Source organism: Mycobacterium scrofulaceum (assembly GCF_001667885.1).
In the GTDB taxonomy this organism is placed as follows: domain Bacteria; phylum Actinomycetota; class Actinomycetes; order Mycobacteriales; family Mycobacteriaceae; genus Mycobacterium; species Mycobacterium scrofulaceum_C.
Genome location: NZ_LZJW01000019.1, coordinates 1 through 111,279, shown reverse-complemented (window position 1 = coordinate 111,279; position 111,279 = coordinate 1). Strand labels below are relative to the sequence as shown.

Sequence of the window (111,279 nt, the reverse complement as noted above, 5' to 3'; positions counted from 1 at the left end):
CGATCGTCGCCCAGCACAAGGTGTGGTTCTGCGTGGCGGCCATCCTGCTGGTGATGGCGTTGAACCTGCGCGGGATCCGGGAGTCCGGGGTGGCGTTCGCGATTCCGACGTATGCGTTCATCGTCGGCGTCTTCGTCATGATCGGCTGGGGCCTGTTCCGGATCTTCGTCCTGGGTAATCCGCTGCGGGCGGAGTCCGCCGGCTTCCAGATGCACGCCGAGCACGGGCAGGTCGTCGGCTTCGCGCTGGCGTTCCTGGTCGCGCGGTCCTTCTCCTCGGGGTGCGCGGCGCTGACCGGTGTGGAGGCGATCAGCAACGGCGTGCCGGCTTTCGAGAAGCCCAAGTCGCGCAACGCGGCGACGACGCTGCTGATGCTGGGCGGCATCGCGGTGACCCTGCTGATGGGCATCATCGTGCTGGCCCAGCAAATCAGGGTCCAGCTGGTCGAGGATCCCGCCCGGCAACTGACCGGCGCGCCCCCGGGCTACTACCAGAAGACGCTGGTCACCCAGCTGGCGGAAACGGTGTTCGGTAGCTTCCACATCGGCTTCCTGCTGATCGCCACGGTGACCGCGCTCATCCTGGTGCTGGCGGCCAACACGGCGTTCAACGGTTTCCCGGTGCTCGGTTCGGTGCTGGCGCAGCACAGTTATCTGCCGCGCCAGTTGCACACCCGGGGCGACCGGCTGGCGTTCTCCAACGGCATCCTGTTCTTGTCCGGCGCGGCGCTGTTGGCCATCGTCGCCTTCCGCGCGGAGGTCACCGCCCTGATCCAGCTGTACATCGTCGGCGTGTTCATTTCCTTCACGCTGAGCCAGATCGGCATGGTGCGGCACTGGACCCGGTTGCTGCGTACGGAGACCGACCCGCGGGCGCGGCGCAAGATGATGCGCTCCCGGGTCGTCAACACGGTCGGCTTGATCTCCACCGGCGCCGTGCTGTTGGTCGTCCTGGTGACCAAGTTCGTCGCCGGCGCGTGGATCGCGCTGTTCGCAATGGGCTTGCTGTTCTTGATCATGAAGATGATCCACCGGCACTACGGCACCGTCACCCGCGAGTTGGAAGAGCAGGCCGCCGCCCAGCACGACGTGGTGCTGCCCAGCCGCAACCATGCCCTGGTGCTGGTGTCGAAGCTGCATCTGCCGACGCTGCGCGCGCTGGCCTACGCCCGCGCGACCCGTCCCGATGTGCTCGAGGCGCTCACCGTCAGCGTCGACGACGGTGAGACGCGCGAGCTGGTGCACCAGTGGGAGGAAAGCGACATCAGCGTGCCGCTGAAGGTCATCGCCTCGCCGTATCGCGAAATCACCCGTCCCATACTCGATTACGTCAAGCGGGTCAGCAAGGAGTCGCCGCGCACGGTCGTCACCGTGTTCATCCCCGAGTATGTGGTGGGGCATTGGTGGGAGCAGGTGCTGCACAACCAAAGCGCGTTGCGGCTCAAGGGCCGGCTGCTGTTCATGCCCAACGTGATGGTGACTTCGGTTCCTTGGCAATTGAATTCGTCGGAGCGGCTCAAAACGCTGCAGCCGCACGTGGCCCCGGGCGACACCCGTCGGGGAATCTTCGATTGATACGCGAATCTCCTCGCACGCCCGGCGCGGTGCTGCCCTCTGCTGGGGAACTCACGTTGGTGACCGGCGCCCCGGCCAACGGCGGCAGCTGTGTGGCGCACCACGAGGGGCGGGTGGTGTTCGTCCGCTACGCGCTGCCGGGTGAGCGAGTGCGCGTCCGGGTGACCGCCGAGCGCGGATCCTATTGGCACGCAGAGGCCGTCGAGGTGCTGGACCCGGCGGACGACCGCGTCGAGTCGCTGTGCCCCATCGCCGGGGTGGACGGGGCCGGGTGTTGCGACTTGGCATTCGCCGCGCCGGAGGCGGCGCGGGCCCTCAAGGCTCAGGTGGTGGCCAACCAGCTGGAGCGATTGGGCGGCCACCGCTGGACCGGCGAGGCCGAACCGTTGTCGGATGCCGGTCCGACCGGGTGGCGCACGCGGGTCCGGCTCGATGTGGGTGCCGACCGTCGCCCCGGCTTTCACCGGTATCACAGCGACGATCTGGTGACCGACCTGCGCTGCGCGCAGTTGCCGCCCGGCATGCTCGACGGGCTCGCCGAAGCCGACTGGCCGCCGGCGGCCCAACTGCACGTGGTCGTCGACGACGACGGGGCGCGCCATGTGGTGCGCACGCTGCGGCAGGGCAAACGGACCGTGACCAAGGTGGTCGAAGGCGGCTACGAGGCGATCCAGCGGGTGGGCGGGCGCAGCTGGCAGATCCCGGTGACGGCGTTCTGGCAGGCGCACCGCGGCGCGGCCGCGGTGTACAGCCGGCTGGTCGCCGACTGGGCGCAGCCTGGCCCAGGCATGACCGCCTGGGATCTGTACGGCGGCGCGGGCGTTTTCGCCGCGGCGCTCGGCGCGGCGGTCGGGGAGTCCGGTCGGGTGCTGACCGTGGACACCTCTAGGGCGGCGACGCGGTCCGCGCGCGCCGCGCTGGACGACCTGCCGCAGGTGCAGGTCGTCACCGACTCGGTGCGCCGGGCGCTGTACGCGCAACGATCGAGCGCCGACGTTGCGGTGCTGGACCCGCCCCGGGCGGGCGCGGGCCGCGAAGTCATCGAGCTGTTGGCGGCCGCCGGCGTTCCGCGGGTGGTGCACATCGGTTGCGAGGCGGCGTCTTTCGCGCGCGACATCGGCCTCTACCTCGGGCAGGGCTACGCCGTCGAGAAGATCAAGGTGTTCGACGCGTTCCCGCTCACGCATCACACCGAATGCGTCGCACTGTTGACCCGCTAGCAATTAGAGGAAGGGCGCCGCAGCCGATAGACTCCGTCACGGTGTGCCGGGAAGTCTGGTCGGCGATGTCCTTGTCGACCAACCGAGAGGCTTGGGTGCCTACCATCGAAGTGCGGTCCGCGCCCGCCGACGTGTCCCGCGGTAGGGGACTGCGGCCATCGTGACGGAAACTCTGCGCTATGCGCTGATCATTTTGTTTTGCAGCGCAGTCGGTTTGGTCGCGGTCCTGGCGAACCGCCTCACCGAGCGGGTGAAGGTTCCGGTGCCCCTGCTCGTGCTGGTCGGGGCCGCCGTGGTGGTGCACGCGGTGCCGGCGGTGCAGTCACCGTCCGAGCCGACCGTTGAGCGGGTGATCACCATCGCGCTGGTGTTGGTGTTGTTCGACGGCGGCATGCACATCGGCCCGTCGCGGTTCCGCGCGGCCGCCGTCCCGATCCTGTCGTTGGGCGTGTTCGGAACCGCCCTCACCGCCGCCGGGGCGGCGCTGGTGGTGCACTACGCATTCGGGATCGGCTGGTTCCCCGCGGTGCTCGTCGCCACGGCGGTGGCCCCCACCGATCCGGCCGTCGTCTTCTCCGTCCTGGGCAAACGCGAGATCAGGGGCCGCAGCAGCACGATCCTCGAGGGCGAGTCCGGCGCCAACGACCCGGTCGGCATCTCCCTGATGTCCAGCCTGGTCGCGGCCGGTGGCCTCAGCGCGGCCGGATTCGCCGATGTGGGAAAGCAATTCGCTCTCCAGATGGTGGTCGGACTGGCCGTCGGGGTGATCGGCGGCCGGGCCTTGCTCGTCTTCATGCGCCGCGTCGCCCTGCCGAGCGAAGGCCTCTACTCGCTGCGCACGCTGGCGTCGTGCCTGATGTTGTACGGCATCGCGACGCTCGCGCACGGCTCGGGCTTCCTGGCCGTGTTCGTCGCCGGCATCGTGATCGGCGACGCCCGCGCGCCGTACAAGCCGGAGATCAAGCGGTTCCACGCCGCTTTGGCCGGTCTGGCCGAGATCGTCGCGTTCGCGTTCCTCGGGCTGACCGTCGACATCAACGTGCTCGCCCATCCGGACGTGTGGATTCCCGGGGTCGCCCTCGGTGTCGCGCTGACATTGGTGATTCGGCCGCTGGCGGTGGGCTCCTGCCTGGTTCCGGTCCGGCTGCAGCGAAACGAACGCATCTTCGTCCTCTACGCCGGGCTCAAGGGGGCGGTGCCGATCCTGCTGGGCGAGTTCCTGCGGGCCGCCCACGTCCCGGACGCGGAACGCCTCTACGGCATCGTGGTCATCGTCGTCATCTTCTCCGTGCTGGTGCAGGGCAGCTCGGTGACGGGTGTGGCCCGGCTGCTGCACCTGCCCATGCGCACCGTGGAGACTCAGCCGTGGGAAATCGGCGTCCGGCTGGCCGACGAACCCGAGGGGGTCCATCGCTTCAGCGTCGCCCGCGGGTCGATCGCGGAGGGGTGCACGGTCGAGGGCCTCAGTGACCGGGTCGGCGACATCTGGGTGAGCATTGTGGTCCGCACCACCGGCCTGGTGCCCGTCCGGGGCGACACCGAGCTCCGGACCGGCGACGAGGTCGTCGTCCTCGCGGATCCCGAACTTCACGACGACCTTGCCGAGCTCTTCGGCCCGTCGTAGGCCTGCCCTCCTGTTGCTTCCCTGTCGCTCCGGCGGACGCTGCGTAGACTATCGGGATGCTGGAACAGATCCGCGGGCCCGCTGATCTGCAACACCTGTCCCAACCGCAGCTGCGCGAACTGGCCGCCGAGATTCGCCAGTTCCTGATTCACAAGGTCGCTGCCACCGGGGGACACCTGGGGCCCAACCTCGGCGTGGTGGAACTCACCCTCGCGTTGCATCGGGTGTTCGACTCGCCGCACGACCCGATCGTGTTCGACACCGGTCATCAGGCGTACGTCCACAAGATGCTGACCGGCCGGGCCCAGGACTTCGAGACCCTGCGCAAGAAGGGCGGCCTCTCGGGGTATCCGTCGCGCGCCGAGAGCGAACACGACTGGGTCGAGTCCAGCCACGCCAGCGCCGCGCTGTCGTACGCGGACGGCCTGGCCAAGGCGTTCGAGCTGACCGGCCACCGCAACCGGCACGTGGTCGCCGTGGTCGGTGACGGCGCGCTCACCGGCGGCATGTGCTGGGAGGCGCTGAACAACATCGCCGCGTCGCGCCGTCCGGTGATCATCGTGGTCAACGACAACGGTCGCAGCTACGCGCCGACGATCGGCGGTGTGGCCGACCATCTGGCCACCCTGCGGCTGCAGCCGGCCTACGAGCAGGCGCTGGAGAAGGGGCGCAACGCGGTGCGCTCGATGCCGTTCTTCGGCGAGCTCGCCTACCGGTTCATGCACAGCGTCAAGGCGGGCATCAAAGACTCGCTGTCCCCGCAGCTGCTGTTCACCGACCTCGGCCTGAAGTACGTGGGGCCGGTGGACGGCCACGACGAACGCGCGGTGGAGATGGCGCTGCGGCACGCGCGCGGCTTCGGCCGGCCGGTGATCGTGCACGTCGTCACCCGCAAGGGCATGGGCTTCGGCCCGGCCGAGGACGACGAGGCCGAGCAGATGCACTCCTGCGGCGTGATCGACCCGGTCACCGGGCAGGCCACCAAGGTCGCCGGGCCCGGCTGGACCGCCACCTTCTCCGACGCGCTCATCGACTACGCGAAGAAGCGCCGCGACATCGTGGCCATCACCGCCGCGATGCCGGGCCCGACCGGCCTGAGCGCGTTCGGCCAGCAGTTTCCGGATCGGCTGTTCGACGTCGGCATCGCCGAGCAGCACGCCCTGACGTCGGCCGCGGGCCTGGCGATGGGCGGCATGCACCCCGTGGTGGCCATCTACTCGACGTTCCTCAACCGCGCCTTCGACCAGATCATGATGGATGTCGCGCTGCACAAGCTGCCCGTCACCATGGTGCTGGACCGGGCCGGCGTCACCGGTTCGGACGGCGCCAGCCACAACGGCATGTGGGACTTGTCGATGCTCGGCATCGTGCCGGGCATGCGGGTGGCGGCACCCCGGGACGCCACCCGGTTGCGCGAGGAGCTCGGCGAGGCCCTCGACGTCAACGACGGTCCGACCGCGCTGCGTTTCCCCAAAGGGGATGTGGGCGAAGACATTCCGGCGATCGAGCGGCGCTCGGGCGTGGACGTGCTGGCGGTGCCGGCCGCCGGGTTGAACCACGACGTGCTGCTGGTGGGCGTCGGCGCCTTCGTCCCGATGGCGCTGGAGGTGGCCAAGCGGCTGCACAACCAGGGGATCGGTGTGACCGTGATCGACCCGCGCTGGGTGCTACCGGTGTCCGCCGGGGTGCTCGAGCTCGCCGCGCAGCACAAGCTGGTCGTCACCTGCGAGGACAACGGGGTCAGCGGCGGCGTGGGGTCGGCGGTGTCCGCCGCGCTGCGCAGCGCCGAAATCGACGTTCCATGCCGCGACGTCGGCCTGCCGCAGCGGTTCTACGAGCACGCCTCGCGGGGTGAGCTGCTCGCCGAGCTCGGGCTGACCGATCAGGACGTGGCCCGCCGCATCACCGGTTGGGTGGCCGCCCTGGGCAGTTCCGTCACCGAAGCCGAAATCCGCGAACACCTCGACTAGCCCGCTCGCCGAGCGCGCATCAGTGCGATGTTGAGCGCGGTTTTCGCGGGCGTTGCACGTACGGCGCGACTAGTCGCCGGTTTCGGTGCTCTCCGGGGGCTGCAGGGCCTGCGCCAGCGGGGGATCCACCAGTTCGCGCTGCCAGCGGCGGGCTTGCCCGGCGCGCAGGAATGTCTCGACGGCGTCGAGGGGATCGGGCGCCGGTTCCCAGTCCCAGCACAACCGTCGCACCAGGTCGGGCGAGACCAGGTTTTCGGTGGGGACGTGAACCTCCTCCGACACCCGGGACAGCGCCGCGCGCGCCGCCTCCAGCCGCGCGGCCGCCTCGGGTTTGCGCCGGCTCCAGCGCGCCGGCGGGGGCGGGCCGTTGGGCGGTTCGGCATCGGCGGGCGGGTTCTTGGTCTGCCGGGCCGCCTCCAGCGCCCCCAGCCAGGTGGCGGCGCTGCGGCGCTGATTGCGCCCGCCGAACACCGGCAGCGCGGTGAGGTCCTCGATCGTCTTCGGGTCGGCGAGGGCGGCCTCGATGATGGCCGAGTCCGGCAGGATGCGCCGCGGCGCGATGTCGCGGCGCTGGGCGATGCGGTCGCGCGTCAGCCACAGCTCGCGAACCGCGGCCAGCGCACGCTGGTCGCGCACCCGGTGGATGCCCGAGGTGCGCCGCCATCTGTCCGGTCGCCCCGTGGCGCTGGGGTCCCTGGACCCCACCGCCCGCAGATAGTCGAATTCCTCTGCGGCCCAATCCGTTTTGCCCTGCTGGGCCAGGACCTCGGCGATCGCGGCGCGCAGCTCGATGAGCAGTTCGACATCCAGCGCCGCGTAGTTGAGCCATTCCTCGGGCAGCGGGCGCTTGGACCAGTCGGCCGCGCCGTGGCCCTTGGCCAGCCCGGAGCCCAGCAGCCGCTCCACCATCGTGGCGAGGTTCACCCGCTCGAAACCGGCCAGCCGCCCGGCCAGTTCGGTGTCGTAGAGGGCCGGCGGCCGCAGGCCGACCTCCGCCAGGCAGGGCAGGTCCTGGTCGGCGGAATGCAGGATCCATTCGTCTTCGCTCAGCACCTCGGCGACGGGCCGCAGCGCCTCCAGCGGGTCGGCCCCGTGGCTCACCGGGTCGATGAGCACCGTGCCGGCGCCGGCCCGGCGGATCTGGATCAGGTAGGCCCGGTTCGAGTACCGGAAACCCGACGCCCGCTCGGCGTCGACGGCGAACGGCCCGCGCCCACGGCCCAGCAGCTTCGCGGCCTCCTGGATCTGGCGGACCGTCACCGAGAGGTCGGGAATCCCTTCGGCGGGGTGCAGCAGCGGCGTGGGCTGGGGTTCGGGGTGGTCGGGCTCGCTGGTGTCGGGCTTGCTGCTGTCGGGCTTGCTGTTGTCGGGCGCAGTGCTGCCGGGCCCGGGGGCCTCCGGTTCGCACATGTCAGGCGCGTGACCGGGAGCTCAGATCGGTGACGCCCGTGGGTGGGAGGCCCGCCGCGTGTTCCAGTACCTCGCAGAAGGCCTCGACGTGAACACCGACTTGCGGCGTGGTCGCCGTCCACGACGCTCGCAGCTCCAACTGGTGGGCGCGCGGCGGTCCGGAGATGTCCCCGTAGCGCACCGACGTGGTCGCGGTGACGGTGCCGCCCAGCGCGGTGACCTGATCCATCCGGGATTCCAGCGCGTCTACCAGCCAGCTCCACGCCACCTCGGGCAGCAGGGGGTCGACCGCCTCGCTGGGGTCCAGGTCGGCCTGGATGTAGGCGACCAGCCGGATGGTGCCGTCCCACGCGTCGGCGCCCTCCGGGTCGTACAGCAGGATCAGCCGGCCGAAGGCGTCGCCGTCGGACCGTTCCGGAACGATCTCGCGGTCGGGGTGTTTGACCTCGGCCCCCAGCGCGTAGCTGTAGGGGGCCAGGCGTTGCGGCGGGCGGATCGGGCCCAGCTCGATTTCCGGCCGCACGGTGACGCCGTTCATCGCCGCTACCGCCTCGCGGAATGGCTCCGGTTCAGCTGAGGTCACTTGGCGCCGCTCCTGTTCATCCCGGTCGCTCTTCGTCGTCGCGGCACGGGTCACAGGGTCCGACGGTAGACCCATCGGCCGACAGGCGAAACCAGGCGCGCCGACCGCGACCAAGCCGTTACCAGAGCTCATCGGAGCGTATCGAACCAGCTCAGGACGCGTTTCCGCCGGTAAATCGGGCCGGCCGCTTCTCGCGATGCGCCGCAAGGCCCTCCTGCACGTCGGGGCCGCTGAAGCTCAGGAACTCCAGGCCCAGCGAAGTGTCGAAGGCGGGCGCGAACATGCGGTACCAGTAGTTGAGGCTGTGCTTGGTCCAACGGATGGCGTTCTGCGCGCCCCGCGCCAGGTCCTCGGCGATCCGGGTGGCCGTGGCCAGCACGTCGTCGTCGTTGACGCAGGTCGACACTAGGCCGATTCGCTCCGCCTCCTCGCCGAGCAGCGTCTCGCAGGTGAGCAGGTAGTACTTGGCCTTGGCCATGCCCACCAGCAGCGGCCAGCAGATCGCGGCGTGATCGCCGGCGGCCACGCCCAGCTTGGTGTGCCCGTCGATGAGTTTGGCCGTGCGGCCCGCCACCGACACGTCGGCAAGCAGGGCCACCACCAGGCCCGCCCCGACGGCGGGTCCGCGGATCGCCGACACGACCGGCTTGTCGAAGTTGACCATGTTGAGCACCAGGTCGCGGGCCTCCCGCATGATGCGGATCCGCCCTTCGTACTCGCCGATGGTTTCGGCGATCAAATCGAAGCTGCCGCCGGACGAGAAGGCCTTGCCCTCACCGCGGACCAGCACGACGCGCACGTCGGGGTCGCGGGCGATCGCCGGCCAGATGTCGGCGAGGTCGCGGTGCATCTGCGGGCCCACCGAGTTGAGGCCGGGGGCGTCGAGAACCAGCGTCAGGATGCCGTTGTCGCCCACTTCGCAGCGCAGGCTGGGGAACTCGTCGTAATTAACCGGGGGCTGGCTGACTGGCACGGTGGTTGATAGTACGCAGCGCGGGGACGGGGCCGCCGTCGTGGCAGCATTGAGGACGATGAGTACCCGTCGCGACCTCCCCGAGTCGCCGTATCTGGCCGCGGTCACCGGCGGCAAGCCCGGTCGGCCCCCGGTGTGGTTCATGCGGCAGGCCGGTCGTTCGCTGCCCGAATACCGGGCGCTGCGGGCCCAGACCGACATGCTGTCGGCCTGTTTCGACGCCGAGTTGGTCTGCGAGATCACCCTGCAGCCGGTGCGGCGCCACGACGTCGACGCGGCCATTTTGTTCTCCGACATCGTGGTGCCCCTGCTCGGCGCGGGTGTTGACCTCGACATCGTCGCGGGCGTCGGACCTGTCATCGCGTCGCCGGTGCGCACCGCCGCCGACGTCGACGCGATGAAACCCCTTGACCGCCAACGTATTCAGCCGGTTTCCGACGCGGTCACGCTGCTGGTGGCCGCGCTGGGCGCGGTCCCGCTGATCGGGTTCGCGGGCGCGCCGTTCACCCTGGCGTCCTACCTGATCGAGGGCGGCCCGAGCCGCCACCACGCCCGCACCAAGGCGATGATGCTCGCCGAACCGGACAGCTGGCACGCGCTGATGGAGAAGCTGACCGACATCACCGTCGGCTTCCTGCGGGTGCAGCTCGAGGCGGGCGTGGACGCCATTCAGGTGTTCGACTCGTGGGCGGGGGCTCTGTCGCTCGCCGACTACCGCACCTACGTGCAACCGCACAGTGCCCGGGTGTTCGGCGCGCTCGCCGAACACGGCGTGCCGATGACGCACTTCGGGGTCGGCACCGCCGAACTGCTGGGCGCCATGTCGACGGTCGGCGCGACGGTGGTGGGCGTCGACTGGCGCACCTCGCTGACCGACGCGGCCGCCCGGGTCGCGCCCGGCACGGCGCTGCAGGGCAACCTCGATCCGGTGGTGCTGATGGCCGGATGGCCGGCCGTGGAACGCGCCGCGCGCGCCGTTGTCGAGGACGGACGCCGGGCCGTCGACGTCGGCGCGACCGGTCACGTCTTCAACCTTGGCCACGGCGTGCTGCCGGACACCGACCCCGGTGTGCTGACCGATCTGGTGTCGCTGGTCCACTCCCTATGACCGCTCCGTCGTATTGCGTTGTCGGGGGCGGGATTTCGGGGCTGACGGCGGCCTACCGGCTGCGCGTCGCGGTGGGCGACGACGCGGACATCACGCTGTTCGATCCCGCCGACCGGCTCGGCGGCATCCTGCGTACCGAGCGTGTCGGCGGCCAGACAATGGACCTGGGCGCCGAGGCGTTCGTGCTGCGCCGGCCGGAGATGCCGGCGTTGCTGGCCGAGCTGGGCCTGTCGGGGCGCCAACTGGTGTCCACCGGTGCCCGCCCGTTGATCTACAGCCAGCGAAGCCTGCACCCCCTGCCCACCGGCACGGTCATCGGGATTCCGTCGTCGGCCGCCTCGGTCGCCGGACTGGTCGACGAGGCGACCGTCGCGCGCGTCGAAGGCGAACCCGGCCGCGCTCTCGCGTGGCGACCCGGCAGCGACCCCGCGACGGCCGAGTTGGTGGGCGAGCGGTTCGGCGAGCAGGTCGTGACCCGCTCGGTGGATCCCCTGCTGAGCGGGGTGTATGCCGGCTCGGCGGCCACCATCGGGCTGCGCGCGGCGGCCCCCGGCGTCGCGGCGGCCCTGGATCGCGGCGCCCCCAGCCTGACCGACGCGGTGCGCCAGGCGCTGCCGCCGGCGACCGGTGCGCCGGTGTTCGGGGCGCTCGACGGCGGCTACCAGGTGCTGCTCGACGCGCTCGTCGGGCGCGCCCGGCCGCGCTGGGTGCGGGCCGGCGTGCAGCGGGTGGACCGCGCCGAGGCCGGCTGGTCGCTGCTGGACGACACCGGCACGCGCCGGCACGCCGACGCGGTGATCCTGGCCGTCCCGGCCCCCCGCGTGGCGCGCCTGCTCGCCGGAATCGCCCCGGGCAGCGCCGCCGCCGCCGGCCGGATCACCAGCGCGTCGTCGGTCGTGGTCGGGCTCGCGGTGCCGGGCGACACGCCGTTCCCCGACTGCTCCGGTGTGCTGGTCGCCACCGGAGAACGATTGCGGGGCAAGGCGATAACGCTCTCGTCGCGCAAATGGGGCGCCCGCGGACAGGCCCAGCTGCTGCGGCTGTCGTTCGGCCGGTGCGGCGACGACGTGGCCACCAGCGTTTCCGACGACGAGTTGCTGGGGTGGGCGTTGAGCGACCTGGTCGACGTGTTCGGGCTCGCCGTCGACCCGCTCGACGCCCGCGTGCAGCGCTGGATCGAGGCCATGCCGCAGTACGGGCCGGGCCACGCGGAACTGGTCGCCGAGATACGGGCGGGACTGCCGCCGACGCTCGCCGTGGCCGGCAGCTACCTCGACGGCATCGGTGTGCCGGCGTGCGTCGGGGCGGCCGGGCGCGCGGTCGAGGCCCTCGATCTGAAAGTGGCACGATAGGTTCCATGGCCAAGCTCGACTACGACACCCTCAACGCCACGATCCGCTACCTCATGTTCTCGGTCTTCTCGGTGCGGCCGGGTGTGCTCGGGGAACAGCGCGACGCCGTGATCGATGACGCCTCGCGGTTTTTCAAGCAGCAGGAGGAGCGCGGCGTCGTCGTGCGCGGTCTCTACGACGTGGCGGGTCTGCGGGCCGACGCCGACTTCATGATCTGGACTCACGCCGAGAACATCGAGGCGCTGCAGGCCACCTACGCCGACTTCCGGCGCAGCACCACGCTGGGCCGGGCCTGTTCGCCGGTGTGGAGCAGCGTGGCGCTGCATCGGCCGGCCGAGTTCAACAAGAGCCACATCCCGGCGTTCCTGGCGGGGGAGGAGCCCGGCAACTACATCTGCGTGTATCCGTTCGTCCGGTCCTACGAGTGGTACCTGCTGCCCGATGAGGAACGGCGCCGCATGCTTGCCGAGCACGGCATGGCCGCCCGCGAGTACAAGGACGTGCGCGCCAACACGGTGCCGGCGTTCGCGCTGGGCGACTACGAATGGCTGCTGGCTTTCGAGGCCCCCGAATTGCACCGCATCGTCGACCTGATGCGCGAGCTGCGCGCCACCGATGCCCGCAGGCACACCCGCGAGGAGACACCGTTTTTCACCGGCCCGCGGGTGTCGGTCGAGCAGTTGGTGAACGCGCTGCCATGACGACCGCGTTCGACCCCAACGACCCCGCCCGGTTCGAGGAGATGTACCGCGATGAGCGGACGGCGCATGGCCTGCCCGCCGCCACGCCGTGGGACATCGGTGGCCCCCAGCCGGTGGTCCAGCAGCTGGTCGCGCTGGGTGCGATCAAGGGCGAGGTGCTCGACCCGGGCACCGGGCCGGGTCATCACGCCATCTATTACGCCTCGAAGGGCTACTCCGCGACCGGCATCGACGGCTCGGCGGGAGCCATCGAGCGGGCGCGGGCCAATGCCCAAAAGGCCGGGGTATCGGTCAACTTCGAGCTGGCCGACGCCACCAAGCTGGACGGGTTCGACGCCCGGTTCGACACGGTCGTCGACTGCGCCTTTTACCACACGTTCAGCACCGAGCCCGAGCTTCGGCAGTCCTACGTGCGGGCGCTGCACCGCGCGACCAAGCCGGGCGCGCGGCTGTACATGTTCGAGTTCGGAGAACACAACGTCAACGGCTTCAAGATGCTGCGGTCGTTGTCCGAGAGCGACTTTCGCGACGTGCTTCCGGCCGGCGGCTGGGAGATCACGTATCTGGGCACGACGACCTACCAGGTCAACATCAGCGTCGAGTCCCTCGAGCTGATGGCCGCACGCAATCCCGACATGGCCGAGCAGGCGCGGGAGTTGCTGGAGCGCTTCCGCGTGGTCGAGCCCTGGCTCGAGGGTGCACGGGCACACGCCCCGTTCTGGGAAGTGCACGCCACCCGGGTGGACTGAGTCCGCCTCGTTCCCGCTTGCGACCCGAGCGGCTGCCGCCGCTCGGGTCGCGATTTCCGCGAAACTTAAACTATGGCGGCGCTTTGCGGCGTGTCGTGTGCGTGGTTTAAGTGTCGCGGTAACCCCGACGGGTAAGCGCTTCTCGCATCCGTCGCACGACGTCGTCGGGCTTGTCCTCGGCGATCACCCGGATCACGACCCAACCCAGTTCGTCGAGTTTCCGGAGCCGATCGTGGTCCCGGGCGTACTGCCGACGGTTGGCCCGATGATGATCGCCGTCGTATTCGGCGGCCACCATGTACTCCTCCCAGCCCATGTCGAGGAGCGCGATCAAGCGCCAGGCTTGCTGGACCGGTACCTGCGTTCGGGGAGCGGGTAGGCCGGAATCGATCAGCAGCAAGCGCAGCCAGGTTTCTTTGGGTGATGCGGCGCCCGGATCGACCAAGGGAAGAGCCGAGCGGAGCGTCCGCAGCCCGCGTGCCCCGGCGTGCCGCTTGGCTAGGAGCATCACCTCCTCGCTGGAGAACGGCGTCGCTCGCATCAGCGCGTCGAGGCGCGCGACCGCCTCGCCGACGGGCGGCCGCCTGGCCAGGTCGAACGCCGTCCTCGCGAGAGACGTCACCGGCAGACCACAGACACGCGTGACCTCGTCGGGCTCGACTCGCTGATCACGTGTGAGCACGCCGGCCGGCGGGTGCGGGTTCCGCCAGATCAATTCGATCCGCTCGTCGTCGTCAATCCACTGGGCGCCGTGTAGTGCCGCGGCGGCCAGTCCGGCGATCACGCCGCGCCGACCCGACCACAGCCAGGCGGCAACCGACCGCGTGCGTAACGAGGGCGTGGCGTAGGCCGGTAGGTAAACGTCGGGGTATACGGCGCGGAACTCGGCGCGCAACCGATGCCGGCTCATAGCTCCCCGCCGGAGTGCCTCGCTGCCGACAAACGCGTCGTCCACACCGGGAAAGACGTCGTGACCGAGCCCGGGGCTCCACGAGACTTAAACCTTGGCGACGTTTTCCGGCGTGTCGCGTGCGTGGTTTAAGTGTCGCGGCGAGAAGCCGCGCCAGGCCTGTGGGACTACGCCCCCGCCGGCACCAGGCGCAGCGAGATGGAGTTGATGCAGTAGCGCTGATCGGTTGGCGTCGGGTAGCCCTCGCCGGTGAACACGTGGCCCAGATGGCTGTGGCAGTTCGCGCACAGCACCTCGGTGCGCGTCGTCCCCATTGAGTGGTCGGGCCGCAGGATCACCGCGTCGGAGTTGGCCGGGTCGAAGAACGACGGCCAGCCGCAGTGCGACTCGAATTTCTCTGTGCTGCGGAACAATTCGGCGCCGCACGCCCGGCACTGATAGATGCCTTCGGTTTTGGTGTCGGTGTACTCACCGGTGAACGGCCGCTCGGTGCCGGCGCGGCGCAGCACGTGAAACTCCTCCGGCGTGAGCTTCTGGCGCCACTCGTCGTCGGTCAGCTGCAGCTTCGGGCTAGTCATGCCTCCACGCTAGCTCTATTTGCGGTGACCCGCTGCGCCCGGCTTCGCCGCGCTTGCGATCACGGGCAACTGCGGTGACCCGCCGCGCCCGGCTTCGCCGCGCTTGCGATCACAGGCAACTGCGGTGACCCGCTGCGCCCGGCTTCGCCGCGCTTGCGATCACCGGGCGCGCTCGGCGTTCAGCCACGCCGGGTCGATGCCATCGTCCAGCCGGTCCTCGGCCTTCGCGTCGAGGTAACGGAACAGGAGCACGGTGAACACCACAATCAACAGCAGCGACCAGCCGTAGGTGATCTTGAGGTAGTGCAGCGCGCGGCCATACCGCATGTACCGGTAGATCAACCAGTCGTCGAGCGTCAGGAAGCCGTAGATCCCCAGCCACGCCGGCCAGTTGCGGATCAGCGAGTTCCGCAGCACCACCGTCATCAGGAACGGGAACAGCATCATCGAGTAGTAACCCTGGGCCAGCGGCAGCACCAGCCATGACCACAACAGCAGCACGCCCGACGAGTTGGTGAACCAGAACAGCGGATCGCGGGTGCGGTAGTAGCGGTAGAGCAGCCACAGCGCGCCGACCGCCAGCACCGTGAACAGCAGCCGCAGGAAGACGATCAGCCACGTGGGCAGGCCGAAATACACACCGTTGCCCTCGATCGAACTGTTGAAGTAGTCGCGGACGCCGCCGATGTAGGGCAGCGTACGGGTGACGAAGTCGTTCGGATCGCTGACCAGCGGCCAGGCGGCCGCGTTGATGGCGATCGGGACCAGCAACGCGGGTACCAGCGTCCGCCACTGCCGGTTCAGCAACGGCAGCAACAGCAGCGGACCCAGCACGGGTTTGAGCGTGAGCGTCAAGCCGATGACAAGCCCGGCCCACCATTGGTGCCGGACGTTCCCGTCCAGCAGCCACCGCAGGAACAACACCTCGGCCAGCAGAACGCAGCCGTTGATGTTGGTGAACACCAGCGTGCTGGTGACGCTTTCCGTGCAGAACATGGCCAGCAGCAGGGCGGGCGCGGCCACCGAGGACAGCGTGAACTTGAACAACCGCAGCAGCAGGTACCAGGCGATCAGAATCGCCACGGTGTTGATCAGGATGAACAGGTACCGCGACGGCGTGAAGGACAGGTATCCGAACGGCGCCATCAGCAGCGTGCCGCCGGGCGGGTACAGATAGTGCGGGTCGACGTAGTCGAAGTGCTCGTTGTAGATGTCCCAGCCGCGCCGGAAGTTCAGCACCGCCCGGTACACCGGCTTGAAGTCGTCGGTGATGTTGCCGTTCAGCGTCAGGATGATGCTGCGGTGCAGCACCGATAAAACGGCCGCCGGCCACAACGCCGATCGCAATATCGTCGCGGTGCTCGGCGGCCCGCTGCGGGGACGAAAGGCGGCGAGCGTTCGATCACGCAAGCCGGTCGATTCAGCTGCCGTCACCAGCGCACCGTACACCGGCGCGCGGCCGGAAAATCAGGCGGGACAGTACGTGTCGGTTCCGGGCAGTTTGCCGCTGTTGACGTAGCCGATCAGCGGCGAGACCGCGCACGGGGAGTAGATGCTGGCGCCGTGACCGATGCCCTGCCACATCACCCGCTTGCTGGCCGCGTTGGCGTTGATGACGGTGGCCGCCGTGGCCGCGACGCCTTCGGTCCCGACGATCGGGTCGTTCTGCACGCCGAGCAACAGGACGTCGACCTTCAACGACTTCGGCGCCGCCGGGGGTGAGCCGGTGGGCCAGTGCACGCACTTGACCAAGTTGAGCGCCGCGACGGTGCCGAACTGCGGGTACAGCTTGGCCCACGCGACGACCAGCTCGCGCACCCGGTCCGGGGTGGGGCGGTTGACGGCGTCGCTGCAGGTGTTGACGAACTGGCCGTCGGAGTCCTCGGTGGCGTTGGCGTGGTTGATCAGGTTGGTCAGCTGGTTGGTGTCGCCGGAGCGGGCGGCCGCCAGCGCGTTGGCCAGGTTGGTGGTGGCGTTGACGCGGCCGCCGGCGGGAAAGCCCAACGCGACGGTGATGGCGTTCGCCACCTCGGCCACGGACGCGCCGCCGGGCCCCTTGCCGGCGCGGGCGTCGGCCAGCAACGCGCTGACCGCGCCCTTGGGGTCGGGGCCCAGCGCACAGTTCACCGCGATGCACTGGGCGGCGAACGCGTCGAGCGCGGCCTGTTGGCCTTTGACCTGCTGCTCGGCGGCGGCTTCGGCGTTGACGCCCAACGCAACTGGCGAGTCGAGGATCAACCGGGCGACCTTGTCAGGGCGCGTCGCGGCGTAGGCGAGCGCCACCTGGGCGCCGTTGCCGATCCCGACCAGCGCGACCGCGGGAACGTCCCACAGCGTGCGCAGCCGCTCGATGTCGGAGGCGGCGTGGGCGTTGTCGTAGGCGCCGGCGCCCGGTGCGATGGCGTCGGTGCAGTTGGTGGTGGCGGTGTTCGCGACGTCCGAGAGGTTGGCGACGGGATCGTCACCCGTTTGGAACTGTGCCTGGTCGCGCATGATCTGACGGTCGGAGGGGTCCCGGCAGTCGATCGGGTTCGACATGCCCATGCCGCGCCGATCAACGGCCACGATCGGGTGCGTCTGCAGCACGTCGGCGCCGCCCCGGGACAGCCAGACCGGTAGCTGCGCCGACGACGGCAGGTCCGAGCCGGTGGTGAAGACCAGTGGCCCCGCGTCGCGGGGGGTCTGGCTGGTGCGGGCGCGCACGACGCCGACGCTGACGGTGCCCGTTCCGCCGCCGTTGGGGTCCAGGTCCGCGTCGTAGTTCGCGCAATCCAGCTGAACCCCGGCGGCGGGGGGCAACGCGGCGTCGCCGAACACCCGCGACGTGCAGTCGTGCCACGGCAGGTCGTTCTTCGGCGCCGCGATGGGCGGCGGCCCGCTGGGCGGTGGCTTGGCGGTGGTCGCGCCTTGGGGTCGGGCGCCGGAGTTGGTGGCGAAGCGCGGGTCGGCGGCCAGGCCCGGGACGCAGCCGGCGACCACGGTGGTCACCGCAACCAAGACCGTGGCGAGCGTGATCTGCCGACTCATGTCGACCACAGTAGCTAGCGGCGATCGCAAGCGCGGCAACGCCGGGCGCCGCGGCTCGCCGCAACGCTAGGCCTTGACGTAGCGGGTGTACAGGTAACCGGCGTCGTCGCTCAAAACGTGGGCACAGCGCATGTGGGTCAGCAGCTGGCTCGGCCCCGTCGCGATGCGGCGGGCCAAGCCGCCGACGATGTAGGGCGCGATGGTCAGGCAGAGCTCGTCGAGCATGTCGCGCTGAATCAACGAATCGAGCAGCATTGGCCCGCCCTCGGTCAGGATGCGGCGCATCCCACGAGCGCCGAGGACCGCGAGCATGACGGCCTCGTCCACCTCGGCGGGGTTGTCGCCGGAGCAGTCGATCACCTCGCACAGGTCGGTGAGTAGCCGGCGCGCCGGGGTGGTGGCCGCCGCGCAGGTGAGGACCAGCGGCGGCACCTCGGTCCGGGTGAACACGCCCATGTCGCGGTCCAGCCGGCCCGATTTGGTGACGATCGCCAGTTGCGGGACCTCGCTTTGCCCACGGGCCTGCCGTTGTTGGCGCTGGGCGACGCTCAGCTGGGCGCCCGAATAGCCCTCGACCCGCACGGTGCCCGCGCCGACCACGATGACGTCGGCGAGTTCCCGCAGCAGGTTGAACACGAACCGGTCGCCGGGACCCCCCATCGTTCCGCTGCTGCCGCCGGAGGTGGCGCCGCCGTCGACGCTGGCGATGAAGTTGGCCCGCACCCACGTTCCGTCGCCGTCGGGGTAGCCGTAGAGGCGGGGGAGGTCGGCATCGCCGAGTGCGCGCACCGATCCGAGCAGCGACAGCGGCGTCTCGGGATGGGCCATGGGGTCGATTGCAGCACGCCGGTAGGGTTCGGGCATGCACGGGTCCCCGTCCACGGGTGTGGCGCACCTGGTGGATCGGCATCCGAGTGTGTCGCCGGAGCGGCTGATCGCTCAATTGCGGCCGCCCCCAACGTTCGCCGACGTGAGCTTCGCGACGTACCGGCCCGACCCTGCCGAGCCGACGCAGGCCGCCGCCGTCGTCGCGTGTCAACAGTTCTGCCGGCAGGCGGTGGAGCGTCGTGCGGGCCGGCGAAAGTTGTTGGGCCGGCGCGCGGTGTTGCCGGGCGTCGGGTTGTATCTGGACGGCGGGTTCGGCGTGGGCAAGACCCACCTGCTGGCGTCGGCCTATTACGCGTTGCCCGGTGACGGGCCGGAATCGTCGACGCCCAAGGCGTTCGCGACGTTTGGGGAGCTGACCCAGTTGGCCGGCGTGTTCGGCTTCTCCGAATGCATCGACCTGCTGGCCGACTACACGGCGGTGTGCATCGACGAGTTCGAGCTCGACGACCCCGGCAACACCACGCTGATATCGCGGCTGCTCTCGTCGCTGGTGGAGCGTGGAGTGTCGGTGGCCGCCACGTCCAACACGCTGCCCGAGCAGCTGGGCGAGGGCCGGTTCGCCGCCCAGGATTTTCTGCGTGAAATCAACACGCTGGCAAGCATTTTCACCACTGTGCGGATCGAAGGCCCCGACTACCGGCACCGCGGCCTGCCGCCTGCGCCGCAGCCGCTGTCGGACGCGGAGGTGGCCGCGCGCGCGGCGCGGGTCGACGGGGCGACGCTCGACGATTTCGACGCGCTGTGCGCGCACCTGGCCACCATGCACCCGTCGCGGTATCTGACCCTCGTCGAGGGGGTGACCGCCGTGTTCCTGACCGGGGTGCACGGCATCGACGACCAGAACGTCGCGCTGCGGTTGGTGGCGCTGACCGACCGGCTCTATGACGCCGGCATTCCGGTGGTCGCCTCGGGCGACAAGTTGGACACCATCTTCAGCGACGAGATGCTGGCCGGTGGTTACCGAAAGAAGTACCTGCGGGCGATGTCTCGGCTCCTGGCGCTGACGGTCAACGAAGCGGGCGGGTCATGACAAAGTCGTTCTCGCGCCCGGCGCCGACCTGAAAGGTCCTGGTACCGCTGACCACAAAGCCGCTCTTGGCGTAGAAGCGTTGCGCGCGTTCGTTCGCCTGGTTGACGCCCAGCCACACGCGGCTCACTTTCCATTCGTCGGCCGTGGTCAGTGCCAGGTCCATCAACGCGGCCGCGACCCCGGTGCCGTGGTGCTCGGGCGTCACGTAGATCTTGGACAGCTCGGCGGTGTCGTCGTCGCGGATGAGCATGGCATATCCGATGATTCGGTCATCTCGCGTGGCGGTCAGAACCGCGCGCTGCGGGTCGGCGAGGTATTCGGCGAAGCGGGCGGCCGTCAGGTTGGTCTCGACGAACGCGGCGATGTTCTCGGGTGCCATCCAGGCCGGACACGCCAGCGGGAAGGTGCGCGCGGCGACGTCGGCAAGCTGTTCAACGTCAACGGAATCCGTTGTGACGACGCGGACGGCGCGTGTCAGAGGTTCCACTGCGCGAGGTGGTAGCCCGTCTTCTTGTCCAGCAGGACCACGGTGGAGACGGGATCGCGGTAGGCGTCCCAATACACTTCGCCGCGCACGATCGCCCCGTTGGGCGCGTTGGTGAGCACGTTGTCCAGCGCGTCGGGCGCGTCGGAGGCCCGCGGCTTGTAGGCGTCGGCGAACTGGGTCACGCCGTCGAAGGCGAAGGTGGTCGCCATGATGAACGGGTTGGGCACCCGGACCGCGCGGACGACGACGTCGGCCCGTTCAACGGAGCTGCCGGGGAAACCCCGGAAGGTGCCCTCGCGCGTGTAGCCGAACCCCGGAGGCGGGTCGCAGGGTGCCACGCCGGTCACGGTCACGTCCGCGACGTAGGTGCCGGTGTCCACCCGCAGCGTGTCGCCGATGTGACCGATCGGGGCGTCACCGGCCCACGCGCGGGGTGCGGCGACGGCGGTGACGCTCGAGGCGGCGACGAGGAACGCGGACAGGACGACCAGCCAGCGGTGCGTCTTCGCCATGTGTTCGCCTCCTAGGCGCCCCGGAAAGGGACCTTCGAATGATCGCACACGCGGTGCTGCGCCGGGGAGGGGTCGACCGGTCATTGGACGCTGGTGCCGCCGCCGAGCGATTCCAGCGCCTTGATCAGATCGGCCTCGACACGGGCCTTGTCCACGCCGCACCGACGCAGCGGTCCTTCGTCGGACGAGGCGTCCTCCAGCTCGAGCAGCGCCAACAGCAGGTGCTCGGTCCCAATGTAGTTGTGGCCCAGTCGAAGTGCCTCGCGGAAGGTCAGCTCGAGGGCCTTGCGCGCGGGTCCGCTGAACGGGATGAGGTCGGGGGTTTCACCGCCGGCGGGCGGCAACTCGACGGCCGCGCGCAGCGACTCGGTGTCGACCTGCTGCAGGCGGAGCAACACCGTGGCCAGCGCGGCCGGATCGCTGAGCACGCCGAGCAGCAGGTGGCCGGGCGTGATCTCGGCGTTGGCCGCCTCGTGTGCGGCGTTCTGGGCCGCCACCACCGCGCCGCGCGCCCGCGGCGTGAAGCGGCCGAAGCCCTGTTCGGGGTCCAGCGTGGCGGCCTCGGCGCGCGGGACGAATCGCTTCTGCGCCGCTTGTTTGGTGACGCCCATGCTCTTGCCGATGTCGGTCCACGAGGCCCCGGACCGCCGGGCCTGATCCACGAAGTGCCCGATCAGGTGGTCGGCGACCTCGCCCAGGTGCTCGGCCGCCAGCACGGCGTCGGCCAGCTGGTCCAGCGCGTCGGTGTGCACCGACTTGATGGCGTCGATCAGCTCGTCGAGGCGGACGGGATAGGCGATGCGGGTCGGCTCGGCCATGTCGTCAACGATAGGTTGACGCCGCGGGGATGTCAACTCGGGGTTGACGATTGTTAAAAATTGTTTCGTCAGCCGCGGACTCCGCGCAGGTCTGCAACGATTTCGTATTTATGAAGCTTGTTCTGACTATTTCCAGCGTTGCTGTCATGATCGGCCTGGCCGCGCCGGCATACGCCGATGACACCGACGGCGCATTCCTCGCCTCTCTGGACGCGGCCGGTTTCACCTACACCGACCCGGGTCAGGCGATACAGGCGGCACATTACGTGTGCTCGGCGGCCGGTGGGGGCACCGCCATCGCCGACATCGCCACCGCGGTGCAAAAGGGAGACAGCGCATTGAGCGCCGACAAGGCCGCCAAGTTCACCGCCATCGCGGCGAACGCCTACTGCCCCGACGCGCTCTCGTCGAGTAGCCCGACGACCACGACCGCCAGCTCGTAGCCGGCCGATCCGCTCCACGAGATGCGGAGCGGCGGCACCTCTGGAACGATCAGTGAGCCGTGAGGCTTTTTCTGATTTCCCTCGGCCTTGCTGCCGTGATCGGCCTGTCCGCACCGGCGCGCGCCGATGGCAGCGACGACGCCTTCCTCGCCACGGTTCACGCTGCCGGCCTGACCTATTCGGATCCGGACCAGGCGATCACCTCCGGCAGGTCGGTGTGCAAGTTGGTCAGCGAGGGCTCGAACCTGACCGACATCGTCCGGATGATCCAGATGCTCAATCGCGGGCTGCAGGGCGACGACGCCACCCGATTCGCGGCGATCGCGGCCAAGTCGTATTGCCCCCAAGCGCTCTCGGCGACCGACGCCGCCTCCTAGCGGTGGGGCGGCGTGCCGCGCCGTCGAATGTGATGCGGTTGTTACACAGCCGACCATTGACGGCAGGTTAACGAAACCTGTAATCAACAATTCGCCCATACCATTTCGGCGACGGACAGCGGTCACAGCCGAAAGGAAGCATGGGCTTGGACTTCCTTCAGCAGCAGATAGTCGAGCCCGTTAGCAACATCCTCAATACGCATGTCCTCATTTATTTGCTGATCGGCGGCGGCGTCTATTTCACCGTGCGCACCCGATTCATTCAGATCCGCTACTTCGGGCGCATGATTCGCCAGCTTCGCCGGGCCCACCGCCAGGACGGTGGTATCTCGTCCTTCCAGGCGTTCTGCGTGGGCCTCGCGTCGCGCGTGGGCACCGGGAACATCGCCGGCGTCGCAATCGCCCTGACGGTCGGGGGGCCGGGGGCCGTCTTTTGGATGTGGGTCGTGGCCGCCGTCGGCATGGCCACCGCGGTGATCGAGGCGACCCTGGCCCAGATCTTCAAAGTCCGCTCTGACGACGGTGCCTTCCGCGGCGGCCCCGCGTTCTACATTCAACGTGGGCTGCGGTCGCGTGCGGGCGGCGTCATCTTCGCCATGCTGTTGGTGGTCACGTTCTCCACCGCGTTCAACATGGTGGAGACAAACGCGATCAGCGGGGTCTTGAAGTCATCGCACGGCATCGGGGTCGGTTGGACCACAGTCGTTTTGGCGGTGCTCGCGGCGCCCGTCCTCTTCGGTGGCGTGCGACGCGTGGCCCAATTCGCGGGATCGGTCCTTCCGGCGGTGGCGCTGCTGTACACGTTGCTCGCGCTGGGGATCGTGGCCGTCAACATCACCGAGTTGCCGATGGTGATCAGGGAGATCATCGGCGGCGCATTCGGAATCCGGCAGATGGCCGGGGGTTTCGCGGGCGGGGCGCTCGCCGCGATGTTCACCGGCGTCAAGCGAGGCCTGTTCGCCTGCGAGGCCGGGATGGGCAGTTCGCCCAACATCGCGGGCGCGGCGACCGTGGCACATCCGGTGGAGCAGGGCCTGATTCAGTCGCTCGCGGTGTTCGTCGACACGATGGTGATCTGCACGGCCACGGCATTCATCGTGCTGCTGTCCGGGCCGGAAACCTACAACCCGTCGCGCCTGGGCTCGCTTGCCGGGGCGAGTCTGACGGAGTCCGCGATCGCCGCGGATCTCGGGTCGTGGACCACGGTGTTGATGACCTCGGTGGTGTTCGTCTTCGCGTTCGCATCGGTGCTCAGCAACTACGTGGTCGCCGAGGCCAATCTGTTCTACCTGGGCGGCCGGCGCCTGGCGGCGAACGTGCTGAAGGTGGTCACGCTGCTGTCGATCATCTTCGGGGCCCTGGCCAAGCTGACGCTGGTGTGGGCGCTTGCCGATCTGACGATGGCAGTGATGGCCATCGCGAACCTGCTCACCATCTGTCTGCTGGGCAAGTGGGCGTTCGCGGCCCTCAAGGATTACCACCGGCAGTTCCTGCAGGGCGTGGCGCCGGTGTTCATTGCCAGCGAGGCCGGCCTGCCCGGCGTCCTGGACGGCGACATCTGGGAGCGCGCGGAGCGCAGGCAGGTCGGCGCGCTGCCCGAGTCGCTGACGCTGCGCCGGCCGGCGCTGCGACCGTCCAGCGCTCCGGCGGCGTAACCGGCCGCGAGAGTTCACCCGCCGTTTTCCCGGCGAGGTGCCATTCGCCAACGGGTCTGCGAGAATCGCTGCGTTATGCGATTCCTACTCGTTCTGGCCGGCGCGGCCGCCGCGATCGGCCTGGCCGCGCCCGCCTCCGCCGATGTGAACAACGATCAGGACTTTCTGACCGACCTGCGCGACGCCGGCATCACCTACCAGGACGGGGGCAACGCCATCACGATCGGCAAGTCCGTCTGCGACCTGCTCGACGACGGCCAGTCCACCGCCGAGATCGTGACCCAACTCCGCAACCAGAACCCGGCATTCCAGGGCGCCAGCGCGGCCAAGTTCACGTATCTTTCGGCGGCCCACTACTGCCCGAAGTACGTCACCGGCGAGGACCGCGGCCCGAAGCCGGAGGGCACCCCCGGTAACTGACGGCGCGGACGGACGCTATGCCGCGCGCGCCGTCCAGGTGAAGTTGTGCATCTCGGGGATCCGCGGCGCCAACGCGGCGGCGACGAGGCGCCCGATTCGATCGGCCGCCGCCAGCGGCGTCCCGGGGTCGAGGAAGCCTTCCACTTCGACCCGCAAGGTCCGGCCGGTCCATCGGGCCCGGGCGTGCGCGTGGGTGACGCCCGGCACCGTGGCGGCGACGGCCTCAGCGGTCGTGATGATTTCGGGGTCGACGCCGTCGAGCAGGCGGTGAGCGATGTCCGAGGTCACCTCCCAGCCGACGTGGCAGATGAATCCCGTGACGACGATCCCGGCCACCGCGTCGGCCCAGCCCCAGCCGACCGCCACACCGATCAGGCCGAGCATCGCCCCCGCGGACGACAACGCGTCCAGCCAGGAGTGTTTGGCGTCGGCCACCATGGTCGCCGAGCGAATCCGCTTGCCCACCACCAACTTATAGCGGGCCACCAGCTGGTTACCCGCGATTCCCACCAGCGCCGCCGCAATGCCCCAGCCCACGTATCCGGTGCCGCCGTGCCGGAGCAGCTTGTTGACGCTCTCGAAGGCGGCCACGGCGGCGCTGCCCCAAATCACCAGTGCGACACCAATTCCGGCGAGGTCTTCGGCGCGTTCGTAACCGTAGGGGTAGCGCTCGGTAGGGACTTTGCGCGACGCCCGGAACCCGACGAACACCAGCACGCTGGTGGAGACGTCGGACAGGTTGTGCAACGCGTCGCCGAGCAAGGCCACCGAACCGGACAGGAGCGCGATGGCCAGTTCGACGAGCCCGGTCAGCGCCAGCCCGATCGCGCTGACGGCGACGGCCCGGTTGGCCTGCCGGCGCTCGGCCGCATCGTCGGTGACGGTGTCGAGGGGAAAACTTGCCGCGGGGTCGCGGACGCCGTTGACGAGGTGCATACGGCCAGCATGCCGCAACGCACGCCGGCGCCCAACTCCATTTGTGGGCACCTGTGAGCGCGGGCGGCCGCGCCGCACCGGGTATCACCGTGGCCGGTGTCGTCGCGTCGTTTCGCGCGCCCATTGCTGCGGGCGGGCAATACTCACCTTAAATACCGCATTCGTCAATTAATAAAAAGTTTGCCATTTGCCGAGCGGCGACGCGGCGCGTGTGCAAAAGTATCGGGTGGCGGAACGATTAACTCATCGACGCGCACACAGAAACTCACAGCGAGAAAATGATCCCCCCTCAGGAGCAACCATGAAGAACACCGCACGCTTGACCTGCTCAGTTGCCGCGGGTATGGCCAGCATGGCCGTCATCGCCGCGCCCATGGCGAACGCGGACGCGACGGACGACGTCTTCCTGCAGGCGCTCGGACAACAGGGAATCAGCTTCCCGAACCTGTCGAACCAAACCGTCGTCAACGCCGGGCACGGTGTTTGCCAGGACTGGACGAATGGCGCGACCCTGGCGCAGACATTGGCCGACGTGAAAAGCGCGCTCGGGTTAACCGACAACAATTCGGGTTACTTCATCGGCGCGGCGACGCAGTCGTACTGCCCGCAGTACGTCAGCAAAGCCACGCAGAGCTAGTCGACCTTCGGCGGTAACTTCTCCTGATCCGGGCGCGGGGTGCGCTCGGATGACGAGCCCGAACGCCTCGGCAGCAGCATGAACATCACCGGAAACCGCAGGAGCGCGTCGCGGTGCGAGATTTCGAGGAAGACGGTCTCCATCTCGACGTTGCGTATCGGTTGACGCTCCATCATCAAGCGCGTGCGCAGGTGGTGCGGGCTTTTCAGCCACTCGACCAAGCTCATGCCCGCGACTCTACCCTTCTGGCGAAAGTCATTGCGGGGCCGAAGAATGTGCGTGGTTCATGTCATCGCGCGTTCAGCTCGCCGGTGATGTTGGTGGTGTTGGTCTTGCCGTCGTGGCGGTGATCGGTGGTGTTGCGGCATTGCCCGTACAACATGATTTGACCGTAGTTGTGGTCGGACGGGACGTAACCCATGTTCGCCGTCACCCCGTCCTTGTTCAGCGTGGTACCGAAGTAGTGCTGTCCCGGTGGGGGCCCGTCGTTCCATCCGTGGGCCACCATCGCGGCGCGCACTTGCTGGAAGTACGCCTCGGGGTCTCCCTGTAACAGGAAACTCATTGTGACGGTGCCCATGTAGGGCGGATCTCCTTGGTCGTTGCAGGAGGCGAACGAAAAACCGCCACTGACCCCTTGCAAATTCGCCATGGCCGCAATCTGTTTGGCCGGAGTGACGACCTGGGCCATGGCCTGATCGTCGGTCAGGGGGTGCGCGGAATCATCCACCGGATGAGACGAGCCGGGGGAATGTTGGGTGGGCGACACGGAACCGCATCCTCCTATCAGCAGCGTGGCGGCGGCCGCCAGCGCGACAAGCGTTGCTTGCCGCGACCGGCGCCCACGCTCAATGGTGGTGCTGGCCATCGAAGAAGTGATCGTCGGTGACAGAGCCTGGTGAACGGTTCCACTCCGGGTCCACGACCGCCGGCGTGTGCGGTCCGACGGTGACCGGGGGCAGCCCGGGGATTCTGATTTGGATGCCGCCGATCTGATGGCGGTGTCCGGCCATCAGGCCGTCGGCTTCCAACGCGTCGCCGTGGCCAGAAACGATGTCGGCCATGCTGTGCAGCGCCTCGCTTCCGGGGTAGTAGTAGTGCGAATGGTCGTGGGGGTTGATGCCGTTCGCGCCGGGCACCTCGGCGCGGAACCGCGTCGATCCGAAGCCGTCGGCGGCGGGGTCGGCGCCCAGCCCGGGGTCGCTGCCCATCACCTGCCCGACGATGTCGTCGCCGAAGAAGTGCTTGCTCAAGCCATTCAGTTGGCCGAGCATCCCGACCGGGTCGGTGGAGGCGTCCCCGACGAACACATGGCCGCCGTCCAGGTGGAAATCGGCGGCGCTCTTGGCGGCGTCGGTGCCCGGACAGCCAAGCAGCACAGCGTCATTGGCGTGCATGCCGTGCATGGCGAAGGCGTCGGCCACCGTCGTCGAGCCGTAGGAGTGACCCAGCACGGTGACGTGCTGTCCGCCACCGAGATGGGTCGCCCACAGTCCGTTGACGTCCTGCGCCAGCGCCGCACTGCCGGCCCGCGCGAGTTCGGGGGTGGAGATGCGTTGGACGTCGGAGAAGTCGTTGGGGGCGTCGTATCCCATCCACGCGATCACGGCCGTCGGGTTGTTGGGGTCGGCGGCGTTGGCTTGAGCGAAGAGGTTGATGGCGTCGTTGTGACCGTCGTGCAGCCAGCCGCCCTTCACGCTGCTGCTCGTCCCCGGCACGATCACCGCGGTGTTCTTCGCGGTGTCGGGGTTGCCGATGGCGATCGCCGCGCGGCCCTTGCCGCCGAACGCCAACGGGTCATAGGCGAACAGGTACGTCGGGTTGGGGTGCAGCGGATCGTTGCCGGCGTCGTGGTCGAGGCCTTGCTTGGTCTCGTTGGCGTTCTGGTAGCGGGTGATGTCGGTTGACGACAGCCCGTACTTCGCCGGGTCGCGGAGCACGTCGTCGACGGATACGCCGCTGCGGGAGGCGATGTCGCGCACCCGGTTGAGGTCGCGGGTCATCACGGCGATGTTGGCGTCGCTGCGGGCGAGCACCGGGACGCCGTTGAGATTGCCGATCTGGTCTGGGTTTTCGGCGATGAAGCGCTGCCGCTGTTCGGGTGTCAGGGACGTCCACCAGCGATGCACGTCCTCGGGTTTGGTGTCGGGCGCCGGGATTTGCGTGTCGGCGTCGACTTGGCGCAGTGACTCGGGGTCGTACCCGTCGGCGCGCAGATTGCCCAGCGACGTATGCAATGTGGCCGAATAGCCGGTGCGCAACGCCTGCAGCTGTGCCAGCGCGGCCTTGGTGTCGCTGATGGCGTCGTCTTCGCAGGCGCGGACGAGGGCGTCGAGCGCCTGCCTGTCGGCGGTGCTGAGGTGCGGGTCCTTCTCCATGTCGACCGCCTGGCCGATCAGGTCGTCGAGCTTCTGCAGCTCACCTTCCAGCGCGGCGATGTCGCCGGCCCCGGCCTTCTGCGCCTCGGCCAGGGTTGCCGCGATGTTTTCCAGGTCGGCGCCGATCTTGGGCAGCTGGAGGGATTGGGCGCCCAGTGCTTTGGTGACGCGCTGCACTTCGGCGGACGCGTTGATCGGATGGTCGCCGTTCTGATGATTCCAGGCCGCGTCGAAGCGCTTGCGGGCCTGTTCGAAACTCTCGTTCGCTTCCTGGGTGCAGCGGCCTGCCTGGTGAAAAGCCTCGGCAAGATTCGAAATCTGAAACGGGCGACCGGCCTGCAGGCTTTGGTTGATCGCCCACGGATCGCCGCCGGCTTCGGCGATCAGCGCCGGAACGCTTATGTACCGGAGCTGCATCGCACCGCCTGCTGTTTTGCGGCGTCGCCGCCTCCCATGCCGGTGAACTTTACTATCGGACGCCCTGCTGCACGCTTCACCCCGAGCACGGTCTGGGGGCGGCCGCACGTCGTTCGGCGGGCTCGCCACACGGCCGATTGGCAGGAATTCTCCAGGCCGTCAGCAGTTCGGACAATTAGCATTCGAAGCGTGAACGCGCAGGCCGAAGGCTAGCGACTCGCTCTGGTGGTTGGACAATTCACCGGAATCGCGATGAGGAAGTCGGCAGCGATATTTGTGGCCGTTGGGGCTTTGATGCTCAGCGGAGCGCCCTCTCACGCTGACTCGCCCTCGCCGAGCCCCACGCCGACGCCGGGCACGCCGAAGTGTCTGACGTTCGACGGGCCCCAGCTGAACTGGCTGCCGTGCGGGTGGACGACGGATGGGCGGCGATGGACTCCGCCTCCGCCACCGCCACCGCCTCCCGGCTGACGCCCGGCGCGATGCCGACTATTCAGCTTTTCATAATCCGCTTTTTCCCTGCCTTTCCTATTCTTCGTATTCCTGCCGTTGGGCAGCCGTCGCCGGACGGCGTTGTCGCCGGCGCGAGGAAAGGAAGCGCATCGAATGTCCTCACGTCGCTGGCTGACCCGACTGGCCGTACTCGTCACGGCTGGTGCCGCCATTCTCTCCAGCGGCGTCGCAGCCGCCGATCCCCTCGACGACGCCTATCTGGCCCAGCTGCGTGCCCAGGGCTTCAATTGGCCGCCGGAGCACGACGCCGCTCTCACCGGGATGGGGCGCCTCATCTGCGACGACCTGGGGTGGGGTTGGACGTATGACCAGATCGCTCAGAGCGTCCACGCCAACCTGGATCCGCGGAACGTGACGTTCGGGGACGTGCATTCCATGGTGGCCCTCGCGCATTCGACGTACTGCCCCCTGCAGCGGTGTTGGACCGACCACTGCTGAGATTGGCCCGTTAAAATCGCCGCGGGTTCCTTTACGAATCGCTCATCGAGTTTTGTCACCATTTCAGTGACGTGGTCTTTGGTGCGGGTGTAGCGTCCCGATCAATTTCATACGGGGCGTGGCAGAAAGACGAAGCGATGAGATCAGCGATCGCGGCCGCGACGGCAGCCGTTGTTGCCTTGGGTCTGAGCAGCGCCGCGCCCGCTCGAGCTGACACGACTGCCACCGTCAAAGCGCCGACCACCAACCGCATGGTCGGGCCAACCCCGAAGTCGGGCCAGGAGGGCGTCTACAACGCCGGCCAGGTACTGACTCTCGTGTGCCATACCGCGGGCGAGCCCGTGAAGGGTTTCTACAGCTACCAGATCGCCAATGGCGGCTGGGACAGCCTCTGGTACAAGACAACTGACGGTCACTACGTCGCCGATGTCGACATCGACACGCGCACTCTCGACGCGCTCGGGCCCGACTGCGCCGGCGGGGGCGTCGCGGCAGCGGCCACGTCGAACGCCGGCGAGGACAGGGCGGCACGCGCTCTCGCGTGGGCGCGGGACCAGATGGCCAGCGACCCGAACAACACCGTGCAATGCGAGACGTTCGTCGAACAGGCCTACAACCACGCGTTCCGGTACCCCTCGGCGATGGATGCGTTCAACGACTTCAACCGCAAAGGGCAGATCCACGCCAGCCCGGACAACATCCCGGAAGGGGCACTCGTTTTCACCAGCAATCCCGGGTTCGACCACGGCGCGGGACACGTGATGCTCAGCGAGGGCAACGGGCAATACCTGACCGCCAATTACTTCACCCCGCCGCACATCCGGGAAATCAGACCGAGCCCTCACGACGGGCAGAACATCTTTCTCGGTTGGGCGTACGCGCCGTAGCCGCTGAGGCCCGCGCCGCCTGTGGTACTCACGACCACATGGACAAACCTTCACCGGGGCCCGGATGGTGGCTGGCCTCAGATGGCAAGTGGTATCCGCAGCAGTGGGAGTACACGTGGGATTTCTGCGAGGGGGACACCGCGATGGACGAGATGAAACTGAAGGCGGATGAGCTCGGCCGTCTGGGGTGGGAGATGGTCGGCCTCGACGCCGACCACCGCGGGGCGTTTTCCGTCGCGTGCTTCTTCAAGCGGCCCATCGCGCCCTAAGCCCGGCGCATCAGGCCCATTGGGCCCGATAGGTGAGACGTGACCGGCACAAGTGGGTAAACAACGCTGCAACGCGTCGGGCGCGTCGGTTGTGCAATCAGCTAGTTGAAAGGCGGCATCAGATGGCTCGTGACGAGGGTGGCCGGTGGGACGTCGGTATCAAAGACGACGCGGTTTTTGTTCAGCGCGTCTCGGATGCCGACGAGCAACTGTTCATCGATTCGCTGGATTCGGATGAGGCCCGCAAACTGGCTGAGCTCCTGACGAAATTCGCGGACAAGCTGGACAACTCCGACAAATCGGCGGACTCGGAGAAGGGCAAGGACAAGGACAAGAAGGACAAGAAGGACAAAGGCAAGAAGGACAAGGACAAAGACAAAGACAAGGACTCCGAAGACGGGGACGACGAGGATTCCGAAGACGACGAAGACGACGAAGACGACGACGACAAGGACGACACGGATTCCGACGAGTCATCTGACTGAGTCCACAAAGCGCGTCTGCACGCAGCGCGTCGACCGCGAGTAGTCCTCGCCGGGCCGAGGTTCCCTAATGTAAATCATCGGCCAGAATCTTGTCCGCGGCGGATCGGCGGATGACTATTGGATGGGTACGGCCGCGGAGGAGAAACGATGGCACCGGAGCGCTGGAAAAGTCTCGCCGGGTTATGCGCGCTTCCGATCGCCCTGTCACTGCCCCCGACCGCGTTCGCCGACAATCCGTCGTGGAACGGCCAATACGCGATCACGTTCATGGTCGGCCCAAAGGCCGGGACCAGCATGGCGGTCGGCAATCCCGAGGTGCAGCACACCGAGACCTATGGCATCCGCTCGAGTTGCAGCAACGGAAAGTGTGTCGCCACGATCGTCAGCGGTCCGCCACCGACCAACCCGACGGTTCCGCAGCCCGTCCAATTCACGTGGGACGGAAAGTCTTGGTCGCAAACCAACGATTTCCAGTGGGACTGCATGATGCCCGACACATCTATCCAGTGGAATCCGGCGCGCGCCACCGTGACCTACACGCCGCAACCCGACGGATCGCTCGACGGCCTCATGCACACCGACATTTTGAGCGGCGCCTGCCAAGGCACGATCGACATGGATATGAAGGCTGAGCGGGTGTGAATTCGCCCGACGCCGCTAGTACTCAAATTCAGCAAACGCCAGACACTCTCTGGCCGCCCGAATAACCTCGATCTAGGTTTGGGCGCAACCCACTCCCGGCACGGAACTCCGGCTCGCCCGTAACGGTCGCCGGCAGCGATATCGAAAACTGTCCAATCGGCGGGGATGGTCCACCTGCGGAGCGCACCCACCGGGGGATGCGACCACAAAGGAACATCATGAGCACACCCGATCACCTCGACCGCATCGCTCGGTCAAGGCTGACGAGGCTGGCCGCCGGCACCGTTCTCGCCGCTGGGCTGGGGATGGCCGCTATGGGGCTGACCGCGGCGATCGCCAGCGCCGACCCCGCACCGCCGAACACGCCCAGCCTCAACCCCACCGCGGCTCAACATCCGCACTCGGAATCGGGCCTCTGCAACCAAACCGTGGTGCCGCGTGGCGCCCCGGCGCCGCCCCCCGGCTACTGCGGGTAAGGGCCGGCGAATGAACTGGGCGACGCTGTTGACCAACGCACTCGTGCCTCTGGCGTCGGTGGTTTCGAGCGCCACCGTCGCGATCTGGACGAAGCGCATCGACGCCAGGAACAAGGAGGAAGACCGCCGACACGAACGGGTCCTCGACTTCGAGAAGCGGGCGGCCGATGACAAGAAGGCTGTATTGAAGTCGCTGATCTCGGCGACCATCTACGTCAAAAGGGCGGCCCAATACGAGGGCTCCGGCACCCCCGAGGAGGTCGCCAGCCAGCGGCGCGCCGAGGCCATCCGGGAGCTCTACGACTTCCGCATGCGTCTGGGCCTCGACGATGGGGTGGCCGAACTGATGGTTTACGCCGCGCCGCCGGTGCGCGACGCGGTCAGTCTCCTGCTCGACGAGTGGGACCGCCAGTTCCGCGAGCATGGCTATTCACTGACCCAATTGGATTCGTGCAAGCGGCAATTGGCGCAGACCACGGCATGCCCCGCCCCGCAGGATGACGTGACCGTGTACTACGAGGGCGAACTCAAGTGGTCCGAGCTGAGGAAGGTGGAGACGGTATGGCTGGACAGGTTGGGCAGCGAATCGGATCTCGACCTCGAGGCGCTCGTCCAGTTGTGCGACCGCACGCTGGAGGCCGCTCACAAGGACTTGCGCGGCGGCTACGGGCTCGAGTGCTGACTGCTGCCGGCGCCGGGAAAAACGATCACCCACCGCGGGCGGCCGGGCGCAAACCGTTTGCTGATTGCCGAGCGTCGTGGCGGGGTAACCAGATGACCGTGCGTTCGTTGTGTGTTGCTGCCGCCGTCGGCGTAGCCATCGCGATGGTGGCGCCCGCGCCCGCTCGTGCCGACTTGAGCGGCTACGGAAACTGCGTCGGAAGCATTACCGAAATTCCGCTGTGGGAACACGACTACCAGAACCAGCAGCTCATCGGGACCATCGAGCAGGATCTCAACTCCGGTGTTACCCCGGCTGCCGAAGCGCAGAAGGTCTCGCACATGGGATTTGACCCGCGCTTGGCCAATCGCATTGTGGAGTGCGTCGTTCAGGAGCATCCGTAAAGTCGGCGGCCGCCACCGCGTTTCACGGTGGCGGCTCCGGCGGTGAGTGACGGCGTCAGTGTGGTTGCGGTGTCTACGCCTTGCGGGTGAGCACCGGCAGGTGATTGGGCGGTGAAACCGGCGGGCGGGGGTGGGTGCGCGCCGGCGCGTCGGTGACGACCGTCTTGCCGTTGGTGCATGTGACGAGCTTGCCGGCGACGATCACGCCCTGGCCCTCGTCGATCGGGATGTCATAGCCGTCCGGGTCGGTGTAGTGGCATCCGCCGCCCCCGCCGGTGGGCCCGCTGGGCTCGGCGTAAGCGGTGGCAGGTGCCAGCGCGACGATGGCCAGCGCGCCGAACAGCGTGGCGACGTAGCGGAACCGGATCGGCTTGTGGGTGTTCTTCATGGTGGTCTCCTGTAGGTCGTCGCGGCCCGTCGTTCGGGCTTGCGTTCATCGACTTGGAGCGACCGAGAGCGCCGAAGGGGACACTTTCCCCAGGGCAGTGGGGGATGAGCGCCAGCACCGCTAGTCAGCCGCCGCTGGTGTAGGCCGCGACCGCGTTGTGGAACTCATCGTTTGACGTGGTTCCGACCATCGCGTGTGGGTATGGGCTATCCATCGCCAGGAAGGAAAGCCGATGACCCGACGCAACGAAGACGACGACACCGCCGACGACGCCCAGACAGGGGAGGACGCGCCGGTCGTGCCAGAAGAGGGCGAGGGTCCGTACCCTCCGGTGCTGGGCGAACCCAAGCCACCGATCGGGAACTGAGCTGTCCAGGTTCGCGACCGCCCGAACCCGCGGCCGCTACTAGCGCGGCGACGACAACCCCAGTCGACCGGTGGCGACCCGCGCGGGTTGCGAGCCGCAAACCCTTGTTCGACGTCAAGACGCCAGCTCGCCGCGTTATACGGCGGCCCATGCGCACGCCGACGGCGAACGCATCCTTTGGGTTTGGTGAACGAGCCAGGTGGTTTCTCACACACACGAATAGCCAAGGCGCCCAGCCGAACACGGCGCGATCCGGCCGCTGGATTCGGCCCAGCTAGACCTCGGCGTGCGTGAGCTATGAGTCCGCGGGTTATCAACGCATCCGCGGTATTTGACGGTTGCTCATTCACGGTGTTAAACCGGCTTGAGAAGGGTGCGGTGATTTCGTCGGCGCTGACCGCCAGCCGCTTACGGTGGGATGCAGTTTGAGAATCTGAGCCAGGCGGAGCTGGTCGGTGCCGCCGGGGGTGATCCGTGGGCGGTCAACCAGAGCTTGCAAGCGGGCAGCCCATTCCAGATTTCTCAGCTCGCAGAGGCCTTCCATGCCGCGGGCCGCTGCACCGCGGAGGCCGAGCACTCATTCGAGCAGGCCCGTAAGCGATTCGACGCCGCCTGGAATCACCAGGACGGCGACCATCCGATCAATGGCTCCGCAGAGGTTGCGCGCCTCACCAAATCCCTTGGGCTACATACGGAGCAGCTGCCGAAGATCGGCGACGACTTGGAGAACATCGCCGGCATGCTGGCCGCGGCGCAGAAGGAGGGCGCCGCGGAGATCGCCTTACTGGAGCGCCAGCTGCGGCTCTTGGACAAACTCATCACTGCGGCGAAGAAGGATCTGCAAGGGCCGCTCGACGCGAAGAGTCGGGCTCAGCTGGAGACGTTGATCCGAGACGCGCACGCGGACGCCGACGATGACACGCGCGACGCCTTGAAGCAGATGAATTCAATCCGCGACGTTTACACGAGGTCGCTGCATCAGGCGCAGGCGAACGGCAACCTGACCCCGCAGGAGGCCCAGGCCGTGGGCGAGTTCAAGCCGGCTGGCTTCGGGGATGGGCAAGGCGCTGCTCCCGATCCCAGGATCACCGGCCCTGCAGGGCCACCCCAGCACGAGCAGAACACCTATGACCTGCAGGACCAGTTCCAGGACGGGCAGGGCCCCACGTTTGGCGGCGATCCGCGCGACGGCTTCCCCCGCAGCCCAGCCTCAGAATTGGCGCAGGGTCCGCCGGGCACCCGGCCACTGCCGACGGGAACCGCGCTGGGCCCCGACGGTCACCGGTACGCGTTCTTCAGCCATCCCGACGGGAGCGTTCAGGATGGGGTCAACGAGTACGCGACGAACGGCAGCGTCTGGGATTACACCGACCCCGGTCACCCCGTCAAAGTGGGCGACCTGCCGGGGATATATCAAGCCTCCGGGGTATATGACCCCGCAACCAGGCAGATGGTGATCATCGGGAACACCAGTAACAAAGTCGGCGACACCAACCGGGGCCTGTGGGTGTCGGGACCGATCGACCCGGCCAAACCCAATGCGTGGGTCAATTCCTTGCAGCGGGTGGGCGATGTCAGCCTGCCCGGTGACCGTGAGAGCCAAGTGGTTTCGCTGCAAGGCGGCGGATTCATGCTTGTCGGCGCCACGAACGGCGGACCGGTGCAGGCCATCACCGCGGCTACCCCACAAGGACTGATGGGGGCCACACCCCAAACACTGATCGCGCCGAGCCAACTGCCAACTGTCTACGGTCCCACCGTGATCGGCACATCCCTCAATCCGGCAACTGGGCTCGAAACGGTCCAGCTGCGGGTGAGTACGTGGCCGCCAGGACCGATCTATGACCCGAACACCTGGACGACCAGCTTCGGCGTCCAACATTAGGGAGGCGAGACAGCGTGTCATGCAAAGCGGCCATAGTGGCTTCAACCGCCGCGATCGCGGTATTGGGGATGGGGTGTTCCCGCTCAACTCCCGGCGTCGCTACGGCAGCACCGCCAAAGTTTCCCGACCTCAACGCTTTTCAAGCTGTCGACCCCGGACCCTATACCTCGGCCGCCCGCGCGGGCGGCGCCGCCTATTTCGCCACCCCCGACGGATTGCAATGCATTTTGCCCAATTCGGCCAAGCCAGGTGATCACGTCAGCGCAAGCTGTGACGGACCGCTTCCGGGGCTTCCTGACAACGCCCCGGTGGGCAGCGACGGCTGCTCGATGGTGGGATCGCCGACATCACTGCCGACCGACCTCGGCCCCTACACTTTCCAGAAGGGCACCGGATGCCCGATCATCACCACGCCGCTGCTCAACGTCGGCCAAAAAATCACCAAGGCAGATATCACCTGCGTGGTGGGCGCTGACCGGCTCACCGCCTGTATCGACCCACAACTCAACCGCGGGTTCGTCCTTGACCCCGCCGGATCATGGACTTTCTGAAGCACCTCACAGCTCGCACAAAGCCTGTGACGTCGGCAAAGAGGTACGATTTCACCGTGATTTACCGTCGCGGATTGGGCCTGGCAGCGCTTATCAGCGCCGCCTCCCTCGCGTTTGTGCCTCTCGCGGCGGCCGATCCTGACTCCCCGTCTTATGGGCAAGGCAAACAGGCAATCGACGAACAGATCCAGCAGTACCACGTCCAACTGGGCCCCAGCACAGACTGGGCCCAGTACTGCCAAAGGGTGCTCAACAGCGATTTGAAAAGCGGCAAGGTCACCCGAGTGGACTCTCCCGCTGATTTCATCGCCGGCTGCCAAGACGAAGGCCGCGCACTCGCGCACTGAGGTCTGGCTCTGAAATCGTGGCAGGCGCGAGCCGCCGGGAAAGCAGACGAACGTTTCAGTCGTCCTCGGTGTCCATTGGCTTAGCAAGCTGCTTGTCCCGGCAAGGTGCCGCAGCAACGGAGTTTTCCGCCTCTCCGCGCGGCACCAAAGGCTGGCCAGATTGACGCTGAACATCACCACGGTGGCGGCGTGGCTGATGTCCCAGACTCAGACTTCCGTACTACTCGCCACGACGCCGTAAGCCAGTCGTTGTAGGAAGTCACACGGCGCGGCGTGAGGGTCATGGCGTTAAGCGGAGATCGGGGCGATGAACCGTGATCGAATGTCTTGGACACGTCTTGCCAATGACGGATACGCGACGTTTTCGCACGTCAAACGTGGTGCGCGATACTGGGATTGAACCAGTGACCTCTTCCGTGTCAGGGAAGCGCTCTCCCGCTGAGCTAATCGCGCCGGGGTCAAAAGCTGGAGGTGGAGACGGGAATCGAACCCGTGTGCACGGCTTTGCAGGCCGTTGCCTCACCACTCGGCCACTCCACCGCTGGGATTGATGCCACTTGCACCTTCGAGCGGATGACGGGATTCGAACCCGCGACCCTCACCTTGGCAAGGTGATGCGCTACCAACTGCGCTACATCCGCGCGCCTCGGACGAGATCGTCGCCCGTTGCGAAGCACGACGATAGTCCACGTGAGCGGGCACATACAAATTTCTTGGTACGAGCCGCGTCCAGGCTAGCGCAGACCCCGACAGGCGCACGCGGCCCATACTGGGGGAGCCGGTCCGTGCTAGTCTTCGACGTCGTTCGCCTCTCGGCGCAGGTCCCGTGGCTCAGTGGGAGAGCGTCCGCTTCACACGCGGAAGGTCGCTGGTTCGATCCCAGCCGGGACCACCACCAATTGGCTGTTCGAGCGCGAATTTTCCCGCCATCGCCGCAGGTCATTCCGCGATATGGTGACACGACCAGTGCAAGGCGCACCGGCCTTAGTCGCGAGGACAGAGACCGTCGATGGCCGACGTGGACGCAGAGGCGATCCAGCAGGATCTGATCGCCGGGGTCGCCGCGGAACTCGATTTCGAGGATGTCGAGGAGATTGGGCGCGGGGGATTCGGGGTCGTCTACCGCTGCGCGCAGCCCGAGCTCGACCGCCTGGTGGCGGTCAAGGTGCTCACCAACGACCTCGACCCCGACAACCTCGACCGCTTCCTGCGCGAGCAGCGCGCGATGGGCCGGCTCTCCGGGCACCCGCACATCGTCACGGTCCTGCAGGCCGGCACCACCCGCAGCGGCCGGCCGTTCATCGTCATGCCCTACCACGACAAGGGGTCACTGTGGGGCTTGGTCAGCGGCCAGGGCCCCCTGCCGTGGCCGGAGGTGCTCAGCATCGGCGTCAAGCTCGCCGGGGCGCTGGAGGCCGCGCACCGTTCCGGCATTCTGCACCGCGACGTGAAGCCGGGAAACGTCCTGCTGACCGACTACGGCGAGCCGCAGCTGACCGACTTCGGCCTCGCGCGGATCGCCGGCGGGTTCGAGACCCGCGCCGGGGTGGTCATCGGCTCACCGGCGTTCATCGCGCCCGAGCTGCTCGAAGGAGCCACGCCGACAACCGGTTCCGACGTCTACTCGCTGGGAGCCACGCTGTTCTGCGCGCTGACCGGCCACCCGCCGATGGCCCGGTCGGTCACCGAAATGCTGACCGAACGGGGCGTGCCCGGCGACGTCATCGCCGTGATCGACGCCGGCATGACGCGCGACCCCACGCGCCGGCCGGTCACCGCGCTCCAATATGGCGAGCAGCTGCGGGAGGCGCAACGCCGTCACCGGATCCCCGTCGACGCGATGGTCGTGCCCGTCGACCTCGCGGGATCGACAGTCCCGGCGGCCGCGTACCGCGCTCGCGAGACCGCGTCGACGCCGCCGGCGCCGGCGACGAAATTCCGTCCCCCCGCCTCGACTCGATCGCTCGTTCCGCGCGACCGGTTGATGGCGCTGCTTCGCGAGGCCGGGCGGCGGCGGCTGATCCTCTTGCACGCGCCGTCGGGATACGGCAAGACCACCCTGGTGGCCCAGTGGCGCGCCGAACTGACCGCCGCCGGCGTGACGGTGGCCTGGCTGACGGTGGACGCCGACGACAACAACGTGGTGTGGTTCCTCGCCCACCTGCTCGCCGCGATCCGGCGGGTGCGTCCCGCCCTCGCCGAACCGCTCGAGCAGATGCTCGAACAGCGCGGCGACGAGGCGACCCGCTACGTGTTGACCTCGCTGATCGACGCGATCGACGACCTTGGCGAACCGCTCACCCTGGTCGTGGACGACTGGCAGCGGGTGTCCGACCCCCAAGCGATCGATGCCCTGCGCTTCCTGATCGAGCACGGGGGTGATCATCTGCAGATCGTCGTGACCAGCTGGTCGCGCCCCGCGGTGACGTTGAGCAAGCTGCGAGTCCGCGACGAGCTGGTCGAAATCGATTGCGAGAAGCTGCGTTTCGACGCCGACGAGGCGCGGTCCCTGCTCAATGACGTCGCGGGGCTGCAGCTGGCCGGAGAGGATATCGCGGCCCTGACCGCGTCGACGGACGGCTGGGTCGCCGCCCTGCAACTGGCGACGCTGTCCCTGCGCGGCGGCGGCGACGCCGGTGAACTGGTCAGCCGCATGTCCGGTGACGACGAGGCGGTCGAAGAGTTCCTCGCCGAGAATGTGCTGGACACCCTGGAGTTCGAGCTGGTCGAGTTCATGATGGCGACCTCGATCACCGAACGGATCTGCGGGGAGCTGGCATCGGTGCTCGCCGAAGTCGGTGGCGGACACGCCATTCTCGAGGACATCGAGCGGCGTGGCCTGTTCCTGCGGCACATCGACCATGCCCCGCAATGGTTTCGCTACCACCAGATGTTCGCCGGGTTCCTGCGGCGCCGGCTCGAGCGCGACGATCCCGGGCGTCTCGCCGAGCTGCACCACACGGCCTCGGAGTGGTTCGCCGAGCATGACCTCATCAGCGAGGCCGTCGACCACGCGCTGGCCGCGGGGGAGACCGCGCACGCGGTCGATCTGGTCGAGCGCCTGGAGACCAGGGCGCTGATCAACCAGTCGCGCATGACGACCTTTCTGGGCCTGGTCGAGAAGCTGCCCCCGCAGCTCGTGGTCTCCCGGCCGCTGTTGCAGCTCGCGTCGGCGTGGGCCAACATCCTGCTGCACCGCAGCGAGGCCACCGAGGCCGCACTACAGCGCTTCACCGCCGCGCTGGCCAAGGCGGACCTGCCCGAGACCAGGCGCGCGGACCTGGCCCTGGAGGCCAGCGTGGTGCGGGCGGTGGCCGAGATCTACGCCGATCGGACCGACGGGCTCGAGGAACTGCTGGCCGACGTCGTGTCCAGCGCGGACGAGCTGCGTCCGGTGCTGCCGCAGGCCGCGGCCACCGCGTTGGCGTTCGCGGCGATCTACCGTTTCGATTTGCCGGCCGCGCAGCAACTCCTGGCCTGGGCGGAGCCCTTCAACGAGCAGGTTGGCGCGGTGGGCGCCGTCTACGCGTGCAGCTGGGCCGGCATCGCCGCCCGCCAACGGCTCGACATCGGTCTCGCGCTGCGCAAGTTCCGCGAAGCGTTCGAGATCGGATCGGCGGTGGGCCCGCACTCCTATGCGGCCCGCATCGCCGGCGCGGTGCTCGGCGAATTGCTCTACGAGACGGGCGAATTGGGTGAGGCGGCCGAGCTGCTGGAAGAAAGCTATCACCTCGGCCCGGAAGGCGGCGGGGTCGATTATCTGGCGGCGCGCTACGTCGTCGGTGCCAAAATCAAAGCCGCGCAAGGTGATCGGGAGGAGGCGATCGGCCGTCTCGACGCCGGGATGGCGGTCGCCGAGAAGCTGCGGCTGCCGCGCCTGGCGGCCGCCATCAACCACGAACGGGTCCGGCTGGGGCTGAAACTCGAGCCCGCGGAGGCCGACCGGCTGCGGGCCGCCGGTGACGTGCCCCGGGACGGGAACGGCATCGCCACCGTCACCGCCGAGCTCGACGCGGCCTCCGGCATCCGGCTGCTCGCCCGAAGCCGCGCCCGTGACGACCGCGACCGGGCATGCCGGAACGCCAAGGCGCTGCTGGCCGGTATCGACGCGGCCGCCCGGCCGCTGGCGAACCTGCAGGCCCGCCTGCTGCTGGTCGAAACCCTTACGGCCGTCGGGCGCGCCGACGAGGCGCGCGACGACCTCGCACTGGTGTGTGCCCAGTGCGCCCAACACGGATTGCCGCGGCTGCTCATCGACGCCGGCCTCGGTTGACGGGGATCGGCCGCCTGGGCCCTGGTTGCAGCCAACTGGTGGCCCCGATAAGTGCCTACTGCTGCTGGAGAGGCGGGCATAGGCAAAACCACCTTATGGCTGAACGCGAACGACCAGGCTCGGGCGGGGGCGTGCGGGTGCTGACTGCACGGGCGGCCGTGACCGAATCCGCGGACAGATCAGGGTATCTGGTAGGCGCAGCGTCCCGGCGTGTGCTCGGTGAGGTGCACGGGTTGGCCGTCCACCAGAATCGAGCAGTCATGCGTGCCGTGATGATCGGTGTAATTCAAGGCCAGAAACTTGCTTCCGGTCACCTGCACGGTCTGCGACCACGGTGTGGGAACCCACGTGGTGGTGCTCGCCGGATACACCGGGGTGCCGGGGTCGGGAATGGCGGAGAAGACGTCACCCGCGCCAAGAACCTGATAGGTGACCGTATGTCCGCCCGCCGCAGCGGGATTGGTCTGCGGCTTCAATCCACCGGTGGCGCCGACCCCGGCGTTGGCGTTCTCCTGCCACGTTTCGGAGCGCCGTTGCGGGCTGACGCACACCGCGTCGCCGTCGTACGCCTCGCGCCACACCAACCCTGAAACGCACGTCTTTGGTCCGTACGCGCCGCCACCGGCGTAGCCCTTGCCGTCGGCTGCGGCGGCATTTTCGGCCTGGACTTCCGCCGCAATTGCGGGCGAGACGCAGACGTTGTCACCCGGTCGGGCCTGACGCGGAACCAGCCCGGGTGCGTCCCCGGGAATGCAGCCGCCATTCGCCGAAGCGGTGGGCGCCGCCACCGGGCCCAGGACGGTAAGAGCGGCCCCATAGAGCACGGGTATCAATCCCACCCCCAGTTTGCGTGCTGCCCGCGTTGCCTCGCGGCCGGACTGTGTCAGGGAAGCGCCCCCTACTGGCGCGTGACAAGACATGAGAATGACCCCCATCGACGTTTCCTTTGGTCGCCGTTTGAAAGCTAGCGCCGCCGCGATGGGGATGGAATACGGAGTTTCCCTATTTAATTCCGGACTGGCGCTGCGGGCGCCGCGCGCCGCGGCCGCTTTCACGGAAAGCGGTCGCAATGTAGGGGTTTCCCTGATGTGGCGCGGACCAATTCGGCGCTAGCATCGGTCGCTACCTCGAACCTCCGAGCGACAGGGGCCGGATGCGGAATCGAGTCACCGCCAGGGACGTCCGATATGTGATCATGCCGCTGATCGCCGTCGTCGCCGTGGCCCTAGCAGGAGCGACCACCATGGCGATTACCGCGCCGCAGTCGTATCAGCTGACCTCCACCTCGCCGCCCCCGACGCCACCCAGCTCATTGACCGCCAACGACCAGGGCTACGTGCGGGTGACCACGGCATCGAACGCTATTGGTTGTTCTATCAATGCCGAACTGGTCGCATGCCAAACCTCCTCTGACAGCTGGCCCATCAACCCGGCCGGCAGACCGTTCCACACCGTGAGCATCAGTGCCGACGGAAAGTTTCAATTCGTGGACGCCGACCTCGGAGCGCTTGCGGGCAAGTTCGAGCTGAGGCCCGGCAAGTACGAAGCCCAAGGGTGGGCCGTCACTGCGACCGCGGACACCGTCAGCTTCACCAATGACCGTACCGGCCACGGCATGCAGGTGGATACACGATCCGTCCGACCCTTTTAAGGGCTGGTCCTGTGGGGAGCCTGTGCTCGGGGCCGACGCCGCAGGACCACGCCAAATTATAGGGAAATCACTGATATCACCGGTTGTCTGGCCACGCATAGCGTGAGAACCGCACGGTGTCGAACCCGTGTGCAGCCGAAAGGACCTCCATGTCAACGAGACCCATGCCGGGGACAGTGCTCTGCACCATCATCCTTTGCGGCGCGACTCTGCTCGTCGAAGCGCCGGCTGCAAAGGCCGACCCACCGGCTCCTGCGTGTAAGCCCGGCTTCGTGTGGCGCGCCGCGCGGCCGGGGGATGCGGTCTGTGTCACGCCTGAAGTCTGGGACAAGACCGCACAACAGAATGCCGTCGCGGCACAAAACGTCCAACCTGGTGGCGGCAACGTGTGCAAGCCCGGTTTCGTTTGGCGCAATGCCTATTCGGGCGACGCGGTCTGCGTGACGCCCGACGTGCGCGATCAGGCGGCCGCCGACAACGCGGCCGCGGCCTCTCGAACGGTTACGGCCGCAGGCGCATGTCAGAAGTGGCGCGGCGTCACTGACGAACTGATCCTCGCTGAAGACAACGGCTACAAGGTCTTCGCGTACACATCATTGACCGGCCAGGCCAGTTTCGAGGGACACGGCGGACCCGAGGTCAAAGGGACCATCAACGCGGGGCCAGGCATCAGGGGCAGTGACATCGGCTTCAGCGTGATCTGGAACAACGGCTGGAACAGTAGATACGCGGGCATGATCCACCCCGACGGCAGCGCGCGCGGCGGCTATGAAGACTTCGGTCCTGGAAACGCGGGGATCCACAACGGCAACTGGGACTCGGTCGCCAAGTTCGTCTGCGACCAATAACCGGCTGCTGCAGCAGGAGTCGCCAAAAGGGTGCAGCCCTGCGGTGGAGGGCACTTCCGGTTCCGCCAGAACCAAGAGAGGGGAGCGTCTCATGCCAGTCCCTTACCGGCTCAAGCGCAGTGCCGGAGTCGACATGCACAAGCTTGCCCATACCTCCTGCCTCTTGGCGGCGGTGGCAGCGGGCGCAATCGCATTCGCTGTAGCCCCATCGCGGGCGGACCCGAACCTGCCGTATGGGCCCAATACATGTGTGCAAGGCCTGGTATGGCGGGAGGCGCGGGCCGGTGACGCTGTGTGTGTTCGCCCGGGTGATCGCACCCGCACATTACAAGAGAACGCCGCGGCCGCCGACCGGCGCGATCCCAACGGCCCTTATGGGCCGCAGAGTTGTAAGCAGGGATCGGTGTGGCGGGAGGCGTTCGACGGCGACACGGTTTGCGTAACGCCCGACACCCGGCGAGAAAACCTCGACTGGAATGGGTACCGGTGCGGCACGGTCCTCGGCGCACAGCAGCACGCGGGTTACTGTCCACCGTATCCGCCGCCACCCAACGACATCGGCTAGTTTCGTGCGCCTTCACCGAACCGCCTTTGGTGCGCGTTGCACGTGCTCTGGCTCGAAACCCATAGGGAAACACCCTATTTCCCCGACCATCCCGCTGCGCATAGCGTCAGGTAGCAGGTGAATTGAGAGGAGCTTCTCATGTCGGTGAGTACGACATCGCAAGCTGCGCGTAATCCGCTGCTAGCCGGGTTGCGGTTGCTTATGTTGCCATTGTGGGTGGCGGCGGCCACCGTGCTGAGCGGTGTGACGGTGTTACCGACCGCGTCGGCGAACGGTGGTTGCATTCCCAACGACATGGCCAATTTGGTTCCGCGCAAAGCGCGAGCGAACGATATGGTTTGCGTACCTTCGAACATCGCCCAGACCGTTCAGGACGAAAACAATGCCGCCGCAAAGGGTGTGGGCTATGTGCCTGGCGGCGCTTATGGGCCGAAGACCTGCACTTCGGGTTTGGTGTGGCGCGAGGCGTTCGACGGTGATGCGGTGTGCGTGAGTCCGCAGCGGCGGCAACAAACGTGGCAGGAGAACGCCGACGCCGGTGTCGGCAACACGGGTGGTCTCAAACCGGAGGCCGGCTTCAATCCCGGTGGAGCCCCAGCGGCCAAGGGGAGCGGCGGGCCCGATGCGGCCTTGCTCGCCGCGGTCAACGACGCTCGGCTGAATCCCGGCAAATATCCCCCGCACCCCACGGACAAGCAAGGCAACAAATGGGACACCTCCGGCGCGTTTATGAACCCCTGCCCGAAACCGTTTGCCGATTCGGGGGCGTTGGACAACACGGCGGCAACCCACAACGGCTTCATCGCCACGATGGACGCTAGTGCGGTCGACAATTATCCGAACATGCATAAGACCGCGAGCGGAGGCCTGACCACGGATCAGGGCGGACCCATCACCCAGGCCGGATACTCGAACACCGGGGAGATCGTCGCCGACGGGTTCCCCTCGGAAGCGGCCGCCCTGCAGTTCTGGATGCAAGATGACGGCGGCGCTAACAACTGGGGTCACCGCAACAAGATTTTGGCCTGTGCAGCCAACCCAGGCGGCAACCCGACCGTCCTCACCGATGCCGGCGCGGCGCACTTCGTCGGCGGCCCGAGGGGACATTACTGGACCGTCGACATGGGCTCCCACTGAAGCGCGGCATGAAGCGACCGCGACGTGAATCCTGGCGTGTTCCAAGACGAGGGGGCCTGATGGTAACGAAGGGCGACCATGTCCTGTCTGCGCTCGACATCGCGGTGGCGGTACCGGTTGGTCTCGCCGTCATCGTGAGCTGTGCGGTGGCGGGCTGCCAATCGCGAAGCGTGTCGGGCCCTGCGGGCTCGGCCACCACCACCCACGTCGCCAGGCCCATCGACGCCTGCTCGATGCTGTCGCCACAAGACATCTCGACACTGCTAGGGACGACCGTGCCGGGCAAGTCGACCGGCAAACAGCCGGACATGGGTGGTTGCTCGTGGGAGAACCCGACTACAGAGGAATCGGTGTCCATCGAGATCAGCAATCCCGGTACGGCGCCCAACAACACGCTGCGGCCCTCGCAAGCCGAATTCCCCGCTGTGACAACACCCGGACCGGATGGCATGCGGCTGATGGGGGGTGGGATGGTCGAATTCGCTGCCGGCAACAGGTCCAACACGGTCCAAGTCGCCGTGCTGAGACTCTCACCCGAGCAGGCGAATTCAGCGGCCATCGACCTCGCCCGGAAAATCGCACCCCAGGTACCGCAGTAGGCGCGCCGCATCGGCACACGATCGGAGTAACTCAAAAGTCGAAGACGACCGGCCACCCGACGACAGCGCTGATGCGTTCCGCGCGGGCGCCGGCGCCTTCGCATAGCTTGGCGACGGTTTCAGCCGAGTCGGCGGCGAAGATGCCGAACGCGTAGTCGTCTTCCGGAACGGCGAGTGCCATCAACAACCGGACCCGGGTGCCGCTCGCTGCAACGCACGCCGCACCGTCGTTAAGACGTCCGGCGATGTCGCTGATGGAATGAGCTTGCGCCGGGTGGCCATACCACTCGACCAGGAAGCGTCCCGCGTCCGCGCCGGCGACAGCCATTGCCTCACGGTAATGGACCGCACGTTCGACAGATATCAGGGATATTCCTACTCTTCGGAGCGTCGGCGGGCGCCCGTCACCCTTGCCTGGTCGCACCCAGTGGGCCACCATAAGACCGCGGCTGGGCGCGCTCAACAAAGGACGGTAAAGATGGTAGGAAACCAAGAGGGCATCGGCATCCTGAAACTCGAATGCCCGCAAGGCCATCCCGTCGGCAGGCTGCTCAAGGATGCCCCGCACCAGGCGGTCGCCTTCGACCCCGGCGCCCAGGTGGGCCCCCGCCGGTTCTGGCCGGACGAAGACGACCAACCGAGGTTCACCGTGCAATGCCGGTTCTGCGACAAGCCGGTGGCCGAGGCCACGGCCGCGTTGCAGGACACGCTCGCGACCCTGCTCGACGACGCAGCGCAGACCAGCGCGACGGCCACGCTGGCGTACGCGTAGATCGGCACCGCTACTGTAAGAGCGACAGTAGCGACCGACCCGAGAGGAATCCCGTGGCCCAGGTTCCCCCGACCTCGCACGACACCCCCCGCCCGCCGGAGGGGGATTGGCTCGGCACGCCCTACCTGACCTTCGAGCGCCAGGGGCCGATCGCGGTGTGCACGATCGACCGCCCCGAAGCGCGTAACGCCCTGACCCCGGCGATGTACTTCGGGATCCGTTACGCCGTCGGACGTGTCGCCGAAGACCCGGACCTGGCCGGGCTCCTCATCACCGGAACGGGCGACGTGTTCGCGCCCGGCGGCGACATGGGCGGCGGGGGAGCGACCGACAACTGGATCACCTTCGGCGGCGCGCTGGGCATGGACGTCACGCCGTTCGACACGGTGCGCACCTCGGCCAAACCCGTCGTCTCCGCGGTCAACGGCCTGTGCCAGGGCGGCGGGTTCCAGATCGCGCTGTGCAGCGATCTGTCGGTGGTCAGCGAACGGGCCACCTTCCGCGTGCCCGAGCTGTTCCGCGGCTACGCCGACACCTATTACAGCCAGATGCTCACCCGCGTCATCGGGCCCGTGCGCACCCGCGACCTGATGTTCACCGGACGGGTGCTGACCGCCGCCGAGGCCCTGGACTGGGGCCTGGTCACCCGGGTCGTGCCGCACGAGGACCTGCTGGACACCGCGAAAGAGCTACTCGCGCAGTGCTGTCGGACCGCGCCGCGCGCCCGCGGTGTCATCAAGTCCAGCATCGACAGCTACCTGGGCCTCTACGACCGCATCGGCATGACCAGCAGCCTGAGCGACGCCGAGGCCCGCGAGGGCTTCCGCGCGTTCAAGGAGCGCCGCTCGCCCGACTGGGTGCACCCCGACCTGCGGGTCGAGGGACGGCTATAGGTCGATCCACTCCCCGTGCGGGGCGACCCGCAACCGGTCGCCGATCCCGGCCTGATCGAAGGCCGCCGCGAACTCGTCGGCGCCCTCGCTGAAGTGGGCCCAGCCGTCGACGTGCGCCGGTATGACGATGCGGGCGCCCAGGATCTCGGCGGCGGCGGCCGCGCGCGCCGAGGTGAGCGTCAGCGGCCGGCCGCGCTCCTTGGTGGGCACCCGGGCCGCGCCCGCGAACAGCACCGCGACGTCGACGGCGCCCACCCGGTCGGCCACGTCCTTGACCGCCGCCATCGAGGCGTTGTCGCCGCTGAGGTACACGGTGGGCAGGCCGCGCCCCGACAGCACGAAGCCGGTCACCTCGCAGTTGACATGGCCGCCCGCGTCGCGCTGCCCGTCGGCCGGCCCGTGCACCGCCGGAACCGCTTGCACCGCAAGTGATTCGGACAGCTCGTAGGTCTGCCAGGGCGCGACCCCCACCGCGGGCGGGCCCAGCCGGGCGGCGCCGCCGGGGTGGGTGAGCACCAGCGGCGCGGCCAGGGCCATCCGGCGCCCGTCGTCGTCGAGGTTGTCCGGATGCTGGTCGTGGCTGATCAACACCGCATCCACCGGGCCGAGCGCTTCGGCGCTCACCGCCGGGCCGGTGAGCTTCGTCAGGTACGCGTGCACACCGGGCGGGTCGAACGTCGGATCCATCACGATCCGCCGGCCCGCGATGTCGACCACCGTGGTCGGCCCGCCCAGCACGCTGATCGCACGGTCGCGCCGCCGCGCGTCGACCCCAGGGCTCATATGCCCCGCCCCCGGCCACGCCAATAGGGTTCACGTAGATCGGCTTTCAGGATCTTTCCGCTCGCGTTGCGGGGCAGCGATTCCACGAAGTCCACGGTCCGCGGGCACTTGTAGCCGGCCAGGTGCTGACGGCAGAAATCGATGACGTCCTGGGCGTCGACCGCGCCGTCGGCCACCACGATCGCCTTGACCGATTCGCCCCAGAAGTCGTCGGGCACACCGATCACCGCGGCGTCGGTGATCGCGGGGTGCTCGATCAGCACGCTTTCCACCTCGGGCCCGTACACGTTCTCGCCGCCGGTGATGATCATGTCCTTCAAGCGGTCTTCGATGTAGACGTAGCCCTCGGCGTCCAGGCGTCCCACGTCACCGGTGCGCACCCAGTCCCCGTCGGTGATCGTCTCGGCGGTCGCCTCCGGCCGGTTCAGGTAGCCGGTCATGTTCTGGTTGCTGCGCACCCAGATCTCGCCGGCCTCGCCGGCGGCCACCGGGGCGCCCGTCTCGGGATCCACCACCCGAATCTCGGTGCCCAGCACCGCCTTTCCCGCCGCGAGCTGCAGGTGCGGGCGAGCGGAGTCGCGGTGGTCGTCGTCGCTGAGCGCGGTGACCGCGCCGCACAATTCCGTCTGCCCGTAGACCTGCACGAAACGCGTGTCGGGCCAGGTCGACAGCGCCCGGTGCAGCAGCGGCAGTGGCATGGGGGCGGCCCCGTAGACGATGTAGCGCAGGCCCGCGATCGTGGCGTGGGCCGCCTCGCCGGCGTCGAGGAACCGGGCGATCACCGGCGGAACAAAGAAGGCGTGGGTGGCGCCGGCCCGCACGGCGCCCGTGAGGGCGGCCGCGTCGGGCTCGCGGGTCATGATGGTGGGCACACCGGCCCGAATTCCGAAGAGCGCGTAGCCGATTCCGCCGACGTGAAACAGGGGCATGGCGACCAGGTTCGCGTCCCCCTCGTCGAACGGGAAGGCCGGCGCCAGGTTCGCCGCGTGGTTGACCAGCGCCCGCTGGCTGAGCAACACGCCCTTCGGGCGCCCGGTGGTGCCCGAGCTGTAGATCACCAGCGCGGTTTCGCTCTCGTGCACCTCGGCGTCGCGCTCCGTGGGAGACGCGGCGGCCAAAATGGATTCGTATTCGTCGCCCACCACGACGATGCGCTCCACCCCCGGCACGCGTGCGGCGGCCGCCTCGGCCGCGGGACGCAGCTCCGCGCCGACGAAGAACAGCCGCGCCCCGCTGTCGTCGAGCACGTGCACGAGTTCGTCACCCATGACGCGCCAGTTGACGACGGTGGTCACCGCCCCGATCGACGCCGCGGCGAACAGCACCTCGAGGCAGGCCGGGTGGTTCTTGTCCAGGAATGCGACGCTCTGCCCGCGCTGCACCCCGGCGGCGCGCAGCGCGCCGGCCGCACGACGGATCCGCGCGGCCCAGTCAGCCCAGGACCACTGCAATTCGCCGTAGCGGATCGCGACGGCATCGGGCCGCTGCTGTGCGTGCCGATCGACGAATCCGGCGAGCGTCTCCGTCGTGTTCGCCGTGGTGTCGGCTGGTGGCATAACCCCTCCGAGTTCGTTTGGCTCCACTCTGTGATACGCGGTCGCGTCCGGGCACGCCACGGCGGCCCTCCGTTTGACTGGGAGCTTGCGCTTACCAATGGTCACCAACAAGTCATGGCGTGCGCACCGGCGTCGGCGCACGATCAGGTTATGCCCGACACAACGCGTCTGCCGCCGCTGCCACCGCCCAGCCTGGGCACGCAGCAGAAGCGCCTCTACGACGACATGGCCGCGGTGATCGAGCGCAACTTCGACGGACTGGTCGCGCGCCGCAAGGACGGCGCCCTGATCGGCCCCTTCAACGGTTGGCTGCATTTTCCGCAATTCGGAGCGCCGGCCTGGGCATTCAACAAGGCGCTGTGGGAGCAGAGGGTGCTGCCGGACGCCGTCCATCAGCTGGTCATCCTGGTGACCGCCGCCAGGTACGGTGCTCGCTACGAGATCTATGGCCACGAGCACTTCGCCAGGCGGGCAGGCCTGGCCGAGCGCAAGATCGCGACGATCGCCGCGGGCCAACGTCCCCACGACCTCGACGACGACGAGAGCGCCGCGTACGACATGGCGGCCGCGCTGAACCGGGGCGGCCCGCTTCCGGAGACGACGTACCAAGCGGCGCGACATGCGTTCGGTGCTGAGGGTCTCGCCGAGATCGTCTTCCTGGTGGGATGTTTCTCAATGGTCGGCATCACGCTGAACGCGTTCGATGCCTCGGTGCCGGGCAGGGAAGAAGATCTCCTCTAATGCTGTGCCCGTTGGTCTTTCATCGGGAATTGCGATGGCGTCGCTCACTCCATCGATCGGATCATCATCCCGCCGTCGTCCACGGCCTGCGGGGTCGCGTTGTTGTTCTGCCGGAAGTCGATGAATGCCGACCGCTGATTGGACGTGTTCAGCAGCTCGGTGAACGTGCCGAGAACGGGAATGGGGCCGTCCGGTGCCGGCACGTCGGCCGTGTAGTCGATCGAGGCTTGCTGTTGAAAGTTCGCGCTCTGCAGCGGCCGGGTGTCCGGGGCGGTCAGGTTCTTCATGTCGCCCAACCCGGACGATGACACGTACTCGTCCATGTCGGCCTGCAGCACCGCGCCGACATCCGCCGCGCCGGCCGGCTTGACCGCGACCCGCAGCTGCGCGCTGCCGTCGGCGTTGCTGAGCGCCACCCAATCCGGGCCGCGGTGCCCGACCGTCCACCCCGGCGCGGGGACGATCGAGACACCCTCGGCAACGTCGACCGGATCGGCCGCGGCGAGCCGCACCGGCGACGGATGGGCGGTGGGGAAGAGGGCGATTACCGCTGTCACGGCGGTGGCGACCGCCAGGGCGGCGGCGACCCGCCGCGGACGGATTGGCTCGGATGTCGACATGGGCTGGCTCCTGCTCCGGCTCTGGGCGAACGGGGAATTCGCCCGCCGGTTCTAACCATCTCCCCGCACGAGGGCCGTTGTCCAAGACCGCGCCACTATTTGCTGATAGCTCTCCTCTATCGAAACCGGGTTCGGCGGCGGACCGGTGTGTCAACATGTCTGCGGCCCAACCGACCTTCGACCGAGGGGACCAGACGTGGCGAACCCTGACCGTGCCCGCTCCCGCACCTTCGTCGTAACGGGCGCCGCGTCCGGAATCGGCCTGGCGACCGCGAGGCGGCTGCTGGCCGAAGGGGGGACGGTGATCGGCGCCGACCTGGCCGTCGCACCCGATCTGGGGCCCCGGTTCACGTTCGTGACCGCCGACGTCACCGACGAAGCGGCGATCGCCGCGGTGCTGGCCGCCGTGCCCGACCGCCTCGACGGCGTGCTGCACGCCGCCGGGGTCGCCGGGGGAGGCCCGGTGCACCTGCTCGACCGGGCCGAGTGGGACCGGGTGATCGGGATCAACCTCACCGGCACGTTCCTGGTCGCCAAGGCGGCGCTGGCCCGGATGATCGAGCAGCCCCGGGTCGACGGCGAACGGGGTTCGCTGGTGACCGTCGCCAGCGTCGAGGGCCTGGAGGGCACGGCGGGTGGCAGCTCGTACAACGCGGCGAAGGGCGGCGTCGTCCTGCTCACCAAGAACATCGCGCTCGACTACGGACCGAGCGGCATCCGCGCCAACGCCATCTGTCCCGGCTTCATCGAAACGCCGATGGCGCAAAGCGTCTTCGGCCTGCCGGGCATGGAGGGCCCGCTGCAATCGATCACCGAAGAACACGCCCTGCAGCGGTTGGGCCAGCCGGAGGAGGTCGCGGCCATGGCGGCGTTCCTGTTGTCGCCCGACGCTTCCTTCGTCAGCGGCCAGGCCATCGCCGTCGACGGGGGCTACACCGCCGGCCGCGATCACGGTGTCGTCAAACTCTTCGGCTTTCCCGAATAGCGCCTTAAGATTCGCCCATGGTCACACCCGATGAGGCGATCGAGGCGATTCGAGGCACCGGCGGCGCCCAGCCGGGTTGTCGCGCGCTGCACGCCAAAGGCACGCTCTACCGCGGCACGTTCACCGCGACCCCCGACGCCGTCATGCTCTCGCGCGCAAAGCATCTCGACGGCTCGACGGTCCCGGCGCTGATCCGCTTCTCCAACGGCGCGGGCAATCCCAAGCAGCGCGACAACGTGCCGGGGATCCGGGGCATGGCGGTGAAGTTCACCCTGCCCGACGGCTCCACCACCGACGTGTCGACGCAGACCGCCCGGCTGTTCGTCTCGAGCACACCGGACGGGTTCGTCGATCTGCTCAAGGCGATGCGGCCCGGCCTGACCACGCCGCTGCGCATGGCGAAATACTTCCTCACCCACCCACGGCTGCTCGGCGCGCTGCCGGTGGTGCGCGACGCCAACAAGATCCCGGCGAGCTACGCGACCACCGAATACCACGGCCTGCACGCCTTCCGTTGGGTCGCCGCTGACGGCAGCGCCAGATTCGTTCGCTACCACTTGGTTCCGGCCGCCCCGGAGAGCTACCTGTCCGCGTCGGCGGCCCACGGCGAGGGTGCTGACTTCCTCACCGACGAGCTGAATGCGCGCCTGGACAGCGGACCGGTGCGGTTCGAATATCGGGTGCAGATCGCCGGGCCAACCGACTCCACGGTCGACCCGTCCGCGGCATGGCAGAGCGCTCAGATCGCGACGGTCGGCACCATCGAGATCACCGGCCTGGAAACCCAACGCCAACACGGCGGCGACATCGTCGTGTTCGACCCGATGCGGGTGACCGACGGCATCGAACCCTCCGACGATCCGGTCCTGCACTTCCGGACGCTCGCGTATTCGGCGTCGGTCAAGCTGCGCACCGGCGTCGACCGCGGGGCCGAGGCGCCTTCCGCCTGACGCGCCAGGGGCGTCCAGCGGCCGCCCGCGGGCCGAAACCGGCGGCAGGCTAAGGTTTTTCTTCAGTGTCGCCTTCCCACATGCTCTTGATCTGTTTGGCCGGGCTCGGCGCGGGCGCCATCAACGCGCTCGTCGGGTCCGGCACCCTGATCACGTTCCCCACGTTGGTCGCCCTCGGCTTCCCGCCGGTCACCGCCACCATGTCGAACGCGACCGGCCTGGTCGCCGGCAGCGTGTCGGGGACCTGGGGCTACCGCGCGGAATTGCGCGGGCAATGGAACCGCCTGCGCTGGCAGCTGCCCGCCTCGCTGGCCGGCGCGGTGGTGGGTGCCTTCCTGCTGCTGCACCTGCCGGAGAAGGTTTTCGCCGAGGTGGTACCGGTGCTGCTGGTGTTGGCGCTGGTGCTCGTGGTGATCGGCCCGCGGATCCAGGCGTGGACCGGCCGCCGCGCCGAGGTGGCCGGCCGCTCAGCCGAGCACCTCACCCCGGCCCGCATGGTCGTCCTGGTGCTCGGCACGTTCGCCGTCGGCGTCTACGGCGGCTATTTCACCGCCGCCCAGGGCATCCTGCTGGTCGGCCTGATGGGCGCGCTGTTGCCAGAGTCGGTGCAGCGGATGAACGCCGCCAAGAACCTGCTGACTCTGGTGGTGAATGTGGTTGCCGCCCTGGCCTATACGTTGGTGGCGTTCGACCGGATCAGCTGGCCGGCCGCCGGGCTGATCGCGGCGGGCTCGCTGGTCGGCGGACTGATCGGGGCGCGCTACGGGCGGCGGCTCTCGGGCAACGCGCTGCGGGCGACGATCGTGGTGGTCGGTCTGATCGGGCTGTATCGACTTGTGGCCGTGGCGTAGACAGAAGCGCAGGCCGCATCGAGTGTGCGTTCGCGGCTTTGAGTGTGCGCCCAGGGCGGGCCGGCCCGGCGTGTCGCCGCCCTGGACGCACGCGCAAGTGAACAGAGGCGCAGCAACGGGTTTCAGTCCAGCGTGGCGGTGGCCGCCTCGTCGATGACGTCCCTCACCTCGCCGCGCTTGCGCCACGCCCGCAGCTGGCGCATCGCCCCGTTGCCCTGCGCGGCGACGCGGTCGAGTTCGCTTGTCACGCGGTCGTATTCGCCGAGCGATTCCAGCGCCGGCCGGACGCGCTGCACGAGTGCGCCCAGTTGCTCCCGCGCCGGCACGGCTCCGCGGCCGTGGACCAGGTCGAGCGTGCGCCCGGCGAGGCCGTCGTGGCCGGCCTTCCAGTAGGCCGCGCGCAGGGCCGCCGGTGCAAGCCGCCCGGGCGGGTCGTCGTCGAGCGCCGTCATCACCGCGGCCCGGACCAGCGTGGCGAGCAACACCGTCTCGGCGACCGTCGCCGGCACGTCGGCCACCCGCACCTCGATCGTCGGGAAGTTCTCCGACGGGCGCACATCCCAATAGACCATCTTGTGGTCGAGGATGACCTCGCTGTCGATCAGCATCCGCACCGTGCGCTCGTAGTCGTCGGGCGAGGGGAAGAAGGGCGGCGGCCCGGCCACCGGCCAGCGCCGCCACAGGACGCTACGCCAGCTGGCGTAGCCGCTGTCGGCGCTGCGGTAGATCGCCGAATTCGCCGACAGCGCAAGCAACGACGGCAGCCACGGCCGCAGCCAATTGCTGACGTGGATCGCGGCCGCGCGGTCCGGAACCTGCACGTGCACGTGGCATCCGCAGATGCCCTGCTCGTGCGCGACCATCCCGTACTCGGCGCCGATCCGCCGATAGCGCGGGGTGTCGGTGACGGGAAACTCATGCGGCGTGGCCGGCGGAAGCCCGGCCGCGAGCAGCTGTAGCCCCACCGACTCGGCCGCCTGCGCGGCCGCGCGCCGCAACCGGGACAGCTCCTCACCGAGTTCCGAGCCGGTCGCCACCACGCTGGACGTGGTCTCCACCTGGCAGCTGCTCAACTCCAGCTGCAGCTCGACGCCCCGGCGCTTGGCCGCGTCGGCCACCTCGCCGTTTCGCGGAGCCGGTTCGCCGGTTCGCGGGTCGACGAGGAGGAATTCTTCCTCCGCGCCGAAGGTGGGAGGATCGCTCATCCGGCGGGGGCGGACCGATCAGTTCCGGTGCTGGCCCGTTACCAACGCGCCGCGGCCGCCAGCGCGGAGTCGGCGGTCGGGTAGATGGGCAGCAGCGCGGACAGGCCGCACGCGTCGACGATGCGGGTGACGATCGGTTCGCGGCTGACCAGGCGCAGCTCGACGCCGCGGTCCTTGCAGCGCTTCGCCTCGTCGGCCAGCACCGCGAAGGCGCAACAGCCCATGAAGTCCAGGCCGGTGACGTCGACCACCAGGGGGCCGGGCGCGGCGACGATGCCGGCGACTTCGCTGACCAGCTGGCGCCAGGTGTGCTCGTTGCAAGCGTCGATCTCACCGCCCGCGTAGATCAGCACCGCCGGTCCGCTGCGATCTGCCGTCGCGCGCAGCGTGCTGTTCGGATCGCCCAACTCATAGACCAGCTTGGTGCTCAGCATGAGGTGGGTAGTTGTCATAGGTTCTGCAATGGCCGAGCTCATCGTGGCCTCCTAATCGACTCGCGTCTACGACGCTGCGATGGATGCCCGTCCTGCCGTCTGAAGACAGACTCTTCGCGGAGTGCGAATCTCATTTCTATAACAAGACAGGTCTGTCTGTCTACATGTCCTGGCTAAGAGTATGTTGTGCGTTGTTATGACAACTCCCGATGTCGGAACGCCTCCCGCGTCGGCTCGTGAACGCATCTTGACCGCCGCATATGACCTGTTCAGCCGGCGTGGGATCCGTGCTGTCGGCACCGAAGAGGTGATCGAGAAGGCCGGCGTCGCCAAGGCGACGCTGTACCGCCACTTCGCCACCAAAAACGACCTGGTGCTGGCCGTGCTGCGGCGGCGCGAGGAAGTGTGGACCCACGGTTTGATCGAGGAGAAGTCTCGCCAGCGAGGCGAGACGCCCGAGGAGCAGTTGCTCGCGATCTTCGACGTCATGCACGACTGGATCCAGCTGCGCGACGGCTACGAGGGCTGTTCGTTCATCAACGTGCTGCTCGAGCTCGGCCCCGATTCCCCGGCCGGGCAGGCCTGCATCGTCCACATCGACCACGTCCGCGACATCGTGCGTCAGCGCGCCGTCGCCGCGGGCTTGGTCGACGTCGAGGACTTCGCCTCGTCGTGGCACATCCTGATGAAGGGCGCCATCGTGCTGGCCGCCGTGGGCGACACGGACGCGGCGTTGCGGGCCCGCCGGATGGCGGTCGGTCTCATCGAAGAGCACCGGCCGGCGGCGCCGGAGGACCTCGGCGAGGCGGCCAGCTGAGCCGCCGCGGTCAGGCCGCGTCGGCCGCGGTGTTCTCGGCCTTGCGGTAGTGCTCGGCCTCGAGTTCGGCGATGGCCCGGGACGTCCGTTCCCGCAGCGCGAAGGCGGCGATCAGGCCGAAGACGATGGCGATGACGAGTGCGATCCAGGAGAACCGTTCCAGCCAGCGCTCGGCGGCCATCCCGGCGAAATACACCAGCGCGGTGGTGCCGCCGGCCCAGCAGATGGCGCCAGAGACGTTGGCCGCCAGGAAGCGCGGGTAGTGCATCTTCAGGGCGCCGGCCAGCGGCCCGGCGAAAATCCGCAACAGCGCGATGAAGCGGCCGAAGAAGACGGCCCGAACTCCCCAGCGGTTGAACAACTTTTCGGCCAACGCCACGTGTCCGGGACCGAAATGTTTGGGGAACCGCCGGCCCAGCCGGTCGAAGAGTGGCATGCCGAACTTGCGCCCTATCGTGTAACCGATCGAGTCGCCGACCACGGCGCCGATCACCGCGGCGGCTCCGACGCCGATCGGGTTGACGGGCAGGTTGTCGTGCGAGGACATCAGGGCCGCGCTGACCAGGATGATCTCCCCGGGCAGCGGAATTCCCAGGCTCTCCAGCCCGACCACACCGCCCACCACCAGGTAGACCGCGAGCGGTGGGATCGCATGCAGCAAAGCCTCCACGTCCATGCGTCCAGGATGCCTGACCGCCCAGCGATGCGCGCCCTAAACCCTCCGGTTCGCGTCGGCCGGCCTGCTCGGCGTGCTCAGGCTCTCCAGCTGCGGGCGTTTGGGTTCCCGCCCGTCGGCCGAGGACATGCCGCGCAGCCGGCGCCAGATCCAGGGGAAGAAGCTGTCCTGCGTCCAGCGCAGCTGTTCGTACGCGCCGGCACTGAGCGACCGGCGCCTGGCTTCGGGGCTGGCGTGGGCCCAATCATGGTTGCTGCCAGGCAGATTCAAGGCTTCGGCGGCCGCGGCGGCGAACAGCATGTGCCCTTTGGTGGAGGCGTGCACCCGGTCGATGGCCCAGGTGTCCAGCTCCCGCATCGACGGCGCGTTGTACAGGTCGACGAGCCCGAACCCGTAGCGCTCGGCGGCCGCCGTGATCGCCGCGTTGATGCGGGCGAGACGGCCCGAGACCAGCCGTCCGAGCGGCAGGAATTGCGCGACGTTCGGGAAGGTCGTCGTGACCACCGTGGCCCCGGATCTGGCCAGCGCCGCGTAGACGTACTCGAGGTCCACCAGGGCGGGGCCGAACGACCGCCCGGGCTGGATGACGTCGTTCATCCCGGCGCACACGGTGATCAGGTCCGGCTGCATCGCCAGGGCCTGCGGAACCTGCTCGTGCAAAACGTCGGCGATCCGCTTGCCGCGGATCGCCAGGTTGGCGTAGTGCAGCCCCGGATAGAGCGAATCGACCATCACGGCGAGCCGGTCGGCAAACCCGAGAAGACCGACGACGTCGTCGCCGTCCCACAAGCCCTCGGTCTGGCTGTCCCCGATGGCGACGTAACGGCGATATCCGCAAGGCATAGCCCCGTACACGAAGCCGAGAATAATAGCGATCGCCACCCCGGTGTGTGAAGCGCGGCCACCCACGCGCCCGACGAGGGGCACGGTTCGTCGACTAGCGTCGGTGGGCATGGCGATGCCTTTGAAGGGCAATGCAATTCACGCCGGCCGGCGGGGGAACGTCGCGACCGGTGTTTTCGTCACCCTCGCCCTGTTCGTCGCGGGGTTGCTGTGGGCGAAGTGGCTGCCCTACGCGGGCAAAGCCGCCACGGCCCATCGCACCCACCACTGGTCGGGATCGAGCGTTCTCACCGTGGGCGGCGTGCATCCCGGCGATCGCCCGACCTGGCACGCGGCGGCGAGCTTCTTCCACGCCTACGTCGCGTCGATCTGGCCGGCATTGGTGGTTGCGCTGCTGATCAGCGCCTCGGTGCAGGCGCTGATGCCGCGGTCGTGGCTGCCGCGCGCGTTGAACCGCCCAGGCCGGTTGTCCAGCGGGCTGGCCGGTGGGGTCGCCGGGATGCCATCGATGATGTGCACGTGCTGCGCCGCCCCGGTCGCCGTCACCCTGCGGCGCAACGGCGTCACGCCGGCCGCGGCCATCGCCTACTGGCTGGGAAACCCGTTGCTCAACCCGGCTGTGCTCGTCTTCCTGCTCTTCGTCGCCCCCTGGCAATGGAGCCTGACCAGGGTGGTCGTCGGCGCCGCGACGGTGCTCGGCGTCGGGGCCGCGGTGGGACGGCTCTCCCGACCGTCCGGCCCGGATCCGACGGCGCCTAGCGCGATCACGCCTCCGGTCGACGACGAGAGCGCGGGCACGCCGCGCAGGTTCGCGCGGGCACTGCTGTGGTTAGCGCTGTTCTTGTTGCCCGAGTACGCAGTCTTGGTGCTCTTGGTCGGGGCGTTCCGCGGTTACCTGCTCACCTTGGGGCAACCGGCTCACCGTGGGCCGCTGCTGGCCCTGCTGCTCGTCGTGGTCGTCGCGGTCGCCGGCACGCTCATGGTCATCCCGACGGCGGGGGAGATCCCGATCCTGCAAGGTCTGGCCCTGCTGGGCGCGTCGTCGGGGACGATCGGCGCGCTGCTGATCACCCTTCCGGCGGTGAGCGTCCCGGGCGCCGCGATGGTCGCCCGCAGCTTCGGGTGGAAGGCCACCGCCGCCGCGACCGGCATCGTGGTCGGTGCCGGCCTGCTCGGCGCGGCCGTGCTCAGCTTGCTGTGAGTCGCAATCGGCGCGAGTACCTTCACTGTCATGGCGAGAAGAAGCGAGCGGGCCATCGCCGACCCGGCCGCGCCGGCCGCCGATTCGCTTGCGCCGCAGTATCCGATCGAGTCGGTCGACAACGCCCTCAAGCTCCTGCTGCTGTTGGGTGAGCAACCCCAGATCCGGTTGAGCGAGGCCACCCGCTACCTGGGCGTGGCGTCATCGACCGCGCACCGGTTGCTGGCCATGCTGGCCTACCGGGGGTTCGTCCGCCAGGACCCGGTGTCCAAGGCCTACCTGCCCGGCCCCTCCTTGACCGGCGTCGCGTTCGCCATCTTCGGCCGCATCGACATCCAGCGAACGGCCACCCCGGTCATGCGAAGCCTGGGCGAGCAGCTGCGCGAAACGATCCACGTCGGGATGCTGGACGGGGCCAGCGTCCGGTTCATCGCCGCCGTCGAGGGACCGGCCGCGGTCCGGGTGGCGTCGCGGCTGGGCCGCAGCATGCCGGCGCATTGCACCTCGACGGGCAAGGTCATGCTGGCGCAGCTGTCCGAGCCGGAGCTGCGTCAGCTGCTGCCGCGAGAACGGTTGGAACGCATCACTTCATCGTCCATCGGCAGCCGGACCGAATTGGAAGCCGAGCTCGCCGCCGTTCGCGAGCGCGGCTACGCGATCAACCGCGAGGAGAGCGAGGAAGGTGTCGCTTCGGTCGCGGTGCCGATACCCACGCGGGCGCCGGGCCTGCGGCTGGCGCTCAACGCCGCCGCACCCCAGAACCGGCTCGACCCCGCCCGCTATCCGACGGTGGCCGCTGCACTTGTCAAGGCCGCCAAGGAGATTGGCGATCAACTCGGCTGAGGCGGCCTCGACGGTTAGGTCCGGCGCCCCGGTCGCAGAAACACGTCGTCGAGCGTCACCGTGCGCAACCTGCGGGCTCGAATGATGTCCACCAGCTGCCCGTACACGTGGGTGGCCGGGGGATGGTTGAGGTGGCCGATCACGATGTTCTGCGGAAGGAACGACCGGTAGGCCATCCGCACGATCTGATCCGCGGAAACCAGCGCCGAATCACGCAGATCGCCGGACCACAACGTGGTCACCTGGTAGCCCAGGCCGGCGGCGACGGCGCCGACCGCGGCGTTGTGGTGCCCGTACGGGGGCCGGAAGTATGGCGTGGCATCGGCGCCATACGTGTTGCGCAGGAACGCGTCGGTGCGGGTGAGCTCGTCGGCGATCTGCCCCTTCGAGAGCCGAGTCAGGTCGGGATGCGTCCAGGTGTGATTGGCCAGCTGTATCTGCCCGGAGTCGACCAACGGTCGAAGCAGGGCGGCGTTGTCGGTCCACGAGTGGTAGGCGCCGGTGACGAAATACGTGAGCCGCACACCGGTGTCCTTCGCGAATTGCGTGTACAGCCGCACCACATCGGTGTCGGCGCCGTCGTCGACCGTCCATGCCAACAGGTCCCCGTTGCCGGGAAGCTTGTTCAGCACGCCGCCACCGGGCAGCGCGACGCGCGATCGAGGGTCCGGCGGGGGCGCCGACGGCACCAGCCCGGAAACATCGCCCCGCGCCACGCACTCGGCGGCCCCGCCGGTCGTGACGGCCACCGTCGCGGCCAGCGCGGCCAGGAACCGGCGCCGGTCGAGTTCGGCCACGTGCATACTCCTCGGCCGTCGGCCCCCTTCGGGCACCCCAGAATTCGGGTCAGCTAGCAAGCCAGATTAAGGGTGCAGCTACCCGGGTCCCGGCCAGTGCGCCGCGTGTCCGCCGACCGATGCGAACCTGTGACGCAACCTCAGTCAATCGGCAACCCCACATTTGAGTAGTCTTACGGATCCCGCGAGCGGCGCGCTGCCGCAGGCTCTTTGGCATGACCGTTCCCAACAGCATGTCCAAGACCACCGCCGCGTTCTTCGTTCAGGCCGCCGTCGCGTTCGCGATCAGCTTTGTGACCGCCATCGGCGGCATCTACCTGCTTCCGCTCGACGCGTGGCAGCGGGGCTTCCTCGGCATCACCTTCCTGTTCCTGGTGTCGAGCGCGTTCACCCTGGCCAAGGTGATTCGCGACCAGCAGGAAGCCGCGACGGTGCGGGTGCGCCTCGATGAGGCGCGCATCGAAAAGCTGCTGGCCGACTACGACCCGCTCAACGCCGCCGCGAACTGAGTAGTACTACTCAGGCCCGACGCGTAGAACTGCGCGGGCGCAGGCCCCGCACCACCGGCAATGCTTGATTCATCGCACCCGAGATGACACGTCCCGTAGGCAGCGCCGCCCAACTCGTTGTCTCACAATCGCTTTCCCGAAAGGTCCGGTACAACCCCATGGCAGCTCTCAGCAGATTCCCCGACGTCGCCGAGGTGGCGGCGGCCACTCCCGCCGACCGCGACCGCGTCCTGGACGTCATCCGCATCACGTCGCTGATCGGCGTGGTGCTCGGCCACACCGTGATGGCGATCAGCATCATCAAAAGCCACGTCTTGATCTGGGACAACCTGCTGACCACGTCGGTGGTGTTTCAGGCGGCGACGTGGCTCCTGCAGATCATGCCGCTCTTCTTCTTCGCCGGCGCCGCGGCCTGCCTGTCGTCGTGGTCCGCCGGCACGAACTGGGGCGACTGGCTGATGAAACGCTGCACCAGGCTGTTCCGGCCGGTGTTCTACTACCTGGCGTTTTGGGCGGTGGTGCTGACGGTGCTGTATCGGGCTCTGCCGCAACACATCTACGAGCCGGTCGCCGGTGTCAGCACGCAGCTGCTGTGGTTCTTGGGGGCCTACGTGCTGGTGCTGGCCGCCATGCCGGTGCTGTACCGCATCACCACCGCCGGGCGTCTCGCCGCCGCGGTGGCCGGCGTCTACGGGGCCATCGCGGCGATCGACGCGATCCGGCTGCACTGGCCGGCGATGATGCCCCTGGGGTATCTGAACCTGGCCGTCTGGCTCATCCCCGCCATGTTCGGCATCGCCTACCGCCGCAGGCTGCTCACCCGGGGCGCCGCGCTGGCCGTCGCGGCCGTCGCGTTCGCCGTCGACGTCGCGCTGGTGGCCTGGGGTCCGTACCAGATCAGCATGGTCGGCACCGGTGATCACCTGCTGTCCAACACCAGCCCGCCCTCGCTGCTGCTGGCCGGCCACGCAATTGTGCTGAGCGCGTTGGCGATTGCCGCCGCGCCGGCGATCGCGCGCTGGGCCCGGCGACCCCGGGTGTGGTGGTGGACGGCGATCGGTAACTCCGGAGCCATGACGCTGTACTTGTGGCACATGCCCGTGCTGCTGGGCGTGCATCTGGCGTTCGACTACCTCGGTTGCCCGCGGTACCCGGGCGCGCGGGACTTCCTCGCCGTCAGCCTCGCGCAACTGCTCATCGTGATCGTCGCCGTGGCGTTGCTTTTCGTCGCGCTGCGCCCTCTGGAGAACAACCCGCTGTCGGGCTGGGACGGCGCCCCGACGGTGTCGGGGCGCGGGCGGGGAGCGGTCGTCGGCGGCCTGTTGTGCGTCGCGGGCGTGGCGATCCTCGCCGCCATCCGGTGGGGACTGAAGGACGACGGCCTGGTGTGCATGGCCGTGATGGTGACCGCGTTGGTCGGCGCCCGCGTGGCGCCGCCGCGGCCGGCGAAGCGCCCCACGCCGGCACTCAGTTAGCCCGACGATTCGATGGCCCGCGGCGCAGTCGGTCGGCTGCGCCGCGGGTCACGGTTCGTTGTCGAGGCCGTGCTCGATGGCGTAGCGCGCCAACTCCACCCGATTGGCGACCTGGAGTTTGCGGAACGTCGCCTGCACGTGATTTTCGACCGTGCGGTGGCTCAGCGAAAGCTTCTGGGCGATCTGCTTGGCGGACAGGCCCTTCGCCACGTAGCGCAACACCTCGGTTTCGCGTTCGGTGAGGCTGGGCCGAGCGGGGCCATCGTCCTTGCTCTGGGCCATGCGGCGGTATTCGCCCAGCACCAACCCGGCCAGACTCGGGGTGAACACGGCGCGGCCCTCGGCGGTCGCCGTCACGGCTTGCGTCAGTTCCGATTTGGATGCGCTCTTGACCAGATAGCCGATCGCGCCGGCCTTGACGGCTTCCAACACGTCGTCGCGCTCGTCGGACGCCGAGAGCACCAGCACCCGAGACGTGGGGGAGACCGCGAGCACTCCCGCGGTCGCCTGTGCGCCGTCGCCGTCGGGCAGCTGCATGTCCATCACCACCACGTCGGGCTTGACCACGGCAGCGCGGCGCCGCGCCGCGGCAACGCTGTCGGCGGTGGCGACCACGGTGAACCCGTCGTCGGCCAGGTCGCGGGCGACCGCGTCGCGCCAGATGGGATGGTCGTCGACGACCATTACGGTCGTGGGGGTCTGATCGGTCATGGCGCGCCCCCTGCGCGTGGCACGCACAACTCCCACTCGGCGCCCTCTCCCGGTTCGCTCCGCAGCTGCGCGCTGCCGCCCAGCGACATCAACCGCCCGACGATCGATTGCGAGATGCCCAGGCGCCCCTGGCCGGCCGCTTCCTCGAGCCGGCCGGCGGCGATGCCCACCCCGTCGTCGCGGATGCTCACCACGACGGAGTCGCCGAGGTCTTCGACGAGCACGAACGCGTGCGCCTCGGGTCCGGCGTGTGCGTCCACGTTGTCCAGGGCGTTGCCCACCGCGGCGTCGAGCTCGATGCCCACCCGGCGGCCCAGGGGCACCGGTGTGGCGGGCAGGCTCAGCGACACTCGGTCGGATTCCCGGCAGCGCAGCAGGGTGCGCAGGTCGACGGTGGCGCCGTCGGTGTCGCGGTCGATGTCCGCGCTGGCCAGCCATCGCCGCAGCGCGCGTTCCTGCTCGCTGGCCAGGTCGGCGAGTTCCGCTGTGGCGCCCCCGATTTCGTGACCTTTCTTGGCCACCAGCGCCAGCACCTGGATGGCTCCGTCATGGACCTGGCGGGACAGGCGTTCCCGTTCCTGCACCGCGGCCGTCAATCGGGCCGCCTCCTGAAGTTCCTCGTGGGCGCGGCGCGCGGTTTGGGCGGCCATGCCGATCGCCATGCCGATCGCCAGCTCGATGATGGCGGTGGCGTTATGCCCCAGGTTGAGGGCGAAGTAGTTCTTGACCGTGAAATTGGTGGCCATCACCACCAGGCCGGTGAGCATGCCGCCGGCGGGGCCGAATTGGATGGCCGCCGAAATCGTGGGGTTGCTGGCCCACAGCGTCGTCGGCCACGTCTGATTGTCGGCCGCCCAGTGCGGGGTGGTGACGAGGGCGTTCGACGACATGAGCAGCACGACGATCACGATCTCGGCGAGCACCCATGCCGGTCTGCGGCCGAACCCGCGCAGGTAGGCCACCGCGCACGCCGCGCTCCAGCCGATGAGCACCGCGAACAGCACCCAGCCCAGCGCGGGCCGGCGCAGATCCGGATTGATGGCGATTTGGAACCCGGTGGCGTAGACGCAGCTCAGCAGCCGGAACACTTGCGCCGCACGCCATAACGGCGTGGTGGGATCAAGGCTGTTTTTCGCCATCGTGATCAGCATAAATGCGGGGCGTCGGGGCGGTCGGGAAGATCGGCGCGGCGGCCGTCAGTCAGCCGGTAATCGAGCCACTTCGTGACGCCAGGCGGCCCGCGCGGTGAATGACGGCCCCAGGTCGGGCAGGTCGTCCCAGTCCGCGTCGTCGATATCGCGCAGGGTGCCGCCTGCGGCTTTCACCCGCAACGACATTCGGGCCAGCGCGTCGAGGCTGATCGCCTGCAGCACCGCCTCCGGCACCGTCGCGGCGGCGCTGGTGATCCCGTGCCCGCGGCAGATCACCACCGGCCGGCCGCGCATGGCGGCCACCATCTCCTTGCCCAGTTCCTTCGTGCGGATCAGCACGGCGCGTTCGTAGACGGGCACACCGCCGCGCGCCAGCCACGCACCGGGAATGTCGAAGGCCCCGTAGATCGGTCGGATCGCGATGCCGGCCAGGTCGGCGGCGACCACGGCGGGCGGGTGCAGATGCGCGACGGCGCGGTGCCGCGAATCGGCCAGCATGGTTTCCACGTGGATCGGCAGTTCGTTGGGCACGCGGTAACCGTCGAGTTCGCCGTCGGCGCCGGCGCCGCCGTCGAAGGTGATCAGCCGGATGTCGCTGGGCCGGGTGAACGCCACGCCGGTGTCGCCGTCGCTGCGGCAGCGGATGAGCAGGCGCTCGTCGTCCACCCGCAGGCTCAGGTGGCCGAGGATTCCGTCGACCAGGCCGCGGGCCGCGGCCACCCGGCAGCCCTCCGCCACCAGCGCGCGTTGCTCGTCGAGGGAGGTCATCGCGGCGCGCCCAGCCCGAATCCGCCGTCGGGGCGGATGGTTTCGCCGGTGATCCCGCGGGCACGGTCGGAGGCCAGGAACACGAAGCTCCACGCGTGGTCCTCCCCGGACAGGGCGACGTTGAGCGGTGTGCGCGCGGCCATCTCCTGCGCCCGGTTCGGGGTGTCGTCCAGGCGGACGCCGTCCAGGCCCAGGCTGGCGAGCCCACGCAGGTCGGTGCCCAGCGTGCCGCCCGGCGCCACGCCGTTGACCCGGACCTGTGGCGCCAGTTCGTGGGCCAGGGCCGCGACCAGGCCCCGGACCGCGAACTTCGACGACACGTACAGCGCGCCGCCCCGCCCGGGATAGAACGACGACGCCGACTCGGTCAGGACGATCGAGGGTCCCGCCCCGGCCCGCAGCCGGGGAAGCGCGGCCTTGACCGACTGCAGGTGGCTCAGCACGTTGGTGCGAAAGATCTCGTCGAACGCGTCGGGAAGGGCATCGGCGTCGATGTCGGCGATCCCCTGGTAGAAGTCGAAGATCCCCACGCAGTTGACCAGCGTGTCCAGACCACCGTAGGTGTCCACCGCGGCGTCGACCGCTCGTTCGTTCGCGTCGCGGGTGGTCGCGTCGCCCTCGACAACCGGGACACCCGGCAACTGCTGGCGCAGGGCCGCGCACTTCCGCCGATCACGTTCCAGCGCCGCAACTTTCGCGCTCTCCGCGCGGAACGCGTCGAGCACGGCCCGGCCGATGCCCGATCCGGCGCCCACGACCAGAGCGCGCTTGCCCTCAAGCCAGCCGGCCATCGCCCTCCTCGGCCTCGTCGGGCAGCAGCGGTGCGTGGGAATTGCCGACCATCGCGGCCAGGGTGCGACCGTTCTGCCAAGTCAGGGCCTCGACCTCGAGCGCGTCCAGGGTGATCCATTGCCCGGACCGCGGCGCGCTGATCAACAGCCTCGAGCCGTTTCGGGTGTCGACCCTGCGCACCACCACTTCGGTGAATTCGTTTGCCACCGAGAGGGGTTCGCCGACCGTGCCGTCCAGGAGCCGCTGCAGTTCGTCATTCACAGGAACACCGCCAGATTCTGCATCCGTAACACCGACTCGTCGGCGATGATATTGCGCCGGGCCAGCTTCCAGCGATCGCCACACCAGCGCAACAGGTCCTCGCGGCCGCACGACAGCAAGGCGCTTTCGTTGACGTCGCCCCGGCTGCGGAACAGCAGCTCGGCCGATTCGACCACCAGGTGCGCCGGGTCGTCGGCCTCGAACGTGCGCACGTTGGTGATGAAATGACGCAGCCGCGACGGCGGATCCTCGGCCCAGGCGTGCTCGGTGCCCATCCGCGCGACGCGCTGGCTCAGCGAGTATTTGTCCTCGTCGAAGTGCGCCATCCCCGGGGAGGTGTCGGAGCCCGCGCCGCGCGCGGTGGTCACCCGCACCGGCATCAGGTAGCGGACGTCGTCGGTCAGCGTCTCGAGCCACGTTTCGTACTGCTGGGCGTCCAGCAGGTAGGCCTCCTCCACCAGGAACTGATGCGCCTGCAGGTGCCGGACGTCATGAAAGGGCAAGGGCGGCAACGGCTTTGTCATGGATCGGCCCCTTGCAGGTAGTCGGCCCACAAGCTCAGCAGCGCGCGCTGGTTGTACTCGTTGTAGCCGACCTGCGCGCGCCCCGGCCCGTGGAACGCCTCGGCGGTCAGCGGCTCGACGACGGGGCTGCCGTCGGACAGCAGGCCCATCCGGCTGTTCAGCAGCAGCCGACGAGCCATCGAACCGCCGGCGGTGGTGGTCAGCGATACCCAGTTCTCCACGTCGTCCTGTTCGAACATGCCGGTCGAACCGAAACACATCAGATACGCCTTGTACGAATCCTGTTTGTACTGCGCGGGAGCCGCGGAGTCCACCGCGAACCAGGAACAGACCTCGGTTTCGTTCTCGCTGATCGGCTGCCACAGCCGGATCGAGATGAAGGGCAGCGTCTCATCGTGGTGGCCGTCGCGCACCTTGGGCCAGTTGTGCACGAAGCTCAGGTTCGGGAAACAGGTGGCGGCCGAGATCATGAACCCGTCCTCGCCGACCATCCGCTGCTGCCGCGACGTCCACACGCCTTTGATCCGGCCGATCATCTCGTCGGGATAGCCGACGTAGCGCATCCGCTCCTCGAAACCGCCCGGCGGCAGTTTGTAGGTGGTGCCGCCGCCCCGCTGCGCCCAGTAGGTGGCGCCGTCCTTGCGCTTCTGCGCTTTCGGCTCGCGGAACAGGCCGATGTCGACGATCGACGCATGGGTGTGGGGCGTGTGGTACATGTCGCCGGCGAAGTTCTCGGCACCGATCTTCCAGTTCGCCTTGATGCGCCAGCGTTGAGGACCCCGCACCTCCACGCCACCGGCGCTCTGCTTGGTGTAGAAGTCCAGATAGAACGCGAAGTCGCCGAGGAAGTCCTCGAGCGGTTCGGCGTTCGGGTCCAGGCTGATGAACAGCAGGCCGTTGTAACTGGCGAAGTTCGGTGCGGGGAGCAAGCTTTGGGACTTCCTGGCGAACCCGTCCTCGCCGCCGTACGCCTCGCGGTGGAACGGCAGCCCGGTCAGCTGTCCGTCGTTGCGATACGTCCAGCCGTGATACGGGCAGCGGAAATTGGAGGCGTTGCCCATCTCCGCGCGGCACACCTGCATGCCGCGGTGCAGGCACATATTGAACAGCGCACGCACTTCGCCGGTTGAGTCGCGAGTGATGATGAAGGAGTCGTCGAGGACCCGGCGCACCACGTAGTCGCCGTCCTGCGGAATCTCGGACTCGTGCGCCACGAACGTCCACGCCCGTCCGAACAGCCGCTCTTTCTCCAGCGCGAACACCTCGGCGTCGTTGTAGATGTGCGCCGGGACCATCCCGTCGCGGACGCTGGCGAACACGCGGTCGAGGGCGTCGCGGGCGTCGCGATGGACTGTCACGGTAACCCCGCCTCCCGCCTCGACGTGTCTGGCCAACAGAGGACCTTTCCGCTGTCAAGAATCGCCCATCCACCCGCCGTCGGTCAATCAGGCGCGCACGCCTCGCTCACCGGGCCCGATCCGCGGTCAGGGGTTTACAAGAATGCTTTGTGGTAACTCACAGGCGGCGAACAATCACGAGCCCAGAACCCCGGGATACGGTGGTCACGTCAGCCCGCTCCGCATGTGAGCGTGCGGTAATCAACGGGTAAACGGTTCGATTTTGCGTGCGTTGCCTTCCCGTGGCGACGTATCTGAGGAAGGACTGGTGCGATGGCCGCTCGGTCACTGGATGGTCGATTGCAGAAACTCGGATCGCGGGTGGTGGCGGCCATCGGGCGGCAAGAGTGGCTGGACCGCCCAAGCTATCGGTTCGAACACCTGCTGAGCTTCGCCTTCAACGGCCTGGGCGGCGCCCGCAACACCGTCACCAACGCGTTGCACGGGGTGTGGCTCGGCCACCCGGTTCACCCGCCGCTGGCGTCGCTGACGAGCGGCGCGCTGGGTACCACCGTTGCGCTGGACGCGCTGAGCCTGCTGCCGGGCCAGCCCGCCACCGAAGTCCGCGACGCGTCGAAGTTCGCCTCCCGCGCGCTCGGGGTGGGCATCCTGGCCAGCGTCGGATCGGCCGTCACCGGTGTCACCGATTGGCAGCACACCCACGAATCCGATCGCCGGGTCGGTGCCGTGCACGGCCTGGTGAACCTGGTGGCCACCGGGCTGTACGCGCGGTCCTGGTGGGATCGCAGGCGGGGGCGGCACGGTCGCGGGATCGCCCTCACCGCACTGGGTTACGGCATCACCGTCGCGGGCAGCTACCTCGGCGGGGCGTTGGTGTTCGAGTCCGGCATCGGCATCGACCAGTCGGGCGCGCGGCTGCGCAAAGCGGAGTGGACGCCGGTGCTGCCGGCGAGTTCGCTGAACGGAAAGCCGGTGCGTGTCGAGGTCGACGGGGTGGGCCTGGTGGTGTGCCAGACCAAGCCCGGGGAGGTTGCGGCGTTCGGCGAATTGTGCCCGCACCTGGCGGCCCCGATGGCCGATGGCTGGATCGACCGGGGCCGACTCGTATGCCCTTGGCACGGTTCATGGTTCGCGGCGGAGTCGGGTGACGTCCTGCGTGGCCCGGCGGCGGCCCCGCTGCCGTGCTATCAGGCGAGGCTGGTCAACGGAATGGTCGAAGTTCGGGGTGAACCCGGGCCCGGGCTCGGCGCAGCCGTGGCAATCGGAGAGGGGAACGCGCAGTGAACGCCTACGACGTGCTGAAAGAACACCACATCGTCATCAAGGGCCTCGGCCGCAAGGTCAGCGAGGCGCCGGTGAACAGCGAAGAGCGGCATGCCCTTTTCGACGACATGCTGATCGAGCTCGACATCCACTTCCGCATCGAGGACGACCTGTACTACCCGGCCCTCAAGGACGCCACCAAGCTGATCGCCGTCGCCCACGCCGAGCACCGCCAGGTGGTCGATCAGCTCTCGGTGCTGCTGCGAACCCCGCAGAGCGCGCCGGGCTACGAGGAGGAATGGAACTCCTTCAAGACGGTGCTGGAGGCCCACGCCGACGAGGAGGAACGCGACATGATCCCGGCGCCTCCCGAGGTCAAGATCACCGACGCCGAGCTCGAGGAGCTGGGCAACAAGATGGCCGCGAAAATGGAGCAATACCGTGGATCCGCGCTCTACAAGATGCGCACCAAGGGGCGGGCGGCGCTGGTGCGCTCGCTGTAACTCCGGCGCCGCCGCCGATTTGCGCGGTGCACCGGGCCACGGAGAGTAGCGTCACGGCTCATGAAGCCCGAGTGTCTCGCGTCTCAGGGTGACATCACGGCCGAGATCGCCGCCATCGCAGCCGAATACCGCGGGCCCGAAAACCAGCCCCGCCTCGACTACCCGCCCTACCGCGGCACCGCGCTGCGGCATCCCGACCACGCGTTGGTCCCGATCGATCCCGAGGGGATCGAACGCTGGGCGCCATGCTTCGGCCACCAGGACGTCGACCCGCTCGACGCCGACCTGACGGCGGGCCATGCCGGTGAGCCCCTCGGTGAGCGCGTCATCGTGGCCGGGCGCGTAATCGACGGGTCCGGCAAACCGGTTGCGGGCCAGCTGATCGAGATCTGGCAGGCCAACGCGGGCGGCCGCTACCGGCATCAGCGCGACCAGCACCCGGCCCCGATCGACCCGAACTTCACCGGCGCCGGCCGGTGTCTGACCGGACCGGATGGGTCCTACCGCTTCCTGACCATCAAGCCGGGGCCGTATCCGTGGCGCAATCACCACAATGCCTGGCGCCCCGCGCACATCCACTTCTCGGTGTTCGGGACCGCGTTCCCGCAGCGCCTGGTCACTCAGATGTACTTCCCGGGCGACCCGATGTTCGACCTGGACCCGATCTTTCAGTCGGTCCTCGACCCCGCCGCGCGGCGACGGCTGATCGCCCGCTACGACCACGACCTCACCGAACCGGAATACGCGACCGGGTATCGGTGGGACATCGTGCTGACGGGCGGCGGCCGCACTCCTGTCGAGGGCGACGATGACTGAATGTGCTTGCACCCCAGGGCAAACAGTGGGCCCCTTCCTTGACCTCGGGTTGCCGTATCCGGGTGGCGACGCGCTGGTAGGTGAGCGTCATCCACACGCGGTCCGGCTGCGCGGGGCGGTGTACGACGGTGCGGGTGAAGCCGTGCCCGACGCCTTGGTCGAGCTGTGGCAGCCCGACGGCGCCGGTCGCATTCCGCGCCAGGCGGGTTCGTTGCGCCGCCGCCACGATGGCGACGCACCGTTCACGGGCTGGGGCCGGTGCGCGACCGACGCCGCCGGCCGTTACGCCTTCACCACCCTGGCGCCCGGGCCCACCGAGCCCGGCCGGCCGCCCTTCTTCGCCCTCACCGTGTTCGCGCGGGGCCTGCTGGACCGGTTGTTCACCCGCGCCTACCTACCCGACGGCAACGTCGGCGCCGATCCGCTGCTCGTCGCACTGGCCGCCGAACGCCGCGCCACCCTGCTGTGCGTCCGCGAAAGCGATTGCGCGGACTACCGTTTCGACATCCACCTGCAGGGTCCGCGCGAGACCGTGTTCCTGGCGTACCGGGACGGCGGGAGATGACCAACCTGTTGTGGCCCGGCGACCACCGCGCCCGCGACCACATGACGGATCGGGCCCTGCTGGGATCGATGGCCGCGGTGGAAGCCGCCTGGCTGGACGCCCTCGTCGCCGCGGGCCTGGCCCCACCCGCGTGCGCCGGGGCCGACCTGCCGATGCTGTTGACCGCCAACGATGGTGAATCCCTGGCGGCCGGCGCCGAGGACGGCGGCAACCCGGTCATCGGCCTCGTCGGCCTGCTGCGGCGGCGCGCCGCGCCGGAGGTCGCGCCGTGGATTCATCGGGGACTCACCAGCCAGGACGTCCTGGACACCGCCCTGATGCTCGGCGTGCGGGAGGTCGTGGGGGAGCTCGCGGCGCAGTTGAGGGGTCAGGTCGCGACGCTGACCGAACTCGCCACGCTGCACCGGGTGACGCCCATGGTGGCGCGCACCCTCACCCAGCCCGCGGCGCCCACCACGTTCGGGGCGAAGGCCGCCGGCTGGCTGAACGGTGTCGTCGATGCCTTCGAGAGGCTGTCCGCGGTGGCCACCCCCGTCCAGATCGGCGGGGCCGCCGGGACACTGGCGGCCAGCACGGAGCTGGCGGCGCTCACCGGCTCCGCGGACCCCGCCGCCGTCTCCGCTCGCCTAGCACACAGCGCCGCAACGGCTTTGGGGTTGACCATCCGGTTGCCGTGGCACACGGCGCGTGCGCCGGTCACCGCGGCCGCCGACGCGTTCGTCGGCTGCACCGACGCCTGGGGGCGGATCGCCTCGGACGTCGTCACCCTGGCCCGCCCGGAAATCGGCGAACTGAGCGAACCCGGCGGCGAGCACCGCGGAGGCTCCTCGTCGATGCCGCACAAGCGAAACCCCGTGCTGTCAGTCCTGATCCGCCGGGCCGCTCTGTCCGCGCCGCCGTTGGCGTCGACCCTGCACACCGCGGCGGCGCTGGCCAACGACGAGCGGCCCGACGGCGCGTGGCACGCCGAATGGGACACGCTGCGCACGCTGGCCCGGCGCGCCGTCGTCGCCGGCTCACAATGCGGCGAACTGCTGGCCGGGCTGACCGTGCACGCCGACCGGATGTCCGAAAACCTCGACAAGGCGGAGGTTTTCGGGGAACAAGAGTCGATCGCCGAGCTGGCGGGGCGACCGCCGTCGCCCACCTACTTCGGCGCGGTGGAGCGGCTGATCGACGAGAGCCTGGACCGAGCCCGGCGGGCGCTCGGTCAGCGCTGATAGATGCTGGCCAGCCAAATGTGCAGCAGGGTGTCGACCGCTCGGTCCTCGGGCATCGCCTCGTCCTCGGCGGTGAACGTCGCGGCCATCACCCGTTCGCTCAACATGTTGAGCGCAAGCGACAGCTGCTCGGCCGGGATGGTGTCGGGGGCGGCGCCCCGTCCGCGCTCCGCCTTGATAGCGGCCGTGGTCAGCCCGATCCACCTCTGCATGAGCGTGGACCACAACTGCCGCACCTCGGGGTTGGTCGCCTTCGCCGAGGCGCCCGCCACGGCGACCGCCGGGTGAGATCCCGACACCTCGAAGAACGCCTCGATGCGCGCCCGCCACAGCTCCGCCGGGTCACCGGACGAGATGCCCCCGAGCGACCGGAGGGCCGCCTGCGCCTTGGCGTTCATCTGGTCCAGCAGCGACAGCAACACCGCGTTCTTCGATCGGAAATAAAAGTAGAAGGTGGGACGCGAAATCCCGGCACCCTTTGCTAGGTCGTCCACCGAGAAATCCGCGAGCGGGCGTTCCTGCAGGAGGCGTTCCGCGGTGGCCAGTATCGCCTGCTCACGATCGTCACCCGAGTGGGGCGACGACCGGCGGCCACGCGAGGCATGCAGGTACTTGGTCTGTGTCGGGAGGTTGGACACGCCCGCTACTGTTGGGCACCCCGATATACGCGAACGAAACTATTGATTAAGCCCAGCAATAATGTCGATTAAGTTCGACGCTTTCTTCGCGGACACCCACGCATTTGCTGGCCCTTTCATCGCGTGGGGCGGCCCCCGGCGTCGCCCGACGAACTGCCCGGCGATTCGGGACTTCCGCCCCTACTGCGGCCCTGCCGCGCAATGGTCGCATCGGGTGATGACGAAGAACGACGACGCCACCAAGGCGTGCCACGTCGACGTGCTGGTCGAAGAGCGCGACGAAAAGACGCGGGCGAAGGCGCGACTGTCCTGGCAAGGCAAGACACTCGTCGGCGTCGGCCTGGCGCGACTCGACCCGGCCGACGAGCCGGTGGCCACGATCGGCGACGAGCTCGCGATCGCCCGCGCGCTGTCCGACCTGGCGAACCAGCTGTTCGCCGCGACATCCACCGATATTCAAGCCAGCACCCACCAGCCCGTCACGGGCCTGCATCACTGACCCGGGGGACAGCATGAGACAACGACCTGATCTGCCGGCCGCCCTCGACGTCCAGGTGACGACGCGCGGCCAGCTGCCCGGGGCCGACGAGTACGCGCGGACCAAGATCGGCGAGCTCGGCCACCTTACCCACGAACCGGTGCTGTACGCCCACGTGAAGTTGAGCGAGCACGGTGACCCGGCGGTGGCTCGCCGGGTGATCGCGCAGGCCAACCTCGACGTCAACGGCCGGCTGGTGCGGGCGCAGGTCGAGGGCGTCACCGCGCGGGAAGCGATCGACCGACTCGAAGCGCGACTGCGCCGCCAACTGGAGCGCACAGCCGAACACTGGGAAGCCAAACGCGGTGGCATGCCACGCCGTGGACCGCACGAGTGGCGGCGCGAAAACGAGCCGACCCACCGGCCGAACTATTTCCCGCGGCCGGACAGCGAACGCCGAATCATGCGGCACAAGTCGTACAGCCTGCCCACCCGCACGGTGGAAGAGGCCGCGCTGGAGATGGAGCAGCTCGACTACGACTTCCACCTGTTCACCGAACGGGACACGCAGCAGGACAGCGTGCTATATCGCGGCGGGCCGACCGAATACCGTCTGGCACAGGTCAATCCGCGGCCGCCGGAGGAACTGGCGCCGTCGGGGTTGCCGTTGACCCTCAGCCCACAACCCGCCCCGCGCCTGGACATCGATCAGGCCATCGAGCGGATGGGATTGCTCGGTCTGCCGTTCCTGTTCTTCGTCGACACCGCCCGCGACCGTGGCAACGTGCTGTATCACCGCTACGACGGACACTACGGGCTGATCACACCGGCGACATGAAACACGCCCAGGCCAACTGAATCCGCGGCGGTCCCGGCATCCCCCCGTCCGGGACCGCCGCCCCAAACTTGGATCGTGGAAGGCGAGGAGTCTTCAGGATTCGTAGAGAGCCTGCAGGCGGTCGGCGAATTTGTCGATGACCACCTTGCGCTTCAACTTCATGCTCGGCGTCAAATCGCCTGACTCGACGGTGAATTCGCGGTCGGCGATCGTGAACTTCTTGATCTGCTCCCAGCGATTGAGTTCGGTGTTCAAGGCGTCGATGTAGCCGGCGATCAGCTGCTGTGTCTTGTCGTCGCGCGCGATGTCGGCGAACGACTTGCCCGCCAGGCCGTTCTTGTTGGCCCAGTCGGTGATCGCCTCGCTGTCGAGACTGACCAGGGCGACACAGTAGGGCTTGCCTTCGCCGTAGACCACGATCTCGCTCACGTACGGGCAGCAGCCCTTGAAGCGCGCGTCGATTGCCGACGGCGCAACGTATTTGCCCTGTGAGGTCTTGAACATGTCCTTCTTGCGGTCGGTGATCCGCAGGAATCCGTCGGCATCCAATTCGCCGATGTCGCCGGTGTGGAACCACCCGTCCCCGTCGAGCGCCTCGGCGGTGGCATCCGGCAAGTCGTGATAGGCGGTCATCAGACCCGGCCCTCTGAGCAGGATCTCGCCGTCGTCGGCGATCTTCACATCGGTGGCGGGGAAGGGCCAGCCGACCGTGCCGAACCGATAAGCGTTGGGGCGGTTGATGAATGATGCGGCTGCGGTCTCCGTCAGCCCGTAGCCCTCCAGCACGATGATGCCGACCGCGTCGAACCATTGCGCGACGTCGCGGTCCAGGGCGGCGGCCGCGGAAACGAAGAACCGCAAGCGTCCACCGAACCGCTCGCGGATCGTCGTGAACACCAGCCGGTCGGCGACCTTGTACGCCAGCGACGACGCCAGCGACGGCTTCTTCCCGGACTGTCGCGCCTCCGACACCCTCTTGCCGACCCCGATCGCCCAGTCGAAGATCATCTTCCGGAGCCTGCCGCGCTCGGCTGCCATGTCCTGGATGCGGGCGTGCGCCTTCTCGAAGATGCGCGGCGCCGCGCCCATGATGGTCGGCCGCAGCGCCGCGAGGTTGTCGATGATTCGCTCCACGCGGCCGTCGATGGCCGTCGGGAAGCCGATCTGCAGAGGCAGCGCCAGCATCACCTTGCCGAACGCGTGCGCCAGCGGCAGCCAGAGGAAGTTCAGGTCGTCGGGGCCGAGGATGCCCAGCGAATCGATGGCCGCGGCCGTGTACGTCCACGCCCCATGCGTCAGCCGCACGCCCTTGGGCCGGCCGGTGGTGCCGGAGGTGTAGATGAGGCTGGCCAGGTGCTCGGGACCGACGGCCGCGACCCTGTCATTGACGGCATCGGGGGTGTCCGCCAGCAGTTGCTTGCCCAATATATCGAGGTCGGCGAGGGAGATCACCCAGTCGCCGTCGCCGTTGCCGTCGATCATGACGACCTTGCGGACGTCGGGCAGCTCGGCCCGGTGCTCGATCAGCTTGTCGAGCTGGGCCTGATTCTCGGCGATCACCACCCGGCTCCCGGAATTGGCGACGATGTAGGCCACATCGGTGGCGTTCGTCGTGGGATACACGGTCGTGGTGGCGGCGCCCGCGCACATGATCGCGAAGTCGGCGAGAACCCACTCGTAGCGGGTCGCGGAGGCAAGCGCGACCCGGTCCTCGGGCGCGATTCCCAGCGCGATCAGCCCGGCGGCGAGGTTGTTGACGCGTTCACCGACCTGCTGCCAGGTAACGCTGGCCCACGTGTGGTCCTGTGGGTAGCGGAAGGCCTCCGCGTTGGGCGTCGCGGCGACGCGGTTGACGAACATCTGCGCCACCGAGGGCGCGCGGTTCTCGATCTTGCGGAGGTCGGGCCTCTCCATTGAGGCCAGTGGTGCATTCATGACGCGAATCCGTTGCTGCCGAAAGGGATACCGATGACGTGGTGCACCGGCATACCGTCGATCCTGCGGAGCGTGCGGGCTGTGCGGTAGTGACGAAAGTCACGTGGGGGGCGGCAAACGTCCCCGGGCGCTACAACCGGGTTGGACTCCGGTCAGTCGGCCAGCGCGATCTCGATGGACAGGCACTCACCTAGGGCGTGCGCCGCGGACCAGTCTTCTCCGAGAACCGCGCGCTCCAGGTCGTCGACCAGCGGGCTGTGCGCACCGAGCTCCTCCAGCCAGGCGGACACGGTAGCGGGGATCTGGTGGGCGGGCACTCGCGCAACATGGCCCTCGTGGAGGCGATCGGTGAGCTGGTAGATCCGGGCCGCCGGCCGGCGCTGTGGCCAATGCTGCCGCCACTTCGCTGTGTTCATGTTCCCCTCCCCGTTAGCCTTATCGATCCATCCGACCAGCCCCGAGGGCCCGGCCGTAGAGGCCAAGAGCACGATCCGCGAAAGGCTTTGGTCTCACTTCCGGTCTGCCGAAGTCCCAGTCCGACAGGGTCTTTTGTCACAGCGGTCACCTACTTGATTCTCCGGCGATGACGGCGCGGCTCGCGTACCGTACATCGCGGAGGACGCATCGCCACGTTACCCGTTTCGGAGTCGCGAAATTACGAAATCGGCGAGATGACCGTATTAGCAATGGATTCGCAATCGGGGTGTGATTCGGGCCGGGGACTCGAGCTGACAGGTGGGCCGATGTGAGGGCTGTCCGCGCCGAGGAACTCGCGGCGCTGCCCATGTTCGCCGACATCCCGGCCGAGGACCTCAAGACGTTGGCCGCCCTTCTCGAGCCGTTGCACGCGGTCGCCGGCGAGGTCCTGATGCGGCAGGGGGAACGAGCGGAGTCGTTCGCGATCATCGCGTCCGGCCGCATCGGGGTGCGGCACGTCGGACCGAAGGGTCGGGTCACGATCACCGAGCTGTCATCCGCGACGATCGTCGGTGAGATCGCGTTGCTGCGGCGCGCCACCCGGACGGCCACCGTGACGGCGGTGGAGGACGTGCGCGGGTACATCGGATACGGCGCCGCCTTCGACCGCATGCTGGCCATGCCCGTCATCGCCGACCGGATGCTGCGCACCGCGCGGCAGCGGCTGGCCGCATACGTCGCCCCGATCCCGGTGACGACCAGGGACGGCGCCGTGCTCTCGCTGCGCCCGGTCCTGCCCGGTGACGCCGAACGGTTCAAGAGCAGCGGTTCCTTCTCCCGGGAGACCCTGTACCGGCGGTATCAAGGCGGCGCCCCGACCGATGCGCGCCTGACCTATCTGTTCGAGGTCGACTACGTCGATCACTTCGTCTGGGTGGTCACCGACGGCGTGGCAGGGCCGGTCGTCGCGGATGCGCGTTTCGTCCGGGATCAGGACGACCCCGCCTCGGCGGAGGTGGCGCTCACGGTGGCGGACGGCTACCAGGGCCGCGGAATAGGCACGCTGCTGCTCGGAGCCCTCGCGGTCGCGGCGCGCGTCGACGGCATCAAGCGCTTCCACGCCCGCGTGTTGTCCGACAATCCGCCCGCGCGCGCGTTGGGCGACAAGGTGAACGCGCATTGGGCGCACGAGGAGCCGGGCGTGGTGACCACCACGGGCGAGATCCCCCGATATCGTGATCTACCCCTCGATCGCGTTGTATATCAACAGATTCGACAGGTTGCCCGTCAGGTGATCCACGCGTTCGACTAGGGCGGCCTACGGACTCCGCACCGTCGGCTTGTCGGGCAAGGACTTTCGCGGTTGTGAGCGGGCCGTAAGTCCCTAACATGCCTATCTCTGCGCCTGCTAGTTTGCCACCATGGCCGTACCGACCGACGACGACGGCGCTTCCCGACGCCCGGGAGGCGCTTCGCCGTCGGGTCCGACCGCCGGTGTCGGCTTGAGCGGCGCCGTCAAACCGTTCACCAGCACCGGTCGCTACCTGGCCGAGTCGTGGCGCGATTACCTCGGCCAAGCGCCCGACGAGCTTCCGATCGCGCGACCGACCCTGGCCCTGGCGGCGCAGGCGTTTCGCGACGAAGTCGTCCTGATGGGCCTCAAGGCCCGACGCCCGGTCAGCCGCCCCGACGAGTTCGCGCGCATCACGGACGAGGTGGTCGCCGGGCTGAAGTTCTACGGCGACCGCGGATGGCTCGACCATCCGAAGAGATTCTTCGGTGCGCCCCCGCCGCTGTCGAACGTCACCGTGCGCGAGGTCAAAAAGGGCAGGCGTTCCTTTCACCGCATGTCTTTCGACAGCGGGTACCGGCCGCGGCCCGGCGAACCCGGCGCCGATCGGTGGATGAGTTACTCCGCAAACAACCGCGAGTACGCCCTGCTGCTCCGCCATCCGCAACCGCGGCCCTGGCTGGTCTGTATACACGGAACGGAAATGGGCCGCGCCGCACTGGATCTCGCGCTGTTCCGGGCCTGGCGGCTGCACGCTGACCTCGGGCTGAACGTCGTCATGCCGGTCCTGCCGATGCACGGGCCCCGGGCCCGGGGCCTGCCGAAGGGCGCGGTCTTTCCGGGGGAGGACATCTTCGACGACGTGCACGCGACGGCGCAGGCGGTGTGGGACATCCGGCGGTTGCTGTCCTGGATACGCCGGCAAGAGCCGGAATCCCAGATCGGGTTGAACGGTCTGTCGCTTGGCGGCTATATCACCGCTCTGGTCGCCAGCCTCGAAGCAGGGCTGACCTGCGCGATCCTCGGTGTCCCTGTCGCGGACCTGGTGGGGTTGCTGAGCCGGCACTCCGGGCTTGGCCCCGACGATCCCCGCCGCCAGACCTTCGAGCTCGCGGAGCCCATCGGGCGGATGACGTCGCCGCTGTCGCTCCCGCCGCTGGTGCCCATGCCGGGGCGCTTCATCTATGCCGGTGTCGCCGATCAGGTGGTGCATCCCCGCGAGCAGGTGGTGCGCCTCTGGGAGCACTGGGGCAAACCCGAAATCGTCTGGTACCGCGGCGGTCACACGGGATTCTTCCGCGCGCGACCGGTGCAGCGGTTCGTCGAGGCGGCGTTGCAGCAGTCGGGCCTGCTGAATGGGGCCCTGACCGAGCGCGACCGCCCCGCTTAGTCGCGGAGGTCGAAATGAGCCCGCTGGATCCGCTGGACGCGGCGATGATGACCGCGGAGTGGGTGTCCAGTCCGATGCACGTGGGTGCCGTGCTGATCCTGTCGCCGCCCGACGACGCCGGGCCCGGCTACGTCGACGAACTGCATCGGAGGACGCTCGCGGCAAACGATCCGATCGACCCGAGGCTGCGCAAGTATCCGCACCGCGGTGTGGACACCGGCGGCATGTGGGTGTGGCGGCAGATGGATCCCGTTGACGTGAGCCAACATTGCCAGCGTCGCACGGTGTCCGGTGACGGGTTTTGGCGGCTGATCGGGGAGCTGGACGCCCTGCGGCTGGACTGGAGCCGGCCAATGTGGATGTCGTATCTGATCGACGGCCTCGACGACGGCCGGTTCGCCTTCTACATCAAGGTGCATCACACCGTGACCGACGGGGTCGCGGGTTCTCAGATGATCACCGACGCGCTGAGCAGCGAGCCGAACCGCCGGTCGATGCCACCGTTTTACGCCGACTGCCGCCGCGGCGAGACCTCCGGGTCGCCGCAGACTGGCGGGCTGGTTTCGCGGTTGATGTCGCCGGTGCGTTCGCTGACGGGCGCGGCCGCGTCGGGTGCGGGGCTGATAGGCCGGGTGGCCACCGGCGAAATCACCACCGTGCTCGACGCGTTGGTGGGGCACACCACCGCGTTGCCGCTCGGGGCCCCCTACACGCGGTTCAATGGGCGTCCCGGCGCCGAACGCACCGTCGCGGCGGGCAGCTGGGCCAAGGGTCGCGTCCGCGCCGTGCGACAGGCGGCCGGCGTGACCGGCAATGACGTGCTCACCGCGATGGCGGCCGGGGTGGTGCGGCGGTGGCTGCGCGATCAGGGGGAGCTGCCCGGACGGCCACTGGTTGCCGCCTGCCCAATCACAGTGCGCGATCACGAGCATGATTCGCCAGATGCTCAGCACGGCAACAAGTTTGGCCTCTGGATGTGTCCGCTGGCCACGGACCTGGACGACCCGTTGGCCCGGCTGAATGCGATCCATCGATCGATGGCCGAGGGGAAGCGCTGGGTGGGCAAACGCGGAGCGGCGGCGTCACTGCTCACCAACGCCGGGAGCATCGCCGCGACGGCAATCGGGCCGCTGCTGCCGTTCACACCGAAAATCCGCACCGGATACAACCTGCCGATTTCGCATGTCCGCGGACCGGCGAACGAAATGTATTGGAACGGCGCGCGAATCGAGGAGATGTACCCGGTGTCGACGGTCTACGACGGTCATGCGCTCAACGTCACGACATGCTTGTACGCCGACCGGGTCGGATTCGGCTACGCCGCGGGCCGCGACGTGGTGCCCGACATCGAGAACTTCATACCGCTGACCGAGGAGTGCCTGGCCGAGCTCGAAGCGGCTGTGGGCGTTGCCAACTGAAATGCCCAGCCTGTTAACCTCGTGCCCGCCGCGAGGCGCGGCCCGCTTGGCCCAGGATGCGGTCCAGGACGGTGTTGGACAGGTCGCCGTCGTCGGCAACGCGGGACAGGCCGCGGCGCCGCAGGAAGGTGTCGAGGCGTCGATCGGGGGACCAGTCGGCATAGATGGGGCCGAGATACCGCGACTCCAGGAACTCGCAAGCCAGGGCGTCCACGTCAGAGTCGGTCAACAACAACGGTGGGATACCACCCATGGCCGCCATGCTCCTTTGTTCAACCGGAACCGCATGCCAAATTACGTGAGTAGGCGCGGGTAATCCGTCACGCGGAGATTGCGGATCGGGCCCAAGATCATCACCGCGGGCCCGCCGGGCCGGCCGTTGGGCGGGTCGATTGTCGCCCGGCGGGGGTCCAACGGCCCTAGTGGCAACCGCGCCAGCGCCCTACCTTCGGACACGGGGCGGCAGTCGGACCGCTTCCCTCAACGACTTTGGAGGTTCGAGGTGAGCGATGCGATCCCGATTGGGCGGATCGCCGGCTTCCCGGTGAAGGTCCACTGGAGCGTGCTTGTCATCCTCTGGCTGTTCACCTGGAGCCTGGCCAGCATGCTGCCGGGCGGCGTCAAAGGGTATTCAGCCGTCGCCTACTGGGTGGCCGGAGCGTGTGGCGCGCTGGTGCTGTTGGCGTCGCTGGTGGCGCACGAGCTCGCGCATGCGGTCGTCGCCCGCCGCGCCGGGGTGCCCGTGGGTAGCGTCACGCTCTGGCTGTTCGGTGGAGTCACCACCCTGGGCGGCGAGGCGAAGACGCCGGCGGCGGCCTTCCGGATCGCGATCGCCGGGCCGGCCACCAGCCTTGCGCTGGCGGGCATCTTCGGCGGCCTGGTCGCCGTCCTGCCGATGGTGGGCGCCGCACCGATCGCCGTGGGCGTCGCGTCCTGGCTGGCCGGCATCAACCTGTTGCTGGGCCTGTTCAACCTGTTGCCCGGCGCACCCCTGGACGGCGGGCGGGTGCTGAGGGCCGTCCTGTGGCGCCGTCACGGCGACAGCGTGCGCGCCAGCATCGGCGCCGCCCACGCCGGACGGGTCGTCGCGTTCATCCTGATCGGGTTGGGGCTGGCCGAGTTTCTGCTCGGCGGCGTGGTGGGCGGGGTCTGGCTGGCGTTCATCGGCTGGTTCATCTTCGCCGCCAGTCGCGAAGAGGAGACGCGGATTTCGAACCAGCAGATGTTTTCGGGGGTGCGCGTCGCCGACGCGATGACCGCCCGCCCGCACACCGCACCCGGATGGATCACCGTCGACGATTTCGTCCAGCGCTACGTGCTCGGCGATCGCCACTCCGCCTACCCGGTCGTCGACCAGAGCGGGGCGATTTCGGGTCTCATCACGTTGCGGCAGTTGCGCGATGTCGCACCCGAGCGGCGCGCCACCATCACTGTGGGTGAGGTCGCACAACCGCTGCAGGACGTGCCGTCGGGCGCACCGCAGGAGCCGCTCACCACCCTGCTGGAGCGGATGGCCCCCGCCGGCCCGCGCAGCCGCGCCCTGGTGTTCGACGGCGGCCAGGTCGTCGGCATCGTGACACCGACCGATGTGGCGCGGCTCATCGAGGTCTATCGGCTCGCCCACCCGGAAGACGCGAAATCGGCTTCGGCTCAAAGCATTTGAGGCCGAGTCGCTCGACATCAGGTTTTACGGGCGGCGCGGGTGACCGCGGCCTGGTGCCGGCGATGCCGGCGGCGCATGGTGATGGGGCCCACGACCGGGCTCGCCTCGTTTTTACAAGTTATGTTGTGTAAACTCTGCGGCATGGCGTACGTCATCGGGCACCCATGCATCGACGTCATGGACCGCGCCTGTGTGGACGAGTGCCCGGTCGACTGCATCTACGAAGGCGGCCGCGCGCTCTACATCCATCCCGACGAATGCGTGGACTGCGGCGCGTGCGAGCCGGTGTGGCCGGTCGACGCCATCTACTACGAAGACGACCTGCCCGGGGACCTCAAACCGCACCTGGCCGACAATGAAGCGTTCTTCACCGAAACGCTGCCGGGGCGCGACGCCCCCCTCGGGTCACCGGGAGGGGCGGCGAAGTTGGGTCCGCTCGGTGTAGACACGCCTTTGGTGGCCGCTCACCCGAGGGCCGACCAAGCGGAAGGAGCGTGAGGGTCCCGTGAACATGCCGCCCACGTCCGTCGGGGAGTCGGCCAGCCGCCGCCGCGAGGTGCTGCGGGTGCTCCGGTCGTCGCCCGACCCCATGAGCATCGCCGCGATCGCCGACTTGCTGGGCGTGCATCCCAATACCGTCCGATTCCACCTGGACACCCTGGTCGGCGATGGACAGGTCGAGCTAGTCGAGCTGGACCGCAAGGGGCCGGGCCGCCCGCCGCTGATGTTCCGCGCGGTCCGCCAGATGGACCGCGGCGGGACGCGGCACTACCGCTTGCTCGCCGAGGTGCTGGCCACGGCGTTCGCCGGGGAGCCGGACGCCAGCGCCAAGGCGGTGGCCGCGGGCCGGGCGTGGGGGCGAAAACTCGATGCCAGCCTGGAGCCGGTCCCGACGAAGCCCACCAGCGCCGACGACGCCATCGACCACTTGGTCAGCATGCTCGACGAACTCGGCTTCGCGCCCGAACGCCGGGCGGCCGGCGGGGAGCAGCAGGTCGGGCTGCGGCACTGCCCCTTCCTGGAACTGGCCGAAAACCGGACGACGGTCGTCTGCCCGGTCCACCTCGGCCTCATGCAGGGCGCCATGGAGAGCTGGGGCGCCCCCGTCTCGGTCGACCGGCTCGAGGCGTTCGTCGAACCCGATCTGTGCCTGGCGCACCTGAAGCTGCAGAAGTCGGCCAGGTGAGCACTGGGCCGGCGGTCGCCGCCGCCGTCACCTTCGTCTGGCTCGGCATGGTGCTGGCCATCTCCTTCCTGGAAGCCCCGCTGAAGTTCCGCGCCCCGAATGTGACGCTGCAGATCGGCCTCGGCATCGGGCGGTTGGTGTTTCGCGCCCTCAATACCGTCGAGGTCTGCTTCGCGCTCGTGGTCGCAGCGATCGTGGTCGCGGGCCCGACACCGGCGGGCGTCGCCGCGGCGACCTTCGTCGCCGTGGGAGCGCTCGCCGTGCAGTTGATCGCCGTGCGCCCACAATTGACGCGCCGCTCCGACAGCGTGCTGGCCGGGGCGGACGGCCCGCGCTCGCGGGCTCACTACGGTTACGTCGGCTTCGAGGTGGTCAAGGTGGCCGCGCTTGTCGCGGCGGGGATACTGCTACTGACGGGGTGATCGCGCCCGCTCAACCGGTAAGGACTCAGCTATGGAATCGATTTCGTTGACCAGCCTCGCGTCCGACAAGCTGGCCGAGGCCAAGGAGACGCACAGCGGCCGGGCGGCCCACACCATCCACGGCGGCCACACCCACGAACTACGGCAGACCGTGCTGGCTTTGCTTGGCGGCCATGATCTTTCCGAACACGACAGCCCCGGCGAGGCGACGCTGCAGGTGCTGCAGGGCCACGTGCGCCTGACCACCAATGGTGACGCCTGGGAAGGCAAAACGGGCGACTACGTCGCGATCCCGGCGGAACGGCACGCCCTGCATGCGGTCGAGGATTCGGTGGTCATGCTGACGGTGCTCAAGACGCTGCCCTCGGCCCACTAGCCGCATGCTTTCGACGCCCTGGTCAAGGGAATTCGGGCTGCGGGTACCGATCGTCAACGCCCCGATGGGCGGGGTTGCCGGCGGCCGGCTGGCGGCTGCGGTCACCGCGGCCGGCGGCCTGGGCATGGTCGGGATGGGCAGCGTGGCGACGCGGGAACTCCTGCGAACTCAGCTGCAGCACGTGCGCGGGACGTTCGGCATCGGCTTGGTCGATTGGGTGATGCGCACCGAGGCGGGCCTGTTCGAGGACGCGCTGGCGGCGCGTCCGGCCCTGCTGTCGGTCAGTTTCGGGACCGACTGGGCGTGGGTCGCCAAGGCGCACGACGCCGGAATCCCCACCGCCACCCAGGTGTACGACGGCCTCGGGGCTCGCCAGGCGGCCGATGCCGGCGTCGACATCCTGGTGGCCCGCGGCTCGGAGGGCGGCGGGCACGGTGAGACGACGCTGGCGACGCTGCCGTTGCTGGACACCGTGTTGGACGCCGTTTCGGTGCCGGTCCTCGCCGGCGGCGGCGTGGCGTCCGCGCGCAGCCTGGCCGCCGTGCTGGCCGCCGGGGCGAGCGGGGCGTGGGTGGGCACCCGCCTGGCGGCGTGCCCGGAGGCGCTATCCGGTGACGGCAGCCGCCGCGCGCTGATCGCGGCCCGGGCCACCGACACCGCGGTCACCCGGGCCTTCGACGTCGCCCAGGCCCGCCCGTGGCCGGCGCGATTCCCGTCGCGGGTGCTGACCAACGACTTCGTCGAGCGCTGGACCGGCAGGGAGGATGCGCTCAACCCGCAGGCCTGCGACGAACTCGAGGCCTCGATCGCCGCCGACGACCGCCGGGTCGCCCCGGTGGATGCCGGACAGGGCGTCGGCATGATCCGCGACGACGCCTCGGTGGCCGAGGTCATCGACGAAATGTGTTCGGGCGCAGAGCGTTTGCTGACGTCCTGGGGCTCGTAGCGCGCTCGTCCCGCGCCGAACGTCACGCCAGCGTGATGTTCGCGTGCCGTCGTCACGCTGGCGTGACGCTCGGCGGCCGTCGCAACGCCCGGCTCAGACGCCGCGCAGATAGCGTCGGGCGATGACGCGCTGCGCCACCGACACCACGGGTCTGGCGGCCTTGCTCCACCAGGTCGCCGGCCGCGAGAACGCCGTCACCTCCGCGAACACCGCGGAGGTGGCGGGGTCACGCCGGACGACGAAACGCTCCTCACCGGACTCGGGGTGTCCGGGCAGGGTGCCGTAGGCGAATCCGCGGATGTCGGGCTCGTCGACGACATACACCACCCGGCAAGGAGCGGGCAGAAAACCCATGCGCACCAACACAACTGTGCCCACCTCGGCCACCTCGGAGCTGGCCCGCACCCGCAGGCCGGCTCCGTGCTGCATGCCCCAGCGCATGACGGCGTCGGCGGCGCGCTCGAAGCGCTGCTGCCCGGAGCCGATCTGTTTCTCCGTGTGCAGGTGGCCGTAGCCCGCGGGCAACGTGCCGGACGCGGTCGCCCCCACCTCGGGGTACGTCAACGGCAGTTCCTCGAGCGCTCCTAAGTCCACCCGCCCAGCTTGCCACGCCAGACGCGCGGCGTTATTTCCGGCGTACGGTCGTAGAAGTGACCGCACAAAACTCCGAAACCGTTGCACCAAAAAGCCAAGCGTCCGGAACCTTCACCCTCGGCGGCGACCTGACCGTCAACCGACTCGGCTTCGGCGCCATGCGCCTCACCGGCAAGGGCGTCTGGGGCCCGCCGGATGACCGCGACGAATGCATCCGGGTGCTGCGCCGCGCCGTCGAACTCGGCGTGAACTTCATCGACACCGCCGACTCGTACGGCCCCTACATCGCCGAGGAGCTCATCCGCGAGGCGCTGCATCCCTACGACGGGCTGGTCATCGCGACCAAGGCGGGCCTGCTGCGCACCGGACCCGACGTCTGGATCCCGCTGGGCAACCCGAGCTATCTGCGCCAGGAGTGCGAGATGAGCCTGCGCCGCCTCGGCGTCGACACCATCGACCTGTACCAGCTGCACCGCATCGACCGCGACTTCCCGCTGGCCGACCAGGTGGGCGAGCTGCTGGCGCTGAAGAACGAGGGCAAAATCCGCCACATCGGCCTGTCCGAGGTCAACGTCGACCAGCTCACGGAGGCCCAGCGCACCACCGAGATCGTGTCGGTGCAGAACATGTACAACCTCTCCGCCCGGGGCGCCGAGCCGCTGCTGGACGCCGCGACCGAGCAGGGCATCGGCTTCATCCCGTGGTTCCCGCTGGCGGCCGGGCCGCTGGCCGCCCCCGACGGCCCGCTGCAGCGCATCGCCGCCGAGCACCACGCGAGTCCGTCGCAACTGGCGCTGGCGTGGTTGCTGAAACGGTCGCCGGTGATGCTGCCGATCCCGGGCACGTCGAAGGTGGCGCACCTGGAGGAGAACGTCGCCGCCGCCCAGATCGAGCTGAGCGACGACGAGTTCGAGGCGCTGTCGACCGCCGGCGGTCAGAACACCGTCTGACCGCCGGATACGGTGTCTCGGTGAGCAGCGGACAGTCCAGGCACCCCGGCGGCGGGTTCAACCCGCCCGAACCGACGACCAAGGGCGGCCCCGACTACGGCCGGTTCATCGACGCGGTGCGCAAGCTGCAGGACCACGCCCGGGCGGTGGACGCCCCCGACGAGGTCATCACCGAGGCGGCGAATCAGCTGGAGAAGCTGTCGGCGCTGCTCGCCCCGTACGACGCCGATGAGTGGGCGGCGCCGTCGGGCCGCCGCATGGACCTGCCGATGCGCGGCAATGTCCTGACGGTTCCCATGTCCGCCCGCAAGGGTGACGACGGCCGCGTGCACGGCTCGGCACGTTTCGCCCGGTTCCACCTGGGGCGCAACGGCGCGGTGCACGGCGGCTCACTCGGCATGCTGTTCGACACCGTGCTCGGCCTGACGGCGGTCCTTCTCACCGGGAGCCGGCGCCAGCGCACCGCCTACCTCAAGATCGATTACCGCAACATCGTGCCCATCGAGAAGGAGTTGCAGTTCGACGCCGGGGTGGACAGGGTCGACGGGCGCAAGATCTTCGTGTCCGGCCGGCTGACCGACGGTGACACGCTGCTGACCGAAGCCGACGCCCTGTTCGTGCGGCTCAAGCCCGGACAGCCCTGACGCTATGCCGCACCGAAAAGCGTTGCATCACCGGCGTTTTGGCGAATCCCGGCGTCCGCCGGTCACAGTCGCCCGCACATCGGCCCGCTCGCGTGGGTACCCGGGACGTTGAGCCGGGCCATTTCGGCGGAAGGGGTTTCGTGGTGGCGCTCGCCGGCCTGACATTGGCGGACTTGTTCCGTGCGGTCGACCTCACTGGCGTGTTCGGCAACGCCCTGCTGGGCGGCGTGGTCGCCCGCAAGGAGAAGCTGGACCCCGTTGGCTTCGCGGCCCTCGCCGTGTTGTCGGGCCTGGGCGGCGGCATGATCCGGGACACTCTGCTGCAGCGCGGCACCCCTGTCGCGCTCACCGACTACGCCTATCTGTTGACCGCCCTGGCCGGAGCGGCGTTCGCGTTCGCTTTCCGGGTCGAGGGCCGGGTGTGGAACTGGGTATGGCCGGTCGTGGACGCGCTGGCATTGGGATGCTGGGCGGCCACCGGGGCGTATAAGACGCTCGCCGTGGGACTCGGCTGGTTGGCGGCGCTGCTGCTGGGCACGATCTCCGCGGTCGGCGGGGGAGCGACTCGGGACATCGTGATGCGTCGCGTCCCGGGAATTTTCGGTGGCAACACCCTTTACGCCACGTGTGCTCTCGCCGCGAGCGGTGCGCTGGTGCTCTTCGACTACCGCGATCATCCGACCCCCGGGCTGTTGGTGGGCACACTGACCGGGACGGTGTTGTGCTGGCTCGCGCAGTGGCGCGGCTGGATGTTGCCCGCCGTGGGCGCCTGGTCGCCGGCGACAATTTTGCACCGGGGTCGATCCGGCCGGTCGGCGCCCGGGGCCCACCAGGCGGAGGAGGGCTTGAAGGATGGGGACAGCGACTAATTCGGTGCGCACGCGGGTGCTTGCGGGGCTGCGCGATGCCCGTGACTGGCAGGAGGACTTCTACCGCGATCTGCACCGACACCCCGAATTGTCGCACCAGGAGCGCGACACGGCGGCAGCCGTGGCCGAGCGGCTGGGCGGCTTCGGCTACGACGTGCTTGAGGGCATCGGCGGCACGGGCGTCGTCGGGATTCTGCGTAACGGTGACGGCCCGGCCGTGTTGCTGCGGGCCGACATGGACGCGCTGCCCGTCCGGGAACACACCGGCCTCCCGTACGCCAGCACGGCCACCGCCACCGATGCGGGCGGCAACCGGGTGCCGGTGATGCACGCCTGCGGCCACGACGTTCACGTCACGTGCCTGCTTGGAGCCGCCGCGCTGCTGGCGGCCGCCCACGACCAGTGGACGGGCACCGTGATCACGTTGTTCCAGCCCGCCGAGGAGGTCGGCGACGGGGCACGCGGCATGCTCGCCGACGGTCTCGCGACGCTGGTCGGCCGCGTCGACGTCGCTCTCGCCCAGCACGTCCTTCCGTTGCCGGCCGGTCAGGTTGGCACACGACCCGGGCCCGTCCTCTCTACCGCGGACAGCATGCGGATCACCGTGCATGGCCGCGGCGGGCATGGCTCGATGCCGCAGGCCACCGTCGATCCGGTGGTCCTGGCCGCCATGATCGTGATCCGGCTGCAGACCGTCGTCTCCCGTGAGGTCGCGCCAACCGATTCCGCCGTGCTGACCATCGGCAAGATCGAGGCGGGAACCAAGAGCAACATCATCGGTGACCGGGCCGTGCTGGAACTGAACCTGCGCACCTACAGCGAGCAGACCCGCACCAGGGTCCTGGACGCGATCCGGCGCATCGTGACCGCCGAATGCCAGGCGTCCGGATCGCCGATGGATCCCGACTTCGAGCTTTTCGACCACTACCCGGTGACCGTCAACGATCCCGGGGTCACCGGGCGGGTACGCGCCGCGTTCGACGATTTCTTCGGTGACCGATCATCCGAGTTGCCGCTGCAGGCCGCGAGCGAGGACTTCAGCGACATTCCCACGGCGCTCGAGACGCCCTATTGCTACTGGGGTATCGGCGGCGTCGACCCCGACACCTATCGCACGGCGGTGGAGGCGGGCCGCGTCAGCGAGGACATCCCGGTCAACCATTCGCCGACGTTCGCACCCGTCATCCAGCCCACCCTGGACACCGGAACTCAAGCCCTGACGGTCGCCGCGCTTGCCTGGCTGGCACGGCGATAACCGTTGGGCTGCAACGCATTGGCGTGAGCCTCATTGGCCGAGCCGGTCGCCCGGCGGGTACGTCGGCAGGGTCACCTCTTCGTGGTCGAGTTCGCGTTCGAGCACCCGAAGACTCCGATCGGGCAGCATGCCGGCGTCACGCCAGCGCACCAGTTCGTCGCGCTCGGCGTCGATGGCCGCCCGCCGGATCGCTACGGCCGCCTCGTATTCGGGATAGTTCGGTAACTCGTCGGAATCCGAGAGGACATCGAGCCGCCGTTGATACCGCTCCAGCCGGGCGCACAACTGCCTGCGCACCACGTCGATCGCCCTGGCATCGGCTTCGCTTTCATGATCCATCTCGTTGAGGGTGTCGAGGGCAGCGCGAACGGCGGCCGTGCGCGCCCGATTACGCAGGCGCACTTCGTCGACGGCCTTCGCGTGGACCCCGAGGGCCCGCACGACCGGGCCGAAAGTGCTGCCCTGCCCGATCAGCGTCACCAGCACGACCACCAAGGTGCAGAACAACAACAGATCGCGGAGGGGAAACCGCGCGCCGCTGTCGGTCGCGAACGGCACGGCGAAGATCGCGGCGAGGCTCACGACGCCGCGGGTGCCGGCCCAGCTCAGCACGAAAATCTCACGGCCACTGAGTCTCTCCGCGTTACGCTCGCGCGGGGGACGGGCTTGGGGCGGATCATCGTCGTCGTCGTCATCGGTCCCCGTGACGTTGCCCAGCCGCGTATGCAGTGACCGCGGCAGCGACTGCGTGAGCAACAGCCACAGCGGCCGGACCAGCAGCACCGCCGCGGTGGTCACGGTGGTCGCCACGACGATGGTCGACACCGGGTAGCCGCGCAGGCCGTCGAGGATGGCCGGGAACTGCTGACCGATCAACAGGAAAACGAGGCCCTCGAGCAGGAAGTTGGCCAACCGCCACACGGCCCGGGTCTGCAACCGGCTCGCGCCCGACTCCGACCGGGGGGAGTCGTGTCCGACGACCAATCCGCACACCACGACCGCCAGCACACCGGACGCGTGCACCTTCTCGGCCGCGAGATAGGCCAGGAACGGGGTGGCCAGGGAGATCGCGTTGGCCGTCATCACGTCGTGCGGCAACCGCCGCAACAGGCGCCGGCACCACGCGAACGCCAACCCGATCACCAGGCCACCCACCGCCGCCAGGGCGAACTCGCGGACCGCAAACGGAAACGAGAAGTCCGACCCCCTGGCCACCGTGATGGCCACCGACAAGGTGGTGAGCGCGGTCGCGTCGTTGAGCAGCCCCTCGCCTTCGATGAGGGTGACGATGTTGAGCGGCAGACCGACCTTGCGGGCGACGGCGAGCGCGGCCACCGGATCGGTGGGTGCCACCGCAGCGCCCAACACCACACCCACCGCGAGCGTCGCGCCGCTGACGAGCAGGGCGAAGGCGGCGCCGACCGAAGCCGCGGTCAGCAGAACGAGGATCACCGACAGGCTGATGACGGTGCGCAGGTTGCGGCGTATCCCCACCAGCGACGACTCCAGGGCGGCGTTGTAGAGCAGAGGCGGCAGAATGCAGGTCATCACGATGTCGGGCCGAAGGCCGACGTTCGGCCCCGGCAGCAACCCATAGCCGATGCCGACCAGAGTGAGCAGCCCCGCGCTGGGAAGACCGGTGCGGTCGCTGACCCAGTTCATCGCCACGATGGCGCCGACAGCGGCGAGCAGCAATGCCAAAGCCGTCTGCGCCCCCACGATTCCCATTCTGCCGACATTTGCTGCGGGCGTTGTTGCCGGCGCTGCGAGCCGACGGACCTCGACCGGGCGGCGGGACGCCGGAAGTCGGCTGGCTAAGCGTTCTGCCCGGTCGAGACTCGCTCGGCCAACTTGTCGAGCTCCCTGGTGACTTGTGAATCGTCACCGTCGGGCACCAGGAACAGGCACCGTTCAATCCCGGCGGACGCGTACTTTTCGGCCATGCCCTCGTCCGAGGATGCGGCGAAGAGGCTGATCGGAATCCGGCCTCGCCCCGCATCGGCGGCGCGCCGCTGCAATCGCGCCGCGCGCTCGGCGAACTCGTCCACGTTTTCCCGCGTGACGTTCTGCGCCAGCCAACCGTCGCCGAACGCAATGATGCGGTCCTCCACAGTTGGACCCATCCCGCCGACCAGTACCGGCAGGGGCGATTGGACGGGCTTGGGGTAGGACCAGATCGAGTCGAAGTCGACGAATTCGCCGTGGTATTCCGCCTCGTCGTTGGTCCAGATCTGCCGCATCGCCTCGATCCGTTCGCGCATTACCGACATCCGAACGCGAGGGTCGGTGCCGTGGTTGGCCATCTCTTCGCGGTTCCACCCCGCTCCCACCCCGAAGAGGAAACGCCCAGCCGAAAGGCGGTCAACGCTGGCCACCTCCTTGGCCGTGGTGATGGGGTCCCGCTCCACCACGAGACACACTCCGGTGCCGATCTTCAAGCGGCTCGTCGCCGAGGCTGCGGCGGTGCACGCGACGAAGGGGTCGTAGGTGTGGGCGTACATCCTGGGCAATTCGCCGCCCCCGGGGTAGGGCGACTTCCTGCTGGTCGGGATGTGGGTGTGCTCGCAAAACAACAGCGACTCGAAACCGCGTTCTTCGCCCGCCGCCGCCAGTTCGTCTGGCCGCATACCGTAATCCGTCGGGAAATAGCACAAACCGAATTGCATAAGGGGGCCTCCCTGCCTCACACGGTGCGAAGCGACGACTGCGCTCGATCGAGCGGTCACCGTGGGCTACCCGGAGGGCTTGAAGAAAAACGGGATGCCGTGACCGGATCCGGAGAACCGTTCGCACGTCCGCGGAAGCGCACTGTTCGGCGGCCCTGCTCGCGCCCGGAGCACCCCGATAGCATGGTCGTCGACCCACCGACCTAGGAGAACCCACACCATGAGCGCCCCCGCAAACCCGTCCCCAGCAGGCCCTATCCGGGTGCCCGCCGGGACCACCGCCGCGGCCGCGGTGCGGGAGGCGGGGCTGCCGGGCCGCGGGGCCCCCGACGCGGTCGTGGTGGTGCGCGACGCCGACGGCAAGCTGCGCGACCTGAGCTGGGTGCCCGACACCGACACCGAGGTCGTTCCGGTGGCGGCCAACACCGACGACGGGCGCAGCGTCATTCGGCATTCCGCCGCACACGTGCTGGCCCAGGCCGTCCAGGGCATGTTTCCGCAAGCGAAGCTGGGGATCGGGCCGCCCATCACCGACGGCTTCTACTACGACTTCGACGTGGCGGAGCCGTTCACCCCCGAGGATCTCGCGGCGCTGGAAAAGCGGATGCGCCAGATCGTCAAGGAGGGGCAGCTGTTCGAGCGGCGCGTCTACGAGTCCAAGGACCAGGCGCGCTCCGAGCTGGCCGGCGAGCCCTACAAGCTGGAACTCGTCGACGACAAGTCCGGCGACCCCGACATCATGGAGGTCGGCGGCGACGAGCTCACCGCCTACGACAACCTCAATCCCCGCAGCCGGGAACGCGTCTGGGGCGACGTGTGCCGCGGGCCGCACATCCCGACCACCAAGCACATCCCGGCGTTCAAGCTGACCCGCAGCTCCGCCGCGTACTGGCGCGGGGACCAGAAAAACGCGAGCCTGCAACGCATTTACGGCACGGCATGGGAATCGCAGGAGGCGCTGGACCGCCACCTCGAGCTGCTCGCCGAAGCGCAGCGGCGCGACCACCGCAAGCTGGGCACCGAGCTGGACCTGTTCAGCTTTCCCGACGAAATCGGTTCGGGGCTAGCGGTTTTCCACCCCAAGGGCGGCGTGGTGCGCCGGGAGCTGGAGGAGTACTCGCGGCGCAAGCACATCGAGGCCGGGTACGAGTTCGTCAACACCCCGCACATCACCAAGGCGCAGCTGTTTCACACCTCGGGCCACCTGGACTGGTACGCCGACGGGATGTTCCCGCCGATGCACCTCGACGCCGAACTGGGCGACGACGGAACGGTGCGTAAGCCCGGGCAGGACTACTACCTCAAGCCGATGAACTGCCCGATGCACACGTTGATCTTCCGCTCCCGCGGGCGCTCGTACCGCGAACTTCCGTTGCGGCTCTTCGAATTCGGCACGGTCTACCGCTACGAGAAGTCCGGCGTGGTGCACGGGCTGACGCGGGCGCGCGGATTCACGATGGACGACTCGCACATCTTCTGCACGCGCGACCAGCTGCACGGCGAACTGGCGTCGCTGCTGCGGTTCGTGCTCGAGCTGCTGGGCGACTACGGCCTGGAGGACTTCTATCTGGAGCTGTCCACCAAGGACCCCGAGAAGTTCGTCGGCACCGACGAAATGTGGGAGCAGGCCACCAACTCCCTGGCCGAGGTGGCGGCCGAGTCGGGCCTGGAACTGGTTCCCGACCCCGGCGGCGCGGCGTTCTACGGCCCGAAGATCTCCGTGCAGGCCCGCGATGCCCTGGGCCGCAGCTGGCAGATGTCGACCATCCAGGTGGACTTCAACTTCCCGGAGCGCTTCGAGCTCGAGTACACGGCCCCGGACGGCACCCGGCAGCGGCCGGTGATGATCCACCGCGCGCTGTTCGGGTCGATCGAGCGGTTCTTCGGCATCCTCACCGAGCACTACGCGGGGGCGTTCCCGGCGTGGCTGGCCCCGGTGCAGGTGGTCGGGATCCCGGTCGCCGATGAGCACGTGTCCTACCTGGAAAGCATTGCGGCGCAGCTGAAATCGCACGGCGTGCGGGTGGAGGTGGACAGCAGCGACGACCGGATGGCCAAGAAGATCGTCCACCACACGAGCCAGAAGGTGCCGTTCATGTTGCTCGCGGGTGACCGCGACGTGCAGGCGAAGGCGGTGAGCTTCCGCTTCGGTGACCGCACGCAGATCAACGGTGTGCCGCGCGACAGCGCCGTCGACGCGATTGTGGCCTGGATCGCCGAGCGCGAGAACGCCGCGCCCACAGCCGAACTGGTGAAGGTGACCGGCGGTGAGTGAACCCACCGAACGCGCGGAGGACACCATCCTGGACACCGGTGTCGGCGAGAGTGACCACCTGCAACGGCTATGGACGCCGTACCGGATGACCTACCTGGCCGAAGCGCCGATGAAACGCGACCCCAACTCGTCGGGCAAGAGCGAGCAGCCGTTCACCGACATCCCGCAACTGTCGGACGAGGAAGGCCTGGTGGTCGCGCGCGGCGAGCTGGTCTACGCCGTCCTCAACCTCTACCCGTACAACCCGGGACACCTGATGGTGGTGCCGTATCGGCGGGTCTCCGAACTCGAGGACCTCACCGACGAGGAGAGCGCGGAGTTGATGGCCTTCATCCAGAAGGCGATTCGCGTCATCAAGAACGTGTCGCGGCCGCACGGCTTCAACGTCGGCCTCAACCTCGGAACGTCGGCGGGCGGGTCGCTGGCCGAACACCTGCACGTGCACGTCGTCCCGCGTTGGGGCGGCGACGCCAACTTCATCACCATCATCGGCGGCTCCAAGGTCATCCCGCAGCTGCTGCGCGAAACGCGCCGGCTGCTGGCCACGGAGTGGGCTAGACAGTCATGAGGTTCGAGCGCTCATGAGCAAGGTGCCGTTCCTCTCGCGGGCGGCGTTCGCGCGGCTCACCACGCCGACCGCCAAAGCGTGCCTGCGGATGGGCTTGACGCCGGACGTGGTCACCGTCCTGGGTACCACCGGATCCGTGGCGGGGGCGCTCACGCTGTTCCCGATGGGCAAACTGTTCGCCGGTAGCTGCGTGGTGTGGTTCTTCGTGCTGTTCGACATGCTCGACGGCGCCATGGCCCGCGAGCGCGGGGGCGGCACCCGGTTCGGCGCCGTGCTGGACGCCACCTGCGACCGCGTCAGCGACGGCGCGGTGTTCTGCGGCCTGCTGTGGTGGGTGGCCTTCGGCATGCACGACAAGCTGCTCACGGTGGCGACGATGATCTGTCTGGTCACGTCGCAGGTCATCTCCTACATCAAGGCGCGGGCCGAAGCCAGCGGGCTGCGCGGTGACGGCGGCATCATCGAACGCCCGGAAAGGTTGATTATCGTGCTGGTCGGCGCCGGTGTGGCGGACTTCCCATTCGTGGCCTGGCCGCCGGCGTTGCCGGTGGCCATGTGGCTGCTCGCGGTGGCCAGCGTGATCACCTGCGTGCAGCGACTGCGCACGGTGTGGACCTCGCCCGGCGCGACGGAGCGCATGCCGTGATCCCCGGGTTGGGTTTGATCACCGCGCCGCGGCGCCTGGTGTCCGGGACCGCCAGCGACTGGACGTACGCGGCCGGCTGGATGGCCGTGCGGGCGATGCCGGAATTCGCGGCGCGCTCGGCATTCGAGACCGGGGCGCGGTACGCGGCGCGGCGCGGCGGCCCGGAGCAGCTGCGCAAGAACCTGGCCCGCGTCGTCGGCGTCGCGCCGGCCGAGGTGCCCGACGAGCTGATGCGCGCATCGCTCGCGTCCTACGCCCGCTACTGGCGAGAGGCCTTCCGCCTGCCCGGGATGGATCTCCGCGCGGTCGCCCGTCAACTCGACGAGACGTTTCAGGGTGCCGACAACCTGGACGCGGCGCTGGCCAAGGGTCGCGGGGCGATCTGCGCCCTGCCGCACAGTGGTAACTGGGACATGGCCGGGGTGTGGCTGGCGCAGACGCGCGGCACCTTCACCACCGTCGCCGAGCGGCTTAAACCCGAATCACTGTATCGGCGTTTCATCGACTACCGGGAAAGCCTCGGCTTCGAAGTGCTGCCGCTGTCCGGCGGCGACCGGCCCCCCTTCGAGGTGCTGTGTGACCGGCTGCGCGACAACCGGGTGGTGTGCCTGATGGCCGAACGGGACCTCACCCGCACCGGCGTCGAGGTCGATTTCTTCGGTGAGCCCACCCGGATGCCGGCCGGGCCGGCGAGGCTGGCGATCGAGACCGGGGCGGCGCTGCTGCCTTCGCATTGCTGGTTCACCGACGACGGTTCGCGGGTTCGGATCGATCCGCCACTGGACTGCAGCAGCGGCGACGTCGGCGCCATCACCCAGGCGCTGGCCGACCGGTTCGCCCAGAACATCGCCGCGCATCCCGCGGACTGGCACATGCTGCAACCGCAGTGGCTGGCCGACCTGTCCGAAGCCCGGCAGGCGCGGCTCAGGGAGACCTGATGCGCATCGGCATGGTCTGCCCGTACTCGTTCGACGTCCCGGGCGGGGTGCAGTCGCACGTCTTGCAGCTGGCCGAGGTGATGCGGCAGCGCGGGCAGGAGGTGAGCGTCCTCGCCCCGGCGTCGCCGCACGCGGCCCTGCCGGACTACGTCGTCTCCGCCGGCAAGGCCGTCCCCATTCCCTACAACGGCTCGGTGGCCCGGCTGCGGTTCGGCCCCGCAACCCACCGCAAGGTCAAAAAGTGGCTCGCCGAAGGCGATTTCGACGTGCTGCACCTGCACGAGCCCAACGCGCCGAGCCTGTCCATGCTGGCCCTGAACATCGCCGAGGGACCGATCGTCGCGACGTTTCACACCTCGACCACCAAATCGCTGACCCTGACGGTGTTCCAGGGCATCCTGCGACCGATGCACGAAAAGATCGTCGGCCGGATCGCGGTGTCGGACCTGGCCCGCCGCTGGCAGATGGAGGCGCTGGGCACCGACGCGGTCGAGATCCCCAACGGCGTCGACGTCGACTCGTTCGCCTCGGCGCCGCCGCTGGACGGCTACCCGCGGCCGGGCAAGACGGTGCTGTTCCTGGGCCGCTACGACGAATCCCGCAAGGGCATGTCGGTCCTGCTCGACGCGCTGCCGGGCGTGGTGCAGCACTTCCCCGACGTTCAGCTGCTCATCGTCGGCCGTGGCGATGAAGCCGAATTACGGAGCCAGGCAGGCGAATTGGTCAAGCACATGCGGTTTCTGGGCCAGGTCGACGACGCCGGGAAGGCGTCCGCGATGCGCAGCGCCGACGTCTATTGCGCGCCGCATGTGGGGGGCGAGAGCTTCGGCATCGTCCTGGTCGAGGCGATGGCCGCGGGCACCGCGGTGGTGGCCAGCGACCTGGACGCCTTCCGGCGGGTGCTGCGCGACGGCGAAGTCGGGTGCCTGGTGCCGGTCGGCGACGGCGCTGCGCTGGCGGACGCCCTGATTTCGGTGCTAGAAAACGATGTGCTGCGTGAACGCTATGTGGCGGCCGGCTCGGCCGCCGTCCAGCGCTACGACTGGTCGGTGGTGGCCAGCCAGATCATGCGCGTCTACGAGACGGTCGCCGCGACCGGCGCCAAAGTTCAGGTGGCCAGCTGATGACGTGGTTAGCCGTCGCGATCGCGGTATTCGTCGGTCTGCTGGCGATTCTGGGCGCCTGGGCCTACCAGACCGCCAACCGGCTGGACCGGCTGCACGTCCGCTACGACCTGTCGTGGCAGGCGCTCGACGGCGCGTTGGCGCGGCGCGCGGTGGTCGCCCGTGCGGTCGCCATCGACGCCTATGGCGGCGCCTCGGAGGGCAGGCGGTTGGCCGCGCTGGCCGACGCCGCCGAGGCGGCGCCGCGGCAGGAGCGTGAGTCGCGCGAGAACGAGCTCTCGGCCGCGCTGGCGATCGTCGATCCCGCCTCGTTGCCGGCCGGCCTGATCGCCGAGCTGGCCGACGCCGAGGCCCGGGTGCTGCTGGCCCGCCGCTTCCACAACGACGCGGTCCGGGACACCCTGGCGCTGCGCGAGCGGTTCCTGGTGCGGACCCTTCGGCTCGGCGGGACAGCCGCGCTGCCAAGCTATTTCGAGATCGTCGAGCGCCCGCACGCGCTGGCCCACGGCGACGTCGGCTCCTTCAACGGCGTGCTCAGCCACCGCACGTCGGCGCGCGTGGCGCTGCTCGACGAGACGGGCGCGGTGCTGCTGCTGCGCGGTTCGGATCCGGCGATCGGCCGCGGTAACGCGCCGAAGTGGTGGATCACCGTCGGCGGCGAGGTGCAGAGCGGGGAGCGGTTGGCCGAGGCAGCCGCCCGCGAGCTGGCCGAAGAGACGGGACTGCGGGTGGCTCCGGGCGATTTGGTGGGCCCGGTCTGGCGGCGCGACGAGGTCTTCGAGTTCAACGGCTCGCTGATCGACAGCGAAGAGTTCTACTTCGTGTACCGCACGCAACGGTTCGAGCCGTCCGGCGCGGGCCGAACCGACCTGGAACGCAGCTACATTGGCGGCCACCGCTGGTGCGACGCGGCCGACATCGCCCGGCTGGCCGCCGCCGGGGAGACGGTGTACCCCACGCAGCTGGCCGAGTTGCTCGCGGACGCGGCCGCGCTGGCCGGCGGCCGCACACCGGGGCCGCTGCTGTCCATCCGGTGAGCTAGAACCCGCTCGCCAAGCCGTTGGAGGCCAGCGGGGGAAAACCCAGCACCAGCGGGCTGGCGATTCCGGACGTGACGCCCTGGCCGACGGATCCGGCGATGCTCACCGGGCCGGGCAGAATCCCGGGCGCGTAGTAGCCGAAATCGGCGATCGGTTTGATGAACGGCTGCAGCAGATCAGCCAGCGGATTGCCGAGGATGGGGATCCACCGGACGGGATCCAGCAGCGGCAACTGCGCGGTCTGCATGAAGTAGAAGGTCATGTTGCCGACGTGTTGCTGGATGGCGGCGGCGACCTGCGCGGCGGACACGAAGGGCATCGTGTGGTGCAGGTCGAGGAATCCGAACAGAGCGTTGAGGTCCGACGGAAGCCACAACCAGTTCGCCGGGAAGTTGGCGATCGCGTCGTACTGCAGCGTGAAGATGGACGTCGCATACGACGTGGTGAGCGGGGTGGCGAAGTGAAACGCGCCGAAGCCCGGAATGAAGTGCGTCAGGATGCCACCCATCGGGTTGTTCGGGTCGGCGAGCAGGACGAAGTTCAGCAGGTCCTGACTCGGACGTAGGGCGGCCGGCAGGGCCTGCAGGTACCGCATCTCCAGGCTGGCGATCGTCGCGCTCTGCGAATACCCAACGACCACAACATGATTGCCGGCCGCGGTTTGCGTCAGGATCGCGGAGTTCAGCGTCGCCATGCCCTGATAGACCGACTTGCCGAAGGTCTCGCTGCCGAGTCCGGTGATCGGCCAAAACTGTTCGGGGGTGCGCAAACTCACCAGGGTGTAGTCGGAGTAATTGGTGGCGAGATACGCCTGCTGGATGGACGTCATGTACTTCAGGTCCGGCGACGGATTCCCGGTGCCGCCCATGATCAGCGCGATTTTCTGCGTCCCCGTCGTCGACTGCATGGCCGCCGCGTTGGTGGCCTCCGTGTCGGCGTAGGCGTTCTTCGCGGTGATCAGCGTCTCTACGAACTGGTTGTGGAACAACTCCGCCTGGGCGCTCAACGCCTGGTACTGCTGGGCGTGCGCGTCGAGCATCGTCGCCACGCGCACCGACACCGAATCCGTGGCCGGCGGCAGCACCGACGTCGTCGGGCCGGCCACGGCCGCGTTCGTCGCCTGCAGGGACGAGCCGAGCCCTTGCAACTCGTCGGCGGCCGTCGCCATCGCGTCGGGGTCGGTGATCACGAACGACATGGGCGCTCCGCCTTGCTAACTCAGCGCCGAGCGCGCGGCGATACTTTCGCGCGGTCCGGCGATCGACTGGCTGACGGCGGCCGTCGCCCGCCCGGGAATGCCGGGGGAGGGCAGGTGCGGCGCGGTGGCCGGGCTCGCCGAAACAGGGGTGATCGGGGTGCCGGGCGCCACGGCGGCCGGAGCCGCGACGGTCGCCGGCGCCGCGGCGCCGGCCCAGCTGGACGGCACGGACAGCGGCCCGATCGAACCGGCCTGGCCCGTGTTCGCCGAGACGATGCGCCCGGCGAGCTGGGCGGCGATGGGGCTGGGGCCGCCGACGCCCGGACTTGCCGTGGACGCCAGGACCGGATCCATCGCGGGGAGGCTGCCGGCGCCGCCCAGCAGCGGATTGGTGCTGGACATCAGTTGGCCCATCACCGTGTTGATCGGTTCCATCGCGAACTGGGCGGGTGTGGAAAGCATCTGCAGCTGCGTCATCGGGTTCATCAGTTGCTGGGTCAGCGACTGGCTGAGGGACTGGAGGAGTTCCTGGCCGAAGGAGGTGAACGTCGGGGTGGGCAGGCTGGTCAGGGTGAGGGGCGGGTTGCCGAACGGCGTCCACGTGGCTTCGGCCGCCTTGGTGCTGGCGTCGTAGGCGGTCATCGCCGCCACGTCCTGGGCCCACATCTCGGCGTACTGCGCTTCGGTCGCCGCGATCGCCGCGGTGTTCTGGCCCAGGATGTTGGTCGCGATCAGCGACATCAGCAGCGCCCGGTTGGCCGCAATCACCTCCGGCGGCACCGTCGCCGTGAACGCCGCCTCGAACGCCGCGGCCGACAACCGGGTCTGATTGGCCACCAGCTCGGCCTGCCCCGACGTCGCGCTCAGCCACTGCACGTACGGGGCGGCGGCCGTGGCCATCGTCATCGACGCGGGGCCCTGCCATGGGCCGCCGGTCAGCGTGGAGACCGTCAATTCAAAGGAACTCGCGGCCGACGCCAGCTGGGCGGACAACGCATCCCACGCGGCCGCCGCCGCCCACATCGTCCCCGAGCGGGGCCCCGCGTACATCCGCGCCGAATTGATTTCCGGCGGCAACAGCACGTAATCCGGCAACACCCGAGACCTCTTCTCGGCCAACCGCCTCGGCCGGTGAGACCTTGGTTGCCCGCCCACGGATTCGCACCAGCAGCAGCGGTTGTGCAAATAGCTGACGCAATTTTTAACACAATGTGACGCGCGTCGCAGGCGCTTGGCGCGACTGATGGAAGCGGCGGCAAAACGGGTTTGTTCCCACCACTAGAGTGGAAGCCCGATGGTTCAAGGAGAGCGGGAACTAGTGGAGAGCGGCGCACGGCCGAGTCAGGCCAATCAGACGGGAACTGCGCGGGTCAAACGCGGCATGGCCGAGATGCTCAAGGGCGGCGTCATCATGGACGTCGTCACCCCGGAGCAGGCCCGCATCGCGGAGGCCGCCGGCGCCGTCGCCGTGATGGCGCTCGAACGGGTGCCCGCCGACATCCGCGCCCAGGGCGGGGTGTCGCGGATGAGCGACCCCGACATGATCGAGGGCATCATCGCCGCGGTGACCATCCCGGTGATGGCCAAGGCGCGCATCGGTCATTTCGTCGAGGCGCAGATCCTGCAGAGCCTCGGCGTGGATTACGTCGACGAGTCCGAGGTGCTCACTCCCGCGGACTACACCCACCACATCGACAAGTGGAAGTTCACCGTGCCGTTCGTGTGCGGGGCGACCAACCTGGGCGAGGCGCTGCGGCGCATCAGCGAGGGCGCGGCCATGATCCGGTCCAAGGGCGAGGCCGGCACCGGCGACGTCTCCAACGCCACCACGCACATGCGGGCGATCGGCGGCGAGATCCGCCGGCTGACCTCGATGTCGGAAGACGAATTATTCGTCGCCGCAAAGGAATTGCGGGCGCCCTACGAGCTGGTGGTCGAGGTGGCCCGGGCCGGCAAGCTGCCCGTCACCCTGTTCACCGCCGGCGGCATCGCTACGCCGGCCGACGCGGCGATGATGATGCAGCTCGGTGCCGAGGGCGTTTTCGTCGGCTCGGGGATCTTCAAGTCCGGGGATCCCGCGCAGCGCGCCGCCGCCATCGTCAAGGCGACCACCTTCTACGACGACCCGGACGTGTTGGCCAAGGTGTCGCGGGGGCTGGGCGAAGCCATGGTGGGCATCAACGTCGAGCAGATCGCGCAGCCCCACCGGCTGGCCGAACGCGGCTGGTAAGCCGGGGGCTGTTGGTGGCGATCGAAGAGATCCTTGATCTGGAGCAACTCGAGGTCAACATCTATCGCGGCCGGGTGTTCAGCCCGGAGTCCGGATACTTCCAGCGCACGTTCGGCGGCCACGTCGCCGGGCAATCCCTCGTCTCGGCGGTGCGCACGGTAGACCCGCGCTATCAGGTGCACTCGCTGCACGGCTATTTCCTGCGGCCCGGGGACGCGAACGAGCCCACGGTCTTCATCGTGGAACGCACCCGCGACGGCGGTTCGTTCGCCACCCGGCGCGTCAACGCCATTCAGCACGGCGAAATCATCTTCAGCATGGGGGCGTCCTTCCAGACCGACCAGGAGGGCATCCACCACCAGGACGCGATGCCGGCGGCGCCGCCACCCGACGGGCTGCCCGGTCTGGACTCGATCAAGGTGTTCGACGACGCCGGCTTCAAGCAGTTCGAGGAATGGGACGTCTGCATCGTGCCGCGTGACCAACTGCAGCTGTCGCCCGGCAAGGCCTCCCAGCAGCAGGTGTGGTTCCGCCACCGCGACCCGCTGCCCGACGACCCGGTGCTGCACATCTGCGCGCTGGCCTACATGAGCGACCTCACGTTGCTGGGATCGGCGCAGGTCAACCACCTCGATGTCCGCGAGCATCTGCAGGTCGCGTCGCTGGACCACGCGATGTGGTTCATGCGGGCTTTTCGGGCCGACGAGTGGCTGCTCTACGACCAGTCGTCGCCGTCGGCCAGCGGCGGGCGCTCGCTGTGCCAGGGCAAGATCTTCACGCAATCCGGCGAAATGGTGGCGGCGGTCATGCAGGAGGGGCTGACTCGCTTCCCGCGCGGATTTCAGCCGACCGCGCAGTGAGCGCGCCGCGCATCGGCGTGCTCGCGCTGCAGGGTGACACCCGCGAGCACCTGGCTGCGCTGGGCGAGGCCGGGGCCGATTCGATGCCGGTGCGGCGACGCGGCGAGCTGGAGAAGGTCGACGGGCTGGTCGTACCCGGCGGGGAGTCCACCACGATGAGCCACCTGCTGCTCGACCTCGACCTGCTGGAGCCGCTGCGTGGACTGCTGGCCGACGGGCTGCCCGCCTACGGTGCGTGCGCGGGCATGATCTTGCTGGCCAGCGAGATCCTGGACGCCGGCACGGGCGGACGCGAGGCGCTGCCGCTGCGGGCGATCGATATGACCGTGCGGCGCAACGCATTTGGACGCCAGGTCGATTCCTTCGAGGGCGACATACCGTTCGCCGGTCTGGACGGGCCGGTGCGCGCGGTGTTCATCCGTGCCCCATGGGTCGAGCGGGCCGGCGACGGCGTGCAGGTGCTAGCCGAAGCGTCGGGGCACACGGTCGCGGTGCGGCAGGGCAGGAATCTGGCGACGGCGTTTCACCCCGAGATGACCGGCGACCGTCGCGTTCACCAGCTCTTCGTGGACATCGTCAACGGGCTCGCCTGACCGTCACACCGGCGCCAGCTTGCGGGGATGAGGTAATCCGCGGAAGTGATAGCGCCGGCGATATCACGTCCGGGGAGGCGCCTGCCCCTACGGTCCTGTGGCTGCTGGGGCGGCTGAGCCGCAAGGGGAGCGGCCGGTCGGGCGGCCCGCAGCGTGCACGTAGACTCGTCTGGCGAACTTTCGAAGACAGAAGAGGTAAGAGACACCGATGAGCGGCCATTCCAAGTGGGCCACCACCAAGCACCAGAAGGCCGTCAAGGACGCGCGGCGGGGCAAGGAGTTTGCCCGGCTGATCAAGAACATCGAGGTCGCCGCCCGCACCGGCGGCGGGGACCCGGCGGGCAACCCGACGCTCTATGACGCCATTCAAAAGGCCAAGAAGACGTCGGTGCCCAACGACAACATCGAGCGCGCCCGCAAGCGCGGCGCCGGCGAGGAAGCCGGCGGCGCCGACTACCAGACGATCATGTACGAGGGCTACGGACCCAACGGCGTGGCGGTGCTGATCGAATGTCTGACCGACAACCGCAACCGCGCGGCCGGTGAGGTCCGGGTGGCGGTGACCCGCAACGGCGGCACGATGGCCGATCCGGGCTCGGTGTCGTATCTCTTCACCCGCAAGGGCGTCGTCACGCTGGAGAAGAACGGCCTGACCGAGGACGACCTGCTGGCCGCCGTGCTCGACGCGGGCGCCGAGGACGTCAACGATTTGGGTGACAGCTTCGAAATCATTTCGGAGCCAACGGATCTGGTCGCGGTGCGGACCGCCCTACAGGACGCGGGAATCGACTACGAGTCCGCCGAGGCCAGCTTCCAACCCTCGGTCAGCGTGCCGGTGGACGTCGACGGCGCCCGGAAGGTGTTCAAGCTCGTCGACGCCCTGGAGGACAGCGACGACGTGCAGAACGTCTGGACCAATGTCGACCTGTCCGACGAGGTTCTGGCCGCCCTCGACGAGGAGTGATCAGTCGCCGACGTCGGCGACCATCGGGACTAGTCGTAGCCGTGCCGCATGTCCTGAACGATGCGCGGATTGTCCAGCGTTGACGGGTCGAGCGCGCGGGGCCGGGTGTCGTCGGGAAACACCGTGGCGGCGTCGAGTACGTGCTGATTGAGGAAGCGCAGCGGGGGCGCCTGCGGGGCGGGCTTGGGCTGCAGCTCCTGCGCCGGCATCGAGTTGAGCACCGGGCGGATGTAGAGCCGGGCGGTCTGCCCCAGGTTGCGGGCCTCGTTGCCGTCGTTGCCGGGCACGGTGATGACCAGGTTGTCACCGTCGACCACGACCTCCGAACCGGAAACCCCCAGCCCGTTGACGCGCGCGCTGATGATCTGCTGCGCCTGCGCCAGTGCATCGCGGCTCGGACGGGAACCGTCCGGGGTACGTGCGGTCAACGTGACGCGGGTGCCGCCCTGGAGGTCGATGCCGAGCTTGGGGGCGGCGCGCTTGTCGCCGGTCAGGAACACCAGCAGATAGACGCCGACGAGCAGCAGCAGGAAGACGGATAGGTAGCGGGCAGGGTGCACCGGCGCCGAAGACGATGCCACGTTCCTTCTATCTCCTCGAGAATCGGTTTCTTACCCCGGACAGAGCCTAGAAAAGCCTACGTGCCCCCCACTTGGCGCTTGCGGCGCTGGTGCGTTTGGGCCGCGATTGCCGTCAGGAATCCTTGGTCGCCCGGTTGTCGCCGAATTCTTCCAAGTCGTCGGCGTCGTCGTCCTCGGCGAGGTCGTCCTCGTCGGGCAGGATCCGGTCGCGGATCGCCAGCTTCATCCAGGTCGTCACCACGCCGGGCGCAATCTCGAGGTCGACGGTGTCATCGGTGATCTCGACGACCGTGGCCTCAAGCCCGGACGTGGTGTGCACGCGGTCGCCCGGCTGCAACGACTCGTGCAGGTCGATGGTGGCCTGCATCGCGCGCTTCTGCCGTCTCGACGCGAAGTACATGAACCCGCCCATGATGAGCAGGAAGGGCAGGAACAGGATCAAACTCTCCATGAACGGGCCTGTCTTTTCGTAGTGGCTTCGTTTGGCACTTCAACGCCATCGGTGGCCGTGATGACCCGTGGGCCGCGCACCTCGTACCGGCCAGTGTGCCATTGCCGCAGGTCGCTCCCGACCGCCGCCGTACTGAGAGGCCGGGCGGGGTCGCGCCGGATAGGCTTGAGTCGCGACGTGACAGCGCGCCGCGGTGAGGAGAGAATCGTGGCCGGCCTCGAGCAGACTCGCCAGCTGGTCACTGAAATCCCCGGTCCCGCTTCGCTGGAGCTGACCAAACGCCGCGCGGCGGCGGTGTCTCATGGGGTGAACGTCTCGCTGCCGGTGTTCGTGGCGCGCGCGTTCGGCGGCATCATCGAGGACGTCGACGGCAACCGGCTCATCGACCTCGCCTCCGGCATCGCGGTGACCACGGTCGGCAACTCCTCGCCCCGAGTGGTGGAGGCGGTGCGCGCCCAGGTCGCCGAGTTCACCCACACCTGCTTCATGGTCGCGCCGTACGAGCAGTACGTCGCGGTCGCCGAGGAGCTCAACCGGATCACGCCGGGCTCCGGCGAGAAGCGCTCGGTGCTGTTCAACTCCGGCGCCGAGGCCGTCGAGAACGCCGTCAAGGTCGCTCGCGCCTACACCCGCAAGCCCGCCGTCGTGGCGTTCAACCACGCGTACCACGGCCGCACGAACCTGGCGATGGCGCTGACCGCCAAATCCAAGCCGTACAAGAGCGGCTTCGGCCCGTTCGCCCCGGAGGTCTACCGCGCCCCGGTGTCCTACCCGTACCGGGACGGGCTGCTCGACAAGGAGCTGGCCACCGACGGGGAGAAGGCCGCCGCCCGGGCGATCGACGTGATCGAGAGCCAAGTCGGCGCCGACAGCCTCGCCGCGGTCATCATCGAACCGATCGCCGGCGAAGGCGGCTTCATCGTGCCCGCCGAGGGATTCCTGCCGGCCCTGCTCAACTGGTGCCGGAACAACGACGTGGTGTTCATCGCCGACGAGGTGCAGACCGGGTTCGCGCGCACCGGGGCGATGTTCGCGTGCGAGCACGAGGGGGTCGAGCCCGACCTGATCTGCACCGCCAAGGGCATCGCCGACGGGCTGCCGCTCTCGGCGGTCACCGGCCGCGCGGAGATTATGGACGCGTCGCACGTCGGCGGTTTGGGCGGCACATTCGGCGGTAACCCAATCGCTTGTGCTGCAGCACTGGCCACCATTACCACGATCGAAAGTGACGGACTGATCGAGCGGGCCCGGCAACTGGAACGGCTGATCACCGAACCGTTGTTGCGCCTGCAGGCCGGCGATGACCGCATCGGCGAGGTGCGCGGTCGGGGCGCCATGATCGCCGTCGAGTTGGTGAAGTCAGGAACCGCCGAGCCCGATGCGGAGCTGACTCAGAGGCTCTCGACCGCGGCCCATGCCGCCGGGGTCGTCGTCTTGACCTGCGGCATGTTCGGCAACATCATCCGGCTGCTGCCGCCGCTGACCATCAGCGACGAGCTGCTGAACGAGGGCCTCGACGTCCTGGCGGGGCTGCTGGCCGACCTCTAGAACTGGGGACTCGACGGCCCCGGTGGGCAATCTCACAACGTGCTCCGATGTAAGACCATGGTGGAATACCGTTACTTTAGCTAACGTTCTAATGGTCAGCGCATCGGCGCGAAATGACTCAATAACTTTCATTGCAAGGGAATTTGTATGTCGACCATCAATCACGACGAGCGGCTCGAGCGCCGCATCGAGGACCTGACCGCCAACGACCCCCAGTTCGCCGCCGCCCGCCCGGACCCCGCGGTCGAAGCGGCGCTCGAGCGGCCCGGTCTGCGCCTGCCGCAAGTCATCCGGACCGTGCTCGACGCATATGCGGACCGCCCGGCCCTGGCGCACCGCGCGGTGGAGTTCGTCCAGGACTCTGCGAGCGGACGCACCAGGCTGGAGCTGCTCTCCCGATTCGAGACGCTCACCTATCGCGAGCTCGGTGAGCGCGTTTCCGCGCTCGGCCGCGCCTGGTCCAATGACGAGGTGCACGTCGGCGACCGGGTGTGCGTGCTGGGCTTCAACAGCGTCGACTACACCACCATCGACATGGCGCTGGCGACGATCAGCGCGGTGTCGGTCCCGCTGCAGACCAGCGCGTCGCTGACGTCGCTGCACCCGATCGTCGCCGAGACCGAGCCCACCGTGATCGCGGCGAGCGCCAACCAGCTGCCCGACGCCGTGGAGCTGATCCTGGGCGGCCACCGGCCCACCAAACTGGTGGTGTTCGACTACCACCCCGAGGTCGACGACGAGCGGGAGGCGGTGGAGACCGCCCGCGCCCGGCTCGCGGACACCGACGTCGTGGTGGAGACGCTGGCCGAGGTGCTCGAGCGCGGCAAGGCGCTGCCCGACGCGCCGCTCCCGGCCAGCGAGGAGTCCGACCCCCTGGCCCTGCTGATCTATACCTCGGGCAGCACCGGCGCCCCCAAGGGCGCGATGTACCCGCAGAGCAACGTCGCCAAGATCTGGCGCCGAGGGAGCAGGAACTGGTTCGGCGAGAGCGCTGCATCGATCACCCTGAACTTCATGCCGATGAGCCACGTGATGGGCCGCGGCATCCTCTACGGCACGCTGGGCAACGGCGGCACGGCCTACTTCGCGGCCAAGAGCGACCTCTCGACCCTGCTCGAGGATCTCGAGCTGGTGCGGCCCACCGAGCTGAACTTCGTGCCGCGCATCTGGGAAACCCTGTTCGGTGAATTCCAGCGCCTGGTCGAGCGGCGGCTTTCCGAGGGCGGCGACCGCGCTGCGGTCGAGGCCGAGGTTCTGGCCGACCAGCGCCAGTACCTGCTGGGCGGGCGGTACATCTTCGCGATGACCGGCTCGGCGCCCACGTCGCCGGAGCTGCGCACCTGGGTCGAATCGCTGCTCGAGATGCACCTGATGGACGGCTACGGCTCGACCGAGGCCGGCATGGTGTTGTTCGACGGCGAGATCCAGCGCCCGCCGGTGGTCGACTACAAGCTCGTCGACGTCCCGGACCTGGGCTACTTCAGCACCGACCGGCCGCACCCGCGGGGCGAGTTGTTGCTGCGCACGGAAAACATGTTCCCGGGCTACTACAAGCGGGCCGAGACCACCGCCAACGTCTTCGACGAGGACGGCTACTACCGGACCGGGGACGTCTTCGCCGAGGTCGCGCCCGACAAGCTGGTGTACGTCGACCGGCGCAACAACGTGCTCAAGCTGGCGCAGGGCGAGTTCGTGACGCTGGCCAAGCTGGAGGCCGAGTTCGGCAACAGCCCGCTGGTGCGTCAGATCTACGTCTACGGCAACAGCTCCCAGCCCTACCTGCTGGCCGTCGTGGTCCCGACCGAGGAGGCGTTGGCCTCGGGCGACCTGGAGACGCTCAAGCCCCAGATCGCCGACTCGCTGCAGAACGTCGCGCGTCAGGCCGGCCTGCAGTCCTACGAGGTGCCGCGCGACTTCATCATCGAGACCACTCCGTTCAGCCTGGAGAACGGCCTGCTGACCGGGATCCGCAAGCTGGCGTGGCCCAAGCTGAAGCAGCACTACGGCGAGCGGCTCGAGCGGCTTTACGCCGAGCTGGCCGAGGGGCAGGCCAACGAGCTGGCCGAACTGCGACGCAACGGCGCGAACGCGCCCGTGCTGCAGACCGTGAGCCGGGCCGCCGCAGCCATGCTGGGCACGGCGAGCAGCGAGCTGACGCCCGACGCGCACTTCACCGACCTGGGCGGAGACTCGTTGTCGGCGTTGACCTTCGGGAATCTGCTGCGCGAGATCTTCGACATCGACGTCCCCGTGGGCGTCATCGTCAGCCCGGCCAGCGACCTGCAGGCCATCGCGAACTACATCGAGGGCGAGCGGCAGGGCACCAAGCGGCCGACCTTCGCCGCCGTGCACGGCCGCGACGCGACCGAGGTGCACGCCAGTGACCTGACCCTGGACAAGTTCCTGGAGGCCGAGACGCTGGCCGCCGCGCCCAGCCTGCCCAAGCCCACCACCGAGGTGCGCACGGTCCTGCTGACCGGCGCGACCGGCTTCCTGGGCCGCTACCTGGCGCTGGAATGGCTCGAGCGCATGGACATGGTCGACGGCAAGGTCATCGCGTTGGTCCGCGCGAAGTCCGACGCGGAAGCTCGCGGCCGCCTCGACAAGACCTTCGACAGCGGAGACCCCAAGCTCCTGGCGCACTACCGCGAGCTTGCCGCCGACCACCTGGAAGTCATCGCCGGCGACAAGGGCGAGGCCAACCTCGGCCTGGACTCCCAGACCTGGCAGCGGCTGGCCGACACCGTCGACCTGATCGTCGACCCGGCAGCCCTGGTCAACCACGTCCTGCCGTACAGCGAGTTGTTCGGTCCGAACGCGCTCGGCACCGCCGAACTGATCAGGATCGCGCTGACCACCAAGCTGAAGCCGTACACCTACGTGTCGACGATCGGCGTCGGTGACCAGATCAAGCCCGGCCAGTTCGTCGAGGACGCCGACATCCGGCAGATCAGCGCGACCCGCGCGATCAACGACAACTACGCCAACGGCTACGGCAACAGCAAGTGGGCCGGCGAGGTCCTGCTCCGCGAGGCGCACGACCTGTGCGGCCTGCCGGTGGCGGTGTTCCGGTGCGACACCGGTGGCGACCAGGCTCAGCATCAGCCGGGTGAACATGTCGGGCAGGTTCAGCTGCCCGGCGTAGGTGGTGTCGGCCAGGATCATGTCGCACCGGAACACCGCCACCGGCAGGCCGCACAGGTCGTGCGCCTCGCGGAGCAGGACCTCGCCGGCCCACTTG

116 protein-coding genes, 4 tRNA genes and 3 pseudogenes (1 of these 123 only partly in view) are annotated in these 111,279 nt (G+C 68.5%); 75 read left to right on the top strand and 48 right to left on the bottom strand.

The window, feature by feature from the left end; genetic code table 11:
• The 4 genes from A5681_RS02235 to dxs form a co-directional block, all read left to right on the top strand.
• Positions 1-1,574 carry the 3' portion of an APC family permease gene (locus tag A5681_RS02235; RefSeq protein WP_067268950.1) on the top strand. 421 nt of this gene lie to the left of the window's left edge, so the window shows 1,574 of its 1,995 coding nt (coding positions 422-1,995); the start codon falls outside the window, past its left edge; the stop codon is at positions 1,572-1,574.
• Positions 1,575-1,603: 29 nt separating this feature from the next.
• Positions 1,604-2,794 carry a class I SAM-dependent RNA methyltransferase gene (locus A5681_RS02230; protein WP_067268949.1) on the top strand — a complete coding sequence of 397 codons (1,191 nt, stop codon included), beginning with the start codon at positions 1,604-1,606 and terminating at the stop codon, positions 2,792-2,794.
• A 160-nt stretch (positions 2,795-2,954) separates the two neighbouring features.
• On the top strand, positions 2,955-4,418 hold the full coding sequence (locus A5681_RS02225) for a cation:proton antiporter (protein WP_067268948.1): 1,464 nt from the start codon (positions 2,955-2,957) through the stop codon (positions 4,416-4,418).
• 56 nt (positions 4,419-4,474) lie between these two features.
• Positions 4,475-6,388: a 1-deoxy-D-xylulose-5-phosphate synthase gene (dxs, locus tag A5681_RS02220; protein ID WP_067268947.1), complete on the top strand. Its 1,914-nt coding sequence runs from the start codon at positions 4,475-4,477 to the stop codon at positions 6,386-6,388.
• A 69-nt stretch (positions 6,389-6,457) separates the two neighbouring features.
• On the opposite strand, the gene A5681_RS02215 is transcribed toward dxs, so the two are convergent.
• The 3 genes from A5681_RS02215 to A5681_RS02205 all read right to left on the bottom strand — a co-directional run bounded on the left by A5681_RS02215 (position 6,458) and on the right by A5681_RS02205 (position 9,354).
• Entirely contained in the window at positions 6,458-7,798 is a 1,341-nt protein-coding gene (locus A5681_RS02215; RefSeq protein WP_067268946.1) for an HRDC domain-containing protein, read from the bottom strand.
• A gap of 1 nt (position 7,799) precedes the next feature.
• A complete protein-coding gene (locus A5681_RS02210; RefSeq protein WP_067268945.1) occupies positions 7,800-8,456 on the bottom strand; it encodes a DUF3000 domain-containing protein in 657 nt (218 codons plus the stop codon).
• 76 nt (positions 8,457-8,532) lie between these two features.
• The gene (locus A5681_RS02205; RefSeq protein WP_067268944.1) at positions 8,533-9,354 is read right to left on the bottom strand and encodes an enoyl-CoA hydratase/isomerase family protein; all 822 of its coding nucleotides are present in this window, start codon (positions 9,352-9,354) and stop codon (positions 8,533-8,535) included.
• A 58-nt stretch (positions 9,355-9,412) separates the two neighbouring features.
• Between A5681_RS02205 and hemE the strand changes: the two genes are divergently transcribed.
• From hemE to A5681_RS02185, 4 genes are read left to right on the top strand one after another with little or no spacing between them, the layout of a single operon-like run.
• Positions 9,413-10,462 carry a uroporphyrinogen decarboxylase gene (gene hemE / locus A5681_RS02200; protein WP_067268943.1) on the top strand — a complete coding sequence of 350 codons (1,050 nt, stop codon included), beginning with the start codon at positions 9,413-9,415 and terminating at the stop codon, positions 10,460-10,462.
• Entirely contained in the window at positions 10,459-11,814 is a 1,356-nt protein-coding gene (locus tag A5681_RS02195) for a protoporphyrinogen oxidase (RefSeq protein ID WP_067268942.1), read from the top strand. Before hemE ends, A5681_RS02195 begins: the two co-directional genes overlap by 4 nt.
• Before the next feature lie 5 nt (positions 11,815-11,819).
• Entirely contained in the window at positions 11,820-12,515 is a 696-nt protein-coding gene (gene hemQ / locus A5681_RS02190) for a hydrogen peroxide-dependent heme synthase (protein WP_067268941.1), read from the top strand.
• Positions 12,512-13,264, top strand: a complete 753-nt coding sequence (locus A5681_RS02185; protein ID WP_067268940.1) for a class I SAM-dependent methyltransferase — start codon at positions 12,512-12,514, stop codon at positions 13,262-13,264. The genes hemQ and A5681_RS02185 overlap by 4 nt, the downstream gene beginning before the upstream one ends.
• A gap of 106 nt (positions 13,265-13,370) precedes the next feature.
• On the opposite strand, the gene A5681_RS02180 is transcribed toward A5681_RS02185, so the two are convergent.
• The 5 genes from A5681_RS02180 to A5681_RS02160 form a co-directional block, all read right to left on the bottom strand.
• Complete coding sequence (locus A5681_RS02180) at positions 13,371-14,219, bottom strand: hypothetical protein (RefSeq protein WP_067268939.1); 849 nt, start codon at positions 14,217-14,219, stop codon at positions 13,371-13,373.
• 122 nt (positions 14,220-14,341) lie between these two features.
• Entirely contained in the window at positions 14,342-14,752 is a 411-nt protein-coding gene (gene msrB / locus A5681_RS02175; RefSeq protein WP_067268938.1) for a peptide-methionine (R)-S-oxide reductase MsrB, read from the bottom strand.
• Between the two features lie 159 nt (positions 14,753-14,911).
• Positions 14,912-16,201, bottom strand: a complete 1,290-nt coding sequence (gene aftC / locus A5681_RS02170) for an arabinofuranan 3-O-arabinosyltransferase (RefSeq protein WP_067268937.1) — start codon at positions 16,199-16,201, stop codon at positions 14,912-14,914.
• 18 nt (positions 16,202-16,219) lie between these two features.
• Positions 16,220-17,779: an alpha/beta hydrolase gene (locus tag A5681_RS02165; RefSeq protein WP_067268936.1), complete on the bottom strand. Its 1,560-nt coding sequence runs from the start codon at positions 17,777-17,779 to the stop codon at positions 16,220-16,222.
• 66 nt (positions 17,780-17,845) lie between these two features.
• Complete coding sequence (locus A5681_RS02160; RefSeq protein ID WP_082968165.1) at positions 17,846-18,607, bottom strand: pyrimidine reductase family protein; 762 nt, start codon at positions 18,605-18,607, stop codon at positions 17,846-17,848.
• A gap of 34 nt (positions 18,608-18,641) precedes the next feature.
• Between A5681_RS02160 and zapE the strand changes: the two genes are divergently transcribed.
• A complete protein-coding gene (zapE, locus tag A5681_RS02155) occupies positions 18,642-19,697 on the top strand; it encodes a cell division protein ZapE (RefSeq protein ID WP_067268935.1) in 1,056 nt (351 codons plus the stop codon).
• Here the strand turns inward: zapE and A5681_RS02150 are convergent.
• The 3 genes from A5681_RS02150 to A5681_RS02140 form a co-directional block, all read right to left on the bottom strand.
• On the bottom strand, positions 19,675-20,184 hold the full coding sequence (locus A5681_RS02150; protein WP_067268934.1) for a GNAT family N-acetyltransferase: 510 nt from the start codon (positions 20,182-20,184) through the stop codon (positions 19,675-19,677). The genes zapE and A5681_RS02150 overlap by 23 nt on opposite strands.
• Positions 20,172-20,696 (bottom strand): hypothetical protein, encoded by a 525-nt coding sequence (locus A5681_RS02145; RefSeq protein WP_067268933.1) that lies wholly within the window; start codon positions 20,694-20,696, stop codon positions 20,172-20,174. The genes A5681_RS02150 and A5681_RS02145 overlap by 13 nt, the downstream gene beginning before the upstream one ends.
• Before the next feature lie 80 nt (positions 20,697-20,776).
• Entirely contained in the window at positions 20,777-21,514 is a 738-nt protein-coding gene (locus tag A5681_RS02140) for a Clp protease N-terminal domain-containing protein (RefSeq protein ID WP_067268932.1), read from the bottom strand.
• Between the two features lie 146 nt (positions 21,515-21,660).
• On the opposite strand from A5681_RS02140, the gene A5681_RS02135 reads away from it, so the two are divergent.
• The 4 genes from A5681_RS02135 to A5681_RS02120 all read left to right on the top strand — a co-directional run bounded on the left by A5681_RS02135 (position 21,661) and on the right by A5681_RS02120 (position 24,409).
• The gene (locus A5681_RS02135) at positions 21,661-21,957 is read left to right on the top strand and encodes a DUF732 domain-containing protein (protein ID WP_231996194.1); all 297 of its coding nucleotides are present in this window, start codon (positions 21,661-21,663) and stop codon (positions 21,955-21,957) included.
• A 59-nt stretch (positions 21,958-22,016) separates the two neighbouring features.
• On the top strand, positions 22,017-22,334 hold the full coding sequence (locus tag A5681_RS02130; RefSeq protein ID WP_067268930.1) for a DUF732 domain-containing protein: 318 nt from the start codon (positions 22,017-22,019) through the stop codon (positions 22,332-22,334).
• A gap of 146 nt (positions 22,335-22,480) precedes the next feature.
• Positions 22,481-23,989: an alanine/glycine:cation symporter family protein gene (locus A5681_RS02125; RefSeq protein WP_067269138.1), complete on the top strand. Its 1,509-nt coding sequence runs from the start codon at positions 22,481-22,483 to the stop codon at positions 23,987-23,989.
• A 75-nt stretch (positions 23,990-24,064) separates the two neighbouring features.
• Entirely contained in the window at positions 24,065-24,409 is a 345-nt protein-coding gene (locus A5681_RS02120) for a DUF732 domain-containing protein (RefSeq protein ID WP_067268929.1), read from the top strand.
• Positions 24,410-24,424: 15 nt separating this feature from the next.
• Here A5681_RS02120 and A5681_RS02115 read toward each other — a convergent pair whose 3' ends face one another.
• Positions 24,425-25,345, bottom strand: a complete 921-nt coding sequence (locus A5681_RS02115) for a cation diffusion facilitator family transporter (protein ID WP_067268928.1) — start codon at positions 25,343-25,345, stop codon at positions 24,425-24,427.
• Between the two features lie 301 nt (positions 25,346-25,646).
• Here A5681_RS02115 and A5681_RS02110 point away from each other — a divergent pair, with 301 nt between their 5' ends.
• Positions 25,647-25,982, top strand: coding sequence for a DUF732 domain-containing protein (locus A5681_RS02110; protein WP_067268927.1), 336 nt, complete (start codon positions 25,647-25,649; stop codon positions 25,980-25,982).
• Here the strand turns inward: A5681_RS02110 and A5681_RS02105 are convergent.
• From A5681_RS02105 to A5681_RS02095, 3 genes are all read right to left on the bottom strand, one after another.
• Entirely contained in the window at positions 25,979-26,209 is a 231-nt protein-coding gene (locus tag A5681_RS02105; RefSeq protein ID WP_067268926.1) for a hypothetical protein, read from the bottom strand. The genes A5681_RS02110 and A5681_RS02105 overlap by 4 nt on opposite strands.
• A 62-nt stretch (positions 26,210-26,271) precedes the next feature.
• Positions 26,272-26,850 carry a hypothetical protein gene (locus A5681_RS02100; protein WP_082968164.1) on the bottom strand — a complete coding sequence of 193 codons (579 nt, stop codon included), beginning with the start codon at positions 26,848-26,850 and terminating at the stop codon, positions 26,272-26,274.
• Positions 26,831-28,777, bottom strand: coding sequence for an alpha/beta hydrolase (locus tag A5681_RS02095; RefSeq protein WP_067268925.1), 1,947 nt, complete (start codon positions 28,775-28,777; stop codon positions 26,831-26,833). The genes A5681_RS02100 and A5681_RS02095 overlap by 20 nt, the downstream gene beginning before the upstream one ends.
• A 606-nt stretch (positions 28,778-29,383) precedes the next feature.
• Between A5681_RS02095 and A5681_RS02090 the strand changes: the two genes are divergently transcribed.
• The 8 genes from A5681_RS02090 (at position 29,384) to A5681_RS02060 (ending at position 33,552) form a co-directional block, all read left to right on the top strand.
• On the top strand, positions 29,384-29,728 hold the full coding sequence (locus A5681_RS02090) for a DUF732 domain-containing protein (RefSeq protein ID WP_067268924.1): 345 nt from the start codon (positions 29,384-29,386) through the stop codon (positions 29,726-29,728).
• Positions 29,729-29,865: 137 nt separating this feature from the next.
• Entirely contained in the window at positions 29,866-30,615 is a 750-nt protein-coding gene (locus A5681_RS02085) for a hypothetical protein (RefSeq protein ID WP_156737811.1), read from the top strand.
• 38 nt (positions 30,616-30,653) lie between these two features.
• Positions 30,654-30,884 carry a hypothetical protein gene (locus A5681_RS02080; protein WP_067268922.1) on the top strand — a complete coding sequence of 77 codons (231 nt, stop codon included), beginning with the start codon at positions 30,654-30,656 and terminating at the stop codon, positions 30,882-30,884.
• Between the two features lie 122 nt (positions 30,885-31,006).
• Positions 31,007-31,369, top strand: coding sequence for a hypothetical protein (locus tag A5681_RS02075; RefSeq protein WP_067268921.1), 363 nt, complete (start codon positions 31,007-31,009; stop codon positions 31,367-31,369).
• Positions 31,370-31,516: 147 nt separating this feature from the next.
• Entirely contained in the window at positions 31,517-32,011 is a 495-nt protein-coding gene (locus tag A5681_RS02070; RefSeq protein ID WP_067268920.1) for a hypothetical protein, read from the top strand.
• Positions 32,012-32,229: 218 nt separating this feature from the next.
• Positions 32,230-32,487 (top strand): hypothetical protein, encoded by a 258-nt coding sequence (locus A5681_RS26965; RefSeq protein ID WP_156737810.1) that lies wholly within the window; start codon positions 32,230-32,232, stop codon positions 32,485-32,487.
• Between the two features lie 10 nt (positions 32,488-32,497).
• Entirely contained in the window at positions 32,498-33,169 is a 672-nt protein-coding gene (locus tag A5681_RS02065) for a hypothetical protein (RefSeq protein WP_067268919.1), read from the top strand.
• 92 nt (positions 33,170-33,261) lie between these two features.
• Positions 33,262-33,552, top strand: a complete 291-nt coding sequence (locus tag A5681_RS02060; RefSeq protein ID WP_067268918.1) for a hypothetical protein — start codon at positions 33,262-33,264, stop codon at positions 33,550-33,552.
• A gap of 73 nt (positions 33,553-33,625) precedes the next feature.
• Here A5681_RS02060 and A5681_RS02055 read toward each other — a convergent pair whose 3' ends face one another.
• Positions 33,626-33,940, bottom strand: coding sequence for a hypothetical protein (locus A5681_RS02055; protein WP_067268917.1), 315 nt, complete (start codon positions 33,938-33,940; stop codon positions 33,626-33,628).
• Between the two features lie 232 nt (positions 33,941-34,172).
• Between A5681_RS02055 and A5681_RS27940 the strand changes: the two genes are divergently transcribed.
• From A5681_RS27940 to A5681_RS02040, 4 genes are all read left to right on the top strand, one after another.
• Positions 34,173-34,307: a hypothetical protein gene (locus tag A5681_RS27940; protein ID WP_269454937.1), complete on the top strand. Its 135-nt coding sequence runs from the start codon at positions 34,173-34,175 to the stop codon at positions 34,305-34,307.
• A 418-nt stretch (positions 34,308-34,725) separates the two neighbouring features.
• A complete protein-coding gene (locus tag A5681_RS02050; RefSeq protein WP_067268916.1) occupies positions 34,726-36,192 on the top strand; it encodes a hypothetical protein in 1,467 nt (488 codons plus the stop codon).
• A gap of 35 nt (positions 36,193-36,227) precedes the next feature.
• Positions 36,228-36,743 (top strand): hypothetical protein, encoded by a 516-nt coding sequence (locus A5681_RS02045; protein WP_231996192.1) that lies wholly within the window; start codon positions 36,228-36,230, stop codon positions 36,741-36,743.
• Positions 36,744-36,799: 56 nt separating this feature from the next.
• Positions 36,800-37,090: a hypothetical protein gene (locus A5681_RS02040; protein WP_197498478.1), complete on the top strand. Its 291-nt coding sequence runs from the start codon at positions 36,800-36,802 to the stop codon at positions 37,088-37,090.
• Positions 37,091-37,468: 378 nt separating this feature from the next.
• Here the strand turns inward: A5681_RS02040 and A5681_RS02035 are convergent.
• The 3 genes from A5681_RS02035 to A5681_RS02025 form a co-directional block, all read right to left on the bottom strand.
• Positions 37,469-37,543 (bottom strand) — tRNA-Val (locus A5681_RS02035).
• A gap of 13 nt (positions 37,544-37,556) precedes the next feature.
• Positions 37,557-37,630 (bottom strand) — tRNA-Cys (locus A5681_RS02030).
• 28 nt (positions 37,631-37,658) lie between these two features.
• Positions 37,659-37,731 (bottom strand) — tRNA-Gly (locus A5681_RS02025).
• A gap of 179 nt (positions 37,732-37,910) precedes the next feature.
• Here A5681_RS02025 and A5681_RS02020 point away from each other — a divergent pair.
• Both A5681_RS02020 and A5681_RS02015 read left to right on the top strand, forming a co-directional pair.
• Positions 37,911-37,985: transfer RNA gene (locus A5681_RS02020), tRNA-Val, on the top strand.
• A gap of 114 nt (positions 37,986-38,099) precedes the next feature.
• Positions 38,100-41,363: a serine/threonine-protein kinase gene (locus A5681_RS02015; protein WP_067268914.1), complete on the top strand. Its 3,264-nt coding sequence runs from the start codon at positions 38,100-38,102 to the stop codon at positions 41,361-41,363.
• A 179-nt stretch (positions 41,364-41,542) separates the two neighbouring features.
• Here the strand turns inward: A5681_RS02015 and A5681_RS02010 are convergent, their stop codons facing one another.
• Positions 41,543-42,202: a hypothetical protein gene (locus tag A5681_RS02010; RefSeq protein ID WP_156737809.1), complete on the bottom strand. Its 660-nt coding sequence runs from the start codon at positions 42,200-42,202 to the stop codon at positions 41,543-41,545.
• 356 nt (positions 42,203-42,558) lie between these two features.
• Between A5681_RS02010 and A5681_RS02005 the strand changes: the two genes are divergently transcribed.
• From A5681_RS02005 to A5681_RS01990, 4 genes are all read left to right on the top strand, one after another.
• Positions 42,559-43,014 (top strand): hypothetical protein, encoded by a 456-nt coding sequence (locus tag A5681_RS02005; protein ID WP_156737808.1) that lies wholly within the window; start codon positions 42,559-42,561, stop codon positions 43,012-43,014.
• A gap of 164 nt (positions 43,015-43,178) precedes the next feature.
• A complete protein-coding gene (locus A5681_RS02000; RefSeq protein ID WP_156737807.1) occupies positions 43,179-43,862 on the top strand; it encodes a hypothetical protein in 684 nt (227 codons plus the stop codon).
• Between the two features lie 703 nt (positions 43,863-44,565).
• Positions 44,566-45,564: a hypothetical protein gene (locus A5681_RS01995; RefSeq protein WP_156737806.1), complete on the top strand. Its 999-nt coding sequence runs from the start codon at positions 44,566-44,568 to the stop codon at positions 45,562-45,564.
• Between the two features lie 59 nt (positions 45,565-45,623).
• Positions 45,624-46,163: a hypothetical protein gene (locus tag A5681_RS01990; protein ID WP_067268909.1), complete on the top strand. Its 540-nt coding sequence runs from the start codon at positions 45,624-45,626 to the stop codon at positions 46,161-46,163.
• Between the two features lie 31 nt (positions 46,164-46,194).
• Here the strand turns inward: A5681_RS01990 and A5681_RS01985 are convergent, their stop codons facing one another.
• Positions 46,195-46,491 (bottom strand): hypothetical protein, encoded by a 297-nt coding sequence (locus A5681_RS01985; protein ID WP_067268908.1) that lies wholly within the window; start codon positions 46,489-46,491, stop codon positions 46,195-46,197.
• A 150-nt stretch (positions 46,492-46,641) separates the two neighbouring features.
• Between A5681_RS01985 and A5681_RS01980 the strand changes: the two genes are divergently transcribed.
• The gene (locus A5681_RS01980; protein WP_067268907.1) at positions 46,642-46,935 is read left to right on the top strand and encodes a hypothetical protein; all 294 of its coding nucleotides are present in this window, start codon (positions 46,642-46,644) and stop codon (positions 46,933-46,935) included.
• A 53-nt stretch (positions 46,936-46,988) separates the two neighbouring features.
• Positions 46,989-47,828 carry an enoyl-CoA hydratase/isomerase family protein gene (locus tag A5681_RS01975; RefSeq protein WP_067268906.1) on the top strand — a complete coding sequence of 280 codons (840 nt, stop codon included), beginning with the start codon at positions 46,989-46,991 and terminating at the stop codon, positions 47,826-47,828.
• Here A5681_RS01975 and A5681_RS01970 read toward each other — a convergent pair.
• Both A5681_RS01970 and A5681_RS01965 read right to left on the bottom strand, forming a co-directional pair.
• On the bottom strand, positions 47,823-48,611 hold the full coding sequence (locus tag A5681_RS01970; RefSeq protein ID WP_067268905.1) for an MBL fold metallo-hydrolase: 789 nt from the start codon (positions 48,609-48,611) through the stop codon (positions 47,823-47,825). The two genes, A5681_RS01975 and A5681_RS01970, sit on opposite strands and share 6 nt — an antisense overlap.
• The gene (locus tag A5681_RS01965) at positions 48,608-50,167 is read right to left on the bottom strand and encodes a long-chain-fatty-acid--CoA ligase (RefSeq protein ID WP_067268904.1); all 1,560 of its coding nucleotides are present in this window, start codon (positions 50,165-50,167) and stop codon (positions 48,608-48,610) included. Before A5681_RS01965 ends, A5681_RS01970 begins: the two co-directional genes overlap by 4 nt.
• Before the next feature lie 150 nt (positions 50,168-50,317).
• On the opposite strand from A5681_RS01965, the gene A5681_RS01960 reads away from it, so the two are divergent.
• A complete protein-coding gene (locus A5681_RS01960) occupies positions 50,318-50,908 on the top strand; it encodes a carboxymuconolactone decarboxylase family protein (RefSeq protein ID WP_067268903.1) in 591 nt (196 codons plus the stop codon).
• 44 nt (positions 50,909-50,952) lie between these two features.
• On the opposite strand, the gene A5681_RS01955 is transcribed toward A5681_RS01960, so the two are convergent.
• Positions 50,953-51,528, bottom strand: a complete 576-nt coding sequence (locus A5681_RS01955; protein ID WP_067268902.1) for a hypothetical protein — start codon at positions 51,526-51,528, stop codon at positions 50,953-50,955.
• Positions 51,529-51,724: 196 nt separating this feature from the next.
• On the opposite strand from A5681_RS01955, the gene A5681_RS01950 reads away from it, so the two are divergent.
• From A5681_RS01950 to A5681_RS01940, 3 genes are all read left to right on the top strand, one after another.
• Positions 51,725-52,513 (top strand): SDR family NAD(P)-dependent oxidoreductase, encoded by a 789-nt coding sequence (locus A5681_RS01950; protein ID WP_067268901.1) that lies wholly within the window; start codon positions 51,725-51,727, stop codon positions 52,511-52,513.
• A gap of 17 nt (positions 52,514-52,530) precedes the next feature.
• The gene (locus tag A5681_RS01945; RefSeq protein ID WP_067268900.1) at positions 52,531-53,463 is read left to right on the top strand and encodes a catalase family peroxidase; all 933 of its coding nucleotides are present in this window, start codon (positions 52,531-52,533) and stop codon (positions 53,461-53,463) included.
• Between the two features lie 65 nt (positions 53,464-53,528).
• On the top strand, positions 53,529-54,314 hold the full coding sequence (locus A5681_RS01940) for a sulfite exporter TauE/SafE family protein (protein ID WP_067268899.1): 786 nt from the start codon (positions 53,529-53,531) through the stop codon (positions 54,312-54,314).
• Between the two features lie 122 nt (positions 54,315-54,436).
• Here the strand turns inward: A5681_RS01940 and A5681_RS01935 are convergent, their stop codons facing one another.
• Together A5681_RS01935 and A5681_RS01930 are read right to left on the bottom strand one after the other, a co-directional pair.
• Positions 54,437-55,519 (bottom strand): glutamate--cysteine ligase, encoded by a 1,083-nt coding sequence (locus A5681_RS01935; RefSeq protein WP_067268898.1) that lies wholly within the window; start codon positions 55,517-55,519, stop codon positions 54,437-54,439.
• Between the two features lie 38 nt (positions 55,520-55,557).
• On the bottom strand, positions 55,558-55,995 hold the full coding sequence (locus tag A5681_RS01930; protein ID WP_067268897.1) for an anti-sigma factor antagonist: 438 nt from the start codon (positions 55,993-55,995) through the stop codon (positions 55,558-55,560).
• Positions 55,996-56,149: 154 nt separating this feature from the next.
• Between A5681_RS01930 and A5681_RS01925 the strand changes: the two genes are divergently transcribed.
• A complete protein-coding gene (locus tag A5681_RS01925; RefSeq protein WP_067268896.1) occupies positions 56,150-56,770 on the top strand; it encodes a TetR/AcrR family transcriptional regulator in 621 nt (206 codons plus the stop codon).
• A 10-nt stretch (positions 56,771-56,780) separates the two neighbouring features.
• Here A5681_RS01925 and A5681_RS01920 read toward each other — a convergent pair whose 3' ends face one another.
• On the bottom strand, positions 56,781-57,446 hold the full coding sequence (locus A5681_RS01920; protein ID WP_067268895.1) for a DedA family protein: 666 nt from the start codon (positions 57,444-57,446) through the stop codon (positions 56,781-56,783).
• A 36-nt stretch (positions 57,447-57,482) separates the two neighbouring features.
• Positions 57,483-58,289, bottom strand: coding sequence for an SGNH/GDSL hydrolase family protein (locus A5681_RS01915; protein ID WP_067268894.1), 807 nt, complete (start codon positions 58,287-58,289; stop codon positions 57,483-57,485).
• Positions 58,290-58,398: 109 nt separating this feature from the next.
• Here A5681_RS01915 and A5681_RS01910 point away from each other — a divergent pair, with 109 nt between their 5' ends.
• Together A5681_RS01910 and A5681_RS01905 are read left to right on the top strand one after the other, a co-directional pair.
• Positions 58,399-59,490 (top strand): permease, encoded by a 1,092-nt coding sequence (locus A5681_RS01910; protein ID WP_067268893.1) that lies wholly within the window; start codon positions 58,399-58,401, stop codon positions 59,488-59,490.
• Positions 59,491-59,520: 30 nt separating this feature from the next.
• On the top strand, positions 59,521-60,333 hold the full coding sequence (locus A5681_RS01905; RefSeq protein ID WP_067268892.1) for an IclR family transcriptional regulator: 813 nt from the start codon (positions 59,521-59,523) through the stop codon (positions 60,331-60,333).
• Between the two features lie 14 nt (positions 60,334-60,347).
• Here the strand turns inward: A5681_RS01905 and A5681_RS01900 are convergent, their stop codons facing one another.
• Positions 60,348-61,136, bottom strand: coding sequence for a polysaccharide deacetylase family protein (locus A5681_RS01900; protein ID WP_067268891.1), 789 nt, complete (start codon positions 61,134-61,136; stop codon positions 60,348-60,350).
• Positions 61,137-61,345: 209 nt separating this feature from the next.
• Here A5681_RS01900 and A5681_RS01895 point away from each other — a divergent pair, with 209 nt between their 5' ends.
• Positions 61,346-61,639 (top strand): YiaA/YiaB family inner membrane protein, encoded by a 294-nt coding sequence (locus A5681_RS01895; protein ID WP_067268890.1) that lies wholly within the window; start codon positions 61,346-61,348, stop codon positions 61,637-61,639.
• 158 nt (positions 61,640-61,797) lie between these two features.
• Positions 61,798-63,114 (top strand): acyltransferase family protein, encoded by a 1,317-nt coding sequence (locus tag A5681_RS01890; protein ID WP_067268889.1) that lies wholly within the window; start codon positions 61,798-61,800, stop codon positions 63,112-63,114.
• A gap of 48 nt (positions 63,115-63,162) precedes the next feature.
• Here the strand turns inward: A5681_RS01890 and A5681_RS01885 are convergent, their stop codons facing one another.
• The 7 genes from A5681_RS01885 to A5681_RS01855 are packed head-to-tail and all read right to left on the bottom strand — an operon-like array spanning position 63,163 to position 68,616.
• Positions 63,163-63,825 (bottom strand): response regulator, encoded by a 663-nt coding sequence (locus A5681_RS01885; RefSeq protein WP_067268888.1) that lies wholly within the window; start codon positions 63,823-63,825, stop codon positions 63,163-63,165.
• Positions 63,822-64,976, bottom strand: coding sequence for a MacS family sensor histidine kinase (macS, locus tag A5681_RS01880; RefSeq protein WP_067268887.1), 1,155 nt, complete (start codon positions 64,974-64,976; stop codon positions 63,822-63,824). Before macS ends, A5681_RS01885 begins: the two co-directional genes overlap by 4 nt.
• Positions 64,977-65,021: 45 nt before the next feature.
• Positions 65,022-65,744, bottom strand: coding sequence for a class II aldolase/adducin family protein (locus A5681_RS01875; RefSeq protein WP_067268886.1), 723 nt, complete (start codon positions 65,742-65,744; stop codon positions 65,022-65,024).
• Positions 65,741-66,535 carry a 3-(cis-5,6-dihydroxycyclohexa-1,3-dien-1-yl)propanoate dehydrogenase gene (gene hcaB / locus A5681_RS01870; RefSeq protein ID WP_067268885.1) on the bottom strand — a complete coding sequence of 265 codons (795 nt, stop codon included), beginning with the start codon at positions 66,533-66,535 and terminating at the stop codon, positions 65,741-65,743. The genes A5681_RS01875 and hcaB overlap by 4 nt, the downstream gene beginning before the upstream one ends.
• Entirely contained in the window at positions 66,519-66,797 is a 279-nt protein-coding gene (locus tag A5681_RS01865) for a dihydrodiol dehydrogenase (RefSeq protein WP_067268884.1), read from the bottom strand. The genes hcaB and A5681_RS01865 overlap by 17 nt, the downstream gene beginning before the upstream one ends.
• Positions 66,794-67,321: a 3-phenylpropionate/cinnamic acid dioxygenase subunit beta gene (locus A5681_RS01860; RefSeq protein WP_067268883.1), complete on the bottom strand. Its 528-nt coding sequence runs from the start codon at positions 67,319-67,321 to the stop codon at positions 66,794-66,796. Before A5681_RS01860 ends, A5681_RS01865 begins: the two co-directional genes overlap by 4 nt.
• Complete coding sequence (locus A5681_RS01855) at positions 67,318-68,616, bottom strand: Rieske 2Fe-2S domain-containing protein (RefSeq protein ID WP_067269133.1); 1,299 nt, start codon at positions 68,614-68,616, stop codon at positions 67,318-67,320. The genes A5681_RS01860 and A5681_RS01855 overlap by 4 nt, the downstream gene beginning before the upstream one ends.
• 375 nt (positions 68,617-68,991) lie before the next feature.
• Here A5681_RS01855 and A5681_RS01850 point away from each other — a divergent pair, with 375 nt between their 5' ends.
• From A5681_RS01850 to A5681_RS01830, 5 genes are read left to right on the top strand one after another with little or no spacing between them, the layout of a single operon-like run.
• Entirely contained in the window at positions 68,992-69,963 is a 972-nt protein-coding gene (locus tag A5681_RS01850; RefSeq protein WP_067268882.1) for a Rieske 2Fe-2S domain-containing protein, read from the top strand.
• Positions 69,960-70,445: a hemerythrin domain-containing protein gene (locus tag A5681_RS01845; protein WP_067268881.1), complete on the top strand. Its 486-nt coding sequence runs from the start codon at positions 69,960-69,962 to the stop codon at positions 70,443-70,445. The genes A5681_RS01850 and A5681_RS01845 overlap by 4 nt, the downstream gene beginning before the upstream one ends.
• Positions 70,446-70,505: 60 nt before the next feature.
• Complete coding sequence (gene pcaH / locus A5681_RS01840) at positions 70,506-71,261, top strand: protocatechuate 3,4-dioxygenase subunit beta (RefSeq protein ID WP_067268880.1); 756 nt, start codon at positions 70,506-70,508, stop codon at positions 71,259-71,261.
• On the top strand, positions 71,254-71,826 hold the full coding sequence (gene pcaG / locus A5681_RS01835; RefSeq protein WP_067268879.1) for a protocatechuate 3,4-dioxygenase subunit alpha: 573 nt from the start codon (positions 71,254-71,256) through the stop codon (positions 71,824-71,826). The genes pcaH and pcaG overlap by 8 nt, the downstream gene beginning before the upstream one ends.
• Positions 71,823-73,046 carry a lyase family protein gene (locus A5681_RS01830; RefSeq protein WP_067268878.1) on the top strand — a complete coding sequence of 408 codons (1,224 nt, stop codon included), beginning with the start codon at positions 71,823-71,825 and terminating at the stop codon, positions 73,044-73,046. Before pcaG ends, A5681_RS01830 begins: the two co-directional genes overlap by 4 nt.
• Here the strand turns inward: A5681_RS01830 and A5681_RS01825 are convergent.
• Entirely contained in the window at positions 73,037-73,684 is a 648-nt protein-coding gene (locus A5681_RS01825) for a TetR/AcrR family transcriptional regulator (protein WP_067268877.1), read from the bottom strand. The two genes, A5681_RS01830 and A5681_RS01825, sit on opposite strands and share 10 nt — an antisense overlap.
• A gap of 217 nt (positions 73,685-73,901) precedes the next feature.
• Between A5681_RS01825 and A5681_RS01820 the strand changes: the two genes are divergently transcribed.
• Together A5681_RS01820 and A5681_RS01815 are read left to right on the top strand one after the other, a co-directional pair.
• Entirely contained in the window at positions 73,902-74,183 is a 282-nt protein-coding gene (locus A5681_RS01820) for a DUF1876 domain-containing protein (RefSeq protein WP_067269130.1), read from the top strand.
• Positions 74,184-74,196: 13 nt separating this feature from the next.
• The gene (locus A5681_RS01815; RefSeq protein WP_067268876.1) at positions 74,197-75,000 is read left to right on the top strand and encodes a ribosome hibernation promotion factor; all 804 of its coding nucleotides are present in this window, start codon (positions 74,197-74,199) and stop codon (positions 74,998-75,000) included.
• A 93-nt stretch (positions 75,001-75,093) separates the two neighbouring features.
• On the opposite strand, the gene A5681_RS01810 is transcribed toward A5681_RS01815, so the two are convergent.
• Both A5681_RS01810 and A5681_RS01805 read right to left on the bottom strand, forming a co-directional pair.
• Positions 75,094-76,935, bottom strand: a complete 1,842-nt coding sequence (locus A5681_RS01810; RefSeq protein WP_067268875.1) for an AMP-dependent synthetase/ligase — start codon at positions 76,933-76,935, stop codon at positions 75,094-75,096.
• A 152-nt stretch (positions 76,936-77,087) separates the two neighbouring features.
• Entirely contained in the window at positions 77,088-77,351 is a 264-nt protein-coding gene (locus A5681_RS01805; RefSeq protein ID WP_067269128.1) for a hypothetical protein, read from the bottom strand.
• A 368-nt stretch (positions 77,352-77,719) separates the two neighbouring features.
• On the opposite strand from A5681_RS01805, the gene A5681_RS01800 reads away from it, so the two are divergent.
• The 3 genes from A5681_RS01800 to A5681_RS01790 all read left to right on the top strand — a co-directional run bounded on the left by A5681_RS01800 (position 77,720) and on the right by A5681_RS01790 (position 81,451).
• On the top strand, positions 77,720-78,664 hold the full coding sequence (locus tag A5681_RS01800; RefSeq protein ID WP_067269126.1) for a GNAT family N-acetyltransferase: 945 nt from the start codon (positions 77,720-77,722) through the stop codon (positions 78,662-78,664).
• Between the two features lie 109 nt (positions 78,665-78,773).
• Complete coding sequence (locus tag A5681_RS01795; RefSeq protein WP_067268874.1) at positions 78,774-80,033, top strand: alpha/beta hydrolase family protein; 1,260 nt, start codon at positions 78,774-78,776, stop codon at positions 80,031-80,033.
• A gap of 14 nt (positions 80,034-80,047) precedes the next feature.
• On the top strand, positions 80,048-81,451 hold the full coding sequence (locus A5681_RS01790; protein ID WP_067268873.1) for a wax ester/triacylglycerol synthase family O-acyltransferase: 1,404 nt from the start codon (positions 80,048-80,050) through the stop codon (positions 81,449-81,451).
• Positions 81,452-81,464: 13 nt separating this feature from the next.
• On the opposite strand, the gene A5681_RS01785 is transcribed toward A5681_RS01790, so the two are convergent.
• On the bottom strand, positions 81,465-81,680 hold the full coding sequence (locus A5681_RS01785) for a hypothetical protein (protein ID WP_197498486.1): 216 nt from the start codon (positions 81,678-81,680) through the stop codon (positions 81,465-81,467).
• 273 nt (positions 81,681-81,953) lie between these two features.
• On the opposite strand from A5681_RS01785, the gene A5681_RS01780 reads away from it, so the two are divergent.
• The 6 genes from A5681_RS01780 to A5681_RS01755 all read left to right on the top strand — a co-directional run bounded on the left by A5681_RS01780 (position 81,954) and on the right by A5681_RS01755 (position 86,044).
• Positions 81,954-83,114 (top strand): site-2 protease family protein, encoded by a 1,161-nt coding sequence (locus A5681_RS01780; protein ID WP_067268872.1) that lies wholly within the window; start codon positions 81,954-81,956, stop codon positions 83,112-83,114.
• A gap of 141 nt (positions 83,115-83,255) precedes the next feature.
• Entirely contained in the window at positions 83,256-83,612 is a 357-nt protein-coding gene (gene fdxA / locus A5681_RS01775; protein WP_067268871.1) for a ferredoxin, read from the top strand.
• Positions 83,613-83,625: 13 nt separating this feature from the next.
• Positions 83,626-84,300, top strand: a complete 675-nt coding sequence (locus A5681_RS01770; RefSeq protein WP_067269123.1) for a helix-turn-helix transcriptional regulator — start codon at positions 83,626-83,628, stop codon at positions 84,298-84,300.
• Positions 84,297-84,722, top strand: coding sequence for a hypothetical protein (locus tag A5681_RS01765; protein ID WP_067268870.1), 426 nt, complete (start codon positions 84,297-84,299; stop codon positions 84,720-84,722). Before A5681_RS01770 ends, A5681_RS01765 begins: the two co-directional genes overlap by 4 nt.
• A 31-nt stretch (positions 84,723-84,753) precedes the next feature.
• Positions 84,754-85,098, top strand: a complete 345-nt coding sequence (locus tag A5681_RS01760; protein WP_067268869.1) for a cupin domain-containing protein — start codon at positions 84,754-84,756, stop codon at positions 85,096-85,098.
• Positions 85,099-85,102: 4 nt separating this feature from the next.
• A complete protein-coding gene (locus A5681_RS01755; RefSeq protein ID WP_067268868.1) occupies positions 85,103-86,044 on the top strand; it encodes an NAD(P)H-dependent flavin oxidoreductase in 942 nt (313 codons plus the stop codon).
• 93 nt (positions 86,045-86,137) lie between these two features.
• On the opposite strand, the gene A5681_RS01750 is transcribed toward A5681_RS01755, so the two are convergent.
• Positions 86,138-86,638: a DUF1990 family protein gene (locus A5681_RS01750; RefSeq protein WP_067268867.1), complete on the bottom strand. Its 501-nt coding sequence runs from the start codon at positions 86,636-86,638 to the stop codon at positions 86,138-86,140.
• Positions 86,639-86,694: 56 nt separating this feature from the next.
• Here A5681_RS01750 and A5681_RS01745 point away from each other — a divergent pair, with 56 nt between their 5' ends.
• The 4 genes from A5681_RS01745 (at position 86,695) to A5681_RS01730 (ending at position 90,356) form a co-directional block, all read left to right on the top strand.
• Positions 86,695-87,588 carry an aldo/keto reductase gene (locus A5681_RS01745; RefSeq protein WP_067268866.1) on the top strand — a complete coding sequence of 298 codons (894 nt, stop codon included), beginning with the start codon at positions 86,695-86,697 and terminating at the stop codon, positions 87,586-87,588.
• 20 nt (positions 87,589-87,608) lie between these two features.
• A complete protein-coding gene (locus A5681_RS01740) occupies positions 87,609-88,232 on the top strand; it encodes a PaaI family thioesterase (RefSeq protein ID WP_067268865.1) in 624 nt (207 codons plus the stop codon).
• 143 nt (positions 88,233-88,375) lie between these two features.
• Positions 88,376-89,101, top strand: coding sequence for a trimeric intracellular cation channel family protein (locus tag A5681_RS01735; protein WP_082968171.1), 726 nt, complete (start codon positions 88,376-88,378; stop codon positions 89,099-89,101).
• A gap of 16 nt (positions 89,102-89,117) precedes the next feature.
• Positions 89,118-90,356, top strand: coding sequence for an amidohydrolase (locus tag A5681_RS01730; RefSeq protein ID WP_197498485.1), 1,239 nt, complete (start codon positions 89,118-89,120; stop codon positions 90,354-90,356).
• A 30-nt stretch (positions 90,357-90,386) separates the two neighbouring features.
• On the opposite strand, the gene A5681_RS01725 is transcribed toward A5681_RS01730, so the two are convergent.
• Complete coding sequence (locus tag A5681_RS01725; RefSeq protein WP_067268863.1) at positions 90,387-92,084, bottom strand: cation:proton antiporter; 1,698 nt, start codon at positions 92,082-92,084, stop codon at positions 90,387-90,389.
• Between the two features lie 86 nt (positions 92,085-92,170).
• On the bottom strand, positions 92,171-92,983 hold the full coding sequence (locus A5681_RS01720; RefSeq protein WP_231996191.1) for an LLM class F420-dependent oxidoreductase: 813 nt from the start codon (positions 92,981-92,983) through the stop codon (positions 92,171-92,173).
• Positions 92,984-93,242: 259 nt separating this feature from the next.
• On the opposite strand from A5681_RS01720, the gene thrS reads away from it, so the two are divergent.
• From thrS to A5681_RS01690, 6 genes are read left to right on the top strand one after another with little or no spacing between them, the layout of a single operon-like run.
• On the top strand, positions 93,243-95,297 hold the full coding sequence (thrS, locus tag A5681_RS01715) for a threonine--tRNA ligase (protein ID WP_067268861.1): 2,055 nt from the start codon (positions 93,243-93,245) through the stop codon (positions 95,295-95,297).
• Positions 95,290-95,865: an HIT family protein gene (locus tag A5681_RS01710; RefSeq protein WP_067268860.1), complete on the top strand. Its 576-nt coding sequence runs from the start codon at positions 95,290-95,292 to the stop codon at positions 95,863-95,865. The genes thrS and A5681_RS01710 overlap by 8 nt, the downstream gene beginning before the upstream one ends.
• Positions 95,866-95,878: 13 nt before the next feature.
• Positions 95,879-96,511 (top strand): phosphatidylinositol phosphate synthase, encoded by a 633-nt coding sequence (gene pgsA, locus A5681_RS01705; RefSeq protein WP_067268859.1) that lies wholly within the window; start codon positions 95,879-95,881, stop codon positions 96,509-96,511.
• Positions 96,475-97,449, top strand: a complete 975-nt coding sequence (locus A5681_RS01700) for a phosphatidylinositol mannoside acyltransferase (RefSeq protein WP_419866286.1) — start codon at positions 96,475-96,477, stop codon at positions 97,447-97,449. Before pgsA ends, A5681_RS01700 begins: the two co-directional genes overlap by 37 nt.
• Positions 97,449-98,573 carry a glycosyltransferase family 4 protein gene (locus A5681_RS01695; RefSeq protein ID WP_067268858.1) on the top strand — a complete coding sequence of 375 codons (1,125 nt, stop codon included), beginning with the start codon at positions 97,449-97,451 and terminating at the stop codon, positions 98,571-98,573. Before A5681_RS01700 ends, A5681_RS01695 begins: the two co-directional genes overlap by 1 nt.
• Positions 98,573-99,610, top strand: coding sequence for an NUDIX hydrolase (locus A5681_RS01690; RefSeq protein WP_067268857.1), 1,038 nt, complete (start codon positions 98,573-98,575; stop codon positions 99,608-99,610). The genes A5681_RS01695 and A5681_RS01690 overlap by 1 nt, the downstream gene beginning before the upstream one ends.
• 1 nt (position 99,611) lies before the next feature.
• Here the strand turns inward: A5681_RS01690 and A5681_RS01685 are convergent, their stop codons facing one another.
• Together A5681_RS01685 and A5681_RS27350 are read right to left on the bottom strand one after the other, a co-directional pair.
• Entirely contained in the window at positions 99,612-100,811 is a 1,200-nt protein-coding gene (locus A5681_RS01685) for a PE-PPE domain-containing protein (RefSeq protein ID WP_067268856.1), read from the bottom strand.
• A gap of 15 nt (positions 100,812-100,826) precedes the next feature.
• Complete coding sequence (locus A5681_RS27350; RefSeq protein WP_082968160.1) at positions 100,827-101,909, bottom strand: PPE family protein; 1,083 nt, start codon at positions 101,907-101,909, stop codon at positions 100,827-100,829.
• A 220-nt stretch (positions 101,910-102,129) separates the two neighbouring features.
• Here A5681_RS27350 and pdxS point away from each other — a divergent pair, with 220 nt between their 5' ends.
• The 4 genes from pdxS (at position 102,130) to A5681_RS01655 (ending at position 105,458) form a co-directional block, all read left to right on the top strand.
• Entirely contained in the window at positions 102,130-103,041 is a 912-nt protein-coding gene (pdxS, locus tag A5681_RS01670) for a pyridoxal 5'-phosphate synthase lyase subunit PdxS (protein ID WP_156737814.1), read from the top strand.
• 14 nt (positions 103,042-103,055) lie between these two features.
• Positions 103,056-103,901 (top strand): acyl-CoA thioesterase II, encoded by an 846-nt coding sequence (tesB, locus tag A5681_RS01665; protein WP_067268852.1) that lies wholly within the window; start codon positions 103,056-103,058, stop codon positions 103,899-103,901.
• Positions 103,898-104,494: a pyridoxal 5'-phosphate synthase glutaminase subunit PdxT gene (gene pdxT, locus A5681_RS01660; protein WP_067268851.1), complete on the top strand. Its 597-nt coding sequence runs from the start codon at positions 103,898-103,900 to the stop codon at positions 104,492-104,494. The genes tesB and pdxT overlap by 4 nt, the downstream gene beginning before the upstream one ends.
• Positions 104,495-104,702: 208 nt before the next feature.
• A complete protein-coding gene (locus tag A5681_RS01655; protein ID WP_067268850.1) occupies positions 104,703-105,458 on the top strand; it encodes a YebC/PmpR family DNA-binding transcriptional regulator in 756 nt (251 codons plus the stop codon).
• 161 nt (positions 105,459-105,619) lie between these two features.
• On the opposite strand, the pseudogene A5681_RS01650 reads toward A5681_RS01655, so the two are convergent.
• Together A5681_RS01650 and yajC are read right to left on the bottom strand one after the other, a co-directional pair.
• Positions 105,620-106,039: pseudogene (locus A5681_RS01650) on the bottom strand (protein translocase subunit SecD); the annotation flags it as partial.
• Positions 106,040-106,151: 112 nt separating this feature from the next.
• Positions 106,152-106,490, bottom strand: coding sequence for a preprotein translocase subunit YajC (gene yajC, locus A5681_RS01645; RefSeq protein ID WP_067268848.1), 339 nt, complete (start codon positions 106,488-106,490; stop codon positions 106,152-106,154).
• Positions 106,491-106,697: 207 nt separating this feature from the next.
• Here yajC and gabT point away from each other — a divergent pair, with 207 nt between their 5' ends.
• Both gabT and car read left to right on the top strand, forming a co-directional pair.
• Positions 106,698-108,038 carry a 4-aminobutyrate--2-oxoglutarate transaminase gene (gene gabT, locus A5681_RS01640; protein ID WP_067268847.1) on the top strand — a complete coding sequence of 447 codons (1,341 nt, stop codon included), beginning with the start codon at positions 106,698-106,700 and terminating at the stop codon, positions 108,036-108,038.
• Positions 108,039-108,185: 147 nt separating this feature from the next.
• Positions 108,186-111,116 (top strand): annotated as a pseudogene (car, locus tag A5681_RS01635) (carboxylic acid reductase); the annotation flags it as partial.
• Here car and A5681_RS28100 read toward each other — a convergent pair.
• Positions 111,108-111,279 (bottom strand): annotated as a pseudogene (locus A5681_RS28100) (SDR family oxidoreductase); the annotation flags it as partial. The pseudogenes car and A5681_RS28100 sit on opposite strands and share 9 nt — an antisense overlap.

Coding starts and splice junctions, on each gene's coding strand:
- A5681_RS01935 (WP_067268898.1), bottom strand. CDS start 55,519: ATGAGCGATCCTCCCACCTTCGGCGCGGAGGAAGAATTCCTCCTCGTC.
- A5681_RS01725 (WP_067268863.1), bottom strand. CDS start 92,084: ATGGGAATCGTGGGGGCGCAGACGGCTTTGGCATTGCTGCTCGCCGCT.
- A5681_RS01995 (WP_156737806.1), top strand. CDS start 44,566: ATGTCGGTGAGTACGACATCGCAAGCTGCGCGTAATCCGCTGCTAGCC.
- thrS (WP_067268861.1), top strand. CDS start 93,243: ATGAGCGCCCCCGCAAACCCGTCCCCAGCAGGCCCTATCCGGGTGCCC.
- dxs (WP_067268947.1), top strand. CDS start 4,475: ATGCTGGAACAGATCCGCGGGCCCGCTGATCTGCAACACCTGTCCCAA.
- A5681_RS01970 (WP_067268905.1), bottom strand. CDS start 48,611: ATGAGCCCTGGGGTCGACGCGCGGCGGCGCGACCGTGCGATCAGCGTG.
- A5681_RS01905 (WP_067268892.1), top strand. CDS start 59,521: ATGGCGAGAAGAAGCGAGCGGGCCATCGCCGACCCGGCCGCGCCGGCC.
- A5681_RS01925 (WP_067268896.1), top strand. CDS start 56,150: ATGACAACTCCCGATGTCGGAACGCCTCCCGCGTCGGCTCGTGAACGC.
- A5681_RS02095 (WP_067268925.1), bottom strand. CDS start 28,777: ATGCAGCTCCGGTACATAAGCGTTCCGGCGCTGATCGCCGAAGCCGGC.
- A5681_RS01695 (WP_067268858.1), top strand. CDS start 97,449: ATGCGCATCGGCATGGTCTGCCCGTACTCGTTCGACGTCCCGGGCGGG.
- A5681_RS02105 (WP_067268926.1), bottom strand. CDS start 26,209: ATGAGCTTGGTCGAGTGGCTGAAAAGCCCGCACCACCTGCGCACGCGC.
- A5681_RS01685 (WP_067268856.1), bottom strand. CDS start 100,811: ATGTCGTTCGTGATCACCGACCCCGACGCGATGGCGACGGCCGCCGAC.
- A5681_RS02120 (WP_067268929.1), top strand. CDS start 24,065: ATGCGATTCCTACTCGTTCTGGCCGGCGCGGCCGCCGCGATCGGCCTG.
- A5681_RS02135 (WP_231996194.1), top strand. CDS start 21,661: ATGATCGGCCTGGCCGCGCCGGCATACGCCGATGACACCGACGGCGCA.
- zapE (WP_067268935.1), top strand. CDS start 18,642: ATGCACGGGTCCCCGTCCACGGGTGTGGCGCACCTGGTGGATCGGCAT.
- A5681_RS01875 (WP_067268886.1), bottom strand. CDS start 65,744: ATGACCTCCCTCGACGAGCAACGCGCGCTGGTGGCGGAGGGCTGCCGG.
- A5681_RS01990 (WP_067268909.1), top strand. CDS start 45,624: ATGGTAACGAAGGGCGACCATGTCCTGTCTGCGCTCGACATCGCGGTG.
- pgsA (WP_067268859.1), top strand. CDS start 95,879: ATGAGCAAGGTGCCGTTCCTCTCGCGGGCGGCGTTCGCGCGGCTCACC.
- A5681_RS02055 (WP_067268917.1), bottom strand. CDS start 33,940: ATGAAGAACACCCACAAGCCGATCCGGTTCCGCTACGTCGCCACGCTG.
- A5681_RS01815 (WP_067268876.1), top strand. CDS start 74,197: ATGAGACAACGACCTGATCTGCCGGCCGCCCTCGACGTCCAGGTGACG.
- A5681_RS01965 (WP_067268904.1), bottom strand. CDS start 50,167: ATGCCACCAGCCGACACCACGGCGAACACGACGGAGACGCTCGCCGGA.
- A5681_RS01795 (WP_067268874.1), top strand. CDS start 78,774: ATGGCCGTACCGACCGACGACGACGGCGCTTCCCGACGCCCGGGAGGC.
- A5681_RS01910 (WP_067268893.1), top strand. CDS start 58,399: ATGGCGATGCCTTTGAAGGGCAATGCAATTCACGCCGGCCGGCGGGGG.
- A5681_RS01690 (WP_067268857.1), top strand. CDS start 98,573: ATGACGTGGTTAGCCGTCGCGATCGCGGTATTCGTCGGTCTGCTGGCG.
- pcaG (WP_067268879.1), top strand. CDS start 71,254: ATGACTGAATGTGCTTGCACCCCAGGGCAAACAGTGGGCCCCTTCCTT.
- A5681_RS01920 (WP_067268895.1), bottom strand. CDS start 57,446: ATGGACGTGGAGGCTTTGCTGCATGCGATCCCACCGCTCGCGGTCTAC.
- A5681_RS02145 (WP_067268933.1), bottom strand. CDS start 20,696: ATGGCGAAGACGCACCGCTGGCTGGTCGTCCTGTCCGCGTTCCTCGTC.
- A5681_RS01655 (WP_067268850.1), top strand. CDS start 104,703: ATGAGCGGCCATTCCAAGTGGGCCACCACCAAGCACCAGAAGGCCGTC.
- A5681_RS02215 (WP_067268946.1), bottom strand. CDS start 7,798: ATGTGCGAACCGGAGGCCCCCGGGCCCGGCAGCACTGCGCCCGACAAC.
- A5681_RS02140 (WP_067268932.1), bottom strand. CDS start 21,514: ATGGCCGAGCCGACCCGCATCGCCTATCCCGTCCGCCTCGACGAGCTG.
- A5681_RS01850 (WP_067268882.1), top strand. CDS start 68,992: ATGGCCGCTCGGTCACTGGATGGTCGATTGCAGAAACTCGGATCGCGG.
- A5681_RS02005 (WP_156737808.1), top strand. CDS start 42,559: ATGCCGCTGATCGCCGTCGTCGCCGTGGCCCTAGCAGGAGCGACCACC.
- hemE (WP_067268943.1), top strand. CDS start 9,413: ATGAGTACCCGTCGCGACCTCCCCGAGTCGCCGTATCTGGCCGCGGTC.
- A5681_RS02080 (WP_067268922.1), top strand. CDS start 30,654: ATGGACAAACCTTCACCGGGGCCCGGATGGTGGCTGGCCTCAGATGGC.
- hcaB (WP_067268885.1), bottom strand. CDS start 66,535: ATGGCCGGCTGGCTTGAGGGCAAGCGCGCTCTGGTCGTGGGCGCCGGA.
- A5681_RS26965 (WP_156737810.1), top strand. CDS start 32,230: ATGAGCACACCCGATCACCTCGACCGCATCGCTCGGTCAAGGCTGACG.
- A5681_RS01820 (WP_067269130.1), top strand. CDS start 73,902: ATGACGAAGAACGACGACGCCACCAAGGCGTGCCACGTCGACGTGCTG.
- A5681_RS01830 (WP_067268878.1), top strand. CDS start 71,823: ATGACCAACCTGTTGTGGCCCGGCGACCACCGCGCCCGCGACCACATG.
- pcaH (WP_067268880.1), top strand. CDS start 70,506: ATGAAGCCCGAGTGTCTCGCGTCTCAGGGTGACATCACGGCCGAGATC.
- A5681_RS02185 (WP_067268940.1), top strand. CDS start 12,512: ATGACGACCGCGTTCGACCCCAACGACCCCGCCCGGTTCGAGGAGATG.
- A5681_RS01945 (WP_067268900.1), top strand. CDS start 52,531: ATGGTCACACCCGATGAGGCGATCGAGGCGATTCGAGGCACCGGCGGC.
- A5681_RS02060 (WP_067268918.1), top strand. CDS start 33,262: ATGACCGTGCGTTCGTTGTGTGTTGCTGCCGCCGTCGGCGTAGCCATC.
- msrB (WP_067268938.1), bottom strand. CDS start 14,752: ATGACTAGCCCGAAGCTGCAGCTGACCGACGACGAGTGGCGCCAGAAG.
- A5681_RS02210 (WP_067268945.1), bottom strand. CDS start 8,456: ATGGGTCTACCGTCGGACCCTGTGACCCGTGCCGCGACGACGAAGAGC.
- A5681_RS01760 (WP_067268869.1), top strand. CDS start 84,754: ATGGAATCGATTTCGTTGACCAGCCTCGCGTCCGACAAGCTGGCCGAG.
- A5681_RS02065 (WP_067268919.1), top strand. CDS start 32,498: ATGAACTGGGCGACGCTGTTGACCAACGCACTCGTGCCTCTGGCGTCG.
- A5681_RS01955 (WP_067268902.1), bottom strand. CDS start 51,528: ATGTCGACATCCGAGCCAATCCGTCCGCGGCGGGTCGCCGCCGCCCTG.
- A5681_RS01790 (WP_067268873.1), top strand. CDS start 80,048: ATGAGCCCGCTGGATCCGCTGGACGCGGCGATGATGACCGCGGAGTGG.
- A5681_RS01985 (WP_067268908.1), bottom strand. CDS start 46,491: ATGGCTGTCGCCGGCGCGGACGCGGGACGCTTCCTGGTCGAGTGGTAT.
- A5681_RS02070 (WP_067268920.1), top strand. CDS start 31,517: ATGGCACCGGAGCGCTGGAAAAGTCTCGCCGGGTTATGCGCGCTTCCG.
- A5681_RS02075 (WP_067268921.1), top strand. CDS start 31,007: ATGGCTCGTGACGAGGGTGGCCGGTGGGACGTCGGTATCAAAGACGAC.
- yajC (WP_067268848.1), bottom strand. CDS start 106,490: ATGGAGAGTTTGATCCTGTTCCTGCCCTTCCTGCTCATCATGGGCGGG.
- A5681_RS01755 (WP_067268868.1), top strand. CDS start 85,103: ATGCTTTCGACGCCCTGGTCAAGGGAATTCGGGCTGCGGGTACCGATC.
- A5681_RS01915 (WP_067268894.1), bottom strand. CDS start 58,289: ATGCCTTGCGGATATCGCCGTTACGTCGCCATCGGGGACAGCCAGACC.
- A5681_RS01800 (WP_067269126.1), top strand. CDS start 77,720: ATGTTCGCCGACATCCCGGCCGAGGACCTCAAGACGTTGGCCGCCCTT.
- A5681_RS01930 (WP_067268897.1), bottom strand. CDS start 55,995: ATGAGCTCGGCCATTGCAGAACCTATGACAACTACCCACCTCATGCTG.
- A5681_RS02110 (WP_067268927.1), top strand. CDS start 25,647: ATGAAGAACACCGCACGCTTGACCTGCTCAGTTGCCGCGGGTATGGCC.
- A5681_RS01770 (WP_067269123.1), top strand. CDS start 83,626: ATGCCGCCCACGTCCGTCGGGGAGTCGGCCAGCCGCCGCCGCGAGGTG.
- A5681_RS01890 (WP_067268889.1), top strand. CDS start 61,798: ATGGCAGCTCTCAGCAGATTCCCCGACGTCGCCGAGGTGGCGGCGGCC.
- A5681_RS02015 (WP_067268914.1), top strand. CDS start 38,100: ATGGCCGACGTGGACGCAGAGGCGATCCAGCAGGATCTGATCGCCGGG.
- A5681_RS01885 (WP_067268888.1), bottom strand. CDS start 63,825: ATGACCGATCAGACCCCCACGACCGTAATGGTCGTCGACGACCATCCC.
- A5681_RS01805 (WP_067269128.1), bottom strand. CDS start 77,351: ATGAACACAGCGAAGTGGCGGCAGCATTGGCCACAGCGCCGGCCGGCG.
- hemQ (WP_067268941.1), top strand. CDS start 11,820: ATGGCCAAGCTCGACTACGACACCCTCAACGCCACGATCCGCTACCTC.
- A5681_RS01980 (WP_067268907.1), top strand. CDS start 46,642: ATGGTAGGAAACCAAGAGGGCATCGGCATCCTGAAACTCGAATGCCCG.
- A5681_RS01900 (WP_067268891.1), bottom strand. CDS start 61,136: ATGCACGTGGCCGAACTCGACCGGCGCCGGTTCCTGGCCGCGCTGGCC.
- A5681_RS02100 (WP_082968164.1), bottom strand. CDS start 26,850: ATGGCCAGCACCACCATTGAGCGTGGGCGCCGGTCGCGGCAAGCAACG.
- A5681_RS02050 (WP_067268916.1), top strand. CDS start 34,726: ATGCAGTTTGAGAATCTGAGCCAGGCGGAGCTGGTCGGTGCCGCCGGG.
- A5681_RS01860 (WP_067268883.1), bottom strand. CDS start 67,321: ATGACAAAGCCGTTGCCGCCCTTGCCCTTTCATGACGTCCGGCACCTG.
- A5681_RS27940 (WP_269454937.1), top strand. CDS start 34,173: ATGACCCGACGCAACGAAGACGACGACACCGCCGACGACGCCCAGACA.
- A5681_RS02160 (WP_082968165.1), bottom strand. CDS start 18,607: ATGGCCCATCCCGAGACGCCGCTGTCGCTGCTCGGATCGGTGCGCGCA.
- A5681_RS02090 (WP_067268924.1), top strand. CDS start 29,384: ATGTCCTCACGTCGCTGGCTGACCCGACTGGCCGTACTCGTCACGGCT.
- A5681_RS02115 (WP_067268928.1), bottom strand. CDS start 25,345: ATGCACCTCGTCAACGGCGTCCGCGACCCCGCGGCAAGTTTTCCCCTC.
- A5681_RS02195 (WP_067268942.1), top strand. CDS start 10,459: ATGACCGCTCCGTCGTATTGCGTTGTCGGGGGCGGGATTTCGGGGCTG.
- A5681_RS02000 (WP_156737807.1), top strand. CDS start 43,179: ATGCCGGGGACAGTGCTCTGCACCATCATCCTTTGCGGCGCGACTCTG.
- A5681_RS02085 (WP_156737811.1), top strand. CDS start 29,866: ATGAGATCAGCGATCGCGGCCGCGACGGCAGCCGTTGTTGCCTTGGGT.
- A5681_RS02165 (WP_067268936.1), bottom strand. CDS start 17,779: ATGAGTCGGCAGATCACGCTCGCCACGGTCTTGGTTGCGGTGACCACC.
- A5681_RS01810 (WP_067268875.1), bottom strand. CDS start 76,935: ATGAATGCACCACTGGCCTCAATGGAGAGGCCCGACCTCCGCAAGATC.
- A5681_RS01855 (WP_067269133.1), bottom strand. CDS start 68,616: ATGGTCCCGGCGCACATCTACAACGACGCCGAGGTGTTCGCGCTGGAG.
- fdxA (WP_067268871.1), top strand. CDS start 83,256: ATGGCGTACGTCATCGGGCACCCATGCATCGACGTCATGGACCGCGCC.
- macS (WP_067268887.1), bottom strand. CDS start 64,976: ATGCTGATCACGATGGCGAAAAACAGCCTTGATCCCACCACGCCGTTA.
- A5681_RS01960 (WP_067268903.1), top strand. CDS start 50,318: ATGCCCGACACAACGCGTCTGCCGCCGCTGCCACCGCCCAGCCTGGGC.
- A5681_RS01720 (WP_231996191.1), bottom strand. CDS start 92,983: ATGCGGCCAGACGAACTGGCGGCGGCGGGCGAAGAACGCGGTTTCGAG.
- A5681_RS01895 (WP_067268890.1), top strand. CDS start 61,346: ATGACCGTTCCCAACAGCATGTCCAAGACCACCGCCGCGTTCTTCGTT.